Annotated in this window: 110 protein-coding genes, 16 tRNA genes, 2 rRNA genes, 2 pseudogenes, 1 riboswitch and 1 other annotated feature (1 of these 132 only partly in view); of the genes and pseudogenes, 93 read left to right on the top strand and 37 right to left on the bottom strand. The window is 38.7% G+C overall.

Going from position 1 to position 115,343, the window contains the following annotated elements; all coding sequences use genetic code 11:
* On the bottom strand, nucleotides 1-82 hold the start of the coding sequence (locus CEF19_RS03670; RefSeq protein WP_100404817.1) for a sulfotransferase family 2 domain-containing protein. 698 nt of this gene lie to the left of the window's left edge; 82 of the gene's 780 nt are visible here — the first part of the coding sequence; the start codon lies at nucleotides 80-82; the stop codon falls past the left edge of the window.
* 374 nt (nucleotides 83-456) lie between these two features.
* Between CEF19_RS03670 and CEF19_RS03665 the strand changes: the two genes are divergently transcribed.
* Nucleotides 457-1,083, top strand: coding sequence for an SPOR domain-containing protein (locus tag CEF19_RS03665; RefSeq protein WP_100404816.1), 627 nt, complete (start codon nucleotides 457-459; stop codon nucleotides 1,081-1,083).
* A gap of 343 nt (nucleotides 1,084-1,426) precedes the next feature.
* Here CEF19_RS03665 and sat read toward each other — a convergent pair whose 3' ends face one another.
* The 4 genes from sat to CEF19_RS03645 all read right to left on the bottom strand — a co-directional run bounded on the left by sat (nucleotide 1,427) and on the right by CEF19_RS03645 (nucleotide 5,960).
* The gene (sat, locus tag CEF19_RS03660; protein ID WP_100404815.1) at nucleotides 1,427-2,554 is read right to left on the bottom strand and encodes a sulfate adenylyltransferase; all 1,128 of its coding nucleotides are present in this window, start codon (nucleotides 2,552-2,554) and stop codon (nucleotides 1,427-1,429) included.
* An 86-nt stretch (nucleotides 2,555-2,640) separates the two neighbouring features.
* Complete coding sequence (locus tag CEF19_RS03655) at nucleotides 2,641-3,876, bottom strand: glycosyltransferase (protein WP_100404814.1); 1,236 nt, start codon at nucleotides 3,874-3,876, stop codon at nucleotides 2,641-2,643.
* 162 nt (nucleotides 3,877-4,038) lie between these two features.
* A complete protein-coding gene (locus tag CEF19_RS03650; protein ID WP_100404813.1) occupies nucleotides 4,039-4,977 on the bottom strand; it encodes an NAD-dependent epimerase/dehydratase family protein in 939 nt (312 codons plus the stop codon).
* Nucleotides 4,977-5,960: an NAD-dependent epimerase/dehydratase family protein gene (locus CEF19_RS03645; protein ID WP_100404812.1), complete on the bottom strand. Its 984-nt coding sequence runs from the start codon at nucleotides 5,958-5,960 to the stop codon at nucleotides 4,977-4,979. Before CEF19_RS03645 ends, CEF19_RS03650 begins: the two co-directional genes overlap by 1 nt.
* A gap of 332 nt (nucleotides 5,961-6,292) precedes the next feature.
* Between CEF19_RS03645 and CEF19_RS24420 the strand changes: the two genes are divergently transcribed.
* Both CEF19_RS24420 and CEF19_RS24415 read left to right on the top strand, forming a co-directional pair.
* The gene (locus tag CEF19_RS24420) at nucleotides 6,293-6,430 is read left to right on the top strand and encodes a glycosyltransferase family 2 protein (RefSeq protein WP_157800874.1); all 138 of its coding nucleotides are present in this window, start codon (nucleotides 6,293-6,295) and stop codon (nucleotides 6,428-6,430) included.
* Nucleotides 6,399-6,842, top strand: a complete 444-nt coding sequence (locus tag CEF19_RS24415) for a hypothetical protein (RefSeq protein WP_227522130.1) — start codon at nucleotides 6,399-6,401, stop codon at nucleotides 6,840-6,842. The genes CEF19_RS24420 and CEF19_RS24415 overlap by 32 nt, the downstream gene beginning before the upstream one ends.
* Nucleotides 6,843-7,233: 391 nt before the next feature.
* Here the strand turns inward: CEF19_RS24415 and CEF19_RS24185 are convergent.
* Both CEF19_RS24185 and CEF19_RS03625 read right to left on the bottom strand, forming a co-directional pair.
* Nucleotides 7,234-7,423, bottom strand: a pseudogene (locus CEF19_RS24185) (IS4 family transposase); the annotation flags it as partial.
* 603 nt (nucleotides 7,424-8,026) lie between these two features.
* Nucleotides 8,027-9,571, bottom strand: a complete 1,545-nt coding sequence (locus tag CEF19_RS03625) for a glycosyltransferase (protein WP_100404809.1) — start codon at nucleotides 9,569-9,571, stop codon at nucleotides 8,027-8,029.
* A gap of 233 nt (nucleotides 9,572-9,804) precedes the next feature.
* Here CEF19_RS03625 and CEF19_RS03620 point away from each other — a divergent pair, with 233 nt between their 5' ends.
* The 4 genes from CEF19_RS03620 to CEF19_RS03605 all read left to right on the top strand — a co-directional run bounded on the left by CEF19_RS03620 (nucleotide 9,805) and on the right by CEF19_RS03605 (nucleotide 12,942).
* On the top strand, nucleotides 9,805-10,380 hold the full coding sequence (locus tag CEF19_RS03620; protein ID WP_100404808.1) for a histidine phosphatase family protein: 576 nt from the start codon (nucleotides 9,805-9,807) through the stop codon (nucleotides 10,378-10,380).
* Between the two features lie 150 nt (nucleotides 10,381-10,530).
* Nucleotides 10,531-11,787, top strand: coding sequence for a glycosyltransferase family 4 protein (locus tag CEF19_RS03615; RefSeq protein WP_100404807.1), 1,257 nt, complete (start codon nucleotides 10,531-10,533; stop codon nucleotides 11,785-11,787).
* A 4-nt stretch (nucleotides 11,788-11,791) separates the two neighbouring features.
* Nucleotides 11,792-12,085 (top strand): hypothetical protein, encoded by a 294-nt coding sequence (locus CEF19_RS03610; RefSeq protein WP_100404806.1) that lies wholly within the window; start codon nucleotides 11,792-11,794, stop codon nucleotides 12,083-12,085.
* A gap of 137 nt (nucleotides 12,086-12,222) precedes the next feature.
* On the top strand, nucleotides 12,223-12,942 hold the full coding sequence (locus CEF19_RS03605; RefSeq protein ID WP_100404805.1) for a hypothetical protein: 720 nt from the start codon (nucleotides 12,223-12,225) through the stop codon (nucleotides 12,940-12,942).
* 607 nt (nucleotides 12,943-13,549) lie between these two features.
* Here CEF19_RS03605 and CEF19_RS03600 read toward each other — a convergent pair.
* Together CEF19_RS03600 and CEF19_RS03595 are read right to left on the bottom strand one after the other, a co-directional pair.
* Nucleotides 13,550-14,263 (bottom strand): hypothetical protein, encoded by a 714-nt coding sequence (locus CEF19_RS03600; protein WP_100404804.1) that lies wholly within the window; start codon nucleotides 14,261-14,263, stop codon nucleotides 13,550-13,552.
* On the bottom strand, nucleotides 14,260-15,474 hold the full coding sequence (locus CEF19_RS03595) for a glycosyltransferase family 4 protein (RefSeq protein WP_100404803.1): 1,215 nt from the start codon (nucleotides 15,472-15,474) through the stop codon (nucleotides 14,260-14,262). The genes CEF19_RS03600 and CEF19_RS03595 overlap by 4 nt, the downstream gene beginning before the upstream one ends.
* A gap of 618 nt (nucleotides 15,475-16,092) precedes the next feature.
* On the opposite strand from CEF19_RS03595, the gene CEF19_RS24180 reads away from it, so the two are divergent.
* Nucleotides 16,093-16,251 carry a transposase gene (locus CEF19_RS24180; protein WP_157801068.1) on the top strand — a complete coding sequence of 53 codons (159 nt, stop codon included), beginning with the start codon at nucleotides 16,093-16,095 and terminating at the stop codon, nucleotides 16,249-16,251.
* Nucleotides 16,252-16,545: 294 nt separating this feature from the next.
* On the opposite strand, the gene CEF19_RS03590 is transcribed toward CEF19_RS24180, so the two are convergent.
* The 5 genes from CEF19_RS03590 to CEF19_RS03570 all read right to left on the bottom strand — a co-directional run bounded on the left by CEF19_RS03590 (nucleotide 16,546) and on the right by CEF19_RS03570 (nucleotide 24,413).
* The gene (locus CEF19_RS03590; protein WP_100404802.1) at nucleotides 16,546-17,814 is read right to left on the bottom strand and encodes an FG-GAP-like repeat-containing protein; all 1,269 of its coding nucleotides are present in this window, start codon (nucleotides 17,812-17,814) and stop codon (nucleotides 16,546-16,548) included.
* 691 nt (nucleotides 17,815-18,505) lie between these two features.
* Nucleotides 18,506-19,798: a nucleotide sugar dehydrogenase gene (locus CEF19_RS03585; RefSeq protein ID WP_100404801.1), complete on the bottom strand. Its 1,293-nt coding sequence runs from the start codon at nucleotides 19,796-19,798 to the stop codon at nucleotides 18,506-18,508.
* A gap of 369 nt (nucleotides 19,799-20,167) precedes the next feature.
* Entirely contained in the window at nucleotides 20,168-21,142 is a 975-nt protein-coding gene (locus CEF19_RS03580; protein ID WP_100404800.1) for a CgeB family protein, read from the bottom strand.
* 285 nt (nucleotides 21,143-21,427) lie between these two features.
* Nucleotides 21,428-22,066, bottom strand: a complete 639-nt coding sequence (locus CEF19_RS03575) for an HD domain-containing protein (protein ID WP_100404799.1) — start codon at nucleotides 22,064-22,066, stop codon at nucleotides 21,428-21,430.
* On the bottom strand, nucleotides 22,059-24,413 hold the full coding sequence (locus tag CEF19_RS03570) for an ATP-dependent helicase (protein WP_100404798.1): 2,355 nt from the start codon (nucleotides 24,411-24,413) through the stop codon (nucleotides 22,059-22,061). The genes CEF19_RS03575 and CEF19_RS03570 overlap by 8 nt, the downstream gene beginning before the upstream one ends.
* Before the next feature lie 154 nt (nucleotides 24,414-24,567).
* Here CEF19_RS03570 and CEF19_RS03565 point away from each other — a divergent pair, with 154 nt between their 5' ends.
* Both CEF19_RS03565 and CEF19_RS03560 read left to right on the top strand, forming a co-directional pair.
* Nucleotides 24,568-24,747, top strand: coding sequence for a hypothetical protein (locus CEF19_RS03565; RefSeq protein WP_100404797.1), 180 nt, complete (start codon nucleotides 24,568-24,570; stop codon nucleotides 24,745-24,747).
* A gap of 114 nt (nucleotides 24,748-24,861) precedes the next feature.
* Nucleotides 24,862-25,167, top strand: coding sequence for an HNH endonuclease (locus CEF19_RS03560; RefSeq protein ID WP_100404796.1), 306 nt, complete (start codon nucleotides 24,862-24,864; stop codon nucleotides 25,165-25,167).
* Here CEF19_RS03560 and mscL read toward each other — a convergent pair.
* From mscL to CEF19_RS03545, 3 genes are all read right to left on the bottom strand, one after another.
* The gene (mscL, locus tag CEF19_RS03555; protein ID WP_100408194.1) at nucleotides 25,156-25,662 is read right to left on the bottom strand and encodes a large conductance mechanosensitive channel protein MscL; all 507 of its coding nucleotides are present in this window, start codon (nucleotides 25,660-25,662) and stop codon (nucleotides 25,156-25,158) included. The two genes, CEF19_RS03560 and mscL, sit on opposite strands and share 12 nt — an antisense overlap.
* A gap of 108 nt (nucleotides 25,663-25,770) precedes the next feature.
* Nucleotides 25,771-25,842: transfer RNA gene (locus CEF19_RS03550), tRNA-Gln, on the bottom strand.
* A gap of 59 nt (nucleotides 25,843-25,901) precedes the next feature.
* A tRNA-Gln gene (locus CEF19_RS03545) sits at nucleotides 25,902-25,973 on the bottom strand.
* A 181-nt stretch (nucleotides 25,974-26,154) separates the two neighbouring features.
* Here CEF19_RS03545 and comGA point away from each other — a divergent pair.
* From comGA to CEF19_RS03465, 16 genes are all read left to right on the top strand, one after another.
* A complete protein-coding gene (gene comGA, locus CEF19_RS03540) occupies nucleotides 26,155-27,195 on the top strand; it encodes a competence type IV pilus ATPase ComGA (protein ID WP_157800872.1) in 1,041 nt (346 codons plus the stop codon).
* The gene (gene comGB, locus CEF19_RS03535; RefSeq protein ID WP_100404794.1) at nucleotides 27,192-28,229 is read left to right on the top strand and encodes a competence type IV pilus assembly protein ComGB; all 1,038 of its coding nucleotides are present in this window, start codon (nucleotides 27,192-27,194) and stop codon (nucleotides 28,227-28,229) included. The genes comGA and comGB overlap by 4 nt, the downstream gene beginning before the upstream one ends.
* Before the next feature lie 314 nt (nucleotides 28,230-28,543).
* Nucleotides 28,544-30,096 (top strand): 16S ribosomal RNA (locus CEF19_RS03530).
* A 190-nt stretch (nucleotides 30,097-30,286) separates the two neighbouring features.
* Nucleotides 30,287-33,224: ribosomal RNA gene (locus CEF19_RS03525) — 23S ribosomal RNA — on the top strand.
* The 16S and 23S rRNA genes sit together here with 12 tRNA genes alongside, the layout of an rRNA operon.
* Nucleotides 33,225-33,286: 62 nt before the next feature.
* Nucleotides 33,287-33,362 (top strand) — tRNA-Ala (locus CEF19_RS03520).
* A gap of 11 nt (nucleotides 33,363-33,373) precedes the next feature.
* Nucleotides 33,374-33,466: transfer RNA gene (locus CEF19_RS03515), tRNA-Ser, on the top strand.
* Nucleotides 33,467-33,515: 49 nt separating this feature from the next.
* Nucleotides 33,516-33,589: transfer RNA gene (locus tag CEF19_RS03510), tRNA-Met, on the top strand.
* 24 nt (nucleotides 33,590-33,613) lie between these two features.
* Nucleotides 33,614-33,698 (top strand) — tRNA-Tyr (locus CEF19_RS03505).
* A gap of 9 nt (nucleotides 33,699-33,707) precedes the next feature.
* Nucleotides 33,708-33,782: transfer RNA gene (locus CEF19_RS03500), tRNA-Gln, on the top strand.
* Between the two features lie 3 nt (nucleotides 33,783-33,785).
* Nucleotides 33,786-33,860, top strand: a tRNA-Gly gene (locus CEF19_RS03495).
* A 54-nt stretch (nucleotides 33,861-33,914) separates the two neighbouring features.
* Nucleotides 33,915-33,985: transfer RNA gene (locus tag CEF19_RS03490), tRNA-Gly, on the top strand.
* Nucleotides 33,986-33,994: 9 nt separating this feature from the next.
* Nucleotides 33,995-34,068: transfer RNA gene (locus CEF19_RS03485), tRNA-Ile, on the top strand.
* Nucleotides 34,069-34,073: 5 nt separating this feature from the next.
* Nucleotides 34,074-34,148 (top strand) — tRNA-Asn (locus tag CEF19_RS03480).
* A gap of 1 nt (nucleotide 34,149) precedes the next feature.
* A tRNA-Ser gene (locus tag CEF19_RS03475) sits at nucleotides 34,150-34,240 on the top strand.
* A 16-nt stretch (nucleotides 34,241-34,256) separates the two neighbouring features.
* Nucleotides 34,257-34,332 (top strand) — tRNA-Lys (locus CEF19_RS03470).
* Between the two features lie 9 nt (nucleotides 34,333-34,341).
* Nucleotides 34,342-34,423, top strand: a tRNA-Leu gene (locus CEF19_RS03465).
* Nucleotides 34,424-34,599: 176 nt separating this feature from the next.
* Here the strand turns inward: CEF19_RS03465 and yidD are convergent.
* Nucleotides 34,600-34,851, bottom strand: a complete 252-nt coding sequence (gene yidD / locus CEF19_RS03460; RefSeq protein WP_100404793.1) for a membrane protein insertion efficiency factor YidD — start codon at nucleotides 34,849-34,851, stop codon at nucleotides 34,600-34,602.
* A gap of 161 nt (nucleotides 34,852-35,012) precedes the next feature.
* Between yidD and comGC the strand changes: the two genes are divergently transcribed.
* From comGC to CEF19_RS03420, 8 genes are all read left to right on the top strand, one after another.
* Entirely contained in the window at nucleotides 35,013-35,324 is a 312-nt protein-coding gene (comGC, locus tag CEF19_RS03455; RefSeq protein WP_100408193.1) for a competence type IV pilus major pilin ComGC, read from the top strand.
* The gene (gene comGD, locus CEF19_RS03450) at nucleotides 35,321-35,764 is read left to right on the top strand and encodes a competence type IV pilus minor pilin ComGD (protein WP_100404792.1); all 444 of its coding nucleotides are present in this window, start codon (nucleotides 35,321-35,323) and stop codon (nucleotides 35,762-35,764) included. The genes comGC and comGD overlap by 4 nt, the downstream gene beginning before the upstream one ends.
* Nucleotides 35,754-36,068 (top strand): type II secretion system protein, encoded by a 315-nt coding sequence (locus CEF19_RS03445; RefSeq protein ID WP_100404791.1) that lies wholly within the window; start codon nucleotides 35,754-35,756, stop codon nucleotides 36,066-36,068. The genes comGD and CEF19_RS03445 overlap by 11 nt, the downstream gene beginning before the upstream one ends.
* Nucleotides 36,055-36,501 carry a competence type IV pilus minor pilin ComGF gene (comGF, locus tag CEF19_RS03440; RefSeq protein WP_198510234.1) on the top strand — a complete coding sequence of 149 codons (447 nt, stop codon included), beginning with the start codon at nucleotides 36,055-36,057 and terminating at the stop codon, nucleotides 36,499-36,501. The genes CEF19_RS03445 and comGF overlap by 14 nt, the downstream gene beginning before the upstream one ends.
* The gene (gene comGG / locus CEF19_RS03435) at nucleotides 36,494-36,868 is read left to right on the top strand and encodes a competence type IV pilus minor pilin ComGG (protein ID WP_100404789.1); all 375 of its coding nucleotides are present in this window, start codon (nucleotides 36,494-36,496) and stop codon (nucleotides 36,866-36,868) included. Before comGF ends, comGG begins: the two co-directional genes overlap by 8 nt.
* Before the next feature lies 1 nt (nucleotide 36,869).
* Nucleotides 36,870-37,373 carry a shikimate kinase gene (locus CEF19_RS03430; RefSeq protein ID WP_100404788.1) on the top strand — a complete coding sequence of 168 codons (504 nt, stop codon included), beginning with the start codon at nucleotides 36,870-36,872 and terminating at the stop codon, nucleotides 37,371-37,373.
* Nucleotides 37,374-37,412: 39 nt separating this feature from the next.
* Entirely contained in the window at nucleotides 37,413-37,613 is a 201-nt protein-coding gene (locus CEF19_RS03425) for a YqzE family protein (protein WP_100404787.1), read from the top strand.
* A 561-nt stretch (nucleotides 37,614-38,174) separates the two neighbouring features.
* Nucleotides 38,175-38,420: a DUF2626 domain-containing protein gene (locus CEF19_RS03420; protein WP_100404786.1), complete on the top strand. Its 246-nt coding sequence runs from the start codon at nucleotides 38,175-38,177 to the stop codon at nucleotides 38,418-38,420.
* Between the two features lie 338 nt (nucleotides 38,421-38,758).
* Here the strand turns inward: CEF19_RS03420 and CEF19_RS03415 are convergent, their stop codons facing one another.
* On the bottom strand, nucleotides 38,759-39,394 hold the full coding sequence (locus CEF19_RS03415) for an MBL fold metallo-hydrolase (RefSeq protein ID WP_100404785.1): 636 nt from the start codon (nucleotides 39,392-39,394) through the stop codon (nucleotides 38,759-38,761).
* A gap of 264 nt (nucleotides 39,395-39,658) precedes the next feature.
* Between CEF19_RS03415 and CEF19_RS03410 the strand changes: the two genes are divergently transcribed.
* The gene (locus CEF19_RS03410; protein WP_100404784.1) at nucleotides 39,659-39,847 is read left to right on the top strand and encodes a DUF2759 domain-containing protein; all 189 of its coding nucleotides are present in this window, start codon (nucleotides 39,659-39,661) and stop codon (nucleotides 39,845-39,847) included.
* Nucleotides 39,848-39,883: 36 nt separating this feature from the next.
* On the opposite strand, the gene CEF19_RS03405 is transcribed toward CEF19_RS03410, so the two are convergent.
* Both CEF19_RS03405 and CEF19_RS03400 read right to left on the bottom strand, forming a co-directional pair.
* Nucleotides 39,884-40,705: a YqhG family protein gene (locus CEF19_RS03405; RefSeq protein WP_100404783.1), complete on the bottom strand. Its 822-nt coding sequence runs from the start codon at nucleotides 40,703-40,705 to the stop codon at nucleotides 39,884-39,886.
* Nucleotides 40,683-42,356: a DEAD/DEAH box helicase gene (locus CEF19_RS03400; RefSeq protein WP_100404782.1), complete on the bottom strand. Its 1,674-nt coding sequence runs from the start codon at nucleotides 42,354-42,356 to the stop codon at nucleotides 40,683-40,685. The genes CEF19_RS03405 and CEF19_RS03400 overlap by 23 nt, the downstream gene beginning before the upstream one ends.
* Nucleotides 42,357-42,743: 387 nt before the next feature.
* Nucleotides 42,744-42,840, top strand: a riboswitch (glycine riboswitch).
* Nucleotides 42,841-43,048: 208 nt separating this feature from the next.
* Here CEF19_RS03400 and gcvT point away from each other — a divergent pair.
* The 3 genes from gcvT to gcvPB are packed head-to-tail and all read left to right on the top strand — an operon-like array spanning nucleotide 43,049 to nucleotide 46,965.
* Nucleotides 43,049-44,152, top strand: a complete 1,104-nt coding sequence (gcvT, locus tag CEF19_RS03395) for a glycine cleavage system aminomethyltransferase GcvT (protein WP_100404781.1) — start codon at nucleotides 43,049-43,051, stop codon at nucleotides 44,150-44,152.
* A 12-nt stretch (nucleotides 44,153-44,164) separates the two neighbouring features.
* A complete protein-coding gene (gene gcvPA, locus CEF19_RS03390) occupies nucleotides 44,165-45,511 on the top strand; it encodes an aminomethyl-transferring glycine dehydrogenase subunit GcvPA (protein ID WP_100404780.1) in 1,347 nt (448 codons plus the stop codon).
* Entirely contained in the window at nucleotides 45,508-46,965 is a 1,458-nt protein-coding gene (gcvPB, locus tag CEF19_RS03385) for an aminomethyl-transferring glycine dehydrogenase subunit GcvPB (RefSeq protein WP_100404779.1), read from the top strand. The genes gcvPA and gcvPB overlap by 4 nt, the downstream gene beginning before the upstream one ends.
* Before the next feature lie 56 nt (nucleotides 46,966-47,021).
* On the opposite strand, the gene CEF19_RS03380 is transcribed toward gcvPB, so the two are convergent.
* Together CEF19_RS03380 and CEF19_RS03375 are read right to left on the bottom strand one after the other, a co-directional pair.
* Nucleotides 47,022-47,201: a small acid-soluble spore protein H gene (locus tag CEF19_RS03380; protein WP_100404778.1), complete on the bottom strand. Its 180-nt coding sequence runs from the start codon at nucleotides 47,199-47,201 to the stop codon at nucleotides 47,022-47,024.
* 112 nt (nucleotides 47,202-47,313) lie between these two features.
* Nucleotides 47,314-47,691, bottom strand: coding sequence for a rhodanese-like domain-containing protein (locus tag CEF19_RS03375; protein ID WP_100404777.1), 378 nt, complete (start codon nucleotides 47,689-47,691; stop codon nucleotides 47,314-47,316).
* A 186-nt stretch (nucleotides 47,692-47,877) separates the two neighbouring features.
* On the opposite strand from CEF19_RS03375, the gene CEF19_RS03370 reads away from it, so the two are divergent.
* Nucleotides 47,878-48,711, top strand: a complete 834-nt coding sequence (locus CEF19_RS03370; protein WP_100404776.1) for a lipoate--protein ligase family protein — start codon at nucleotides 47,878-47,880, stop codon at nucleotides 48,709-48,711.
* Between the two features lie 20 nt (nucleotides 48,712-48,731).
* Here CEF19_RS03370 and dat read toward each other — a convergent pair whose 3' ends face one another.
* A complete protein-coding gene (dat, locus tag CEF19_RS03365; RefSeq protein ID WP_100404775.1) occupies nucleotides 48,732-49,568 on the bottom strand; it encodes a D-amino-acid transaminase in 837 nt (278 codons plus the stop codon).
* A 430-nt stretch (nucleotides 49,569-49,998) separates the two neighbouring features.
* Between dat and CEF19_RS03360 the strand changes: the two genes are divergently transcribed.
* The 4 genes from CEF19_RS03360 to CEF19_RS03345 all read left to right on the top strand — a co-directional run bounded on the left by CEF19_RS03360 (nucleotide 49,999) and on the right by CEF19_RS03345 (nucleotide 55,333).
* A complete protein-coding gene (locus tag CEF19_RS03360; RefSeq protein WP_100404774.1) occupies nucleotides 49,999-52,560 on the top strand; it encodes a vitamin B12-dependent ribonucleotide reductase in 2,562 nt (853 codons plus the stop codon).
* 131 nt (nucleotides 52,561-52,691) lie between these two features.
* The gene (gene splB, locus CEF19_RS03355) at nucleotides 52,692-53,717 is read left to right on the top strand and encodes a spore photoproduct lyase (protein WP_100404773.1); all 1,026 of its coding nucleotides are present in this window, start codon (nucleotides 52,692-52,694) and stop codon (nucleotides 53,715-53,717) included.
* A gap of 135 nt (nucleotides 53,718-53,852) precedes the next feature.
* The gene (gene mntR, locus CEF19_RS03350; protein WP_100404772.1) at nucleotides 53,853-54,275 is read left to right on the top strand and encodes a transcriptional regulator MntR; all 423 of its coding nucleotides are present in this window, start codon (nucleotides 53,853-53,855) and stop codon (nucleotides 54,273-54,275) included.
* 161 nt (nucleotides 54,276-54,436) lie between these two features.
* On the top strand, nucleotides 54,437-55,333 hold the full coding sequence (locus tag CEF19_RS03345) for a patatin-like phospholipase family protein (protein WP_100404771.1): 897 nt from the start codon (nucleotides 54,437-54,439) through the stop codon (nucleotides 55,331-55,333).
* 175 nt (nucleotides 55,334-55,508) lie between these two features.
* Here the strand turns inward: CEF19_RS03345 and CEF19_RS03340 are convergent, their stop codons facing one another.
* A complete protein-coding gene (locus CEF19_RS03340) occupies nucleotides 55,509-55,910 on the bottom strand; it encodes a hypothetical protein (RefSeq protein ID WP_100404770.1) in 402 nt (133 codons plus the stop codon).
* A gap of 255 nt (nucleotides 55,911-56,165) precedes the next feature.
* On the opposite strand from CEF19_RS03340, the gene CEF19_RS03335 reads away from it, so the two are divergent.
* The 32 genes from CEF19_RS03335 to CEF19_RS03180 all read left to right on the top strand — a co-directional run bounded on the left by CEF19_RS03335 (nucleotide 56,166) and on the right by CEF19_RS03180 (nucleotide 83,643).
* A complete protein-coding gene (locus tag CEF19_RS03335; protein WP_100404769.1) occupies nucleotides 56,166-56,663 on the top strand; it encodes a YqhR family membrane protein in 498 nt (165 codons plus the stop codon).
* Nucleotides 56,664-56,764: 101 nt separating this feature from the next.
* Complete coding sequence (gene aroQ / locus CEF19_RS03330; protein ID WP_100404768.1) at nucleotides 56,765-57,205, top strand: type II 3-dehydroquinate dehydratase; 441 nt, start codon at nucleotides 56,765-56,767, stop codon at nucleotides 57,203-57,205.
* Nucleotides 57,202-58,269, top strand: a complete 1,068-nt coding sequence (locus tag CEF19_RS03325; RefSeq protein ID WP_100404767.1) for a M24 family metallopeptidase — start codon at nucleotides 57,202-57,204, stop codon at nucleotides 58,267-58,269. Before aroQ ends, CEF19_RS03325 begins: the two co-directional genes overlap by 4 nt.
* Nucleotides 58,270-58,366: 97 nt before the next feature.
* Entirely contained in the window at nucleotides 58,367-58,924 is a 558-nt protein-coding gene (gene efp, locus CEF19_RS03320) for an elongation factor P (RefSeq protein ID WP_100404766.1), read from the top strand.
* 145 nt (nucleotides 58,925-59,069) lie between these two features.
* Nucleotides 59,070-59,351 (top strand): YqhV family protein, encoded by a 282-nt coding sequence (locus CEF19_RS03315; RefSeq protein ID WP_100404765.1) that lies wholly within the window; start codon nucleotides 59,070-59,072, stop codon nucleotides 59,349-59,351.
* A gap of 12 nt (nucleotides 59,352-59,363) precedes the next feature.
* Nucleotides 59,364-60,293 carry a stage III sporulation protein AA gene (gene spoIIIAA, locus CEF19_RS03310; protein WP_100404764.1) on the top strand — a complete coding sequence of 310 codons (930 nt, stop codon included), beginning with the start codon at nucleotides 59,364-59,366 and terminating at the stop codon, nucleotides 60,291-60,293.
* On the top strand, nucleotides 60,290-60,802 hold the full coding sequence (gene spoIIIAB, locus CEF19_RS03305) for a stage III sporulation protein SpoIIIAB (RefSeq protein WP_100404763.1): 513 nt from the start codon (nucleotides 60,290-60,292) through the stop codon (nucleotides 60,800-60,802). Before spoIIIAA ends, spoIIIAB begins: the two co-directional genes overlap by 4 nt.
* Nucleotides 60,803-60,825: 23 nt before the next feature.
* The gene (gene spoIIIAC / locus CEF19_RS03300) at nucleotides 60,826-61,032 is read left to right on the top strand and encodes a stage III sporulation protein AC (protein ID WP_100404762.1); all 207 of its coding nucleotides are present in this window, start codon (nucleotides 60,826-60,828) and stop codon (nucleotides 61,030-61,032) included.
* Between the two features lie 15 nt (nucleotides 61,033-61,047).
* On the top strand, nucleotides 61,048-61,437 hold the full coding sequence (gene spoIIIAD, locus CEF19_RS03295) for a stage III sporulation protein AD (RefSeq protein WP_264755151.1): 390 nt from the start codon (nucleotides 61,048-61,050) through the stop codon (nucleotides 61,435-61,437).
* Between the two features lie 35 nt (nucleotides 61,438-61,472).
* On the top strand, nucleotides 61,473-62,645 hold the full coding sequence (gene spoIIIAE / locus CEF19_RS03290) for a stage III sporulation protein AE (RefSeq protein ID WP_100404760.1): 1,173 nt from the start codon (nucleotides 61,473-61,475) through the stop codon (nucleotides 62,643-62,645).
* Nucleotides 62,646-62,667: 22 nt separating this feature from the next.
* A complete protein-coding gene (gene spoIIIAF, locus CEF19_RS03285; protein ID WP_100404759.1) occupies nucleotides 62,668-63,312 on the top strand; it encodes a stage III sporulation protein AF in 645 nt (214 codons plus the stop codon).
* Complete coding sequence (gene spoIIIAG, locus CEF19_RS03280; protein WP_100404758.1) at nucleotides 63,309-63,971, top strand: stage III sporulation protein AG; 663 nt, start codon at nucleotides 63,309-63,311, stop codon at nucleotides 63,969-63,971. Before spoIIIAF ends, spoIIIAG begins: the two co-directional genes overlap by 4 nt.
* 3 nt (nucleotides 63,972-63,974) lie before the next feature.
* Entirely contained in the window at nucleotides 63,975-64,577 is a 603-nt protein-coding gene (locus CEF19_RS03275; protein ID WP_100404757.1) for a SpoIIIAH-like family protein, read from the top strand.
* A 174-nt stretch (nucleotides 64,578-64,751) separates the two neighbouring features.
* On the top strand, nucleotides 64,752-65,117 hold the full coding sequence (locus CEF19_RS03270) for a hypothetical protein (protein WP_100404756.1): 366 nt from the start codon (nucleotides 64,752-64,754) through the stop codon (nucleotides 65,115-65,117).
* A gap of 249 nt (nucleotides 65,118-65,366) precedes the next feature.
* Complete coding sequence (accB, locus tag CEF19_RS03265) at nucleotides 65,367-65,846, top strand: acetyl-CoA carboxylase biotin carboxyl carrier protein (protein WP_100404755.1); 480 nt, start codon at nucleotides 65,367-65,369, stop codon at nucleotides 65,844-65,846.
* Nucleotides 65,847-65,862: 16 nt separating this feature from the next.
* Entirely contained in the window at nucleotides 65,863-67,233 is a 1,371-nt protein-coding gene (gene accC / locus CEF19_RS03260) for an acetyl-CoA carboxylase biotin carboxylase subunit (RefSeq protein ID WP_100408192.1), read from the top strand.
* Nucleotides 67,234-67,254: 21 nt separating this feature from the next.
* Nucleotides 67,255-67,665: an Asp23/Gls24 family envelope stress response protein gene (locus CEF19_RS03255; protein WP_100404754.1), complete on the top strand. Its 411-nt coding sequence runs from the start codon at nucleotides 67,255-67,257 to the stop codon at nucleotides 67,663-67,665.
* A 208-nt stretch (nucleotides 67,666-67,873) separates the two neighbouring features.
* Nucleotides 67,874-68,284 carry a transcription antitermination factor NusB gene (gene nusB, locus CEF19_RS03250; RefSeq protein ID WP_100404753.1) on the top strand — a complete coding sequence of 137 codons (411 nt, stop codon included), beginning with the start codon at nucleotides 67,874-67,876 and terminating at the stop codon, nucleotides 68,282-68,284.
* 13 nt (nucleotides 68,285-68,297) lie between these two features.
* Nucleotides 68,298-69,143 (top strand): bifunctional methylenetetrahydrofolate dehydrogenase/methenyltetrahydrofolate cyclohydrolase FolD, encoded by an 846-nt coding sequence (folD, locus tag CEF19_RS03245; RefSeq protein ID WP_100404752.1) that lies wholly within the window; start codon nucleotides 68,298-68,300, stop codon nucleotides 69,141-69,143.
* Nucleotides 69,144-69,148: 5 nt separating this feature from the next.
* Nucleotides 69,149-70,498: an exodeoxyribonuclease VII large subunit gene (gene xseA, locus CEF19_RS03240; protein WP_100404751.1), complete on the top strand. Its 1,350-nt coding sequence runs from the start codon at nucleotides 69,149-69,151 to the stop codon at nucleotides 70,496-70,498.
* Nucleotides 70,499-70,539: 41 nt separating this feature from the next.
* Nucleotides 70,540-70,785 (top strand): exodeoxyribonuclease VII small subunit, encoded by a 246-nt coding sequence (gene xseB, locus CEF19_RS03235; protein WP_100404750.1) that lies wholly within the window; start codon nucleotides 70,540-70,542, stop codon nucleotides 70,783-70,785.
* On the top strand, nucleotides 70,782-71,672 hold the full coding sequence (locus CEF19_RS03230) for a polyprenyl synthetase family protein (protein WP_100404749.1): 891 nt from the start codon (nucleotides 70,782-70,784) through the stop codon (nucleotides 71,670-71,672). Before xseB ends, CEF19_RS03230 begins: the two co-directional genes overlap by 4 nt.
* Nucleotides 71,673-72,366: 694 nt before the next feature.
* On the top strand, nucleotides 72,367-72,972 hold the full coding sequence (locus CEF19_RS03225) for a hypothetical protein (RefSeq protein ID WP_100404748.1): 606 nt from the start codon (nucleotides 72,367-72,369) through the stop codon (nucleotides 72,970-72,972).
* Between the two features lie 10 nt (nucleotides 72,973-72,982).
* Nucleotides 72,983-74,872, top strand: a complete 1,890-nt coding sequence (gene dxs, locus CEF19_RS03220; protein ID WP_100408191.1) for a 1-deoxy-D-xylulose-5-phosphate synthase — start codon at nucleotides 72,983-72,985, stop codon at nucleotides 74,870-74,872.
* A gap of 3 nt (nucleotides 74,873-74,875) precedes the next feature.
* On the top strand, nucleotides 74,876-75,700 hold the full coding sequence (locus CEF19_RS03215) for a TlyA family RNA methyltransferase (protein ID WP_100404747.1): 825 nt from the start codon (nucleotides 74,876-74,878) through the stop codon (nucleotides 75,698-75,700).
* A gap of 189 nt (nucleotides 75,701-75,889) precedes the next feature.
* A complete protein-coding gene (gene ahrC / locus CEF19_RS03210; RefSeq protein ID WP_100408190.1) occupies nucleotides 75,890-76,339 on the top strand; it encodes a transcriptional regulator AhrC/ArgR in 450 nt (149 codons plus the stop codon).
* Nucleotides 76,340-76,368: 29 nt separating this feature from the next.
* Nucleotides 76,369-78,093, top strand: coding sequence for a DNA repair protein RecN (gene recN / locus CEF19_RS03205; protein ID WP_100404746.1), 1,725 nt, complete (start codon nucleotides 76,369-76,371; stop codon nucleotides 78,091-78,093).
* A gap of 121 nt (nucleotides 78,094-78,214) precedes the next feature.
* The gene (gene spoIVB / locus CEF19_RS03200) at nucleotides 78,215-79,531 is read left to right on the top strand and encodes a SpoIVB peptidase (protein WP_100404745.1); all 1,317 of its coding nucleotides are present in this window, start codon (nucleotides 78,215-78,217) and stop codon (nucleotides 79,529-79,531) included.
* Between the two features lie 239 nt (nucleotides 79,532-79,770).
* The gene (spo0A, locus tag CEF19_RS03195; RefSeq protein ID WP_100404744.1) at nucleotides 79,771-80,574 is read left to right on the top strand and encodes a sporulation transcription factor Spo0A; all 804 of its coding nucleotides are present in this window, start codon (nucleotides 79,771-79,773) and stop codon (nucleotides 80,572-80,574) included.
* Nucleotides 80,575-81,054: 480 nt separating this feature from the next.
* Nucleotides 81,055-82,191 (top strand): putative cytokinetic ring protein SteA, encoded by a 1,137-nt coding sequence (gene steA / locus CEF19_RS03190; protein ID WP_100404743.1) that lies wholly within the window; start codon nucleotides 81,055-81,057, stop codon nucleotides 82,189-82,191.
* Nucleotides 82,184-82,849: a glycosyltransferase family 2 protein gene (locus CEF19_RS03185; RefSeq protein ID WP_100404742.1), complete on the top strand. Its 666-nt coding sequence runs from the start codon at nucleotides 82,184-82,186 to the stop codon at nucleotides 82,847-82,849. The genes steA and CEF19_RS03185 overlap by 8 nt, the downstream gene beginning before the upstream one ends.
* Nucleotides 82,846-83,643 carry a hypothetical protein gene (locus CEF19_RS03180; protein WP_100404741.1) on the top strand — a complete coding sequence of 266 codons (798 nt, stop codon included), beginning with the start codon at nucleotides 82,846-82,848 and terminating at the stop codon, nucleotides 83,641-83,643. Before CEF19_RS03185 ends, CEF19_RS03180 begins: the two co-directional genes overlap by 4 nt.
* A gap of 80 nt (nucleotides 83,644-83,723) precedes the next feature.
* Here the strand turns inward: CEF19_RS03180 and CEF19_RS03175 are convergent, their stop codons facing one another.
* Nucleotides 83,724-83,963, bottom strand: coding sequence for a DUF2627 domain-containing protein (locus tag CEF19_RS03175; protein WP_100404740.1), 240 nt, complete (start codon nucleotides 83,961-83,963; stop codon nucleotides 83,724-83,726).
* A 555-nt stretch (nucleotides 83,964-84,518) separates the two neighbouring features.
* On the opposite strand from CEF19_RS03175, the gene lpdA reads away from it, so the two are divergent.
* The 12 genes and pseudogenes from lpdA to CEF19_RS03110 all read left to right on the top strand — a co-directional run bounded on the left by lpdA (nucleotide 84,519) and on the right by CEF19_RS03110 (nucleotide 96,848).
* Nucleotides 84,519-85,940: a dihydrolipoyl dehydrogenase gene (gene lpdA / locus CEF19_RS03170; protein WP_100404739.1), complete on the top strand. Its 1,422-nt coding sequence runs from the start codon at nucleotides 84,519-84,521 to the stop codon at nucleotides 85,938-85,940.
* A 24-nt stretch (nucleotides 85,941-85,964) separates the two neighbouring features.
* A complete protein-coding gene (locus CEF19_RS03165) occupies nucleotides 85,965-86,957 on the top strand; it encodes a thiamine pyrophosphate-dependent dehydrogenase E1 component subunit alpha (protein ID WP_100404738.1) in 993 nt (330 codons plus the stop codon).
* A 15-nt stretch (nucleotides 86,958-86,972) separates the two neighbouring features.
* A complete protein-coding gene (locus tag CEF19_RS03160; RefSeq protein ID WP_100404737.1) occupies nucleotides 86,973-87,956 on the top strand; it encodes an alpha-ketoacid dehydrogenase subunit beta in 984 nt (327 codons plus the stop codon).
* Nucleotides 87,957-87,969: 13 nt separating this feature from the next.
* On the top strand, nucleotides 87,970-89,214 hold the full coding sequence (locus CEF19_RS03155) for a dihydrolipoamide acetyltransferase family protein (RefSeq protein ID WP_100404736.1): 1,245 nt from the start codon (nucleotides 87,970-87,972) through the stop codon (nucleotides 89,212-89,214).
* Nucleotides 89,215-89,383: 169 nt separating this feature from the next.
* Nucleotides 89,384-89,869 carry a hypothetical protein gene (locus tag CEF19_RS03150; protein ID WP_100404735.1) on the top strand — a complete coding sequence of 162 codons (486 nt, stop codon included), beginning with the start codon at nucleotides 89,384-89,386 and terminating at the stop codon, nucleotides 89,867-89,869.
* Between the two features lie 160 nt (nucleotides 89,870-90,029).
* Entirely contained in the window at nucleotides 90,030-91,043 is a 1,014-nt protein-coding gene (locus CEF19_RS03145) for a metal ABC transporter solute-binding protein, Zn/Mn family (RefSeq protein ID WP_100404734.1), read from the top strand.
* Between the two features lie 161 nt (nucleotides 91,044-91,204).
* A complete protein-coding gene (locus CEF19_RS03140) occupies nucleotides 91,205-91,630 on the top strand; it encodes a BrxA/BrxB family bacilliredoxin (protein WP_100404733.1) in 426 nt (141 codons plus the stop codon).
* Nucleotides 91,631-91,739: 109 nt separating this feature from the next.
* The gene (locus CEF19_RS03135; protein ID WP_100404732.1) at nucleotides 91,740-92,102 is read left to right on the top strand and encodes a hypothetical protein; all 363 of its coding nucleotides are present in this window, start codon (nucleotides 91,740-91,742) and stop codon (nucleotides 92,100-92,102) included.
* A 74-nt stretch (nucleotides 92,103-92,176) separates the two neighbouring features.
* Nucleotides 92,177-92,251 (top strand) — tRNA-Arg (locus tag CEF19_RS03130).
* Between the two features lie 180 nt (nucleotides 92,252-92,431).
* Nucleotides 92,432-92,689: a binding site (T-box leader), on the top strand.
* 64 nt (nucleotides 92,690-92,753) lie between these two features.
* A complete protein-coding gene (locus tag CEF19_RS03120; protein WP_100404730.1) occupies nucleotides 92,754-94,412 on the top strand; it encodes a 2-isopropylmalate synthase in 1,659 nt (552 codons plus the stop codon).
* Between the two features lie 250 nt (nucleotides 94,413-94,662).
* Nucleotides 94,663-95,382, top strand: coding sequence for a YebC/PmpR family DNA-binding transcriptional regulator (locus tag CEF19_RS03115; RefSeq protein ID WP_100404729.1), 720 nt, complete (start codon nucleotides 94,663-94,665; stop codon nucleotides 95,380-95,382).
* 138 nt (nucleotides 95,383-95,520) lie between these two features.
* Nucleotides 95,521-96,848, top strand: a pseudogene (locus CEF19_RS03110) (IS3 family transposase).
* Between the two features lie 104 nt (nucleotides 96,849-96,952).
* Here CEF19_RS03110 and CEF19_RS03105 read toward each other — a convergent pair.
* Nucleotides 96,953-97,288, bottom strand: coding sequence for a YolD-like family protein (locus CEF19_RS03105; RefSeq protein ID WP_100404728.1), 336 nt, complete (start codon nucleotides 97,286-97,288; stop codon nucleotides 96,953-96,955).
* Entirely contained in the window at nucleotides 97,285-98,514 is a 1,230-nt protein-coding gene (locus tag CEF19_RS03100; protein ID WP_100404727.1) for a DNA polymerase IV, read from the bottom strand. Before CEF19_RS03100 ends, CEF19_RS03105 begins: the two co-directional genes overlap by 4 nt.
* 312 nt (nucleotides 98,515-98,826) lie before the next feature.
* Here CEF19_RS03100 and CEF19_RS03095 point away from each other — a divergent pair, with 312 nt between their 5' ends.
* Entirely contained in the window at nucleotides 98,827-99,879 is a 1,053-nt protein-coding gene (locus CEF19_RS03095; RefSeq protein ID WP_227521904.1) for a serine hydrolase domain-containing protein, read from the top strand.
* Nucleotides 99,880-99,953: 74 nt separating this feature from the next.
* Here CEF19_RS03095 and CEF19_RS03090 read toward each other — a convergent pair whose 3' ends face one another.
* From CEF19_RS03090 to CEF19_RS03070, 5 genes are all read right to left on the bottom strand, one after another.
* A complete protein-coding gene (locus CEF19_RS03090) occupies nucleotides 99,954-101,066 on the bottom strand; it encodes an acyltransferase family protein (protein WP_100404726.1) in 1,113 nt (370 codons plus the stop codon).
* A 3-nt stretch (nucleotides 101,067-101,069) separates the two neighbouring features.
* Nucleotides 101,070-102,038, bottom strand: a complete 969-nt coding sequence (locus tag CEF19_RS03085) for a phosphatase PAP2 family protein (RefSeq protein WP_157800870.1) — start codon at nucleotides 102,036-102,038, stop codon at nucleotides 101,070-101,072.
* A gap of 114 nt (nucleotides 102,039-102,152) precedes the next feature.
* A complete protein-coding gene (locus CEF19_RS03080; RefSeq protein ID WP_100404724.1) occupies nucleotides 102,153-103,607 on the bottom strand; it encodes a sensor histidine kinase in 1,455 nt (484 codons plus the stop codon).
* Nucleotides 103,604-104,326: a response regulator transcription factor gene (locus tag CEF19_RS03075; protein ID WP_100404723.1), complete on the bottom strand. Its 723-nt coding sequence runs from the start codon at nucleotides 104,324-104,326 to the stop codon at nucleotides 103,604-103,606. The genes CEF19_RS03080 and CEF19_RS03075 overlap by 4 nt, the downstream gene beginning before the upstream one ends.
* A gap of 137 nt (nucleotides 104,327-104,463) precedes the next feature.
* Entirely contained in the window at nucleotides 104,464-104,766 is a 303-nt protein-coding gene (locus CEF19_RS03070) for a hypothetical protein (protein ID WP_100404722.1), read from the bottom strand.
* A gap of 126 nt (nucleotides 104,767-104,892) precedes the next feature.
* On the opposite strand from CEF19_RS03070, the gene CEF19_RS03065 reads away from it, so the two are divergent.
* A complete protein-coding gene (locus CEF19_RS03065) occupies nucleotides 104,893-105,315 on the top strand; it encodes a hypothetical protein (protein WP_100404721.1) in 423 nt (140 codons plus the stop codon).
* A 124-nt stretch (nucleotides 105,316-105,439) separates the two neighbouring features.
* On the top strand, nucleotides 105,440-107,626 hold the full coding sequence (locus tag CEF19_RS03060) for a bifunctional diguanylate cyclase/phosphodiesterase (protein WP_100404720.1): 2,187 nt from the start codon (nucleotides 105,440-105,442) through the stop codon (nucleotides 107,624-107,626).
* A 304-nt stretch (nucleotides 107,627-107,930) separates the two neighbouring features.
* Here the strand turns inward: CEF19_RS03060 and CEF19_RS03055 are convergent, their stop codons facing one another.
* Complete coding sequence (locus CEF19_RS03055; RefSeq protein ID WP_100404719.1) at nucleotides 107,931-108,161, bottom strand: hypothetical protein; 231 nt, start codon at nucleotides 108,159-108,161, stop codon at nucleotides 107,931-107,933.
* Between the two features lie 178 nt (nucleotides 108,162-108,339).
* Here CEF19_RS03055 and CEF19_RS03050 point away from each other — a divergent pair.
* Nucleotides 108,340-108,412: transfer RNA gene (locus CEF19_RS03050), tRNA-Val, on the top strand.
* 353 nt (nucleotides 108,413-108,765) lie between these two features.
* Here the strand turns inward: CEF19_RS03050 and CEF19_RS03045 are convergent.
* Nucleotides 108,766-110,112 carry an ABC transporter substrate-binding protein gene (locus CEF19_RS03045; protein ID WP_100404718.1) on the bottom strand — a complete coding sequence of 449 codons (1,347 nt, stop codon included), beginning with the start codon at nucleotides 110,110-110,112 and terminating at the stop codon, nucleotides 108,766-108,768.
* Nucleotides 110,113-110,312: 200 nt separating this feature from the next.
* Between CEF19_RS03045 and CEF19_RS03040 the strand changes: the two genes are divergently transcribed.
* A complete protein-coding gene (locus tag CEF19_RS03040; protein WP_100404717.1) occupies nucleotides 110,313-110,504 on the top strand; it encodes a hypothetical protein in 192 nt (63 codons plus the stop codon).
* Between the two features lie 194 nt (nucleotides 110,505-110,698).
* Here the strand turns inward: CEF19_RS03040 and CEF19_RS03035 are convergent, their stop codons facing one another.
* The gene (locus tag CEF19_RS03035) at nucleotides 110,699-112,309 is read right to left on the bottom strand and encodes a response regulator (protein ID WP_100404716.1); all 1,611 of its coding nucleotides are present in this window, start codon (nucleotides 112,307-112,309) and stop codon (nucleotides 110,699-110,701) included.
* The gene (locus tag CEF19_RS03030) at nucleotides 112,306-114,117 is read right to left on the bottom strand and encodes a sensor histidine kinase (protein WP_100404715.1); all 1,812 of its coding nucleotides are present in this window, start codon (nucleotides 114,115-114,117) and stop codon (nucleotides 112,306-112,308) included. Before CEF19_RS03030 ends, CEF19_RS03035 begins: the two co-directional genes overlap by 4 nt.
* Nucleotides 114,118-114,406: 289 nt before the next feature.
* Between CEF19_RS03030 and CEF19_RS03025 the strand changes: the two genes are divergently transcribed.
* Nucleotides 114,407-115,258 (top strand): helix-turn-helix domain-containing protein, encoded by an 852-nt coding sequence (locus CEF19_RS03025; protein ID WP_198510233.1) that lies wholly within the window; start codon nucleotides 114,407-114,409, stop codon nucleotides 115,256-115,258.
* The last annotated feature ends 85 nt before the right edge of the window (nucleotides 115,259-115,343 follow it).

The following is a 115,343-nucleotide window of genomic DNA, read 5'->3' as shown; positions in this document are numbered from 1 at the left end:
TTTTTAATGTTGTTCCACCTGTTTTAGGCATATGAAGATGAATTAATATGTCTTCATTCTGATTATTATGCTCATTAATCATAGTAGCCCACTCCAATCTTTAGTTGTTTTTTTACGTTCTGTTGCTGTATATAACTGATTTAGGGATATGCATAAAAATAATAAGCTTATTAGGTTGGTTCGATGAAATCATTTGAACACCTCAAAAGCAAGTCTTATGAATAGTATATTTTCTATAAGGGAGTTCGTTCTAGACAGATTGCTTATTTATAAAAATTCAAAGGATGCCTATTTTTTTCACTTTGGTGGTATAAGTTGTTACTCGATTTAAACTAATTAATATAATAAAGTAGGTCGAGTATATGAGGAGATGTCAGTGTTAATTATTCAACCGGTCCTTTTTAACAAAAGGAAGTGGTGGGGAAATCTAATAACAAGAAAGGAAGTCTTTTAAAGATGATAGATACAGGGGTAGGGGAAACATTATATAAAGTTATTGCGGGATCCTTTAAAAATCGAAAGAACGCCAAAAACCAAGTTTCGTTTCTAAAAGAAAAAAATATTAATGCCTTCATTGTTCATGCACCAGTTTCTGGAGAGAATTATTATCGTATTCAAGCTGGAGCATTTAAAATGAGAAAGAATGCGGAGCAGCAAATTGCATTTTTGCAAAAAATAGGGATTTTAGATGCATTTATTATTAAAGAAACGAATGCTAGACAAGAGCAAGATCATGGCGGAAATAAAACACCTTCTGGGGATGAACTGAAAAATATTTACTTTATTAAAGGTATAAATCATTTAACTTCTAAGCAATTAAATGATTTTGTAAAACGTGTTAACCCACAGGATCCTTTACTCGGATACCTTTTTGTGAAATTTGGAAGTCAGTATGGTATTAAAGGAGATGTTGCCTTTGCTCAGGCTTTGCTTGAAACGAATTACTTTAAATTTACTGGTGTTGTAAAACCAAACCAGAATAACTTTGGAGGGATTGGAGCAACTGGTCCAGAAAATAGCGGAGCTTCATTTTCTACACCTGAAGAAGGAGTATTAGCTAATATCCAACATCTTTTTGCTTAGGCTTCATCAGATCATCTTCCAATTCATCCGCCATTGGTCAACCAAGGTTTCATTTAGTAGAACGTCAATCTGCCAGTTTATGGACAGATTTAAATGGAAAATGGGCCGTTCCGGGAGAACAATACGGGCAAATAATTTTAGGGATTTATCAGAAAATGGTTGCATACTCTTTATCAAATATAGAGAGACAAGTTTCCAAATTGACTGCTGTTCTTACTGAGTTAAACAATAGTTAATTCAATCTAGTCTTTTATGTTAGTGTAGAGGAGAGTTTCATCGATATGCACTTTAAAATATGAAAATGCCCCTGAAATTAGGGGGGTTTTTCAAGAGTCATTCCAAATTAATCTGTCTTTAATCCCTTCATTAAAACCTTAACAACCTCTGGTCTGCTAAACTGTGGCGGGGGTTCGATCCCATTTCTTAACATTTCCCTAACTTTTGTCCCTGATAAGTGCAGGTGCTCCTCTTTTGCATGAGGACATGTTTTGTCTGAGGCCATGCTATCACATTTTTTACAGTAGAAGCTATGCTCATAACAAAGAATGATAATTCCTATTTCTTCCTCATTAAATTGTGAAAAAATCTTTTGTGCGTCATAGGTGCCATAATAATTGCCAACGCCTGCGTGATCTCTTCCAACAATAAAGTGTGTACATCCGTAATTTTTTCTTACAAGTGCATGAAATATTGCTTCTTTCGGTCCTGCGTATCTCATTGCAGCTAGAAATACAGCTAAAAAGACTCTGTCTTGCGAATAATAATTTTTTAGCAATACTTCATAACTCTCCATTCTAACATGAGCAGGTATATCATCTGATTTTGTTTCTCCGACAAGTGGGTTTAAAAATAAACCATCGACCATTTCGAGTGCACATTTTTGAATATATTCATGTGCACGGTGTACAGGATTTCTCGTTTGAAAGCCAACAACTGTTTTCCAATTCCGTTCTTCAAACTCGTTTCGTGTTTCAATAGGGGATTTTTCGTATTGTGAGAATTCTTTTTTTCTAGAAGGGGTGTTGACTAAGGTAATAGCACCTGCTACGTAAACATCCGGACGATTAAAAAGCCGTTTCACTCCAGGATGTTGTTCATCGGTTGTTAAATACACTTGTAGGGCTTCAAATAATTTATCAGGCACGAAGATTTCTTGAAGGTGTAGAATTCCATAAACGGTTTTGTTATAAGTTAGCTTTACGTCTTCTCCAATTATTAATTTTTCTGCAACTTCAGTAGTAACGGGTAAAGTGATAGGAATACTCCAAATCAATCCATTTGTTAGTTTCATATGCTTTAACACAGATTCATAGTTTGCATTGTTCATAAAACCTATCAAGGGACTGTATGCACCATTCGCAATTAATTCTAAATCAGATAGAGCCATTAAGTCCATTTCGATTTCAGAGGTCAGAGATGAAATGTTGTACGTTTTATCGATTCGATTGATTAACGTTCCTCCATGGGGGATGATGAGAAAAAAAGGCCAAATACAAAATGCATCGAAAGCGATTACAATAATATTGCTTATTGAGGGAAATTATTTTTTGGAGGTACTTATGGGTTATCTATTTTTTTTAGTAGGCGGTTTAATCTAACCCTAAAGGAATTAGGGCCGAATAGTTCAGCAGCTTTTTGTTTATTTGTTAAACCTACTTGTTGTCGAATAGCTGAGTTTTTTAAAAGTTTTGAAACGTTTTGTTTAAGTTCATCAGTATCGCCCTTTTTAACCAGCAGATCTTCGTTGTTTAATTGTTCTAATTGTTCAATTAAACCTCCCGAACGATACGCAACTACTGGTTTTCCGTATAGAAAACTTTCAAGACCTACTAAAGGAAAACCCTCATCAATTAAACTTGGAATTACAATGATATCAACAGAATGAAAAAAGTAGTAAACATTTATATCAAACGGCAATAAATTGAATTTGTTTCTAAAACGAGATGACTTAATTAGATTTAAACATTGATTAAAATAAGGTAAATTTGTTGGCTTTCCTTGTATAAAAAAATAAACGTTCTTGTGTTTTTTACATAATGCTACGGCCATTTTAATGAAATGTTTCAAACCTTTTTCAGGAGAAATATATGATGAAAGGTACCCAACAATAATACTTGATTCTTTTATTTTTAACTTTTTTCTTAGGTGTAATAAATTACTTTTAAAATCACTTTTTATAGTTGTAATTGGATACAATAAGAACGTTTTTTTGTTTAGATTGTATTCAAAAAAAGGTTGTAATACTGTATTAGATATACCAACAATCCAGTCAGAAAAATAATCAATTGTTTGTACAGCCTTTAAAGTATAAGGGTTATTTTCGATTACTTCATTAATAAGCCAAATAACAAGTACCTTAGCTTTTTTTGCTGCGATTGCTGGAACGAGATTAACACTGGTATTTACGAAAACAAAACTAGGTTGTAGTTTTTCAATTAAATCCATTAAGTGGTCAGTAGAAGTATGAATATTCATCTTATTTGTTTCTTTTTCTATGTTTTTAGTAGGTTTCCAAATTTCCCAAACCATAGGGTAATTTATAATACGAACAGGAATGTTTAACTGCTTTACTTCACTTATTAGCAAACTCATAGTTGGAGATACAAGGATACAATTGAAATCATTACTAAGTACTTTGATTAGATTTAAAAGATAATTTTCAGAGCCTGTTAAAAAAGATTTATGCCCGATATGAGCAAAAAATAGGATTGTTCGTTTTTTCTCTTTAATTAAATTCTCATTATTAGAAACAAGAGATGTGTTGAGCGCTTTTATTTCTCTAGGCTTTACCACATTTGTCCTCCTTTTTAACTGTTGAGATTTATTTCTTAATTTTATGAGGTATTACTTTTGAACATGAATATGTATTTTAAATGTAAAATACAGTTAATATTAGGGTCTGTATAAAACCGTAGCCTAACATTTTAATAGGCTACGGATATACAATTTCATTTTTTAATTATTGTCATTGTTTTGATTCAAATTAGCTTTGGCATAATTTAAGGTTTCTTTTAGTCCTTGCTTAAGGTTAAACACCGGATTCCAGCTTAATAAATTTTTCGCCTTTGCAAAATCTAACCTACTGTGAGCTATATCTCCTTTACGTTTTGAACCATATAAGGGAGGATTCGGATTAGAAAGCATTGAAGCAATCATTTGATAAAGTTGATTAATGCTTGTTTGTTCATTACAACCAATATTCAATACTTCATTCTCTCCATGAGCGAGGGCTAACATGTTAGCTGTAGCCACATCCTTAACATAAACAAAATCACGCTTTTGTTCTCCGTCACCAAAAATAGTAGGAGATTCATTATTTAATAATTTATTAATAAAGATAGAAACAACTCCGCCTTCTCCTTTTGGCGTTTGTCTAGGACCATAGACATTTGCATAGCGTAATATAGTGTATGGAATGCCGTATAAGTTATGAAATAATTTAATATAAATCTCAGGTGTTCCTTTTGAAAGACCATAATAAGAAATCGGTTGAAAAGGATGTGATTCAATAATACTGCTGTTATCTGTTTCTCCATAAACAGCACAGGAAGAAGCGTAAATAAACTTTTGAATATCATATTTTTGACTACATACTAGTAATCGAACGGTTCCTAGTATGTTATTTTCTGCATCAAAAACGGGATCTACTACTGAGCTAGAAACGTCAACTTGAGCCGCTTGATGGATCACATGAGTCGGTTTTTCTGTTCTGAAAATTTCTTCAATTTTTTCGGAACAAATATCAACTTCATAGAACGTAGCATTTTCTGATATATAAGCTTTATTTCCGCTACTTAAATTATCAACAACAACAACTTTAAATCCTTTATCAATCAATAAATCAACAATATGTGAACCAATAAAACCTGCGCCACCCGTCACTAAAACTTTCATTAATAATCACTTCTTACTGTATTGATTTCTTGTTTATACCATTGGATTGTTTTTTTCAGCCCTTCTTCAATATTTATAGAAGGTTGAAAGTTTAACTGTTTTCTAGCCTTCGTTATATTCGGGATTCTATTTGGGGTATCCTCATATCCTTTTCCATAGGCTTCTTCATAGGAAAGATGAATAATAGGAGAGAGTGAATTTGTTAATTCTTTAATTTTTTTAGCTAATTGATTAATCGAAATCACTTGACCGTAACCGATGTTAAATACCTGAGAATTATGTTTAAAGTCAAGACTTAGTAAAGTTCCTTCGACAGTGTCATCAATAAATGTAAAGCATCGTGATTGCTCACCACTTCCATAAACAGTAATCGGTTCCCCTTTTAGTGCTGCTGTAATAAACTTTGGTATAACTCCTCCGTATTGAGTAGCAGTTGCCCGTGGGCCATAGGCATTAAAGTAACGTAATACGGTCACTGGTAATCCTTTTTCAGAGTATGCCATACATAAATGTTCATCTAAAGCTTTTGCTGTTGCATAACACCAGCGATGCTTAGTTGTCGCACCAAGTATTCGATCTGATTCTTCATCAAATGGAAGAGATTCATTTTTTCCATAAACTTCTGAAGTAGAGGCAAAAATAACCTTTGTATTATGTGGCCATGCAAGCTCAAGTACATTCCTTGTAGCATCAATATTCCCTTCAATAACTTTTAAAGGATTCTCTACTGTGTTTTTCACCCCTAAAACAGCTGCCAGATGAAAGACCGCATCACAGTTTTCGATTAAATCGTTAAGCAAGTTTCTGTCTAAAGCAGAACCTTTAATAAAAGTGTGTAGAGGATGGTCTAGTATATTCTTTAAATGGCTCTCTTTCCCTGTTGATAAATCATCTAAAGTAACGACAGAGTGCCTTTCTTTTAATAATTGTTCTACGAGATGTGAGCCAATAAATCCAGCTCCCCCGGTTACAAGTATTTTCAATAGTTACTCCCTCCTGGTGATAGGTTTTTATACGTAAATAAAATATTTTCATCATATTCATGAGTTTATATATGTTATTGCTCAAAGGGTAAAGTTGATACGGTTATTTGTACCATTTTGATTGATATGGTTATTAGCGGATATTTCATTGTTGGAAAATTAGAAATTAATTTTGCACGAAGGGATTTATAAAAATGAATTGGGAGGGATCTTCAATTCCACAAAAATCAGTTAATTTGGCTATACCACTACTAAGCTCGAAAATAGATTAACTATATAATCTTTTTCAATTAAGAAAGGAGAGCAATTATGGCTTTCAAAGAATACCAGGATTGGTTAGTGTTGTTATCCCCTGTTTCAACGCTTCTTCCTACATCATTGACTGTTTGAACAGCATAGCTGCTCAAACTTATCCCGACATAGAAATTATTATAGTGAATGACGGTCTACGGATCGTTCGGAGGAAATGATTCGATCCTGGTTAAAAACCAAAGAGATTCAAGCTCGACTTATGGAAAAACAGCGATTCCAATTGCTCAACTTGCCTTACAATGTTGGGTACGCTGGGGCAAATACGACAGGCATGTTTTTAGCAAGAGGAGAGTATATGGCCGTTCAAGCGACGACATGTCTCATCCCGACCGGATTCATAAGCAGGCATTTCTCGGCAAACATTCTCATATTGGGCTGGTGGGTACTAATATTGCAGAGTTTAGAACAAATAATCCTAAAGTGAAATATGTGCCAAAGTGGATTCAATACTGTTTTGAGAAAATCAAAGCAAAATATGAGAAAGTTAGTTCAGGAGCCAGTTTTGGGACTTTGTTGCTTCGTGGTAGCATTTTTGATGACGTAGGCGGGTTAATACGCAATCTCCCATGAAGCATGCCATTACTGGACACGATTCCTTATTTATCTCACGGTGTTTGAAAAAGGGGTATATGATCGATAATATTCCTGAAGTCCTTTATTTACCGTCTCCATCCGACGCAAATGTCTGGTAGAGGTAATAAATATATCAAATAGAATGTTAAAGATTGAACAAAACCACAGGCATTTCTCGATTTTTATAAAAGATTCGCAATCAGTAAAATGAAGCTGCAGCAAGAAGTTGTCCGAGCTAAGGATAGTACATGTATCACTTGCGGCGGAAATATTGGATAATTCATTAAGAGAAAGGTTAAAAAGAGGTTAACATAAAAAAAGACTTAACCATATTAGCAATGGTAAAGTCTTTTTTCTTATGAATTCAACTTTTCATAAAACAATTTTATTAATAATAAACCCAAACTTTGCAGACTGAGATCGACAAATAAGCCTTGATATTAGTTAGGCAGACCGGCAATCCATTGCTGAAGTTAACTTGTGATAAGTTTCTGGATTTTCTTATTTGACTGTTTCAGGGTATTTTCAAGAAGTTCGATTAATTGCTGTAAAGCTACAACCCAATCAATTTCATTTACTTATTTATTTGGTGATTTGTTGTACCAATATGCAGAGGTATCAGACAGTTTACTAGGTATATAAATTGTCTTTAGAAAAGAGGGGATAATGCTTCCATCACTTGCTAACACATCTTCATAATGAAAAATAGTTAAATGATCGTGGCCAAGTACCTTCCGTATATATTTATTAGATCATCATATTCTGTAAGCCATGTGTCATCTTGAACATAAGCAAATGAATTGGGGTCACCAGAGAAAGGAATGCCCATTCTATTTAATTGTGAGCGATAACTGTGTAAAAAAAATGTTTCTCTAAGGTAAATAATAGGATAAACTTCTACCCCTTTAAATAACTTCTGAAGATAAGAAAGCTCATCATCATATCTAAGGTAACAGAGTCCCTCTGATGAGAATATAACTTTATTTGCTTCGTATTATTCAGGAAAACCCTTACCAGATTTTTATATATTTTTTTGTCAACACTTATATTTTGTTGGAGAACTACAGCGCAGAACTAGAAAAGATGGCAAACCACCTCTCAGCTTGTTGAGAGGTGGTTTGCCTTTTAAGAAAAAGCAGGGGCTTCTCGACAATCTGCAAAACATGATTATTTTTTTCTTTTTATATCAACCTCATGCTAAGATTATTTATCTGACCCCTTTCTAATTCGACATTAATCGAGTTTGGTTGATGATATCCTTCTTTCCATATCATGATTGAATATTTGCCGATGGGTATCTCTGTAAACATGAATCTTCCTAATACGTCGGAAAACGTACTTCTTAAAACGATATTGGAATGGTCAATTAAGTGTACCGCGGCGTGTTTAACAGGTTTGTTTACTCCATTTACCACCGATCCTGAAATGCTTGATTCGGAATTATTCAAGTTGGCAGTCGAAGAATCGCAACCCTCCATTGTTCTTAGAAAATCCATGTCTGGAAAGCGATTATTTGTTTTTATTTCCTTAATTATCCTTTTTTCTTGCGTTTTCTGGTATACATCAAGTGTTTTTCGAATCATATCATCATTCGACCATCTTATTTGGGCCCAATCACGTGCTAATGCTCCCAATTCAATTCGCAACCTTTCCGAACCTAACAACTCATCAAGACAGTCCGCCAATGTATTGCTGTCTTTCGGTTTAACCAAAAGACCTGTTTTTCTGTTCTCTATCATTTCTGATACACCGCCAACGTCAGAGGCAACTACCGGTTTTCCTGCCAGTTGTCCTTCCATCACCGTAAAAGGCAATGTATCGTGTATTGTAGGTAAAACGACAATGTCGGACTGTTTTAATAAGGAAGGTACATCGTTTCTTCCACCTAGAAACACAACGTTACTTTCAAGTCCAAGATCTTTTGCTTTTTTCTGTAACGACTCCATAAGAAATCCTTCGCCGATGATCCAGCATATAAAAGAACGTCTACGTTTTTTTAGTGTTTGCAAGGCGGATAAGAGATAGGTATGTCCTTTTATAGGAACTAATCGAGCAGGGCAGGAGATGACTAATCTTTGCTCCCTTTTCATTAAAGTAGGTTCACTTGATCTTTGATAAAAATAGTCAATGTCAATTCCATAAGGGAAGATGGAAATGTCTGTGGTAAGCTTCCCCAACCTGCTTAGTGCACTCTTCAACCAATTGCAAGGTATGATTAAGTGATCTACAGATAGAGCGCTTGTCAATTCTTCGTTTGCGATAAACTGCAATTCCAATTCTGTCTTTCTCTTATATTCACCGCTCGTGTACCATTCCTTTGTTTTGCAGTTATGAAATGTCCCCACTAGAGGAACAGATCCACATACTCCGCGTAATCCTCTTGCGGAAATAATATCCTGCGCATGAATAATGTCGTAACCACTCAAGTCGAATTTCTGTGCTGCAAATCTATACGTATAGCATTCAATTTCACGCCAAAGCATCCAACTGCTAAAATGAGGATATTTTTCACGATACATTTGGTTTAGCCTAGACTCAACTTGATCTTTGATAGGCTTTTTCTGAATGCTCTGCTCTCCCAAGTAAATTTCGTTCATTCCCGGCTTATGGGCCAAAATATCGACCTGATGTCCCAATTTGGTTAATTTTTTATACAACTGATTCATATATTCCGATGTCCCTCCAAATCGAGGAAATGATTTATAACATGCTAATAATATCTTCATATTATTTGTTTTCCTTCCTTTCTGTCATTTTTATATACGCCAGACGCAGGATGTATCTTCTTTGCCATACTTAATTATTTTATGCTCGCCAGTTTAAAATGCTTTAGTCATTAAATCTCGGAAGTATACCTAATTATTGTCGTTATCATCTTTGTCTGTGTTCCCTGAATTGTTTTCGGCATAATCTATGAGAACAAAGAGTAGCCAAAAATAAATCGAGGGAGGGAAATCGAATGAGAACAATTATTCACTTAATTCGTCATGGGGAAACGGACTGGAATAAGGAGCAACGGTTACAAGGGAAATCCGATACTCCTTTAAATGCAACAGGAAGAAAACAAGCGCTTTACCTAGCAAATTGTCTGACGGCTGTTCAAGTGGCTACTGTTTATACGAGTCCATTGAATCGAGCTAGAGAAACAGCACTCATCATAGGGCAGCAAGGGAGCGAAGTGAAAAGCGAGTCAGCTCTCATGGAGAGGTCTTTTGGTTATTTAGAAGGTTTACATCGTAAAAAAATAGAGGAAAAGTGGGGTGCGGTTACGGACAAACTTATTATTACATTTGGCGGTGAATCAATAGAAGAAGTGCAAAAGAGAGGATGGAATCTATTGCACTTTTTAGAAAAAAAACATCGTGGAACAGTTGTCATCGTTGTAACACATGGTGCATGGATGAACGCTGTTTTAAGTCGACTGGATAGATTTCTACTTGAGACCAGCTTCAATAACACAAGCATTACAACATTAATTTGCTCTAATTTCTCTTGGCGTATCTCTGCAATCAATCAAAATGATTTTAGAAATTGACGAAGAATGGCCGTTTGACAAATCTAGGTTACGTGATAATTCACCAACATCATTAATACCTCGGTTATATGCCGTTACTCTTATAATAAATCTAAATAAGATATAATAGTTCACTGATTTTAAATCGTTTTTAACAAGGAGGGAAATCACTTGAAAATTTTATTAGCCACCTATTGGTACTTACCACATGTCGGTGGTGTTAATGAGTATGTAAATTTATTAAAAAAAGAACTTGAACTCCTTGGTCATGAAGTTGATGTTCTTGCACAACACCCAGATATGGTTCACTATTATTTAGTTAATGGCAATAAAAAAGAGAATAAAATGAAAATAAAAGCGATCGTATATGAAAAGGTCAATCAGTTTTACCAAAGATTTTTACCCCATGTAGAGCCATGGGTTCGGTGGAGAGATATTGAGCGTTATACTATGGAGTTATGCTCTGTATTATTTGATCTGGAGCAGTATGATTTGATTCATACTCAAGATATTATTTCGACGCGGGCATTATGGAGAGTGAAACCAAAGCATGTTCCATTAATATCTACGATTCATGGCTTATTAGCAAAAGAACATGTTATTGCGGAGAATATTCCAGGAAAAGATAGTGTTCAATGGGTTTATGTAAGTGATGAAGAATTTCATGGTGCTACTTCATCAAATAGAACCATTGTACCTACTAAATGGCTGTACAACGAATTAAATGAAAATTTCCAGGTGCCGTCACAACATTTGGAAGTGATCCCATATGGTATGGATATTGAATTATTCATGAAACGTTATCGTAAGCCAAATGAATTAGAACACATGAAAAGTGAAAATCACTGGATTCTTTTCTGTCCTGCTCGTTTAGTGCCTGTAAAAGGGCATAAAACATTGTTACATGCCTTACATTCACTAAAAAAAGAAAGGACTGACTTTGTCTGTTGGTTAGCAGGAGATGGGGACTTAAAGGAGATACTAGTCGCAACCGTCGAGAAGTTAGGTTTAAAAGAACATGTCAAATTTTTAGGGGATCGAAAAGATGTTCCATCATTAATGAGAATAGCAGATATTATGATTTTGCCATCCTTACAGGATAACTTACCGTTCTCCATTATGGAAGCACAGGTCATAGGACTCCCTGTGATAGCTTCTACTGCAGGTGGTATTCCAGAAATGATTATAGATGGTGAAACAGGATTATTATTTGAAAAAGAAAATAGTATGGATTTGAAGGAACAAATTTCAAGACTCATAGGGGATAATAAACTATATCTACATTTAAATGATATTGAAAAGCGTGTGGGTAGAAAAAAATGGTCCTCCAAAGCATTAGCTGTAAATACGATAAAAGAATATATCAAAGTTCTCAAAGGTGATCAACCAATCCATCCTGCTACTAACAATAAGAAAAAAGGGAGGTGAGCGTTTGAAAAATAGTATATTTGCTTATTCTTTTGACAAGAAGCCTGATCCTAGACAGTGGGCAGCATTAAAGAATAAATTATCTCCTTCCTATTCGCTGCCTGATACGGAGATGCTATCTAATGTACACCGATCAGCGATTTCACTACCAACTATATCGGTGCAAGAATGGTTAAAAAATGAAACCGAAATCATCAGGCAAGATGAAGAAGAGCTTACAAAACAAATAAAGCATTTATTACCACAGGATTATATAATCCCAGATGTTATTCGTTTAAAAAACATTTTTATAAAATAAAGCTTTCAAATTAAATTTTATAATACGTCCAATCAAATATAAGTTTATGACATATTCTATTAATAAAATATCTGTATAAATTTATTATATATTGTCAACTACTTTATAAAAATATTTATGAAAGGAGAAATAACCTAATGAGTCAAAGAAGTACGGAAAGAACAAAGGAACTTGAGCAACAAGTACTCCAAATCTTACAAGTTGAACTAGATTCAATATCAGAACATTATCATCAGTTGGTTCCGTCCCAATTATCACCAGAAGACAAATTGGGATGGGTTTTAAAGGCTAAAACAGTTGGCTTATTTCCCGGAGGAATGAATCAATATTATATGAAACCAGCTGAGAATAAAGAGGAGGGAGACTTGTCATTTTTGTCAGAATCCTATGATTCAAGAGATGAAAAGCTACAAAAGTTGATAGATTACGTTCTAGATACTAAGCTTGAAAACATTCCTCAGCATATTCAAGATTTAATCCCCCTTAGCTTAACTGTTGAAGAAAAACTAGCCTGGATTCGCAAGGTAAAGGAAAAAGGTGCTGATGAATTTGGAATGACTAAAACCCCTAATATGCCCATGAATAAAGGCTTAGGAACAGGACCTTATACCGGCCCTGGAACTGCACCAGGCACCGGTCCTGGAACTGCACCATGGTTAGAAAACCAAAATACAGACATGTATATGAACATGCCTTCGGAATCAACAAACGTTCAAAAAAAATCTATCGTAAAAGTAGATGATAACGAAGATTCTAATATAGAAGAGGTTGCTGCCCAGTTCAATAGTGAATTATCCCAGCTTAACGAAGTTTTAATTGTAGAAAGTAAAAATAAAAGAGAAAATGATGAAATTTGATAGTAACTAGTAGAATAAAAGAAATATAGATCGAAAAGGGAGAACAGCAGATTATTTTGGTCAAAAGAATGATCTTAATGTGGGAGATAAAATGGTCGTTCCCGTCTAATTGATATTTTTCAAAAGGTTTAGAGCAAAAGGTTCATCAGGTCGATTTATTATCCTATGATGAACAATGGGACAATATCCAAATAGGGGAAAATAAAAAGGTGAACAAGATCATGAGCAAAAAAAGCCTCGTTCATCATTTATCAGTCTTGTAATCCACAGAGTAACACCCGTAGATTTTTTCGCGGGAGTTATAGGTTGGAATAGGAATGAATCTCAAGAACTTTATGATAGCACGGGGCGGTACACATCATGATGAATTACAGCAATTGACTATAAAAAGGTATCGAAGCTTTTAATAAAGAGAAAGAAAGGAGTGGCTGGTTCAGCAAATACAGAGGTTAACTGTCACAATAACCAATGAGTTTTTTCAAAAGTAACTGTCAATAATAGAAAAACTGTTGGTTAAGGTAAATAATAGGGGGAAAATGAAGGCCAGGTTAAAGTGAATCCTGGTCTTCATTTGGTTTTATTTTTATTTGATTTAGGGGGTATCCTTTCAATTCTTAGAATTGTGAGTCAGTTTATCTAGAAAAGAATTTAATTTCAGGGATTGATCTGACGTAAAAGCCGGTTTCAGAAGTTCGCGGGCTACATTCGTACTCAGAATATTAACAAATTTTGAGTCGGGAATCGAGTATTCAGATGGAACAGCTGCGTAAAATATATTCCATACAAGTGGATCAATCCATACTTGAGGTGTATCAACTTTACACGAGAACAGCGATTCGTACATTTCTGTACCAAGACTCAAAGAATTCCAGTTGGAATTCAATGGAACAGCACCTTCAGGAGACTGGTCTTCCGTTTCCGCTTTGATGTCGTTAGTTGTTTCTGTTTTTAGTTTCGCGTTCTCTAACAGGAGTTTTTCATTTTCCGTTTTTAGTTTCTTATTCTCCATGGACAGATTGACGTTCTGTGTCTGCAATTTCTGGTTATCTTCTGTGAGTCCCTCGGTCATCTTTTTCATTTTTTTAATTTCATCTTTCAGAGATACATTCTGTGTCTGCAGTTTCTGGTTACGCGCTGTGAGTCCCCCGGTCATTCTATTCATTTGTTTGTTTTTATCATTCATAGACGCGCTCTGTGTCTGCGGTTTCTGGTTATGAGAAGTGAGTCCCTCGGTCATTCTATTCATTTGTTTGTTTTTATTTTTCGTCAGATTCTGATAATTTTTTCCAGATGTCATTGTCATCTTCTGTTTGTTAATCAACGAAACTCCCTCCCGACAATCATTTTATAAACCTCAAATATGCGGTCCATCATGGTTTGCAGTGACCATTGTTCCAAAGCAAATTTCTGAGCACTCTCGGCTAACTCATTTCTAAGAGCATCATTTGCGAGAAGTTTTTTTAAATTTTTAAATAGAGGTTCACTTTCTCCAGCAGGTACGATAAAACCTGTCTTGCCGTGTTCCACCATTTCAGGGATTCCGCCTGAATTCGAAACAACCACCACTTTAGCTGCGACTTGTGCTTCCATAACGGAAAAAGGTTGGTTATCCTGGAGGCTGGGTAGGACGAATATATCAGCTTGCTTTAGAAGGGTGGGAACATCCTCCCGATTCCCCAAAAAAGTAACTTCCTCAACTATATTTAACTGTTCTGCCTGCTGTTCCAATTGTCGGCGTGATTTCCCGTCACCAATTATCCAGCAGAGCCAATCGGTTCGTTCCTGTTTGAGTCGGGCCAGTGCGTCTAACAGGTACTGTTGACCCTTTACTGGAACTAGACGGGCCGGGCAGACAATTAACTTCTTATCTGTTGGACGTTCCAACTTTGGTGATTTTTCCATTTTTTCCATAAACCTATCAATATCCATTCCATAAGGGATAACTGTGACATGCTCTGCTGGAATATTAAAGTCGTTGATCATCACATCTTTAAGCCACTGAGTTGGCACAATAGTGATGTTACTAGATGTCGTCCCATAGAACTCCTCAGCCGATACATATTGCCATTGGAGACTATCTCTGTTCTTTATCTCTCCCCCTATAATATGTTCTGTTGCTAGACAACCATGAATTGTTGCGATTAATGGAACCTCTTTCGGTTTCACACGCCATATTGCCCTGGTGGAAACTATATCATGTGTATGAATTAAATCATATTTTGTCAGACCAAATACGGATGCTGCTGCTTCGTAACTGTAGCGTTCAATCTCTCTCCATCTGATCCACGGATCTACCTGTGAAATATTTTCTTTATAAAATCCAAGCACCTTCTCATAAATTAAATCCTTCACCTTCGACTTCTCAAGAAACCGTCCATTGTTCGGCATGTAATATTTTTGCATGTCTGGATGGTGGGCAAGAATATCCACCTCATGACCTAAACGTTCCAGTTCCTGCTTCAATGCATAGACGTGGGTCGATACACCTCCAACATGCGGGAGATACCAATAAGTAGCCAACAGAATTCTCATTCACTTCATCCTCTCCTGATTCAAATATCTTTATATCCTATGTCTTGAACCCACAAGTGGAATGGGCGATTTCACTTGTTTTAGGCAGGAAAATAAGTGGCGAAAAGAATTAATGGCTTTAAATATAAGATTACATTAGCCATTTTATAAAAATAAGGGCGTTGTATTGAAACTAAGTTGACATAGGATGCTTATAGATTTTGTACTAGGAGGAAGTTCTTATATAGGGGGAATCAATATTGAAATTCTGGTTACTGTGGTGCATTTAGTGGAACGTCTTTTACAAAAAGTGCATTAGGTTTTGGATGATATATTAACAGGTAGTCAGGCTTCTTGAACCAAGTGAAACTATGGAGGGGTGTGACACAGTTTTTCATCTAGCAACGATGTTAGGTTAAAAGCTTTAGAGAATCCTTGGAAGCAGTCTCCATCGCTTAAAAAGGGATGATTTGCCCTATTAAAAGGGTATGAGAAACTAACTGAACGACAAAAGTAAAGGTTAGAAGAGTGGCTAGATGAACATGAAGAACTGGCTTTGGCCTATTACTTAAAAGAGCTGTTTCACGAATTCTATCATGCGAAGGACTATGACACTGGTGAAGCACTCCAAGCGCACTCCTGGAGGAATGGATTGACCAAGCAAAAGCTAGTCCATTTCCCGCTTACCATGAGGTTGCCAAAACACTAGAGAATTGGATAGCTCCAATCCTCCAGTACTTTCTCACTTCGTTATACAAGCGGTCGAATAGAAGGAACAAAGTCAAAAACATCAAATGACGATCATATGGCTATCGAAATGTCGAGCACTTTCGTCTGGGTGTATTTTTGGATGTACTGGTAAAGCTAATGAAAAACAGGCAGCTTAGAGACAAAATTCCTTTGATCTTCTCTTTAGAAGCAGTAGTTGCTTACCTTTCTTAGCGTGCCAATTTCCTTCTTTAAGATGATAGGATGAGTGATTTTAGAACCCTATCCAGATCTTGATTTGCTAATTAGATGACAACCCGACTATTCAAACATGTGCCAAAATATAACGTCATTCATACATATATAACCAGTCCCCTTATATGTTTAACCCTTCTTATTTGGATTTATGAAGCTTCCTCTTTTAGGGTATTGTGGATCTGTAGAAAATAAATAAATGGCGCCTTTTAATTCTCCTTCATGTCGAGTAGCTAACGAACTAATCAGTAACTCTGTTTTTTTATCTCCATTAATATCTCCAGCAGCTAAAGAAGCACTAAAAAATACGTTCTCTTCACCGTATATTTTTTTGATTGCTTTACCTGTTGTCCCATTCAGAATGATTACATAGCTACCACTGGTTCCACCGATAATTTCCTTGATACCATCACCATCTAAATCATATAAAACGATTTTTTTCCCTAGCGATAAATGATGATAGTCACCATGTACACCAAATAGGAATTTACCTTGACCTGAAAAGGCTAAAATTTGTCCATTTTGTATATACCCATTAGAGCTCGCTAAGCCACTACCGATGACAATTTCGACTTGGCGATCACCGTTTACATCAGCAACTCCTAATGAGGTTCCAATGCAATTCCTAGATTTTGTACCTTCAATATGAAACATTAATTCCCTATTTATTCCTGAATATACATATACTTTTCCACATCTTATCTTTTCATCTGTAGATGCTTCAGGAGCTCCGATAATAATATCTTGATGACCATCGTTGTTAATATCAGCAACCGCAAGAGAATAACCAAATTGTTCTTTTTCAGGGATTGAAAAAGAATGAAGGAGAGAAGCATCTTTACCAGAATATATCTCTACTTTACCTGTATCTTTCTTACCTTCTTCATCGAAAAGAGAGGACGAAATGATTAAGTCATCAAAGCCGTCTTTATTAATATCACCCGTAGCCAATGTGTAACCTAATCTTTGATAGCTTTGACTTCCAAATATCGTTTTTAAGAGTTTACCTGTTACACCTGAGAAAACGCGAACTGCCCCACATTCTATCAATTCTTCATATCCTTCATATGGGGAAGAGATAATAATTTCTGGAGTTCCATCCCCATTTATATCACCAAGTGCTACGGCATACCCAAAGTGGACATAGTTATCCTGCCCGCCCCATTCAAATAGAACACGTTTATTTTTCCCCTTCATCACAGTTACCTTACCAGAGCTAATACGCTCTTCTGGGTTAACGCTATTTTTACGATTAATAAATGAAGCTGTTGGAGATGAAACGATAATTTCATCGATCCCGTCTCCATCAACATCGCCAACTTCTAAATAGTTTCCAAATAAATCTATGCATTGCTCTCCATACCAGATATCCATAAGATAGAAAGGCTTATGCTTCACTAATAGATTCCTCCTAACGGTCTCTCATTCTTATAAAGAATGGAATTTAAATCCATAATAATTTTTTTATTTCTCATCGTAGAGTGTTGAATAAAGTGTTGCTGAGAATATTTATGCAATCTGTTATCACCAATAAATAGGTTGATAAACTATTTTATATGTGAGGTTACTACATTTTTTTGCGATTTTAGTATCTTCCAATTAAAAAAGGGGTTATTCCTTTTTCGCACAGCTCTATACTTGGAATAGTCCCCTATATTTAACGGGAGAACGATATATATACAATCAAAGTTAGCAACTAAATTCAATAATTGGTGTTAACTTCGCGTTTCGAATCTCTTTCTTCATTTTGCTTTTTTGTCTTTTAAGTTTCTATGGCGTATACCCATAATAGAATCATCAATAGTTTTATATAATCGATTAACCGAATTTCATTGCATTGATCCCCTGAATATACAGAAATATATAGAAGGGATAGTAATTGGTTGTCTTTGTTTATACGAAACACTTCCTTTTTAAAACAGTACTATTTATTTTTCGTACGTATAGCTCTGTTTTTATTCTCGAAATTCTCCATCTTTCATATCCTATTGTCCGGCTGGATTAAGCATCGACCGATGAGTTTCTCCCCTTTCATGTTCTAAAAGGGGAGAAACTATAAATCAAGATGCACCTTCAATTAATACGTTGCTCATACGTCTTTATTTCTGTTCCTATTTTTCTTAGGGTCATTAGACGTGTGGAAAAAGAGATGCCTCAAATCAATGACATCTGAAACGAAAGAAAAAATCTTTTCATATGGGATATTGCTGTGCTCCGTTAAGACGATTGCAACGTCGTAATTAGATGAGGGGAGCGAAGTTTCATTGATCGAATGATATTCTTTTGAATCCACATAAACAGAAGGTACATAAGAGTCAAAGTAGTCGACTTGGATACCATCTGCCAGTAAATATTTCATGATTGGAAGGGCACTGGATTCTCGAACGTCATTAACGTCTTTTTTATAAGCGACACCAATAAGAAGTACTGAAGGGGATGGTTTATTCGCCTTAGCTAATAGGTAGTCTTTTATTTTATTTGCGACGTAAGTGGGCATTAATTTATTTATTTCATCCGCTATCTTGATGAATGGTGTCTCGTGATTGTACTCTTTTGCTTTCCAAGAAAGATACATAGGGTCAATAGGAATGCAATGACCACCAATTCCCGCACCAGGTGTATAGCGGGTAAATCCGTATGGTTTCGTGCTAGCTGCATCAATTACTTCGTGCACATCAATATCCATTTTTCCACAAAGTATCGCGAAATCATTAATAAAAGAGATATTAATAAAGCGCTGCGTGTTCTCTAGTATTTTTGTCATCTCTGCGGCACGTGTTGAGGATACTTTACAGACCTCATCAAAGACACTTTGATAAATCAGACTAGCTTTTTCCAAACAATTTGGGGTCATACCACCTACAACCTTCGGAATTTCACTTAGAGGTATATCGCTTCCTGGGTTTATCCGTTCAGGAGAGTAGGCGAGAAAAATATCGTCTCCAACTTGAAATCCCTTTTCTTTAAGTTTAGGAAGAATTAATTCCTCTGTTGTTCCTGGGTACGTGGTACTTTCCAAACTAATAAGTTGATACGGTTTCAAGTATGGCATAATATTCGTTATTGCTTTATTGACAAATTTAAGATCTGGTTCACCCTTATTCGTTAACGGTGTTGGAACGCAGATAAGAATAGCTTCAGCGTCGGTAACACCTTTGCCTGTTTCATGAAGGTAAAAGCGATTTTCGTTTACACATTGTGTCAAATAGCTATTGTCGACATCTGGATTATTGCTGTAACCTTGGGAAATGTTTTTCAGTTTTGCTTCATCCACATCTATTCCATGTACCGTATAACCATTTTGTAGAAACAACTGACATAAGGGTAATCCGACAAAACCTAAACCAATAACAGCGATAGAACGTTGTTTACTTGTTTGCATTTTGTTCCTCCTTTATTGTTTGTATTTTATAGCTTATGAAAGGAGAAACCAGATGGTATAGATGTATGTCTTGAATTATCATAGACAAAAAATTGAACTGAAATCATAAGGGAAAACGGTATAGGGGAACGGATTCACGTTTATTCCCTTTACTCGTGTAATAAAGAAACATTTATTCGGTAAATCCTTAAATTACAAACTTAAAGCGATTCATATCTGTTGTTTGGGGAAACTCGTTTAAATATCATATATAACGAATCAAGATTACAAGGGAAAGAAGAACATAGCAAGACGTGACAAATAAGTAAATGTATTAAGGAAGTTCGCCTCTTATCCTAGATTAAAGTAAGCTGATCCCGTCTGAATTTTTCAAAACTGTTTTTCAATCAGTTCTAACATCGTATTAATTCGATCATAAAAAGTATGTTCATCTAAGACTCTTCCCCTAGCTTTCCTCGCAATCATTCTACGTTCTTTTTCGTTTTGAATATAATAGTGTAGCTTCTCAAGCAGATCATTTGGTGTTGTAAAAGAGACAATTTCTTCTCCTTCTATAAAATAAAGTGGTAAATCTTCCTTAAACTCAATAAGCTGGAAAGCCCCGCAGCAAGCAATTTCGAAGGTTCGATTATTGATACTTTTATTTACGACGTTATGTCGATTTTTATTTGATGTTTCATTATACGTACGGTGTGTATTTAGTACAATTTTAGCACCGTTATAATAATTGATAACAGCCTTTGGCTCAATCCATTTATTTTGGACTTTTAACTGTGAAGAATTTCTCGAGTATTTAACTTGGTCATACCAATTAGGTCCTACTACTTGAATTTGGTAGGTTGTAGCTCTTAGCAAAAAGTTTATCAATCTAATTCGATTGGGGTAGGGATAACCTATAAGACAAATATCATTAAGAAATATGGAAGGTACTTGTTTAGGGGTATAAATATTCTGATTAGCCCCTAAAGATAGGTGAAAAACACAGTTGTGCCCCTGTTCTTTATATTTATTACGAGCAGCAGTATCAATTGTAAAAACGTAATCGTAATCCTGGATTAGCTCGATGGTTTTATCTATATAGAAGGGGTCTTCAGTCATCCAAATCGCTCGTTTAATACTTGAACGTTTTAAACAAGTTAATGTTTTAGGAGGGAATTTAAAATCGACCATTGTTAAGATGAGGTCAGGCTTGTGTGAGATAACGGCCGACCAAATTGAACCGTCTGAGGGTCTTTCTTTTAAAACGATACATTCATGTTTTGAATGCTTTATAGCATGAATGATTGCAGAATCGATGAATGAATAGATTTGTCTATACTGAGAAGGAATAAAAAGTATTTTCACATTATTTCCTCCCTATTATTGTTTCTCGTCGAGGTTATCTATATTCTATTTCTGGATTACGAAATTAGTATCTAGATTGAGGGTTCATTTAAATTTAGGATGTTTCAAAAATCTAACTTGAGCCAGCGTCTGACTAAGGCATGGAAGCTTTGCGCACGCTCAAATAGAGCGTGTGCAAAAAAGGTTGAGCGAAAGATTGGAAATTGTTCCACCCATAGCCTCTCTTAAAAGACTTTTTAACGGACTTAAACAAAAAGTTCGAGTCTCCTTCTGCTCGTTTTTAGACTATTCCCATTCATGATAAAATTGTTCTAAAAATTCTTCCATAAAGGAATGACGATCCTCGGCTCGTTTCTTACCTGATTCTGTATTCATTAAATCCTTTAACTTAAGAAGTTTCTCGTAAAAATGGTGGACAGCGGACGACGTGCCATGACGATATTCTTCAACTGACATAGATTCACGTGTTGAGATTGTCGGGTCGTACATAGGCTGACCCTTACTCCCTGAATAAATAAACGTTCTTGCAATTCCAATTGCTCCTAGTGCATCAAGTCGGTCTGCATCTTGAACGACCTGAGCTTCTAGACTCTCCACTGCACGGTTATTGCCTCCTTTGAAAGACATCGTTTTAATGATTGTAATGATATGATGAATATCGGTTTCTGATAAATGGTGGGAGTGTAACCATTCTTTAATCTCTTGTCGTCCTTCTTCCTCACTATTTACAACTTTATCATCAGCTAAATCGTGTAGAAGAGCAGTGAGTGTAACAATAAACAAGTTCGCTCCCTCTTCAATGGCTATTTCCTTTGCCTGCTTTGTAACTCGTGTAATATGATACCAATCATGACCAGTACCTTCGTGTTCGAGTTTTGACTTTACCCAATTGGATGTTTCTAGAATCACTTGTTCTTTATCCACGACTTTGACCTCCACTAGTTTCAAATTGCTTGTTTGTTTTTAAAGCGAGTCGGTTCACCTCTCGAACAAATCGTGAACGTTGAGCTTTTCTCCCTCGACGCATCGCTGGAACAGAAATGGCCAATGTTTCCTCGGCTCGTGTCATGGCAACATACATAAGCCTTCTCTCTTCTTCAATTGGTTTATCATCTCCTGCGCGCCATGCATCTAAAGCATAGTCATGAGGGAGATTTCCCTCAACAGCTCCAATAAGATAGATATGTTTGTATTCAAGACCTTTTGCTCGATGGATGGTCATAAGTGAAATAGCATTATTGCAAGGAGATTGTTTGCGGAGTTCCTCTTGTTTAGCGATCATATGGTCGATATGGAGAAGAAATTCCTCAATGGTCTTATGCTGTCGTGCTGCTACTTTTAAATCACGTACATCGTCCGAACCGCGATCTAGTTTATTCCCTTCATTCCCTTGCTTTTTCAAATAGTCTTTTAATCCCATCTCTGCTTCAATGAAGGAAATCGCCTGATCGGGAGGTTGTTTTTTTAACTGTTTAAATTGTTGGTGTAAAGCTCCTAGTTTTTTCTGTTGAAATGGTTTGATGTTAGAGATATGCGTTAACGCCTCAACGAGTGTGCAATCCTCAGAGATACTAAGTGCCTTTAAATCCCGAACTACATGCTGTTTTAAGAAAAGTGCACCCACTAAATCTTGCATTGCTTGTCCATCATCAGGATCTAAGCTCAAACGTAGATAAGCAAGAACCTTTCGTACTGATTTACGCTTGTAAAAGGATTCGCCTTCTTGTTCAAAGACAAAAGGAAGACTAGAGGTTACAAATCGTTCGAATAGTGCACGTGCTGTCACATTCGTACGGTATAACACTGCAAAGTCTGAAGGTGCTGCGCCAGCTTCGATCCTCGTTTTAATATCAGTGGCAACCATCGTGGCTTCTTCCTCTTCATCATATGGGAAAAAGAGAAAAGGAACATGTTCAGAAGTATGTTGCGCGACCAATTGTTTTGAAAAGCGTGTTCGATTTGAAGAGACTACATTATTAGCCGCTGACACAATAGGGTGATTTGAACGATAATTTTGATTGAGTACAATTGTCTGTGCTTGTGGATAGTTGTCTTTAAACTGCAAAATATACGACGGGTCACTACCTCGGAACGCATAAATTGACTGATCATCATCTCCAACCACACATAGGTTTTTTGTTTTTTCTGTGAGCATCGATATAAGTTCAACTTGCACTTTATTAATGTCCTGAAACTCGTCAATGGAAACATAAGAGAAACGCTGTTGATATTTTTCTAATAAATGTGGATGTTCCTGAAGAAATGCGTAGCAACCAATAAGCATATCATCAAAATCAAACAAGCCTTTTGATAATCGCATTTGTTCGTATCGCTTGTATAAGTATGCGACACGTTCCTCCCAAACATCCTTTGCCTTAACGTTATGTGGCATTAACAGGTGATTTTTCCACCAACTAATTTGAGTGAGAGCTTGGTCATATGCAAATTCCTTTTCATCTATATTAATTTCGCGACCAGCTTCTTTTATCATGTGCTCCCGTTGCCAATCCCATTTCAGTAAATGATCTCCATGCCAACGAACCGGATCATGATGGAGAAGTATTTTATAGAAGATACTATGAAAAGTTCCAATCATTAAGCGGCGTAAAGACTCATTGCTAATGTTAGGATACATGTGCATTCGTTCCTTCATTTCACGAGCAGCTTTCGCAGTAAACGTAACAAGAATCATTTCTTGTTCAGATATTTGCTTTTCGGCGATCATATAGGCTGCGCGAGTTGTAAGGACTCTTGTCTTTCCGCTCCCGGCCCCCGCAAGCAGGAGAAGAGGCCCTTTTGTGATTGTAACAGCCGACCATTGTGGAGCGTCCAAATGGATTCCATGCTCCTTTAACAGTCTTCGATAGCCAGTATCCTCACTATGTTCATTCTTAGTTGAGTGTGTGAATTCTGGTATGGCTCTTACCTCTTGAGGTTGCGTCCAAATGGCTGTCTCAGCATTAGATATGGATGAAATTTCTCTTCCTTTAGGTAAATTGAAGCCTGAAAATCCAGAAGGCTGAGTAGGCTGTGATTCTGCCTTTTTTTTCAGGTTCTGTTCATAATTTTGAACAATGGTTTCACATTCAAAGCTTGTAGATGGATGAATAAAAAAGGGTGGTTCATGAATACCGAAGTGAATTCTCATTGCTTCACCACAATGCATACATGTAAGCTCCTGTCGAATACTAGCTGAATAGAGCATTTGCCATGCGCTTCGATCATGCGTTGGTAAATGAATTATTTTTTGATGGTGAATGGCTGTTTGCACAAACGTCCCTCCTGGTCATACACTAAGCATTATTACAATCTATCGTAGCAGATTTTTTAAAAAGAAAGTTACTTTTTAGCTGATTTTTCGAAAGTCAAGTTGGAAACAATAAGAAGGAGTAGAAAAGTAGGAACTGTAATAAGGAGGTGAAAAAATGATTTCATTTATTGTCTTAGGAGGGAGCATTACGCTTATTGCTGCATTTTTGTTTGGGTATGGCTGGTTTAACCAAGGTGTTTTTTTATTTGGACCCTTTATTGCAACACTTATTGGGTTAAATTTCATTTTAATTGCGAGTATCCGCTTAAAGCAAGAAAGAGAGGAGCCGTCTTGAACTTGAGAGAGGGATCGGGATTTTTACGGAAGCATCGGGAAATTAAAAGATTTACGAATAAATTTCAAGATAGAATAAATTAAAAGTCAATGGTTCATAAGAGTGGGGGCCTTCATGAAAAATAAGAAGGGGCAATGTCAACTTTGTGAACGGGAGGGGGTTGATAGAACGTTTCATCATCTCACGCCAAGAGAAGAAGGAGGAGCTCATCTTCCAACAGCAGCACTGTGTATCCCTTGCCATAAACAAATTCATGCGCTTTATACAAATGCTGAATTAGCGGATCGTCTAAGTACTATTGAAGAACTAATGAAAGATCAGAAAGTTCGTCAGTTTATTAAATGGATCCGAAAACGGCCAGCACAAACGTTAATCAGAACAAAGAAATCGGCGGACCGAAAAAGGCAATCAAGAAGATGATTGCTTATGGAAACGAATCAGTTTTTCTGAGGAAGGGTTGCTAGAAGTACTGTGTATTTCATCTAAAATAGAAGTGCAATAAGGGCAACGAGTGGCCCGAAAAGCGACCGTTTTATAACAAAAGCCACAAACCTTTGTTTTCATTCCTACCAGGGGATCCTCCTCTGGTCTGCGTATTTGGTTTACCTGTCTTATAAAAATAAAGAGAACAAACGCGACAATGAGAAAATGAACAAAGTGATTAAGAAAAACACCGTAATTTATCATCGGAATTCCTGCTTGTTCAGCTTCAGTAAAAGTCTCAAACTTTCGGTTGGATAAATTTATATAAAGGTTGGAAAAATCAACCTGGCCAAATAATAAACCGAAAGGAGGCATAATGATATCATCGACTAGTGATTCGACAATTTTGGCAAAGGTTGTCCCGATAATTACACCAATGCTCATATCAATTACATTTCCTCTAACTGCAAATTCCTTAAATTCATGTAAAATCCTCATGCAAGGGCACACCTACTTTCTCTTTTAATAAAAGCTTATGCGTAGGTAGGATTCACATGAATAAAAATACCCCCTAAGTCAGTTTCACTTTAGGGGGTTGGACTGGGCTAGCTGGATTCGAACCAACGCATGACGGAGTCAAAGTCCGATGCCTTACCGCTTGGCTATAGCCCATCGTTTTGTCTTAATAGTTTTACTGATGTTTATGGTTTATAAACATCAAAAAGAGGGAACTGGGCTAGCTGGATTCGAACCAACGCATGACGGAGTCAAAGTCCGATGCCTTACCGCTTGGCTATAGCCCATCGTTTTTGCATTTAATAGTATGACCGAAATTCTTTTTGTTATTCATTAATTTCTGCGACACTTGACTGCGTTACAACAATAGTATAAACGCTTGGATGATTCTTATTCAAAATTAAAGGGATTTTTTTATAGAGTGTTGAAATTAAGATGTGTAATAAAAATTATAAAAGGAGTGTGAGATTGTTGTATGAAATAGAATCAAAAAGTAAGCGAATAATTGCCGATGCGCTCGAATGCGGTGCAACAGATATACACTTTATTCCGATAACAAATGGTTACTATGTTCAGTATAGGGTTATGGGAGTGACAGGCCATCAGAGAAAGCTGGATTTACAAATAGCTGAGCGACTTGTAAGCCATTTTAAGTACCAATCTGGGATGGACATCGGAGAACGACGAAAACCTCAAAGTAACTCGATGAAAATTGAGTGTAACAACTCAACTTATGACCTTCGAATTTCAACTCTTCCTACTCGCTACATGGAAAGTATGGCTATCCGAATCTTACCCCAACATCAATTTAAAGCACTTGTAGATTTACCTCTCTATCAAAAATCATTTTACCAATTACTAAACATAACTTATTATCGCCAAGGACTTTGTCTTATAACGGGCCCGACTGGTTCTGGGAAAACCACCACTCTTTATGCGCTTCTTGAACAAATCCGTCAAGAAAAACGTCGTTCGATTATTACAATTGAAGACCCGATTGAACGCCCGATTGATGAAGTTATTCAAATGGAAGTAAATTTAAAGGCAGGAGTAACTTTTGCGAATGGTTTACGCGCAGCCTTAAGACATGATCCAGATGTCATGATGGTGGGAGAAATTCGGGATTCTGAAACGGCGGAATTAGCTGTTCGAGCTTCATTAACGGGTCACTTAGTCTTTGCTACCCTACATTCAAGTAATTGCTATCAAGCCGTTTTGAGGATGGTAGAGTACGGTATTTCGAAATTAGATTTAATTGAAGCGTGTCGTGTCATTATTTCACAACGTCTCATTGTAAAAACCTGTCCGACCTGTAACGTTCGTGCTAACTGTGTTGACACCAGGTATCATGAGAGATCGGCTTTATATGAATTATTAAATCAAGATAGTGTTGAACGTGTAGTGCAAGGGGAAAGACCCAATTATCGCAGTTTAATTCAAGAAGCTAGTTTGGCTTGGGCTCTTGGGTATATGTCAACCTCTTCTATAGAAGGATTTGACAGACGATGAAATGGCTAAATACTAGCGGGACCAGAGATTTGCCCAAGTACTTAATAACAATTGGCCATTTAATGGAGAAAGGGTATCCAATTGATTCTGCACTTTCTTTTCTAAAACATTACGTAAAAGACGTGACTCAAAATAAAATCTCTGATGTTCAGCATGAATTGAGAAATGGAAAAAGTGTCCACGAGGCCTTTTCTTATCTAGATGTCCCTAGTGATATTCGTTCATTCCTATATTTTTATGAAATGCGTGGAGAAATCGGAGTCGGTTTCATTCAAGCTGGAACAGCGTATGAAAAAAAAGAAAAAATAAAAATCGAGTTTCGGAAGGTTTTTCGTTACCCTATTTTATTAGCTTGGTTGTGTGTAATGGTTGTAATTCTTATGCACCAATTCATCGTTCCTCATTTTCAACTTCTTTTCGCTTCACTTACTTCTAACCCTCCTCTTCTTACAAGAATAGTCTTCAGTTTTCTTGACTTTTTTCCTTTGATTACGGTTATTTTATCAGGTGGGTGCTTTGCTGTTTTTCTTTACTATTATTTCGCAATTAAAAAATGGCATCCAACCCGAAAGGTAGAGATTCTTCTTACCATTCCGTTTTGTAAGGGGATTACGAAGCGACTAATGACGTATTACTTTTCTTTGCAATTTGGACAGTTATTAGCTGCTGGTTTATCATTACAACATGCCTTATCTATTTTTGAAGAACAGGAATATCTAAAATTTTTTCAACTTGAAGCAGGAAAAATGAATAATGAGTTAAATGGTGGGGAACCGTTACATGAAGTGATTAAATCTTGTAGTTATTTTGTAAGTCAGCTTTCTTTTGTGATTGAGAATGGCGAGCGTACAGGGTACTTGGCAGAGGATTTACAATATTATAGTAGCATCTTGTTTCAAGAACTCGAAGGTACTATCCATAAAGGCATGTCTTGGCTCCAGCCTATTTTCTTTTTATTTATGGGGGCTACTGTATTTATTTTGTTCTTGTCGATAATGCTTCCTATGTTTCAGATGCTGGGTACGTTACAGTAGAAAGAAAACGAAGAAACTATGTTTATAAGTTTCTTCGTTTTCTTTTATTATTATCAAATGGTTACCTAGCAGTTCTCTGAGCCCTAATTATAAAAAAAGAAAAACTTTTTTGCAAAAACCCTTGCATGTTTTAAAATGTTTATGGTATATTATTAAACGTCGCAGATGAGCGACAGCGTAGTTCTTTGAAAACTGAACAAAAGCCAAGCGAAAAAATAGAGATTGTTTTATTTCGATAAATCAAATCTCGTCAATTTATTATGTAATATCGTTAGCGATATTTTTGAGCCTGTTGGTAAAACAACTCAAACACTTTTATGGAGAGTTTGATCCTGGCTCAGGACGAACGCTGGCGGCGTGCCTAATACATGCAAGTCGAGCGGACCTTTAGGAGCTTGCTCCTAAAGGTTAGCGGCGGACGGGTGAGTAACACGTGGGCAACCTGCCCCTTAGACCGGGATAACATCGAGAAATCGGTGCTAATACCGGATGATAGAACGAGCGTTCATGCGCATGTTCTCAAAGATGGCTCCGGCTATCACTAAGGGATGGGCCCGCGGCGCATTAGCTAGTTGGTAAGGTAACGGCTTACCAAGGCGACGATGCGTAGCCGACCTGAGAGGGTGATCGGCCACACTGGGACTGAGACACGGCCCAGACTCCTACGGGAGGCAGCAGTAGGGAATCTTCCGCAATGGACGAAAGTCTGACGGAGCAACGCCGCGTGAGTGATGAAGGTTTTCGGATCGTAAAGCTCTGTTGTTAGGGAAGAACAAGTGTCGTTCAAATAGGGCGGCACCTTGACGGTACCTAACCAGAAAGCCACGGCTAACTACGTGCCAGCAGCCGCGGTAATACGTAGGTGGCAAGCGTTGTCCGGAATTATTGGGCGTAAAGCGCGCGCAGGCGGTCTTTTAAGTCTGATGTGAAAGCCCCCGGCTCAACCGGGGAGGGTCATTGGAAACTGGGAGACTTGAGTACAGAAGAGGAGAGTGGAATTCCACGTGTAGCGGTGAAATGCGTAGATATGTGGAGGAACACCAGTGGCGAAGGCGACTCTCTGGTCTGTAACTGACGCTGAGGCGCGAAAGCGTGGGGAGCAAACAGGATTAGATACCCTGGTAGTCCACGCCGTAAACGATGAGTGCTAGGTGTTAGGGGTTTCGATGCCCTTAGTGCCGAAGTTAACACATTAAGCACTCCGCCTGGGGAGTACGGCCGCAAGGCTGAAACTCAAAGGAATTGACGGGGGCCCGCACAAGCAGTGGAGCATGTGGTTTAATTCGAAGCAACGCGAAGAACCTTACCAGGTCTTGACATCCTTTGACCACCCTAGAGATAGGGCTTTCCCCTTCGGGGGACAAAGTGACAGGTGGTGCATGGTTGTCGTCAGCTCGTGTCGTGAGATGTTGGGTTAAGTCCCGCAACGAGCGCAACCCTTGACCTTAGTTGCCAGCATTTAGTTGGGCACTCTAAGGTGACTGCCGGTGATAAACCGGAGGAAGGTGGGGATGACGTCAAATCATCATGCCCCTTATGACCTGGGCTACACACGTGCTACAATGGATGGTACAAAGGGTTGCGAAGCCGCGAGGTGGAGCCAATCCCAGAAAGCCATTCTCAGTTCGGATTGTAGGCTGCAACTCGCCTACATGAAGCCGGAATTGCTAGTAATCGCGGATCAGCATGCCGCGGTGAATACGTTCCCGGGCCTTGTACACACCGCCCGTCACACCACGAGAGTTTGTAACACCCGAAGTCGGTGGGGTAACCTTTATGGAGCCAGCCGCCTAAGGTGGGACAGATGATTGGGGTGAAGTCGTAACAAGGTAGCCGTATCGGAAGGTGCGGCTGGATCACCTCCTTTCTATGGAGTTTTTACTCTAGTCGATATATGACGTAGGTCATATACGCTTTGGTCTTTTGTTCAGTTTTGAAGGAACTTTTGTTCTTTCTATAGGATAGTTCTTTGAAAACTAGATAATGAAATGTAAACATGAAAGTCAAGAAAATTCATGTTTAATCGGAGACGATTAAACAAAAACCTTTTTTAATTTGGTTAAGTTAGAAAGGGCGCACGGTGAATGCCTTGGCACTAGGAGCCGAAGAAGGACGTGACGAACGACGAAACGCCTCGGGGAGCTGTAAGTAAGCTTTGATCCGAGGATATCCGAATGGGGGAACCCATCATCCGTAATGGGATGATACCCGTATCTGAATACATAGGATACGAGGAGGCAGACCTGGGGAACTGAAACATCTAAGTACCCAGAGGAAGAGAAAGCAAATGCGATTTCCTAAGTAGCGGCGAGCGAAACGGAAACAGCCCAAACCAAGAGGCTTGCCTCTTGGGGTTGTAGGACGTCTCATACGGAGTCAGAAAAGAAGAGCATAGGTGAAGCGGTCTGGAAAGGCCCATCATAGAAGGTAACAATCCTGTAACCGAAATGCCCTTCTCTCCGAGACGGATCCTGAGTACGGCGGGACACGTGAAACCCCGTCGGAATCCGGGAGGACCATCTCCCAAGGCTAAATACTCCCTAGTGACCGATAGTGAACCAGTACCGTGAGGGAAAGGTGAAAAGCACCCCGGAAGGGGAGTGAAACAGATCCTGAAACCGTGTGCCTACAACTAGTTGGAGCCCGTTAATGGGTGACAGCGTGCCTTTTGTAGAATGAACCGGCGAGTTACGATCCCGTGCAAGGTTAAGCTGATAAGGCGGAGCCGTAGCGAAAGCGAGTCTGAATAGGGCGCCATAGTACGTGGTCGTAGACCCGAAACCGTGTGATCTACCCATGTCCAGGGTGAAGTTCAGGTAACACTGAATGGAGGCCCGAACCCACGCACGTTGAAAAGTGCGGGGATGAGGTGTGGGTAGGGGTGAAATGCCAATCGAACTCGGAAATAGCTGGTTCTCCCCGAAATAGCTTTAGGGCTAGCCTCGAGGTAAGAGTATTGGAGGTAGAGCACTGATTGAACTAGGGGTCCCCACAGGATTACCGAATTCAGTCAAACTCCGAATGCCAATTACTTATCCTCGGGAGTCAGACTGCGAGTGCTAAGATCCGTAGTCAAGAGGGAAACAGCCCAGACCATCAGCTAAGGTCCCAAAGTATACGTTAAGTGGAAAAGGATGTGGAGTTGCCCAGACAACCAGGATGTTGGCTTAGAAGCAGCCACCATTTAAAGAGTGCGTAATAGCTCACTGGTCGAGTGACTCTGCGCCGAAAATGTACCGGGGCTAAACGTATCACCGAAGCTATGGATTGACACCGTATGGTGTCAGTGGTAGGGGAGCGTTCTAAGTGCAGCGAAGTCAGACCGAGAGGACTGGTGGAGCGCTTAGAAGTGAGAATGCCGGTATGAGTAGCGAAAAGAGGGGTGAGAATCCCCTCCGTCGAAAGCCCAAGGTTTCCTGAGGAAGGCTCGTCCGCTCAGGGTAAGTCGGGACCTAAGCCGAGGCCGAAAGGCGTAGGCGATGGACAACAGGTTGAAATTCCTGTACCACCTCCTCACCGTTTGAGTAATGGGGGGACGCAGTAAGGTAGGGTAAGCGCACTGATGGATATGTGCGTCCAAGCAGTTAGGCTGAGAAGTAGGCAAATCCGCTTCTCGCGAAGGCTGAGCTGTGATGGCGAGGGAAATTAAGTACCGAAGTTCCTGATCCTACACTGCCTAGAAAAGCCTCTAGCGAGGTGAGAGGTGCCCGTACCGCAAACCGACACAGGTAGGCGAGAAGAGAATTCTAAGACGCGCGGGAGAACTCTCGTTAAGGAACTCGGCAAAATGACCCCGTAACTTCGGGAGAAGGGGTGCTCTAGTAGGGTGCAAGCCCGAGAGAGCCGCAGTGAATAGATCCAAGCGACTGTTTAGCAAAAACACAGGTCTCTGCGAAGCCGCAAGGCGAAGTATAGGGGCTGACACCTGCCCGGTGCTGGAAGGTTAAGAGGAGGGGTTATCCTTTTAGGAGAAGCTCTGAATTGAAGCCCCAGTAAACGGCGGCCGTAACTATAACGGTCCTAAGGTAGCGAAATTCCTTGTCGGGTAAGTTCCGACCCGCACGAATGGTGTAACGATTTGGATACTGTCTCAACGAGAGACCCGGTGAAATTATAGTACCTGTGAAGATGCAGGTTACCCGCGACAGGACGGAAAGACCCCATGGAGCTTTACTGTAGCTTGATATTGGATGTTGGTACAGTTTGTACAGGATAGGTAGGAGCCTTGGAAGCGTGAGCGCCAGCTTACGTGGAGGCGTCGGTGGGATACTACCCTGACTGTGCTGACATTCTAACCTCGGACCGTGATCCGGTTCAGGGACAGTGTCAGGTGGGCAGTTTGACTGGGGCGGTCGCCTCCTAAACAGTAACGGAGGCGCCCAAAGGTTCCCTCAGAATGGTTGGAAATCATTCGTAGAGTGCAAAGGCATAAGGGAGCTTGACTGCGAGACCTACAAGTCGAGCAGGGACGAAAGTCGGGCTTAGTGATCCGGTGGTTCCGCATGGAAGGGCCATCGCTCAACGGATAAAAGCTACCCTGGGGATAACAGGCTTATCTCCCCCAAGAGTCCACATCGACGGGGAGGTTTGGCACCTCGATGTCGGCTCATCGCATCCTGGGGCTGAAGTAGGTCCCAAGGGTTGGGCTGTTCGCCCATTAAAGCGGTACGCGAGCTGGGTTCAGAACGTCGTGAGACAGTTCGGTCCCTATCCGTCGCGGGCGCAGGAAATTTGAGAGGAGCTGTCCTTAGTACGAGAGGACCGGGATGGACACACCGCTGGTGTACCAGTTGTTCCGCCAGGAGCATCGCTGGGTAGCTACGTGTGGAAGGGATAAGTGCTGAAAGCATCTAAGCATGAAGCCCCCCTCGAGATGAGATTTCCCATGGAGTAATCCAGTAAGACCCCTCAAAGATGATGAGGTTGATAGGTCTGGTGTGGAAGCGTGGCGACACGTGGAGCTGACAGATACTAATCGGTCGAGGACTTATCCAATATTTCTTGACATGAATGTTTACACATTATCTAGTTTTGAGAGAATTATTCTTTCTCAAAATGGGGCCTTAGCTCAGCTGGGAGAGCGCCTGCCTTGCACGCAGGAGGTCAGCGGTTCGACCCCGCTAGGCTCCACCATTTATATGCACGGAGGAATACCCAAGTCTGGCTGAAGGGATCGGTCTTGAAAACCGACAGGCGGGTCAAACCGCGCGGGGGTTCGAATCCCTCTTCCTCCTCCATCTTTAATAAGCATTGGAATGAATCTACGCTTCATCATAATTATAACGACGCGGGGTGGAGCAGTCTGGTAGCTCGTCGGGCTCATAACCCGAAGGTCGGAGGTTCAAATCCTCCCCCCGCAATACCAAACTTAATTCCATGAAAATGGAGGGGTAGCGAAGTGGCTAAACGCGGCGGACTGTAAATCCGCTCCTTCCGGGTTCGGCGGTTCGAATCCGTCCCCCTCCACCATTTATTTATTGGGCTATCGCCAAGCGGTAAGGCAACGGATTTTGATTCCGTCATGCGTTGGTTCGAATCCAGCTAGCCCAGCCAAATGCGGAAGTAGTTCAGTGGTAGAACACCACCTTGCCAAGGTGGGGGTCGCGAGTTCGAATCTCGTCTTCCGCTCCACTAGGTTCCTTAAATGTCTTAAGGTAGTTCAAAAAATTGAATACTAATTAACATGCGGGTGTAGTTTAGTGGTAAAACCTCAGCCTTCCAAGCTGATGTCGTGAGTTCGATTCTCATCACCCGCTTTTTTCTATGGGCCTGTAGCTCAGCTGGTTAGAGCGCACGCCTGATAAGCGTGAGGTCGGTGGTTCGAGTCCACTCAGGCCCATTCATTCCACAGTAGCTCAGTGGTAGAGCTATCGGCTGTTAACCGATCGGTCGTAGGTTCGAGTCCTACCTGTGGAGCCATGGAGAAGTACCCAAGTGGCTGAAGGGGCGCCCCTGCTAAGGGTGTAGGTCGTTTACGCGGCGCGAGGGTTCAAATCCCTCCTTCTCCGCCATTTTCAAATAAATCAAGAGCCATTAGCTCAGTTGGTAGAGCATCTGACTTTTAATCAGAGGGTCGAAGGTTCGAATCCTTCATGGCTCACCATTTTAATAAGCGGGTGTGGCGGAATTGGCAGACGCGCTAGACTTAGGATCTAGTGTCTTATGACGTGGGGGTTCAAGTCCCTTCACCCGCATTTTAAAAAACGAAGCGTTCGGGATTCTAGCTGAGCTTCGTTTTTTTATTGACTATAAAGAAAGCGATTACAATTTAACGACCTTTTAGAACTCAATGTCTTTTAATGATTTTAACAAAATTAGCGTAAATGGCTAAGCAGCTTGATATATTTCTCTAACAAAAAGACTGGTCTTATTAAGAGGAACCAGTCTTTTTATGATTGTTTGCCTCCTTTTTTTGGGGAACCAAATCAATCCCTCCCGGATGAAATGGATGACATTTTAGGAGACGTTTGATAGTGAGCCAAGCACCCTTTACAGAACCGAAACGTTGAATTGCCTCGATACCGTAATGAGAGCAAGTCGGATAAAAACGGCATGTTGGTGGTTTTATCGGTGAAATCAATCGCTGGTAAAAGGTAATTAGTAACAGTAAGAAGGTTTTCACAATGTTTGCAACCTTTCAAAAGTTTTTTTGTAAATTGAAGGATCTCGACTATTTTTGTCTAATTATAACAGATAACTAAACTAGAAAGGAGGGAAGTGGCGTTACGCAGTACATTCCTCGTTACGTATGTTTCCCCATTAAAATCCTCAGAGGTGACCAAATTGAAAAAAATCTTGAAAAACCAACGTGGTTTTACACTCATTGAAATGCTTGTCGTGCTTATGATTATTTCGGTTCTGTTAATGATTGCAATTCCTAGTATGACGAAGAATAATGACATCGTTCAAGGGAAAGGATGTGAGGCGACAATTAAACTTGTACAAACTCAGGTACACGCATTTGAAATTGAAAAAGGAAATATTCCAGAAAATCTTAAAGAGCTCGTTGAGGGTAATTATATAGACCGAACATCATGTCCGGATGATACAGAGTTAACGCTTGATGATAAAGGAAATGTTATAACAAGTTCATGAATCCCCTCCAACGTGGTTATACCCTTATTGAAACGCTTATCTCCTTATCAATTTTTTCTCTTCTTCTAACTTTACCAATTCTTTTCCTCCACGATTTTCGAAAACCTTATGAAGTTGACTATCTTGCTCACCAGTTTAAAGAAGACATCCTCCTTGCTCAACATATTGCGATGACGCATGGACGAACCACATATATTAAAGTTGATCTGCTTTCAAATGATTATGTTATTCGTTTTAGTGCTAATGATGAATATTTTAAGAGACCGATAATCAACAAAATCATGCAGTTTTCGGCGGTATCGATGGGTGTCAACGATATATCTTTTAATCCAAATGGTAATCCTCGTAAATCGGGAACGATACAGGTGAAAATTCACGACAGAGTATTCCACTATACTATTTATTTAGGAAGGGGGAGAGTGTATTACCGTGAAGTGTAATGGCTTTACTTTAATCGAAGTTATGTTATCTTTCTTCTTAATAACGATGGCTATAGCTACGATTCTTCCTATCTTCTTATTCATTTATCAAGAAAGGAATACAATCCGTCAACAGGAAGAGATAGCATTGTACCTCGAGCAAGAGACTCATCGTTACTTAGTAGGTGAGGATAGTAAGCCTTTTGAATCGTTTGTTATAGAATATGAAGGTAAGGTCTTAGAACAGGAAGTCTATAGAGCTTGCGCCGAGTGGATTGCAGACAATCAAAGAGAGTATGAGACGTGTCTATATGCTAAAAGATGAAAAAGGTTTTACCCTTTTAGAAAGTCTGCTTGCCCTAACTATTTTTCTTATGATTGTTTCTTTGTTCCCACTTGTTATGAAAACCGTGCAGACCTCGCTATTGTCTTCTTCTACTTCTAATTTAGAGTCCACTATTTTTTTCAACCAATTAGCTCACGAAGTAAAAGAAAGTATTCATCTTTCCTCATATGACCAAACTTTAAAATTAGAAAAAGGAAATGGTGATGTTATCACAATTGAGCGTATATCCTCTGGGGTTATTCGGCGATTACGAAATGGAACTGGTCATGTTCAAATGCTTTCAGAGGTTAAAGAATTTAAATGCCATATTGTTGAAAGCTTTGTGGATTGCCAGGTTAAGACCGACCATTTGATGAAAAGTCGACCAATGAAACCAATGCATCGATTAAGAAAGAAGGAGAGAAATGAATAACGAGAGTGGTTTTACTTATCCGACTACGCTTATTATCATTTTACTTTTATTCTTTTCGCTTAGCTATGCAACAAATGGTTATTTATCTGAGAAACGTCACGTAACAGAACAGCAGCATCTCTTATTATTAGAATCATTGTTACAAATTTCTGTTGTTGACTTTATTCATTTTTGGAATGAAACTCCACAAGAAATAACTAAGGTCTTTTCATATGAACATGGGACGGTTACACTTAGAATAGAAAACGAGGAGGAGCTTGTGTACGTAACATTAGTAGCCCAGCTTGATAGTGGTCATAGGAGGGCTGCAAGGTTTTATTATAATGAAAGTACAAACGAGCTTGAAGAGTATTGGGAGGTTTCTTAAGTTGAAGCAAACGATTTATTTAACAGGTTTTATGGGTTCAGGGAAGACGACAATTGGTCAAGCATTAGGTAAAGCACTAGGATATTCAGTTATAGATACGGACGAGTGGATTGAAGAATCTAGACAAAAAAAAGTTCGTGATATTTTTCAAGACGAAGGTGAGGATTTTTTTCGGGAGTTGGAAACCGAAGCGTTACTTACTTTAAATCAGAAACCATTGGTAGTTACAACAGGTGGAGGAATTATCATCAAAGAGCACAACCGTAAATTGATGAACGACTGTGGGATCGTTGTTTTTCTAGATTGTGACCTAGAAGAGATTATTAGGCGGACAGAAGGAGATGACACCCGTCCTTTACTACAAAATAAAGATAAACAAGCTGTCATTGATCTTTATCAAAAACGAATGCCACTGTATCAGGAAGCGGCGGTTCGCATTGATACGACTGGAAAAACCGTGTTACAAATTGTACAAGAATTAAAGGGATTATTGCTTAAAGTATAATCAACTTGGGCATAATGTATAGAGTAAGAGGTGAGCATTATGTCATTTAATGATTATGTGAAGTTTATGACAGAACACTTTGTTCGTAGAATGGATCAACCGAAGGAAGTGCGAAAACTCGCACGGGAGGAGAAAAAAGCAGAGCGCTTATCTTTTTCATCGCATGTGTTTGGTATTGTGCCAATGAGTCTATCATTACTAATGAAGAGACGAGTGAAGCACAAAAAAAGAAGACGTTAAGTATGAAGGGGGCGGTTCATAATGGCCACCCCCTAAGGAATGCCCGGAGTCCTACATCTTTAAGGCGAATAGTGTACGGATATTTTTGTTTTTTTTGAGAAGGTCCCCTTTTTATCTTGTTTTCTATGAGGGTGTATTTGTATGGAAAACTATATTATAATATAAGAATAATGGGCAATACGGAAGTGAGTAGTCGTAAAGGTGGAAGCCCAAGCAGACATACAAACGGTAGAAATTTATTTACAATTACAATTGTACGTTTAAGAAATTACTAGAAGCGCATCCCGTCTCACTTTGTACTATATGCATCGTGAGTTATCAATGGAATATTACGTCTTTTTTTGGAGAAAGTAAACTTAAAGAAGATACCTTAATAAATAATTCTACTTCGACCATTGTTTTATCTATACATGGAGAACATGTGACACATTATTGACATTGTCTAAGCATTTACAAGTAAAGTTCGTCTCGTATATAATATGAGTTGTACTCAATCATTTGATATCCTGATCAACACTTCCAATTATAGGTAGTTAATGGAGAAAGAAGGAGGGGACCCAAATGGATCGCATGTTTCGTGTACTAGCGTTTTGGACAGGTATTTTCGCTGTACTATTTTTTGCTGGGGATATGTATAACATGGCATTGCTTTTCTTTGCACAAACTGCTGCATTATTAGCTCTAAGCTATTTAAACTTATCAGAGCGAGTGTATGTCTACATTTTTGGTGCATATTTAACGATTTTCTTTGTAGGCTTTACGTATTATTCAACTTTCTTGTTGGTGCCAAGCTTTGGCGGGCATTAATTAAGATCGTTACATAACACGACAAAAGAACCGACTCCTGTTTTAAGGGTCGGTTTTTTTGTCTTATCACCTAAATTATAGGTTATTACTATTGACATAGTGGTAAACGATTCTATAAAATAAACGCATTGGTGAAGACAATGAAAGGGAGTTCCCCTCCCCTCATCGTTCAAGTATCAATACGATTTACTCCCTTGCGCGGTCTCCATAAATGGAGACCTTTTTTTATAGGCGACAACTCGTTGGCGCCGGCAGCCGAGGGACGAGGCTCAAGGTTTAGGTTTTATAGGCGACAACTTGTTGGCGCCGGCAGCCGAGGGACCATTGCTTTTTTAAAATTAGAACCCTGATAAAAAAGGATTACTGTCCATTTCTTGACCAATGGTCGTTACTTGACCATGACCACATGCGACAATTGTTTCTTCAGGAAGGGTGAGAAGTTTCTTGTGGATACTTGTTAAAAGTTGCTCTTGATTGCCTCCGAGTAAATCGGTTCGTCCAATGCTGCTAGCGAATAAGGCATCTCCTGAAAAAACAACTTTATTTTTCTTATCAAAATATGAAACACTTCCTGGCGAATGACCAGGGGTTTCAAAAACCTCAAATGAGAACATACCAATGGTAAGGGACGTTTCATCAGTCAAATAGACATCAGCCTCTCGTACCGTAATCGGTGAAATCCCAGGGAAACGAGACGAACCATTTTTTGAGGCATCCCGAAGCCAACTTTTTTCTTTTTTGTGAAGATAGACTTTGCACGCAAAGGCCTCCCGTACCTCATCAACTGCTCCGATATGATCAAAGTGGGCATGTGTTAATAAAATGGCGATAGGAGTAAGGGAATGACTTTTAAGCCAGGTGAGGAACTTTGCTCCGTCACCTCCTGGATCAATGATGATTGCCTCATTTTTGTCATTTGTGATAACATAGGCATTTGTTTGTAGCGGCCCAAGTGGAATTTGTGTCCAATTCATTATGTATTCCTCCGAATCTCTAATATACTTTGTCACTCTTTATCTTACCTTGTCTCTTATCTCGAATCAAAGGATAGTACAGATCATCTCGACAAACACAATGAAAAAGAGTAAAATAGAAACGAATTGCCCAACCTATAAAAAAGAGAACGTTTTTGTTACAGCTTTGTCATAATTAAGAGCTGACGCGCTTCTCTACGCCATTTATAATTAGAGTAAATCATCTGGGTGCAGAGTTTTCTACATAAGGAGGAGAAGAGTAGTATGTTTCTATCAATAACACTTTTGCTTGTTGCAATTCTTTGTGGGTTTGCTGTTATCCGTGAACTGCGCAGAAAAAACTTTGTTGCGGTTGGTTTTGCAGCACTTTCATTCATCGTTTTTGGATGGTTCTCAGTAATGACAATCTTTTCTATCATTACAACTGGTACAGGAGCACCGGTTGGTCATTAATTTTAAAACTTGAATGAAACAGTAAAAGAGGGAGTCTCAACTTGAGGCTCCCTCTTTTTTAAATTGAAATACTTGTTGTTGAAGATAAAACATCCCACCGTTGATTATTTCGACATGAATACGCGGCTTATATTGATCCTCCAATGCTTGTTTTTCAAGCTCGTAACTTTCAGGCTTTTCTTCATATTCCTCGTAAAAGGCTTCTAGTAAGGCAATGTCTGACTCCCATCGTCCAATCGCTTCTTTTGCCCAAATGGGGTCTTCATTTTCCGCGTACGTTTGTACCATTTTTTGTAAACGTGTAATTCCACTTTTGGGAGTAATGAGTGGCGACAGTGTAAAGCAAAAGTCTGGAATACGTGGTGTTAATGGCTTTCGTTTAATCAGTTCAAAAAAGTCTGGAACGATTTGCCCGTGAATCAGGTTTAAGCCGAGTGAAAGTAGAACATCTTTTTTTCGGTCACATTGAAAGGAAACCTTTGCGTTTAAACAGAGCCATGGCTGTAAAGGCAGAGAGCGGTTACCGGTTGTTTGCATCTGTTCATAGAGACGAATAAACCCTCCTAGTGATTTCGTCGAATGAAAGAGTTGGTGAAGCCGAGGAGACCCAAAATGAATGGGTTCACCACGTATTCCTTCTGGAGCCTGTTCTTGATTAGTTATAAGAGTAAGCTGCATTGGTTGAGGGCTACCACCAGTTTTCTCTAAATAATGCCAATAAAACGGACGATTCATTAGTAATTTATCAAGGTCAATTGATAATTGTACTTTTAGATGTGATACTTCATTTTCTAGGATAGGACTATCATTTGCTTCAAAGTAGCGCTCTAAAAAGTTATGAAGATGTTGCTGTTGCATCGTAGTCACCGTCCTCCTCTTGTCTACGTTCCTCATTCATGATTGAAGCAAGATGTTCAAATTTAATTCGCATTTCACCTTCCGAATCCGAATGAATTAGTATGTCATTTACATGCTCTTCGATTGAAGGGAGTTCAATTTTAGTGAGGATATCATCCAACTCTCCAATAACAGCCTCAAACAAATTAATTTTTTCGTATAGAAGCTCTAAAATATGCTGTTCAACTGTATCATTGACAGCAAAATTATAAATACGAACATCTTTTTTTTGCCCTAGTCGATGAATACGTCCGATCCGTTGTTCAATTCGCATTGGGTTCCATGGTAAATCATAATTAATAATGGTGGAGCAGAATTGAAGGTTGATACCTTCTCCACCTGCTTCTGTTGCAATTAACACTTGAGCGTGATTTTTGAAAAGCTCACGCATCCAATCCTTTTTCCCGCGCTTAAACCCACCGCGGAAAGGAACGGATGAGACCCCATTTTGTTTTAAATACCACTGTAAATATAGTTGTGTCGCTCGATATTCTGTGAAAATAATTACTTTATCATCAATTTTCTTAATAAGTTCTAACGCCTTCTCAGCTTTGGCATGGCCATCAATTTCACTAATTGTTTTAATTAGTTTTTCTACTAGAGGGACTTGTCTGCCTTCGGTTTGGGCCCTCTCTATCATATTTTTAAGAGTCATAAATGCCGCTTCTCGGCTGCTACAGATTTCTCGTTTTAATGTTAACTGAGCAAAATGATTTGAATCGCTTCCTAGTTCAGAAATAGCATTATAAAACGCCCGCTCTGAATCACTAAATGTAATTGGTATAGTTTCAACAATACGCTTTGTCCACTGAATGCCTGTTTCCTCCCGACGATTTCGAACCATAACTTTATTTACGAGTTCACGAAGTTTTTCTTCATTTTTAGGAGCACGTTTATTGGAACGGTACTCTTTTTCAAAGCTTGAGATATCGCCTAAATGTCCTGGTTTTAATAGAGAAACAAGGTTGAAGATTTCCTCAAGTTTATTTTGAACAGGGGTAGCTGTTAGCAATAGACAAAATTTCTTTTTTAAATTACGAATGAACTCATAGTTTTTTGTTTTCGGGTTTTTAAGTTTATGTGCTTCATCAATGATGACCAGGTCATAAGGCTGTTCCATAACGATATCACGGTGAGGCTGACGTTTAGCTGTATCTATCGAGGCAACCACAACATCACATTGCTCCCACACGTATGATTTCTTTTGAGCAACAGCAGGTATGTAGAACTTTGTATTAAGTTCTATTGCCCATTGTGATACAAGGGAAGCGGGAACAAGAATTAAAGCTTTTTTGACTAATCCACGAATCATATACTCTTTTAGAATGAGACCAGCTTCAATTGTTTTCCCAAGACCTACCTCATCGGCCAAAATGGCTTTTCCATTCATTTTTTCTATGACGGTGTTAGCAACTTCGATTTGGTGGGGAAACGGTTCTAGTTGCGGCAAATGATTAGGAGCAAGCAAGCCGTGGAAGTTGGGAACAGCTTGATGTTGCTCCGCTTCATAGGCAAGCTTAAAAAGATCCCAATTTGACCAAGGGCCGTCTTCATCGAGTTTTTGCAAAAAGGATTCTTGCCAATCCGGATTAAACTCTATATCTATGTTCATGTCTTCTCATCCTTTCAATCTCCGTATAAAAAGCTAGAAATTCACTATAATGTTCCGATTATCAAGGATATTTAAGTTGGAAATTACGTTTATAGTTAGATTTTGCACTAAATTACTGAAAATAAAAGGTTGCTTCTTTTCAGACAGCTTGGTACGATAAGATTAGTTTTTAAAAATTTTTTATATTTGTTTGAAATATCTCTCAAAAAAGGGATGTTTTTCTTCTCTTTGAGCAGACACGAAGCAATGTGCAAAGCCGCCGAATGTTACAAAGCGCGCGGGGCCGGTATAATTTTTTGAGCATCCTTTTTGAACATGCTCTTGATCTACTAGGTAGTATGTCCAAAAAACGTATAAATATGAAATTGTTAATTGAATGGTTTGCGGATGAAAGTAAGGGGAGAGACTGCGTGAATGATACGCGGCGCCGAAGGAGCAAGCATGAACGTGCGAATCTCTCAGGCAAAAAGACTCTTATTCGACGCATCTCTGGAGAGTGCTTGCAAACAGCGAGCCACCTACGAAGACACTTCCTGCAACGTGCAGTGAACGAAACTTTCTGGTCAAAGGACAGAGTTATACACTTTGGTGTATAACTCTGTCCTTTTTTCGTGTAGAAAAGACATATGTCTACCTGTATTTATCGGAATTTTTGAGGTTTTAGCTAAATTCATCATACTAAGGAGGACTCCATGACTAATTTAAAAACAACGCCACTCCATTCTCTATATTCAGAGTATGGTGCAAAAACCATAGATTTTGGTGGGTGGGACTTACCTGTGCAGTTTTCAAGTATAAAAGAAGAGCATGAAGCGGTAAGAACAAAGGCGGGACTATTTGATGTTTCACATATGGGGGAAGTTCTAATTAAAGGACCAAACTCGATCAAATATTTGCAAAAGCTTGTGACAAATGATGTATCAAGACTTGTTGATGGGCAGGCGCTATATACCGCAATGTGCTACGAGGATGGGGGGACTGTCGATGATTTATTGGTCTATCGTAAAGCGGAAGATGATTTTTTCCTCGTTATTAATGCTTCGAACATTGAGAAAGATGTCAGCTGGATGTTGCAGCATCAGATAGACAATGTAGAGGTAACGAATGTTTCAGATTCCTTAGCTTTGCTAGCACTCCAAGGTCCAAAGGCTGAGGAAATTCTAAAGAAGCTAGTAAAAGTTGATGTGGCCTCCATTCCATTTTTTAATTTTTTAGATAAGGTTGAAATTTCAGGTTTTCGGGCTATGGTTTCTCGTACAGGGTATACCGGTGAAGATGGTTTTGAATTGTATTGCAGGTCCCAAGATGCGAAAGCGCTTTGGACTGAATTACTTAAAGTTGGTAAAGAAGAAGGTCTAATACCATGTGGTCTCGGTGCACGAGATACGCTTCGTTTTGAAGCCAAGCTTCCCTTGTATGGGCAAGAGCTTTCAAAGGATATTAGTCCTCTCGAAGCTGGAATTGGTTTTGCAGTAAAGCTCAATAAAGACTCAGATTTTATAGGAAGATTAGCTTTAATCAATCAAAAGACAGAGGGATTAACAAGGAAGCTCATTGGCATCGAAATGATAGAAAAGGGTATCCCTCGCACGGGCTATGAAGTCTTTGCTGGAGAGAAGCAAATTGGCTTTGTGACAACAGGTACACAGTCACCGACTCTAAAAAAGAATGTGGGACTTGCACTTGTGGAGACTGTATATTCAAAGCTTGGTACAGAAGTAGAGGTTCAAGTACGAAAAAAACGTCTTAGGGCAAAAGTGGTTGCGACACCATTTTATAAGCGTTCAAAAGCATAGGAGGAGAAGGATATGACAAATCACCGTTATTTACCAATGACAGAAGCAGATAAGCAAGACATGCTTGCAACAATTGGTGTTAACTCGATTGAAGAGTTGTTTTCAGATATTCCATCACAAATTCGTTTTAAAGGAGAAATGAATATTAAAGAAGCTCTTCGAGAAGTAGAGCTTGTTGATTATTTTCAAGGCTTAGCCTCTAAAAATATATCGTTAAAACAAAAGCCTTCCTTCCTCGGTGCAGGTGTATATGAGCATTATATTCCTTCGATTGTTGATCATGTGATTTCACGCTCAGAATTTTATACGGCATATACACCATATCAACCTGAAATTTCTCAAGGAGAGCTTCAGGCAATCTTTGAATTTCAATCGATGATTTGTGAGTTGACAAGCATGGATTTAGCAAATTCCTCCATGTACGATGGACCTACAGCACTTGCTGAAGCAGCTATGATGAGTGCTGGTCAAACAAAGAAGAAAACGATTCTTGTATCTAAGGCTGTTCACCCAGAAGCTCGTGCTGTGCTGCAAACAAATGCAACAGGCCAACGCTTGAAGGTTGTTGAAATTGATGTCAAGGAAGGGGTAACAGACCTAGAGCACTTAAAAACAAACTATAATGATGATACAGCATGTGTTGTTGTACAGTATCCGAACTTTTTTGGGAACTTAGAGTCATTGGCGGAAATTGAAGCAATCACTCATCAAGATAAAGCATTGTTTGTTGTATCAAGTAACCCTCTTGCTCTTGGGATTTTAAAACCACCAGGTGAGTTTGGTGCTGATATTGTAGTTGGTGACGCGCAACCATTTGGTATTCCTACACAGTTCGGTGGCCCGCATTGTGGGTACTTTGCAACGACAACGAAGCTAATGCGTAAAGTTCCTGGACGGCTCGTCGGGCAAACGGTTGATGACCAAGGCCAGCGTGGGTTTGTCTTGACACTTCAAGCAAGGGAGCAGCATATCCGCCGGGAGAAAGCGACTTCTAATATTTGTTCAAATCAAGCATTGAATGCTTTGGCTGCTTCGGTTGCAATGACAGCGATTGGCAAAAAAGGTGTCCGTGAGATGGCGTACCAAAATCTTCAAAAAGCAGCTTATTTAAAATCGCAGTTAAAGGCACAAGGTGTCGAGGTAGTAGAAACAGCCCCTTCATTCAATGAATTTGTTGTAAAGGTAACTAAATCAGTTTCTGACGTAAATAAAATGTTGTTAGAAAAAGGCTTTATTGGTGGGTACGACTTAGGAAGAGACGATTCGAAATTAGAGAGACATATGCTTCTCGCTGTAACCGAAGTTCGTACAAAGGAACAAATCGAAACATTTGCGAAGGAATTGGGGGCATTACAATGAGAACAAAAAATCAAGCGCTCATTTTTGAATTAAGTAAATCAGAACGAGTGGGACATAGCTTGCCTCATCTAGATGTACCAGAGCAAGCGTTAGATACTTTAGTACCAGCAGAATTTGTACGTGCATCAGAACCAGAGCTTCCTGAAGTGTCGGAATTACAAATTATGCGACATTACACGGCATTATCAAAGCGTAATCATGGTGTTGACTCAGGCTTCTACCCACTTGGATCATGTACGATGAAATATAACCCGAAAATTAATGAGAATGTCGCTCGTTTTGAAGGTCTGGCCCATATCCACCCCTATCAGCCTGTTGAGCAAATTCAAGGCGCGCTTGAGCTTCTTTATGAATTGCAGACGTCTCTTGCGGAGATTACTGGAATGGATGAAGTTACCCTTCAACCAGCTGCTGGGGCGCATGGTGAATGGACCGGTCTTATGATGATTCGTGCTTATCATGAAGCAAACGGCGACTTTCAACGGACGAAGGTTATCGTGCCTGACTCTGCGCATGGAACAAACCCAGCTTCAGCTACTGTAGCTGGATTTGATTCGGTAACGGTTCGTACAGACGAACAAGGATTGGTCGATTTAAATCATTTAAAGGAAGTGGTTGGGGACGATACTGCGGCGCTAATGCTAACAAACCCAAATACACTTGGCTTATTTGAAACGTATATCGAGGATATGGCGACAATCATCCATCAAGCTGGGGGTAAGCTATACTATGATGGTGCAAATTCCAACGCGATTTTAGGGATTGCAAGACCAGGAGATATGGGTTTTGATGTCGTTCATTTAAATTTGCATAAAACATTCACTGGTCCTCATGGTGGTGGCGGTCCAGGCTCCGGACCTGTTGGAGTAAAGAAGGATTTAATCCCGTTTCTACCTAAGCCAACGATTGTGAAGCAAGATGATTTATATACATTTGACTACAATCGACCCCAGTCAATCGGTCGGGTAAAGCCTTATTACGGAAACTTTGGTATTAATGTTCGGGCATACACGTATATTCGTACGATGGGTCCAAAGGGTCTACGTCACGTTTCTGAATATGCAGTATTAAATGCAAACTATATGATGCGTCGCCTTGAACCTTATTTTGACTTACCATACAGTCAGCATTGTAAGCATGAATTTGTCTTATCGGGTCGTCGTCAGAAAAAACTAGGTGTTCGAACTCTAGATATGGCAAAACGCCTGCTCGATTTTGGGTACCATCCGCCTACGATATACTTCCCATTAAATGTTGAGGAGTGTATGATGTTCGAACCAACAGAGACTGAATCAAAGGAAACGCTTGATGAGTTTATTGAAGCAATGATTCAAATTGCTAAAGAAGTGGAAGACAACCCAGAAATAGTTCAAGAAGCCCCGCATCATACGGTCATTGGTCGTTTAGATGAGACATTGGCTGCGAGGAAACCAGTCTTACGTTATATAGATTAATAAGATAGGGCTGATTCAAAGGGTTTAACACACTTTGAATCAGCTCTTTTCTTTAATTACTGTTCATTTAATTGTGATACGGCGACTTCCATTTCATGCTCTGGTTCATTTAGAGGGTAAATTCTAGCTGTTTCATTTTGATCATCGACATGTTGAATATAAATTGGAACCTCATTGTACGTAACATGGGCCATTACAGGGGAAGTAGCAATTTCCTGTGCACGAAATTTGTTCATGTTATTGCCTCCTCGTTATTATTCAAGCAGTTATAAGTTTTACAGCTAAGGCTTGAAATATTCTTACATGAACGAAGAAAAAAAACCTCCCATTCATAGGAGGGATGATATCTTATTTTCTTTTAATTTTACCGGTCCACTTCCGGAACCCGCCTTTGAGGTGAGAAATATTTTCCACATTTCTTTTCTTTTTAAGAAACTGGGCAGCTTGTCGACTACGAGCTCCTGACTGACAATATAAATAGACAGGTTGGTCTTTTCGAATTTCATTCATTCGTTGACGAAGCTGAGACATCGGAATATTTCTTGCACCTAAGATATGACCACCATCATACTCACGAGGTTCGCGCACATCAATAAGTTGTGCTTTTCGATACCCTTGAATAAATTCCTCCTGGGTCAAGGTTTTTAAATATTTCGGCTTATAAAATTTCTTTACGATAAAATAAGCGATTAAACCAGCAAGGACTAACCAAATAATTGCATCCATAAATCCACGTACACTCCTTTTCAAGCAGAACGACAAAGTCGTTACGCTTTCTTCTTATGTCATTATAATGTTCTTGTCCACAATTGGCAATTACTAAACTAAATATTCTAGGCAAGCTACTTGGCGTCTTTTAAGAGTTTTGATACAGTTAATGTGATTAGAGTTTCTGAGAAAGAAGAGATGAATATGTTAGAAACATGGCGTTTTATTAATTCAGGCAATCGATCTCCTGCTTATAATATGGCTCTTGATGAAGCGTTATTATCGTGGCATAGTCAAGGGAAAATTCCCCCAACCATTCGTTTTTATGGTTGGAATCCGCCAACATTGTCGATTGGCTATTTTCAAAAGGTGGAAAAAGAGATTAACATGGAAGCTGTCCAAAAATATGGGTTGGGATTTGTTCGTCGTCCAACGGGCGGAAGGGGCGTTCTTCATGATAAGGAACTAACTTACAGTGTTATCGTTTCCGAAGAACACCCAGCAATGCCTGCAAGTGTGACCGAAGCCTATCGGGTCATTTCTCAAGGGATTTTAGAAGGCTTTAAGCTAGTTGGACTTGATGCGTATTTTTCAATTCCTCGTTCAGACGAGGAAAAGGATGCGTTAAAAAATCCTCGCTCCGCAGTATGTTTTGACGCTCCTTCCTGGTATGAGCTTGTCGTAGAAGGACGTAAGGTTGCAGGAAGTGCTCAAACCCGGCAAAAGGGCGTGATTTTACAGCACGGATCGATTATTTTGGATATTGATGAAGACAAGCTTTTTGATTTATTTAAGTATTCAAGCGAGCGCGTCCGAGAACGTATGCAAAAGAACTTTAAAAATAAAGCTGTTGCGATTAATGCACTTCGGACGACGCCACTTTCAATGGAAGAAGCAAGTTCCGCATTTCGCCAAGGTTTTGAAAAGGGATTGCAAATTAAACTTGAGACGTACGAATTATCAGTAGGGGAAGAAGCAGAGGTTGAACAAATTGTTAAAGAACGGTATTCTCAAGACAGTTGGAACTATAAAAAATAAACCAGTCGATATCGACTGGTTTACTTTTTGATGAGGTCTTGGAAGAGAGCTTGAAGTTTGCGAGTAATAGGGCCAATTTCAAGAGTTTTCTTAATATCTGAATTTATCGATCGAATGGGCATGATTTCCATCACTGTACTCGTAATAAAAGCCTCCTCGGCTTGATGAAGCTGTTCCACCGAAAACACTTCTTCTTTAATACGTAGATTAGATTGTTTCGCTAATTCGAAGATAAGTTGTCGTGTAATTCCATTTAAAATTAGGTTTGTAGCAGGATGTGTGAAAAGGGTGCTTTCTTTTACGACAAAAATATTTGATGAAGAGCCTTCGGTAACAGTTCCTGCGCGATGCAAAATCGCCTCGTGACAGTTATGATCGGTTGCTTCACGTTTAGCCATGACATTACCTAGTAAATTAATCGTTTTTATATCGCAACGAAGCCAGCGAATATCATCTGTTATCCAAACATCAATCCCCTTTTTTGTAAGAGATTCATCTTTCGTGTATTGCTGCGTAAATGCTGTAATAATAGGTTGTTCATTTCGCTGGTACAGATGATTTCGAGGGCTAATACCCCGAGTCATTTGGACGTAAATGATTCCATCCTTAAGTTGGTTTCTATTAACTAGTCCAGCAAGTTGCTTTTTCAGGGTCTCTGCATGGATAGGAAGTGAAAAGTCGAGCTTTTTAGCACTCTGAATCAATCGATTTATGTGCATATCAAGTGTGAATGGTCGTTGTTCATAGACTCGAATCACCTCATAAATGCCATCACCAAAGTTATATCCTCTGTCCTGAATGTCGATGTTGACTTCTGAATCCTTTACATATTCATTGTGGTGTAAGACATAATTCATATTTTCGCCCCCTGTGAAAATGCATGAGTAAAAGAAGAAAATTTAGAATTTGGTCAAAAAATGATACTAACTTTATCTGAACACCAAAAAAATTTTTTGTCAATGATTTCGTTTTTTTCGTCAAAAAGGGAAAAGACAAGTGTTTGCCGGATCCTCTTTTTTAGCAAGAAACAAAAAGCTTCAGATTTTCGCGAAAAACCGACAAAACATTCTATAATCTCATTCAAGCTTTTATTATCTAATTGATTTAAAAGTTGACAAAATAATTTTATTCATAAACCCCCACAATATATAGTATGATTTTTATGAAAATGAGTACTATATATTGATTTCGTAAAATGAGATGTGGTAAGCTTAGCCAAGATTAAAAAACATGTTAAGACAACTAAGGAATGTATAATATATGAGTTGTAAGAAGGAGGAGAGGCGAATGGCAATGACGATGTCAAACGTGATGCGTCTCAATGTTGAAAAGTTAAATCAAGATATTGAGCAGTTTCCACAAGTTCATCCAATAACTGAGGACATGCATATTACAAGAAAAGGTGTATCACGACTCGTAATGCTTGACCGCTACACATTCAAGGATACTGAAAAGAAGACGTTAAAGGAAGGGGATTTCGTTGTATTAACAGTTAAAGACGACCCTAAGTTCCCCGCGCGTGGTTATGGTTTTGTTGTGAATCTTGATTGGGGGAACAACAAAGCGAAGGTATTAATTGATGAAGATTTCCACGGTGTTCTTGATCCGGAAGAAGCAAAGACAGGAATAGTTAGTCGGTCGCTTGATACGATTGAAAAGCCTTTAGAACTTTATTATGAACAAATTGCTAAGCGTAATGCGACTGGACTTGCATCTGTTGAAACAACAGAGCAAAAGCGTCAAGAGTCATTTGAACAGTTCTACGAGGAGCTTGTTACGATGAACTTTGTTCCTGCTGGACGAGTTCTCTATGGTGCGGGGGCAGATACTGATGTGACGTATTTTAACTGTTATGTGATGCCATTTGTCCAAGATTCACGAGAAGGTATTTCAGAACACCGTAAGCAAGTGATGGAAATCATGAGCCGCGGTGGTGGGGTGGGAACAAATGGATCAACCCTTCGTCCCAGAAATACGCTAGCTCGGGGAGTCAACGGAAAATCTTCTGGATCCGTATCATGGCTTGACGATATTGCTAAGCTGACTCATCTTGTCGAGCAAGGTGGTTCAAGACGGGGAGCACAAATGATTATGCTTGCAGATTGGCATCCAGATATTTTGGAGTTTATTATTGCTAAGATGCAAAATCCACGTATTCTTCGTTATTTGCTTGAAAACATTGAGGATGAGCAAATTCATAAGCTAGTGAAAGATAAATTGAAGTTCACACCGCTTTCTGCAATCGAACAGTCAATGTACCAAGGAATTGCGAATTATCGTTCTATTCCGGGTCTAGGTGGTTTTGAAGCGAAAGTGATTAAAGAAGCAGAAGAAAAGCTTCTTGTCGGAGGAAATTATACAGTTAATAACGCAGAGTTTCTGACAGGAGCAAATATTTCGGTCTGTCTAACTAATGACTTTATGGAAGCTGTTGAGAAGGATGAATTATATGCACTGCGCTTCCCTGATGTTGAAAACTACAATCCGGAAGAAATGGCTGTTTACAATCGTGAATGGCATGAAGCTGGTGATGTACGAGAATGGGAACAACGTGGTTATGGTGTACGTACGTATCGAATGATTCGTGCAAAAGACCTTTGGAATTTAATAAATATTTGTGCGACTTATAGTGCAGAGCCAGGTATTTTCTTTATTGATAATGCTAATGACATGACAAATGCAAAGGCATATGGTCAAAAGGTTGTCGCAACGAATCCGTGTGGTGAGCAACCATTAGCACCGTTCTCGGTTTGTAATCTGGCTGCGATAAATTTAGCGGAAATGGCTGAAAAAGATACAAAACAAGTGAATTTCGAGAAATTGAAGCGCACAGTTGAGGTTGGCGTTCGGATGCAGGATAATGTCATTGATGCCACACCGTACTTCCTTGAACAAAATACGACTCAAGCAAAAGGTGAACGCCGAGTAGGTTTAGGAGTCATGGGTCTCCACGATTTACTTATCTATGCTGAGACCGTCTATGGATCTAAAGAAGGAAATAAGCTTGTAGATGAAATATTTGAAACGATAGCAACCACTGCATATCGGACAAGCATTGAACTTGCGAAAGAAAAAGGAAGCTTTCCATTTCTTATGGGAAAAACGGATGCTGAAACGGCGACGTTACGGATGGCCTTTATTAACACTGGCTATATGAGCAAAATGCCTGAAGATATTCGACAAGGCATTTTAAATCATGGAATTCGCAACTCGCATTTACTAACAGTTGCTCCTACAGGAAGCACTGGAACGATGGTTGGTGTTTCAACTGGTCTTGAGCCATACTTCTCTTTCTCTTATTTCAGAAGTGGAAGACTTGGGAAATTTATTGAAGTAAAAGCTGAAATCGTTGAAGAGTATTTACAAGCAAACCCTGAAGCTGTAGCAGATGAACTACCAGAGTGGTTCATTTCTACGATGGAATTGTCTCCAGAAGCGCATGCTGATACACAATGTATTATTCAACGTTGGGTTGATAGTTCTCTATCAAAAACAGTTAATGCTCCAAAGGGATATACAGTTGAACAAGTGCAAGGAGTATATGAGCGTCTTTATCGTGGTGGGGCCAAGGGTGGTACGGTGTATGTAGATGGAAGCCGTGATGCCCAAGTTCTTTCTCTAAAAGCGGAAGAAAACAACTTTGAAGAAATAGAGATGTTTGCAGACGAAGAGACAGAGAAAAAGAAAGTTGTCCTTGTCGATACGATCACAGACCTTCGCTCAACAAATGTTACATTTGGTTCAGAAGCAGGGGATACATGTCCAGTTTGCCGTGAAGGTACAGTGGAAGACTTAGGTGGATGTAATACATGTACAAGTTGTGGAGCGCAATTAAAGTGCGGTCTATAAAAAACAAGTGAATTAAAAAAGAGGCTATAGAAAAAGGAAAAACAAACCTTTTTCTATAGCCTCTTTTTCTACAAAATGGATTACTTAATTACATATGATTGCACAACCTAATAAGAAAAAGAGGTGCAGTCATGGAGCCATTTTCACCCCAGCTAATTTATATTGAGCCAGGAGCGCTTGAATATCCACTTGGACGAGAGCTTAAGGAAAAATTCGAAAAAAAGGGTCTTGAAATTCGTGAAACCACATCCCATAATCAGGTTCGAAACATTCCTGGTAATAATGAACTACAGCAATATCGAAATGCTAAGTCCACGTTAGTTATTGGAGTTAGAAAAACATTGAAGTTTGATACATCCAAGCCCTCTGCGGAATACGCGATTCCCTTAGCAACCGGGTGTATGGGACATTGTCATTATTGTTATTTGCAAACAACCCTTGGAAATAAGCCTTATATTAGGACATATGTAAATCTTGAGGATATATTTGATGCAGCAGATAAGTACATTGAAGAGAGAAATCCGGAAATTACTCGCTTTGAAGCGGCTTGTACCTCGGACATTGTAGGCATTGATCATTTAACGCATTCGTTAAAAAAAACGATTGAGCATATTGGCCAAACTGAAAATGGTCGTTTGCGGTTTGTGACGAAGTACCATCATGTTGATCATTTATTAGATGCAAAGCACAATGGTAACACACGGTTTCGGTTTAGTGTGAATTCTGATTATGTAATTAAACATTTTGAACCAGGCACTTCATCTTTTTTAGAACGGATTGAAGCTGCTGGGAAAGTAGCAAAAGCTGACTATCCCCTTGGTTTTATTGTTGCGCCCCTAATTTTACATGAAAACTGGAGAGAGGGGTATTTAGACTTGTTTGAACGTCTAGAAGCGACGTTACCGACCTTTGCTAAAAAGGATTTAACGTTTGAACTCATTCAACATCGCTTCACAAAAACTGCAAAAAATGTTATTCAAAAGCGTTATCCAAAAACTAAGCTAGAAATGAATGAGGACGAACGTAAATATAAATGGGGACGTTATGGACGTGGTAAATATGTTTACAAAGATGAGCAAGCGAATGAGTTGAAAGATACCATACAAACGTATATTGACCGCTTTTTTCCTGAGTCGAAAATTGAGTACTTCACTTAATCTTAAGTCAAAAAAAACGTAAAAAGCTTGATGGTTATAGCATTTATCTTGTCCGATGTGGAGTTTTTTAGTAAAATAGGGATATTGCAAATTTAATGACAAGTAAATGGAACTGCTATAAATTGGAGGGTCCCTATGCCAACACCTAGTATGGAAGATTATTTAGAAAGAATTTTTATTTTAATTGAGGAGAAAGGATACGCTAGAGTATCCGATATTGCAGAGGCATTAGAGGTTCATCCTTCATCTGTCACGAAAATGGTACAAAAACTCGATAAAAATGAGTATTTAATATATGAACGCTACCGTGGACTCATTTTAACAACTAAAGGTAAAAAAATTGGAAAGCGACTCGTCTATCGTCACGAATTACTTGAGGATTTCATGAAATTAATTGGTGTCGATGCTGGTCATATTTATCAAGATGTTGAAGGGATTGAGCATCATCTTAGCTGGGATGCTATTGATAGAATTGGGGATTTGGTTCAATATTTTCAAGACGAACCGAAGCGCGTAAATGATTTAAGAAATATTCAGCGTAAAGAAGAGATAGAGTAATGGCTAATATGAGTACAACTGCAGTGCTCAAAAATAGACTTTGTGTAGAGGCTACTAAAAAGGTAAAACCGACCTTTTTCAGTAGCCTCTTTGTGTCAGACTCTGTTCTAGGCACCAACCAAGCCCGGCTCGCATAAGTGTAGAGGGAGGTGGTGATTGGGTTGAGGATAGATGGCGTATTTGCTGGGGGAGGCGTGAAAGCTTTCTCATTTATTGGAGCCTTACAGGTTATGGAAGAGAAGGGCTATGAGTTTGAAAGAGTGGGCGGAACAAGTGCGGGTTCAATTATTGCTGCTCTTGTTAAGGCTGGTTATAGAAGTGAAGAGCTGTATCATTTACTAGATAAATTAAATGTTGACGAATTTAAGGATGAAAGGATGTCCTATATCCCTTTCTCAATGGCAAAATGGTTGCACTTATATTTTAAATTAGGTCTTTTTAAAGGGGAAAAGCTCGAAAATTGGTTACGTGATATATTAAAAGCAAAAGGCATTTCGACATTTGCGGATTTGCCAGATGGAACACTTAAAATCATTGCATCTGATTTATCAAGAGGAAAAATGATTGTATTGCCAGATGATTTAAAACAATATGGTGCTATTCCAGGTATGTTTTCCGTAGCTAGAGCCGTTCGAATGAGTTGTAGTATTCCTTATTTTTTTGAACCTGTGAAGCTATATAACAGAACTGGGATTGGGAAGGCATCGTACATTGTTGATGGGGGGATCTTGAGTAATTTCCCAATGTGGTTGTTTAGAGACGGAAAAGTAAGAGCGTGGAAAAGACCGGTCGTTGGCTTTCAACTTACGCCTCAGATTAAGGAAATACCACCAAATAAGATTAATAATGCGATAACAATGTTTAAAGCTCTTTTTGAAACGATGAGCTCAGCTCACGATTTACGCTATGTGGAGCAGGGGGACGCAAAGAATATTGTCTTTATTCCCGTACTTGATGTGAAAGCAACTGATTTTTCAATAAGTGAGGATGTTAAACAAAAATTGATTACATTAGGACGAGAGGAGACTGACCATTTCTTAAAATGCTGGAGTCGTTAAAAAGACGAGCTTAGAAGGGGTAAAAAGGAAAAAGCCAACCTTTAATAGACTTTTGAGGAGGTGGCAATGTCCCGCACGTTGCGAGGCTTCTATGAGAAATCCACTCATAGAAGTCTCAAAAGCAGGTAACGGCTATACTCATTGCTTCTAAGTTATTGAAACTTCTTTCAATAACTTAGAAAAAAGCACGACTCTTTTTTTTGTTTTTCTTGCCTTCAATGACGGTAAGGTTATGATCTTCGCGACGTGTTTTTAGTGGTGAACGACTATGAGGCTTTCTCGTTGATGCCTTTCTACCGTTCGGTCCTTTTAAACTTGATTTTCGTTTCAGATGTGAGCTCTGTACTGTGGTCGTTCGTTTTGCTTTACGTAATTGCGCTTTAGTCGGACCTTCTCTTTTCGGAAATAAACTCGTACCATAACGTCTTGAAATATATAAACGATAAAGGAAGAATATGATGGCGATAATCGCCGTCATAAATAAAAGTTGTCTTAACAAACCAAGTGGATTTACAACAACCCCTATTAAAGCCATAACAAGCACAATTGGAAAAATGATTTGCATCGATCGACGCATGGTCAGTTCACCTCCATTAGAGTAAAAAGCTAGACAATTTTGACTTGCACTTTTTGCACTATCTTTTTCCTTTCATTTTACATCAAATGTTTAAAATACTCTATGGTTTCGTATCTTATATTGTCATTGATATCCACTTTCCTACATTTTACACAATCCCATAGAAAAAGATGTCAAATCATTTAAGTAGAATCGATATTCTCTTGCATGAGTTACAGAGTACGTGGGAAATACTAGGTGAAGGAGGTGGATGTAATGGAAAATCAGTCACAAATATCAAGAAAAAAATTAGTTGAAGAACAAATGTCATTCGGCACAAAAGTTGTTCTTATTGGCTTTTTCGGTGGCTTAATTTGGTCTCTTGTCGGATACATTGCTTTTTATTTTAATTTTATGAGGATCGGTCCAGCGTTAATCCTCATGCCATGGGCGTTTGGAGATTGGAAAAACACATACATCGGTCAACTAATCGGTGTGGGCATGATTGCCATTTTATCAATTGGAGTCGCATTCTTATATAAATTGATTTTGCAGAAATTCCATAGTATTTGGGCTGCGATGGGGTTTGGAACTGGTTTGTGGCTTTTAGTATTTTATGTGTTAAATCCTATTTTTCCTGGACTAAAGGCTGTCCAAAATTTAGATTTTAATACAATTGCTTCTACATTGTGTTTATACGTAATTTATGGGTTGTTTATTGGCTACTCTGTATCCTATGAGTATGCACAACAACATCGAAAATCAAAGATATAACATATTCCTCTTTAATTACTACCTATCATAACTGTGATACAATAGGAATAAAATAGTAAACCTTATCGAGGTTGAAACAGATATGAAAAGAGGAATAGCCCATGAAACATATCTATGTTATAAACGGACCCAATTTAAATCGATTAGGCCTTCGTGAACCAGGCGTATACGGTACGTCAACTTTAGTGGATTTAGAAAATATGCTAAAGGAAGAGGGCTTAAGACTAGGTTGTCAAATCTCTTGTTTCCAATCAAATCATGAAGGGGAAGTGATTGATTTGATTCACAAATCAGCGGATTTGACCGATGGTGTCATCATTAACCCAGGTGCCCTAACGCATTACAGTTACGGTGTTCGCGATGCGATTGCAAGTATTAATGTTCCTGTAATTGAAGTTCACATTTCAAATGTTCATGCAAGAGAAGCATTTCGTCATACGTCCGTAACGGCACCAGTAACCAAAGGCCAAATTGTTGGCTTAGGTTTTATGGGCTATAAACTTGCGTTGACAGCTTTACTTGAGGGAGATGAGAAGAAATGAAAAGAATTGATGGATTAAGGGGAAGATTTAAAGAGTTAAACATTGAAGGAATGTTGGTAACTAGTGCCTATAATCGCAGATATCTATCTCATTTTTCAGGAACAGCCGGCGTCTTACTTATTTCCGAGAAAGAAGCCGTTTTAGTTACAGACTTTCGTTACATGGAACAGGCGAAAGAACAGGCAAAGGAATTTACGATTGTTCAACATACTGGTCCTATTTTTGTAGAGGTCGCCAAGCAGGTGGAACGACTCGGAATAAAAAACATTGGATTTGAACAATCTCATCTTACATACGAAGCTCATCAACTTTATAAGAAGTTTATTGAATCAGCCAGGCTAGTTCCGATATCAGGGGTGATTGAAGAACTAAGAATGATTAAGGATCAACAAGAAATAAAGATTATTCAAGAGGCAGCTGATATTGCAGATGCGACATTTGAGCACATTACAACGTTTATTCGTCCAGGCATAAAGGAGCTGGAGGTTTCGAATGAGCTTGAATTCTATATGAGAAAGCAAGGGGCACTTAGTTCATCTTTTGATATTATTGTTGCATCTGGCTATCGCTCTGCTCTTCCACATGGTGTGGCAAGTGACAAGATTATTGAGAAGGGTGAACTTGTTACGTTAGATTTTGGGGCTTATTATCAGGGCTATTGTTCGGACATTACTAGAACGATTGCAATTGGAGCAATCAGTACCGAGTTAAAGGAAATTTATGATACAGTCTTTGAAGCGCAAGCCCGTGGAATGCAAGGGTTGAAGCCTGGTTTAACAGGAAGAGAAGCGGATGCTCTAACTAGAGATTATATTTCAGAACAGGGCTATGGCCAATATTTTGGACATTCAACAGGGCACGGTCTTGGAATGGAAGTTCACGAAGGACCAACACTTTCCTTGAAGTCAGATACAGTACTCAAGCCTGGAATGATTGTAACCGTTGAACCTGGCATATATATCGCGAATGTAGGCGGTACAAGAATTGAAGATGATACACTTATTACAGAGAACGGAAATCGATCATTTACAAAATCTCCTAAAGAATTACTGATTATAGATTAACCAAAAAATATTGGAGAAACTTGGTTCAAGCTATGGTATAGTAGGAAATGTGATGGATTGTCCACGTTAAATGGATGGAAAGATGGAGGCAGATAATATGATTTCAGTAAATGATTTTAAAACAGGATTAACAATTGAAGTTGATAATGGACTTTGGCAGGTAATGGATTTCCAACATGTAAAGCCAGGTAAAGGAGCAGCTTTCGTACGTTCCAAGCTGCGGAATTTAAGAACTGGTGCTGTGCAAGAGAAGACGTTCCGCGCTGGTGAAAAGGTTTCAAAAGCACATATTGAAAACCGCCGCATGGCTTATTTATATGAGAGCGCTGGTGTTCACACGTTCATGGATAATGAAACATTTGAACAACTTGAGTTACAAGAAGACCAAATAAAAACGGAACTTCAATTTCTCAAAGAAAACATGGTTGTCCAAATTATGAGTTTCCAAGGTGAGACACTTGGGGTTGAAGTACCGAATACGGTTGAACTCGAAGTAACAGAAACCGAGCCAGGTATTAAAGGCGATACTGCATCAGGCGGAACAAAGCCAGCGACGCTTGAAACGGGATTAACCGTTCAGGTTCCTTTCTTTATCAATCAGGGTGACGTATTAATTATTGATACCCGCAACAGTGCATATGTATCAAGAGCATAATTATAAGTTGGAAATTAAATAAAAGGCGAGTTTGTTCTTATTCAAGGACAAACTCGTCTTTTTTTTGTTCTTAACTCGTCCAGTACCTCATAAGTTTTAAAAAGCGAGAACAAGTTATCACAATAATGAACGTTGAGGTGGATATATGAAAAGTTGGCTTCTTACTATAGAAACCGCCGTATTAGTCATGGTTGGCTTAAGGGTCCTCTCAGGATTAATTGAACTGACAGCAGCGGGAATGATGTTGCGTTTCAATAATGTTGAAAAAGCAGTGGGGATTAATGCAATTCTTGCAATAATTGGTCCGACGGTTTTAGTGACTTCCATTGCAGTTGGTCTTATTGGTATCTCTGACCGAATATCCATGACAAAGCTAGCGCTAATTGGCGGTGGTGTCATCTTAATTTTACTAGGAATTCGAAGATAGGGGGAAGTGGTTATGTTAAAAGAGGTTTTACCTGTTTTACCAGATGGAATTCGCAAACTACTAATAAACCTACCAACTTCTGTCCAATCTCAAATTGAAGAAATAAGATTACGAGTGGCAAGGCCACTTGAAGTAATTGCAGATGGTAAACCTTTTTACCCTGAGCAATTTAACCAATTGTATCTTGTGAAGCCTGAGGATGGACAATTCTTATTAAACCAACTTAGTCAATACTCGCTTTACGCGTTTGAAGAAGAACTTAGGAGGGGCTTTATTACGATACAAGGAGGACACCGGGTTGGTTTGGCGGGAAAGGTTGTTCTTGACAAAGGACAAGTTAAAACGATTCGAGATATAAGCTCTTATAATATAAGGATTGCCAGACAGACGATTGGTGTAGCAGAGAAACTTGTTTCTGAACTGTATGACGGGAGATGGTTAAATACATTGTTTGTAGGACCACCTCAGTCAGGAAAGACCACTTTACTTCGAGATGTTGCTCGAATGATTAGTGAAGGTGTTCCGAGGAAGGGGATTAGTCCTTTAAAAGTAGGAGTTGTCGACGAACGCTCAGAAATTGCTGCAAGTTTAAAAGGAGTACCACAGCATCATCTCGGAAAAAGAGTGGATGTTCTCGATGGTTGTCCAAAAGCAGAAGGAATGATGATGATGATTCGCTCAATGAGTCCAGATGTACTTATTGTTGATGAAATTGGTCGTGTTGAAGATTGTCTAGCTATCCAAGAAGCACTTCATGCGGGAGTGGGGGTGATGACTACTGCTCATGGCTTTTCTCTAGAAGACTTAGCATCACGTCCTGCGTTACAGCCCTTGTTTGAAATGCAAGCATTTAATCGCTATGTCGAGCTCGGCCGGACGACTAAACCTGGAGTCGTAAAGCGGGTACGTCATCAGCTAAAGAACGTGGTGAAAGTAAGGTGAAATTACTAGGGGCTATTTTCATCTTGTTAACAACAACAATTCTTGGATTCGGGTTTGCGAAGCGATTAAGTGAGCGCCCTCGGCAATTGAGACAATTGAAGGTCGCGCTTCAATCATTAGAAGCTGAAATATTATATGGCTTAACTCCTTTAGCGGAAGCTAGTCAAAATTTAGCTAAACAGATGCCGGATCCAATTTCCTCTTTCTTTAGTGAATTTGCTTTCCGTCTTTTAAATAAAGAAGAATCTGCGTATGAAGCGTGGGAGAATAGCCTTCAGGAAACGTGGTCAGAGACAGCTCTACTGCAAAATGAGCGAGAAGTGATGAGCCAATTTGGGGCAACACTTGGACAACAGGATCGTGAACAACAGCAAAAGCAAATTAAGCTGACACTGTCTCATTTAGAAAGAGAAGAAGGGGAAGCACGAGACCAACAAACACGGTATGAGAAAATGATAAAAAGTCTCGGGTTCTTAACAGGTCTTCTTATTATCATTTTAATGATGTAGAGCTAGAAGGAGGGGGAGAAGTTGTGGTGTATGATGTAAACACCATTTTCCAGATAGCAGGTATTGGTATTGTTGTAGCTATGATTCATACCGTGCTAAAGCAAATGGGTAAAGAAGATTGGGCTCAGTGGGTCACCCTCATTGGTTTTGTTGTTGTGTTATACATGGTGGCAACAATTGTTGACGATTTGTTCCAAAAAATTAAAGGAGTCTTTTTGTTTCAGGGCTAAAGGAGGTGAGTTGCGATTGATATTATACAAATTGTCGGTCTTGGGCTAATCGCAACCTTTCTAGCCCTTGTTGTGAAAGAGCAAAAGCCAATTTTTGCATTTTTGTTAACGGTATTTGTTGGTATTTTTATTTTTATTTTTCTCATTGATGAGATTGCAAAAATCATTAAGATGCTTGAAGAAATTGCCAAGAGTGCAAATATGAACATGATGTATTTTCAGACGATTTTAAAAATTATTGGTATTGCCTATATTGCAGAGTTCGGTGCACAGATTGCTAAGGATGCTGGACAAGCTGCTATCTCTTCAAAAATTGAGCTTGCTGGGAAAGTTCTTATCCTTGTGATGGCGATTCCTATTTTAACAGCTGTCATTGAAATGGTGCTGTCATTACTACCGAATTAGAGTGTACAAGCATAGCAAGAGGAGGTGTTTTCACCGTGAGAGGTTGGTTCATTTTTATCACGGTATTATTTTTTTTTAGTTCTACACCGATCGCTGCTGCTGAAGAGGACATGCCTACCGAAGAAAATTTCGTAGAACGTCAAATGGAACAGCTTCAATTAGATGAAATTAGATCATATTGGGAAGAAATATCCACAGAATATGGTGGCTTTCTACCCGAAAGTCAAAAAGGATCTTTTATGGAATTTGTAATGGGTGATAAGAAGTTTTCTGCGAAGGAATGGGGCATGGGCTTCGTTCGTTTTCTTTTACATGAGCTTCTGGTCAATGGGAAATTGCTTGGAATGCTTATTTTGTTAACTATATTTTGCCTAATCCTTCAGTCATTACAAAATGCATTTGAGCAACACACCATAAGCAAGGTGGCCTACGCGATTACATATATGGTCCTTATGATTATCGCTTTAAATAGTTTCCATGTAGCGATTAGCTACGCTCAAGAAGCTGTTAACAATATGATTCACTTTATGATTGCATTGCTTCCGTTGCTTTTAGGACTTATGGCAGCGATTGGAAATATTACTTCAGCAACGTTATTTCATCCGTTAATCATTTTTCTAGTTAATACGAGTGGATTGCTCATTCAACATTTTGTATTACCACTTTTGTTTTTATCAACGGTGTTAAGCATCGTCAGCACGTTAACTGACCATTACAAGGTAACAAAGCTGGCTACATTTTTACGGAATCTAGCCGTTGGAACTTTGGGTGTATTTTTAACCGTTTTTCTTGGTGTTATATCTGTTCAAGGAGCTTCTACTGCCGTTGCGGATGGGATTACCGTCCGTACAGCAAAATTTATTGCAGGTAACTTTGTTCCAGTCATTGGTCGAATGTTTACCGATGCTGCAGATACCGTCATGAGTGCATCCGTACTTCTTAAGAATACGGTCGGACTGGCTGGACTCGCTATTCTGTTAATGCTATGTGCATTTCCTGCTCTTAAAGTATTATCCTTAGCTCTTATATTTAATTTATCAGCAGCTATTCTCCAACCCTTAGGAGGTGGACCAATAATTGAATGTCTTTCAATTATTGGAAAAGCAGTCATTTTTGTTTTTGCCTCATTAGCAATTGTTTGTCTAATGTTCTTTCTTGCGATAACGATTATGGTCGCCGCAGGAAATCTATCATTTATGATTCGCTAACACTAAAGGAAGGAGCGTATATATGGGTTTTTTGACGGAATGGCTAACAAATATTATCCTCCTTATTTTACTAGCAACAATTTTAGAGCTAATGCTACCAAATTCGAATATGCAAAGATACGTAAAAATGGTAGTTGGTCTTTTGTTACTTGTAATGATTCTTCAACCTTTATTATCTATTTTCACGACAGATGTCGATGAATGGCTCTTTTCACTTTCGAATGAAGTGGATCGAGAAAAAATGTCGATAGAAGAATCAATAAATTTACAAAAAAGAGATATAGAGCTCGGACAGCTTGCATATATTTCAGAACAGGTGGCTGTCCAACTAGAGAAACAAGTAGAGGAAACATTACGAGAGGACTATTCGTTGGAAGTTTCCAAGCTTGAAGTCAAGGTCGATGAGGATGCCGTGCACCCTCTTGAAATGGAAGATGTTCGTTCAATTTATATCGAGTTAAAAGAGTGGGAAGACCCCGAGAACTTTGGGGAGAATGATGAAGTAAAGGCGGTAAGTGTTGTCATTGACACGACAAAACCTTTACCAATTCAAGAGCAGGATGAATTCATCGACTTAGATCCAGTTCGTCAGTTCCTTTCAGAAAGTTGGCAAGTGCACACTGAAACGATTTCGTTAGCGTGGGAAGGAGGGAAACGAGCAGAATGAATCAAGACGAACAGAAGGAACGTCAATGGCTGCAAAAGCTATTTCAGAAACCTGGAAGCGGAAAGAAACGAAGGTGGCCGCTTCACTACATCATGCTTCTTGGTTGTGTAGGAATTGCGCTGATGATTGTCGGGAACCTTCTGAACACTCAACCAATGGATGAAGAACAGCCCTTACCCGTTTTTAATGAGAAAGATTCAGAAGATGAACCCGCCTTTGGCCAGAAATCCCAAGCAGAACCAAGTTCAATGGAAGATTACGAGAATCGATATGAAAATCAACTTCGCGAGTCATTGGAACAAATTGTTGGGATTTCAGATGTTTCGGTCATGATTAATCTTTCAGAGACTGAACGAAATGTATATGAAAAAAATTCCAACACAAAGCAGCAGCAAACGGATGAAACAGACCGTGAAGGCGGACAACGCAAAGTAGAAGATGTTACTAAGGATGAACAACTTGTTATTATCCGGAACGGGGATAAGGAAGAGCCCGTTTTAATTAATAAGGAAAAGCCTGATATCCGCGGTGTCCTTGTTGTCGCAAAAGGAGTAGAAAATAAAGAAGTGAAGACTTGGGTCGTGGAAGCGGTTAGTCGAGTACTAGATGTACCATCTCACCGAGTATCCGTCATGCCTAAGAAAACAAAGGAGGAATAAAGAATGGTCTTAAAGAAACAAACGGTATGGTTGCTCACAATGCTAAGTTTAATTTTTGTTTTATCGGTATATTACATTTCATCTCCGCAGGGTCCAGGTGAAAACGTTGCTTTTGTTGACGATGGACAATTAGAGAGTTCAGAAGCAGAGGAAGAGCAAGAAGCTAATGTAGTCAATGTTGCGGAAGAGTTTGACATTGACATTGAAGAAGCAGAGTTCACAGAAAATGGAATGATTTCACATACATCAAGTAACCAGGCTTTCGCAGCAATTCGCTTGCAGTTGCAAGAAGTTCGTGATCGTATGTTAGAAGAGAATAGAATCGCTATCGCATCTTCAGATTCACCAGCAGATTTAGTTGTCGAAGCACATGATAAAAACAATGAACTTCTTCGTTTATCACAAAAAGAAGCAACGCTTGAGACATTAATCATGACAAAGGGATATGAAGATGTTTTAGTCATGGCAGAAGATGACGAAGTTCAAATCATTGTTCAAGCTGAGGAATTATCAAAAGCAGAAACAGTTGAAATTATGAACCTTGCAGCACAGCAGCTTGGTCTAGCTATGCAAGTAAAAGTAGGTTATCATCCAACCTCAAAATAATCATAAACTTTTCGATAAAGGGAGTGTCTCAAAAGGTTAGAAACAACCTAAAGAGACACTCCCTTACTACTTTAGAAAAAGTCAGTCTTGTTCTAGTTACTTGGAAACAGGTGCATTGCTTCTTTTGACATGATATAATACGACAATCAACTTGTGAATGAGAGGCGATAATGAATGGAATGGACTGATTTGACAGAGGGAGCGAAGGCTGTCCTAGAACAAACACGTAATTTAAAAAATGACCATATTCAAATTGTTGAATTTGAAATAGGGTTTGAACAGCATTTTGAATCTGGAGACGGCGGTTATACTGTTTCGATTGAAGAAGAAGACTATCTTAGTTTAAAGCGATTTACCCAAGAGAATGAATATGGAGATAAGTTTCATATGGCTAGAAATAAAGATATCGTAAAGATTATTTTGCTTGAAAATGGCAAAATTCCTGATAACTTATCAGAGTTTCCTGTCTTCAGACAATATAAGAAGGATGCCTTAATTAAGGAAGAGCATGAAGCTGGAATCGAAGGAACTGAAGAATAACATTTCTTCCCTCCATTATTTTTTAATGGAGGTTTTTTAAAGTTGAATCGCGAAATATAAAGTTATGCCTGGAATCGTCATAAACTTTGTGATGGATTTAAGAAAATAAGGAAACAGCTAGATTTCATCTATATGCAGATTTTCTAATCTGATTAAGGGCTTATTATGGTATAATACGTTGATGTGGTGTTAGTACAAGATACTAATTTTAAAGTAAAATTGAGTATGAAGACGAAGGAGTGTACATATATGTTAAAGGTTCAAGAAATTAAAGAGCTTATCCGTGCAATCGACCAATCAAGTCTAGACGAATTTAAATTCGAACAAGATGGAACAAAACTAGTCTTACGTAAGCAAAAAGCTCAAGCAGCTATTCAACCAAGTTTGCCTGTTGTAACAGAAACAGTTCAAGCCACTCATAATTCAACTCCAGTTACAGAGCCTAGCAATAAGCAAGAAGAGGTGAAGCCTGAGCCTGTAACAGCTAATTTACATACAATAACGGCACCTATGGTTGGGACATTTTATGCTGCACCATCCCCTGATGCAGATCCTTATGTGAAAAATGGAGCTGACGTCAATACAGAGACGGTTGTTTGTATTTTGGAAGCAATGAAGCTAATGAATGAGATTGAGGCTGAAGTTAAAGGTAGAATCGTTGAAGTTTTGGCTGAAAACGGAGAATTAGTAGAGTACGGCCAGCCTCTTTTTGTAGTAGAAGCAAGATAGTATGGGAGCGAGTGATATGATAAAAAAACTATTAATTGCCAATCGTGGAGAAATTGCAGTGCGTATTATCCGCGCCTGCCATGAACTAGGAATTGAGACGGTAGCTGTTTACTCGGAAGCAGATAAAGAAGCTTTGCATGTTCGTATGGCTGATGAAGCATACTGCATAGGACCTACTGCATCAAGTAAGAGCTATCTTAACTTTACAAATATTATGAGTGTCGCCACATTAACAGAAACTGATGCCATTCATCCCGGTTATGGTTTTTTAGCTGAAAATGCGGATTTTGCCGAGATTTGTGCGGCATGTAATATTGTTTTTGTCGGTCCAAGCCCAACTGCCATCAACAGAATGGGTACTAAGGATGTTGCGCGGGAGACGATGGCTGCTGCTGGTGTACCGATTGTTCCTGGTTCAGATGGAATCGTTGAAAATGCTGAAGCTGGGTTGAAAGTTGCTGAAAAAATTGGGTATCCTGTTATTATTAAGGCAACAGCTGGTGGTGGGGGTAAAGGAATCCGAGTGGCTCGTACTCCGGATGAACTCGTCAAAGGTATGAACATTACACAGCAAGAAGCTGCAACAGCATTTGGTAATCCGGGTGTCTATATCGAAAAGTATATTGAAGATTTCAGACATGTAGAAATCCAAGTAATCGCCGATAACTATGGTAATGTTGTCCACTTAGGCGAGCGTGATTGTAGTATTCAGCGTCGTTTACAAAAGCTATTGGAAGAAACACCTTCACCTGCTATTTCTGTTGAGAAGAGACATGAGATGGGAGAAGCAGCTGTGGCAGCTGCTCAAGCTGTAAATTATTCCGGAGCTGGTACAGTTGAATTTATTTACGACCATCATACGGGAGATTTCTTTTTCATGGAGATGAATACTCGTATTCAAGTTGAACACCCTGTCACAGAAATGGTTACAGGAATTGATCTGATTAAAGAGCAGATTTATGTAGCCGATGGAAAAAGACTTTCTTTTAGCCAAGAAGATGTTGAATTTAGAGGATGGTCGATTGAGTGCCGAATTAATGCTGAGAATCCATCGAAGAATTTTATGCCTTCACCTGGAAGAATTACAAGTTATTTAGCTCCTGGTGGTCTTGGCGTTCGAGTAGATTCAGCTGCGTATTCAGGGTACCTTATCTCACCATTTTATGATTCGATGATTGCCAAGGTTATCACGTACGGGGCAACACGTGAAGAAGCTATTTCGCGCATGAAACGTGCCCTTTCAGAATTTGAAATTAAAGGAGTCGAGACAACGATTCCATTTCATCTACGTTTATTAAGTCATGAGACGTTTGTTTCGGGTGACTTTAACACAAAGTTTTTGGAAACGTATGATGTGATGTCGGTAAAGCTAGCCAATGAATCATAATTGAATCCGGAGGGATGAACAATGAGTGAAAACAACCAAAATTTAGAGCTTGATGACCAAAAATCAGAGCTTGGAAAAGTTGAAATTTCACCTGAAGTGATTGAAGTCATTGCGGGGATTGCAGCATCTGAAGTTGATGGAGTTGCGACAATGCGGGGGAACTTTGCCTCCGGAGTAGCTGAAAAACTTGGACGTAAAAATCACGGTAAAGGTGTTAAGGTCGACCTTGCGGAGGATGGGATTACAGTTGATGTATCTGTGATTATCACCTATGGTGTGTCCGTACCTGTTGTGGCGAAGCTAATTCAAAATAATATCCAACAGGCCCTTCAAACAATGACAGCAATCGAGCTTCAAGCGATAAATGTTCACGTCGTTGGAGTACAATTTGAATCCGCTGAATTAGGGGACGTTGTCGAAGAGGAAATGTAAGCAGTTGGTATGAGGAGGACAGTCAAGGTATAATAGCTTGACTGTCTTTTTTCGAGGTGACAAGTTCTTTGTGTGAAACAAAAGTAAATAAAACGATAGATCCAGAAAAGGAAAGCCACTGAAAAGGTCATTGAAAAAAGGAGATTGTTCTGTTTTCATAAAAAATGTTATGCTAGTATCAATATAGTAAAAAAAGGAGAAAGTGTACATGAACCGAAGATTAGCACGTTTACGAGCCGCGCAGGCTCTTTATCAAATGGATGTAGCCGATACGGATGCGACCACAGCTCTACAAAGTGTTTTAGATGATGAAGACGAAGCGAGTGAGTTTTTACATAAATTAGTTGAAGGAACGGTTGAGCATAAAGAAGAATTAGATCGGGTGATTTCTGCTAATTTACAAGGCTGGACAATTGAGAGAATGGGGCATGTTGACCGGGCCATTGTTCGAATGGCGCTCTATGAAATGAAGTTTATTGAAGACATACCTGCAAATGTAACATTTAATGAAGCGATTGAGTTAGCTAAAGCTTTTGGTGGAGAAGAGTCTGGTCGTTTTATTAATGGTGTATTATCAAAATCCGTTGATATGATAACAAAAGAGAGCGGGAACGAATAAGGAGAGTGGTAGTATGACAGCAATTTTGTTAAATGGAAAAGAACTAGCAGCAAAAAAACGTGAGCAAATGAAAGAAAAAGTTGAACAATTGAAAAGCCAGGGAACCGTTCCTGGTTTAGCTGTGATTTTGGTTGGAACTAACCAAGCTTCACAAACGTATGTCCGTTCAAAGCAAAAAGCATGTGAGCAGATTGGAATACATTCTGTGCTTGTTGAACTTTCTGAAGAAACGACAGAATCACAGCTCCTTGCTGAAATTGACCGTTTAAATGAAGACTCTTCGGTTGATGGCATTTTAGTGCAATTACCTTTACCTAAACAAATTACAGAGCAAGCAGTTATAGAACGTATCCACCCTAGTAAAGATGTAGACGGGTTTCATCCGATTAGCATTGGGAAAATGATGACGGGTGAAGAAACATTTCTTCCTTGTACCCCACATGGTATTGTTGTCATGCTAAAAGAAGCAAATATTGAGCTTGAAGGAAAGCATGTCGTCGTCGTGGGACGAAGCAATATCGTTGGGAAACCAGTGGGACAACTCCTTTTAAATGAAAATGCGACGGTAACATATTGTCATTCACGAACGAAAAATTTAGAAGAGATGACAAAACAAGCGGACATTTTAATTGCAGCTGTGGGTGTGACGAAAATGATTAAAGAAAAGCATGTCAAACCTGGTGCCGTAGTTATTGATGTTGGAATAAATCGTGAAAACGGAAAACTTTGTGGCGATGTTGATTTTGATGAAGTGAAGGAAGTCGCGTCTTATCTAACACCCGTTCCGGGTGGTGTTGGCCCGATGACGATTACGATGCTTCTTGAAAATACAATTCAATCAGCAGAACGTAGAGCGTAAGAGCGATGACAGCCCAGAATATCCTCACTATTTCAGAAGTGACAAGACGCATTAAAGGCGTGCTTGAAGACGATGCAATTTTACAGGATGTCTGGCTGCGAGGCGAGATTTCCAACTTTAAGCTACATAGTCGTGGACATATGTATTTTACAGTCAAAGACCAAAACTCTCGCTTGCAATCTGTGATGTTTGCCGGAAATAATCGATTTCTCCGCTTCAAGCCAGAGAATGGGATGAAGGTATTAATACGAGGTGAAATCAATGTGTACGAGCCCTATGGCCAATATCAGCTTTATGTAAAGGAAATGCAGCCTGATGGGATTGGAAGCTTGTATTTAGCATATGAAAAACTAAAAGAATCATTAGAACTTGAAGGTTTATTTGCGTCTGAACGCAAGAAAATGATTCCACGTTATCCAAAACGAATCGCCATTATTACGTCTCCAACTGGAGCGGCTATTCGAGATATGATGACAACATTGAAGCGGCGTTTCCCTATTGTTCAAGTGACCCTCTTACCAGTTCTCGTTCAAGGAGACGAAGCACCTTACTCCATTTCGAGAGCAATTGAGCAAGCAAATCTAGCAAACGTGTTTGATGTGCTTATCGTCGGCCGAGGTGGGGGATCGATTGAAGAGCTTTGGGCCTTTAACGAGGAAATAGTTGCGAGGGCGATTGCTACGTCAATGATACCCGTTATTTCTGCAGTCGGTCATGAAACTGATTTTACAATAAGTGATTTTGTAGCAGATTTACGTGCGCCTACTCCAACAGGAGCCGCAGAATTAGCTGTACCTGATATAAAAGCATTGCAGGAGCAACTACTCTCTTTACAAAAACGGCTGCACCGAACGTTTCATGACCAAGTCGAACAAAAACGTCAAAAACTAAGTCGAATTCAGCGTTCCTATGCATTCCGCTATCCCGAGCAGTTAATTCGTCAAAAGGAACAACAACTAGACAGTTACATGGAACGATTGAAGCGGTTAGCGTTGCGGAATGTATCTGAACAAAAACGCAGTTTTCAGGAATTAGATAGAGCCTTGCTAAGAAACCATCCACGTGTTCAAATGGTTCAGGCAGAAGAGAAAATTTCGCTGGCTCAAAAAGAACTTATTCGTGCCATGCAAGAACAACTTAGAGTAAAAAAACAACCATTTCAACAGCTATTAGGTGAATTAAATCTGTTAAGTCCTCTTAAAATTATGGAACGCGGCTATAGTCTTGCTTATGATGAAAAGACAAAAGCGATGATAAAGTCGACGGAACAGGTGAATGTTGGATCGGATATAATGGTTCGATTGCGAGACGGAGAATTGGCGTGCGTAGTCAAGGAAAAACACTCTTCTAACTAACGATCTTTCCCAAATACCTAGAACAAGCAAGGGGGATACAAATGCCAAAGGAAACGAAGGAAGCACTAAGCTTTGAAGAAGCAATGGAACAATTGGAATCCGTGGTGGACCAGCTTGAAAAAGGAGATGTACCATTGGAAAAAGCGATAACAATGTTTCAAGAAGGAATGCAGCTCTCAAAGCATTGTCATGAGCGATTAGAACTTGTGGAAAAACAAATGGATCAAATCCTTCATGCGGATGGTGAAATTGAAGAAGTCCACTTAATGGAGGACGAAGAAGCGTGAATCCGGAATTAACCTTATTTTTAGAAAGTCAAAAGCAAGCGATTGAAGAACGTCTACCAGTTCTTGTTGAGGGGCTTCAAGCACCTCAAGTGTTAAAGGAAGCAATGATTTATTCGCTTCAAGCAGGTGGTAAGCGCATTCGCCCAGTCCTTCTACTAGCTACGATGCATGGATTTGGGAAATCGCCAACCGACGGTCTTGATGTGGGTTGTGCGATAGAAATGCTTCATACATATTCGTTAATTCATGATGATTTGCCTGCTATGGATAATGATGATTTAAGAAGAGGAAAACCAACGAATCATAAAGTGTATGGTGAAGCGTTGGCGATTTTAGCAGGTGATGCATTGCTTACCTACAGCTTTGAATTAGTTGCTTCATTAGATGATGAAGTCTGTTCACCACACGAAAAATTATGGCTCCTTCGTGAATTTGCGAAGGCTTCTGGTCCCGAAGGAATGGTTGGCGGACAAGTTGCAGACATCGAAGGGGAGAATCGAGTCCTTACAATGGAGGACTTAGCGTATATCCATCATCATAAAACAGGAGATTTACTTGCTTTTTCTGTGGTAGCGGGAGCTGTCTTATCAGGTGCGAATGAAGAAGATATAAAGGGGGTAAAGCAATTTGCTCGCGAATTAGGTCTAATTTTTCAAATTAAAGACGACATCCTTGATATTGAAGGTGATGTTGGATCCATAGGGAAGCCTGTTGGAAGTGATGACGAAAATAATAAAAGCACATATCCAAGTCTGCTAGGTATGGAAGAAACTAAAGTCTTATTAATAAAGCATACTTTAAAAGCAAAGGAATATCTTTATGGTGTAAAGATGGATCATACATTACTTGATGCGTTAACAGATTATGTCGTTAATCGGAACCATTAGAGGGATTCAACCCCTAATATTGAGCTTGTTTAGACCATGTGTTATACTAACTATATATGAGAGTGGTGCAGTATTCTAGTCAGTTCTCCTTTCTTGAGGGCGGGGCTAAAAATCCGCCGAAGGGCACATCGATGAAGCTCCTTGTTTTTGCTTGAGGCGCCCAGCCTTGGGTCTAAGCTGGGAGAAAAGGTAGAAGGGCGATCCACAAAGGCATGTGGGCGTTGACCCTTCTACTGTGGAGGCCTTTTTCTCGAACTATACGTGTGTATGGTTCAAGAGTAAGAGGTATGAACCTGTAAAGGCAAACTAGGGAGTTTGTCTGCAGCGTAGCCTGCCTTGAGTGGAGGTAGAGGGGATGATGGGCTTATGTTGTGTTTCTTGTAGGCCAACAGGAAGGGCAACTTACCATCTGAAATCTACTCTGCAAAAGAGGATAAAAGAAAGGCACGGAACTGTTGAGGAAATCTCCTAGACTGTTCGATTGACATTTAAAGGGGATTACAGTGTAGACTAAGTGGTAATCCAGTCTGACGTCTGGTGACAACGTCAAGTTTAGTATAAAGGGAAACCGCCCTTGCGGCGACGCAACGGAGCTAAACTGGGAAATCCTACTGGACCTAAGCTACAGGGTTTACTCTTTAAATGACCACTCCACCTACATAGGTTGCTTTTATAAAGGTACAGAGGAGAAAATATGAAACCTCTTTTAAAATCAATACATTGGAGTTTGGGAATTGCCGTTATCACACTCGTGTTAGCGGCTATTTTTTCAGTTTTTTCGACATTTTTATTAAGTGGCGTGACATGGGCCGTCGGTATGGGGATAGTATTTATAATTGTATTTATAGGTGTGTTTTTTGATACAATTGGCGTAGCAGCTACAGCAGCGAACGAGAAACCATTCCACGCGATGGCATCTGAACGGTTGATTGGTGCTAAGCATGCAGTTCTTATTACAAGAAATGCTGATAAATTTGCGAACTTTTGTAACGATGTAATTGGAGACATTTCCGGTATCGTAAGTGGTACTGCTTCAGCGTATGTAGTATTGCAGCTATCTATAGAACTTGGTTATGGGGAAACATCGATTCAACAGTTTGCAATATCTATTCTATTTACGAGCGTAGTTGCAGCACTTACCGTTAGTGGCAAATCAATTGGTAAGACGATGGCGATTCATTATGCTACACCGATTATTTATCAAGTGGGTAGATTGTTATACCTTTTAGAGGTAAACTTAAAAATAAAAGTATTTTCGAAAAATGGAAAAAAGAAGAAAGATACTAAGATTCGAAAGTGAGGGTTTCTACGTGAAGCTAGAAGATTTGAAAAACCCGAGCATGATTAAGAATTACTCTAAATCAGAGCTAGAAGGTCTTGCAGAAGACATTCGTACATTTCTCATAGAAAAACTATCTGAAACGGGAGGCCACCTTGGTCCTAACTTAGGTGTGGTGGAGTTAACATTAGCGCTCCATTATTTATTTGATAGCCCAAAGGATAAATTCATTTGGGATGTCGGTCATCAAGCGTATGTGCACAAGATTTTAACGGGACGAGCTGGTCAATTTGACCGACTACGCCAATATAAAGGACTTTGCGGATTTCCTAAGAGAAATGAGAGTGAGCATGATGTGTGGGAAACTGGGCATAGCTCTACTTCTCTTTCTGCCGCAATGGGAATGGCGACTGCTCGAGATATTAAAGGGACGGATGATAAGGTTGTCGCTATAATTGGTGATGGCGCTCTAACCGGTGGAATCGCTTTAGAGGCTTTAAATCATATTGGACATGAACAAAAAGACTTAATCGTTATTTTAAATGATAATGAAATGTCAATTGCACCGAACGTAGGTGCTCTTCACAATGTTCTTGGTCGCTTACGTACAGCTGGTAAATATAAGAAGGCTAAAGAAGAACTTGAGCAATTAATAAAGAAAATCCCAGCATTTGGTGGGAAAATTGCAGCTACTGCTGAGCGGGTGAAGGATAGTTTAAAATACTTACTCGTTTCAGGTATTTTCTTTGAAGAATTAGGTTTTACCTACCTAGGTCCAGTAGATGGTCATGATTTAGATGATTTAATGGAGAACTTAAAATATGCTAAAAAAACTAGTGGTCCTGTGTTAATTCACGTCCTTACGAAAAAAGGAAAAGGATATGAGCCTGCTGAAAATGATGCAAAAGGTACTTGGCATGGATTAGGACCTTATAAAATTGAATCAGGAGAAGTCGTTAGTAAGCCTGGACCTCCAAGCTATAGCTCTGTTTTTGCTGAAACCCTCAAGACAATTGCACGTACGGACAAACGAATTGTTGGGATAACAGCTGCGATGCCTGGGGGAACGAAACTAGATTCCTTTGCGAAGGAATTTCCCGAACGAATGTTTGATGTCGGAATCGCCGAGCAGCATGCGACCACCATGGCAGGGGGACTTGCTACACAAGGATTAAAACCTGTCTTTGCTGTTTATTCAACCTTTTTACAGCGTGGTTACGATCAAGTGGTTCATGATATTTGTCGACAAAATTTAAATGTTGTTTTTGCGGTTGATCGTGCAGGTTTAGTTGGGGCAGATGGTGAGACCCATCAAGGGGTTTTTGATATTTCTTATTTGCGTCATTTACCTAACATGAAGATTTTGAATCCAAAGGATGAAAATGAGCTTCAGCACATGATATATACTGCAACACAATACGATGGTGGGCCAATTGCGGTTCGTTATCCACGTGGAAATGGGTATGGAATAAAAATGGATGAGCAATTAAAGATGCTTCCAATCGGAAAATGGGAGACACTCCAAGAAGGTCATGATGCCTGCATTTTGACATTTAGCACAATGATTCCAGTGGCAGAGGAAGCGGTTAGACAGTTAAGTACACAAGGCTTGTCGGTTAAGATTGTGAACGCAAACTCTGTTAAGCCGCTTGATGAAGAATTTCTTTTAGAGCTTGCCACTTTAAATATACCAGTCCTAACTTTAGAGGAAGCAGCCTTACAAGGGGGCTTTGGTAGTGCGGTTTTAGAGTTTTTCCATGACAAAGGTTATCACAATATGGAGATTACAAGAATGGGAATTCCTGATTATTTTATTGAGCATGGCAGCGTTCCTGAACTATTAGAAGAAGTAGGTTTAACATCAGCAGGTGTAGCAGAGCAAATGCTGAAGTTATTACCGAGAAAGCAGCAAAGGGCATAATTCATGGCGAAAAAAGAACGTATTGATGTTCTCCTTGTTGAACGAGGACTGATTGAAACGAGAGAAAAAGCTAAACGTTCGGTTATGGCAGGTCTTATATACACCGAATCGGAGCGTATTGATAAACCTGGAATGAAAATTGATGTAGATGCCCCCCTCACTGTAAAAGGAGATGTTCTCCCTTATGTGAGTAGAGGAGGACTTAAGCTTGAAAAGGCAATTAATGCCTTTCAGTTAAACCTCAAAGACAAGGTTGTTCTAGATATTGGCGCATCAACAGGCGGATTTACGGATTGTTCCCTGCAAAACGGGGCAAAAGCCGTATATGCCTTGGATGTCGGATATAATCAACTTGCTTGGAAAATTCGTCAAGATGAACGTGTGACGGTCATGGAAAGAACAAATTTTCGTTATGTAAAGCCCGAGGATTTAACAGAAGGGCTCCCGCATTTTGCGACGATTGATGTATCATTTATTTCTTTAAGACTCATTCTCCCCGTTTTAAAAACGATTCTGCTACAAGGAGGAGAAGTCGTTGCTCTGGTAAAGCCGCAATTTGAAGCTGGGCGTGAGCAGGTTGGAAAAAAGGGAATTATCCGAGATGCTGCTATCCATGAGCAAGTGCTTGATCGAATAATTGCCTTTGCTTTAAAAGAAGGTTTTGACGTTTGTGGGATCGACTACTCCCCAATAAAAGGTGGAGAAGGCAATATCGAGTTTTTATTGCATCTTTCCAATGCAGTAACAACTCATGGTTCTTTAAAGTCAGATCAACAGATACAAGAAGTTGTATCACGAGCGCATGAACAACTGAAAAAGATTGAGTAATACGACTTCCGGAAATGTTAACATGGAGCCGAAGTTTACTTAGTTCTTTAGGGGTGTCCAAAAGGTTATAAACAACCTTTCGGACACCCCCCTTTTACTTTTGCATAAATATAAATGTGAATGTATTGAATTACATCTTGATTCGCGAGATAATGAAGGTAATAAAATGAGAAAAAGCAGGTGTTTCAATTGAATAAGGGTCAGCGTCATATTAAAATACGGGAAATTATTACCAATAGGGAAGTTGAAACGCAAGACGACTTAGTAGAAGAATTAAAAAATTCTGGCTATAATATAACGCAAGCGACGGTCTCCCGAGACATTAAGGAGCTGCATCTTGTAAAGGTACCAATGATTGATGGACGATATAAGTACAGCCTACCAGCTGATCAGCGTTTTAATCCGCTTCAGAAATTAAAGCGTGCATTAATGGATAGCTTTGTTAGTATTGACCGTTCAGATAATCTCATTATCATGAAAACATTACCTGGAAATGCCAATTCAATTGGTGCTCTAATTGATAATCTGGATTGGGAAGAAATAATGGGGACAATTTGTGGTGACGATACAATTTTAATTATTTGCAAGCTGAAAGAAGATTCTCCAGACATTACAACTCGCTTTTTGGACATGCTTTAAGTCGAACAACCTTTAGAAGGGTGGACGTTATGTTAATTGAATTATCAATTAAAAATTTCGCAATTATTGAAGAGTTGACCATTCCCTTTGAAAAAGGTCTTACCGTTTTAACTGGTGAGACAGGTGCAGGAAAATCAATTATTATTGATGCGATTGGATTATTATTGGGAGGAAGGGGTTCGGTTGAATTTGTCCGGCATGGAAAGAAGCGTGCCGAAATCGAGGGACTCTTCACCGTTCATTCAGATCACACGATTTTAAAAAAAATAGATGATCTCGGAATTGATATCGAAGAAAATATGCTTGTTCTTAGGCGCGATATGACGTTGCAAGGAAAAAGCATATGTCGTATAAATGGAAAGCTTGTTACTCTTGGTATTTTACGTGAAATTGGTCAGAGCTTGGTCGATATTCATGGTCAACATGAACATCAGGCATTAATGCAAGCCGACCAACATAAGGAATTGCTTGATGACTTTGCAAAAGAGAAATTACTACCTACTCAAGCTGAATATCAATTGCTTTATAAACGGGCAAAAAATTTGCAAAAGCAATTGCTAAATCTAAGCGAAAATGAACAGGAAATGGCACAACGTGTTGATTTATTACGTTATCAACTTGAGGAAATAGGACAAGCTAATCTAGAGCCAGAAGAAGATGTACACTTAGCAAACGAGAAATATAAGCTGGCTAACAGTGAAAAGCTGTTTAAAACATTACAGGATAGCTATGACAGCTTGTATGGTGATGGGAGAGGTCTAGACTATATCATGAATGCCGTGTCTCATTTAGAGGAAGCGCAGACAATTGATAATGGGCTTAGAGAATTGCACGAGAATGTGAGTAATAGTTATTATTTGCTAGAAGAAGCAGCCTTTTCTTTAAGAAATCAACTTGAGGAAATTGAATTTGATCCAGCTCGATTAGAAATGATCGATGAAAGATTAAATGAAATTCAAAAACTCAAACGTAAATATGGTAAAACCGTTGTAGATATTCTAGAATATTCAGCAAAAGTTGAAGATGAGCTTGATACGATTATTCATAAGGATGATCGTATCCAAAATTTGGAGAAAGAACTTGAGTCGGTGTGGCTTGATTTATCGGTTGAAGCCCAAGCTATAACTGATATCCGAAAGGAAGCAGCAGCAGCACTATCAGAGGAAATACATAAGCAATTAAAAGCTTTATACATGGAGAAGACTGTTTTTGATATTCGGATAGTAGAGCGATTAGCTGGCAAACAGGGTTCGCAAGTTGAAGGAAAGACAATGTATTTTGGTCCAGACGGCAGAGATGAGATTGAGTTTTATTTAGCTACGAATCCAGGCGAGCCATTAAAGCCTTTGACGAAAATTGCCTCGGGTGGAGAAATTTCAAGGATTATGCTCGCATTAAAATCAATTGTCTCCTCAAGCCAAGGTTTAACTTCTGTTATATTTGATGAAGTGGATACGGGTGTGAGCGGCCGAGTTGCTCAAGCAATTGCTGAAAAAATTCACTCCGCCTCGTCCAAATCTCAAGTCCTCTGTATTACCCATCTTCCTCAAGTAGCAGCAATGGCTGATACTCATTTATATATTAAGAAGGAAGAAGAAGAAGAGCGTGTAAAAACATTAGTTTCTCCTCTTTTATATAAAGAAAAGGTTAATGAACTAGCAAGAATGATATCAGGTGTTGAAGTAACCGACTTGACAAAGCAGCATGCAGAAGAACTTCTTCAATTAGCCAAACAACATAAACAATCAATTTGAAAAGCTAACCAATTAAGGTTAGCTTTTTATCTTCGGAGCAGTTATAAATGTAGTCAGACAAGGTAACATTAGTAGTACAGCCATTCAGAGGTGTGGGCTGGGAGCTAGGAGTGTGAAGAGAGTGAGAGGCGATACAATTAGGAAAGTAACAGGAATATTTCTTCTTCTATTCCTTCTTAGCTTGGGACTTTCAACAACTTTGAAGGAGTGGGTTTCAGTGCCTACTTCAATTACAGTTTTTGAAGGGGAGAAGACAGAGCTTTTTAGGACAAATGGATCGATGAAGGCGGTTACGGTGGCAACAAATGATCCTAGCTTAGCTTTTTCGTTGGAAACCGAAAAGAACTATCCCTCATCTGTGGCATCAATTTCTAGCGAAGAGTTGGGTGAACAGCAAATGTCTTTAGAAGTTGCTGGTTTTCCGATTAAAAATATTGATGTGAATGTTCTTCCGAAAACCGAAGTAATTCCGGGAGGACAGTCGATAGGAGTAAAATTAAACACAGAAGGCGTACTTGTGGTTGGACACCATCTTGTTAAAACAGCGGATGGAGATCAATCCCCGGGGGAAAAAGCTGGAATTGAAATTGGAGATATGATCACACAAATTGATGGTCACGAGATTCAACGAATGAGTGAGGTCGCAGATTTAGTACAAGTAGCAGGAGATGAAGGACGCGCATTAGAAATTAAAGTGAAACGCGACCAACAAACGCAAATAAAGGAATTAACACCTTTACAGGCAGAAGGTGAGCATTCCTATCGAATGGGCTTATATATTCGCGATTCTGCAGCAGGTGTTGGAACATTAACCTTCTATGATCCAATATCGAAAAAATACGGTGCATTAGGTCATGTCATATCAGATGTAGATACAATGAAACCAATTATTGTTCATGATGGTCAAATTATTCGTTCGGCGGTAACGTCAATTGAAAAAGGTAGTAATGGTGACCCTGGTGAGAAGCTGGCTAGCTTCGCCCAAGGTAGAGATGTATTAGGGTCCATTGAAAAAAATAGCTCATTTGGAATTTTTGGAACGCTTGATTCAAAAACTAAATTAAAAAACGACATTCATGATAACCAAATGCCAATTACCCTTTCAAATCATGTGAAAGAAGGACCGGCAAAAATTCTTACTGTGGTAAATGGGGAGGATGTCGAGGAGTTTGATATTGAAATTGTAAGCTCTGTTCCTCAAAGGGAACCTGCAACTAAAGGGATGGTTATTAAGGTGACTGACCCGAAATTACTTGAAACGACAGGTGGAATTGTTCAAGGCATGAGTGGAAGTCCAATTATTCAAGACGGCAAACTTGTAGGAGCAGTTACACATGTTTTTGTAAATGACCCAACATCAGGCTATGGCTGTCATATTAGTTGGATGTTAGAAGAAGCAGGCGTCAATATTGAAATGAAAAAAGCCAAAGCGAGTTAAATCGTTTTGGTTTTTTTCGGTAGGAAAGCAATATATATGTTATAATAAAGAAAATTCGACACCAGAAAGCGTAAAAGAAAGGTAAATATCGAATGAGGTCGAAATCAGAAGTAAAATCGAGAAAAATTGAGGAAATCTAAAAAAAACTAATAAATTCACTGAAATTTAAAAGGAGAATCATCATTGCTGTCGAAATCGTAATCTATGACAAACTAACAAGAAATAAGGAGGACGTTTTTGTGCAAACAGTTAAAGTGTGTATCGCCGATGACAATCGTGAATTAGTGAACTTGTTAAATGAATATATTTCAACGCAAGAGGATATGGTCGTTGAGGGTGTTGCGTATAACGGGCAAGAGTGCCTAAAGCTAGTAGAAGAGAAGCAACCCGATGTATTAATTTTAGACATTATTATGCCCCATCTTGATGGGTTAGCTGTGCTTGAACGCATGGGTCAGCTTAATTTAACTAAGAAGCCCAGTATTATTATGTTAACAGCATTTGGCCAAGAGGACGTAACAAAAAGAGCGGTGGATTTAGGTGCGTCTTATTACGTGTTAAAGCCATTTGATATGGAAATTCTTATAACTAATATTAGAGAGATTGGCGGTCAAAAGCAGAACTTTGTTCAAAAGTCTGCATCATCTCTTATTTTAAATAATCAATCGTTTCGTCAAGAGAATAATGTTATTAACTTAGATGCGAGTATTACAAGTATCATTCATGAAATTGGTGTGCCAGCTCATATTAAAGGGTATATGTACTTACGTGAAGCAATAACAATGGTTTACAATGATATTGAACTATTAGGCTCAATTACGAAAGTTCTTTATCCTGATATTGCCAAAAAGTTTAAAACAACGGCAAGCCGCGTAGAACGTGCCATTCGTCATGCAATCGAAGTGGCTTGGAGTCGCGGAAATATAGACTCAATTGCGTCATTGTTTGGCTATACGGTAAGCCATACAAAGGCTAAGCCAACTAATTCAGAATTTATCGCGATGGTTGCGGATAAGCTTCGAATCGAGCATAAAGTCAGCTGAAGAGTCTGTAATTAAGCGGTTTTTTATAAGAAGGCATCTTCATTTTGTTGGATGATCACAAATTGAAGGTGTTTTTTTGGGTTATAGTTTGCCATTTAATGTAAAATAGGTGAAAAAATACATGTTAATAGCGGATAGGTAATAGCTTATCATACAGTAGGATAACAGAACTAAGAAACAATAAATTTGTTTGTAGGGAGTTGTTCTTTATTAATTTATACAGAGATTTGGAAAAATTTTGTCAAAGTAAGTTAGAACGACAGCTATCCGAAAAAGAACAAGAGCTACTTCATTGGATTGTAGAACAAGAACAAAAGGAAAAGCAGCATGTAATAGGTTATTCAAATTAGAGGTTATCTCAAAAGGTCATATGACCTTTTGAGATAACCTCTTTTTGTTAGAATAATCAATTGAAGGATACGTGGTAATTTCGAGAAAACTGCCCATACTAATAACAAATCAAGCAGAGAGGGTTTTGTTATGAGTTCTGTACTGACAGGAAACGTATATGAGCACAAGCGCACTAAAGAATTGTTGCACTATATTCCAAAACAGGCAGTTGCTCTTATTTGGCATGAAGATATAGATGGTATGGCAGTTGAAGGATTATTAAAACAGCGTGTGAAGGCTGTAGTTAATGGGAAATCCTCAATGAGTGGAACATACCAACATGAGAATGTCACAAAACTCCTCAATGCAGGTGTCCCTGTTTATGATATAACCACAATTCACAGAAAATGGGAATACCTACATAACAATGAAGTGATGATCATTGGTAATGAATTATACGTAAAAATAGAAGGACAATTTTCTTTGTTCGCTTCGATTCAACTTTATAATGATGCGATGGTTCATTCTCTTCTTAGGGAGGCAAAACAAGCGTATCCGAAACAACTCACCTCCTTTGTTGATAATACAATTGAATATGTTAAGAAGGAGTGTGCTTATTTTACAGAAGAACCGGAGTTACCAGAATCAATGAAGATGCTGACTGGACAGGAAGTGTTAATCGTTGCTCGCAGCCCGCACTATGAAAAGGATATCGAAGCAGTAAGATCGCGGTTGCGCCGTAAGAATATTCGAATCATTGCCATTGACGGTGCAGCAGACGGGTTACTTAAAAATAATTTGGTTCCCGATTTTATCATTGGTGATATGGATTCAATTTCAACACAAAGTTTAACCTGTGGAGCAATGATTTTATGTCATCAACATATTAATGGACACTGTCCTGGGAAAGAAAGGCTAGATCGGCTTGGGATTGAGGCTGGGACGATTACCTTTGTTGGCACAAGTGAAGATGTAGCCATTCATGCAGCTTTTTGGTCGGGATCCTCCCACTTGTACTTAATTGGTTGTCGGATCGGCATTCATGAATTTTTAGAAAAAGGACGATCAGGGATGGGCGCCAGTTTGTTAAATCGAATTCAGGCCGGAGAACGTTTGACAGACTTAAAAGGGATTCATCGTTTGAGTACACAGAAGCGTTCATTAAAAGAACTGGTACAACAATTCATTTTAGCTGTTCGTCAAACTAAGCTTTACCCCCTCTTTCAGTCAATTATTTTAGAAAGAATGATGACATGGAAAAAAAAGGAGGCAATACGGCATGAATAAAATTTCTATTGTCATACCTGCCTTTAATGAAGAGAAAAGTCTTTCTCAAACCATCCAAGCCTTGCGTCAGCTTCCATACGAAAAGGAGATTATTGTGGTGAATGATGGTAGTTCAGATAAAACTGGAGAAATTGCTGAGGTAACAGCTGATTTCGTTCTACATGTTCCTAGTAATAATGGAAAGGGGAACGCGCTTCAAGTAGGATGGAAGAAAGCTTCGGCAGACTATATTTTGTGTATTGACGCTGATTTAGAACAAAGTGCAGGAGAAGCCATTCATCTTATTCGACCACTCTTCGAAAATAAAGCTGACGTTGTCATATCAAAAGTGAAATCAGGGAAAAAAAGTGGGTTCGGGTTGATAAAACGTCGTGCTAGGTCAATTATTTACCGTAACACGGGCTTTATACTTGAAGCACCGCTGTCCGGACAAAGAGCATTTCAGCGTCAATGGCTTCCTCTTCTACTGAAGCAACGCTATATCGGCTTTGGGGTTGAAACACAAATGTCAATCGATTTATTAAAAGCAGGGGCAACAATTTTAGAAGTAGAAACGATGATGAAGCATAGAGAAATGGGGAAGACGTGGAAAGGGTTTCGTCATCGTATAAAGCAATGGGTGGAAATTGAGAAGAATTGTAAAGAGGTCCGGTCATGATTTTACTTATTCTTCTTTTACCAATCATGGCCTTATTGAGCATGTATGCGTTTCGTTGTGCACAATGGACGACTCAAAATTATGAGAGACAGCAGATTCCTTATAGTCTTGGAGTTCTAGTGGTTTTCGCATATGCAGTGCTTTGCGCATTTCCACCAATTTTGTCGCCGGCTTTTTCCTACGGTGCGATGGGATATGTGTTCGGGATTTGGTTAATTGGTTTCTTGGATGACCGTTTTGGACAAGTGTATCCAAAAGGTTTAAAAGGTCATTTTTATTATGTATTTAACGAAAAAAAACTAACGACAGGTATTTTAAAAGTTGTGGGCACAATTCTTATTGCCATATTATTTATCCTATATTATCAGCCAAATAGTGTGGTGGATGGGGTTCGTTGTTTTCTTTTGTTAACATGGATGCCCCATGTCGCCAACCTATTTGATACACGTCCCCTCCGAGTTTGGAAAATGTCACTTCTGTTTTTAATTGTTTTAACACTAATTGTAGGACTTCCGTCTTTTTTAACGCTTATTTATGTTCTAGTCGTATTTTATCTACTTTTTGTTCTAGAAGGCCACCGGAAAGCGATGCTCGGCGATAATGGAGCAACAACGATTGGTGCCATCTTTGCTGTTTTGATGTTTTTTGAAACGACGGTTACTTTCCAATGGATTATTGTTTTCGTTGTATTTATGTTAATGATTATAGCTGAACGAGTCTCTTTTTCTGCGCTTATTGAAAAACGTTCTATTCTTAGATGGTTTGATCAAATTGGCGTTCCAACTAGAAAATAAAGCAGCATTGCCTAAAGAAGCATGCTGCCTTTTCTATAATCTTCGTCTCGTCCTGACGACATAGGGGCATTTTTTTAGAGTTATTTCTTGTTCTGAAAACGTGGTGCTATTTTTCCATTTTTACGGTCGCGATAAAAAATAAAACCTCCAATAAAGCTTAATCCTGCTAGGAAAAAAATAAAACCAGCTAAAAACTGTAACACCAACGAAGGGTATGGTGAATTTAAAAGCTGAAAAATAGTATCTCTCATTAACTTTATGCCATAGCCAGCTAAAATAGCCGGAATAAGTAGTATCATTAAGGCAATAAAACGTCCCATAAGCATTCCTCTCTCGTCTAGCATGAACTCTTATCTTTTATTTTAACGGAAAATTCAGCTGAAGTACATGTTAGTAGTTGCAAGTTTGTGTCATTTGAGTAATAGTTGAAGAAGGAAAACTAAGAGTAGAACTTAGGACCGGGTCTTAAGTTTAATTTTTTAATTAGCTTGGGGGCCAATAAGGATCAGCACCACTCGATTTATTAGAGTTATTGATTTCTTTGAAACTACATTAAGCCTCGTTCTTGGTTCGAACAGAATGTGGATGTATAATAAGTGAATAAGAGGATGGTGTTCGTTAAGAGCGCAATTAAATGATACGTTAAAGCGTTAACGTACCTTAAAAAAGGTTGAAGGCATTTATGCTTATTTGGCGAAAAAGTATTTAAGGGTAAGAAACGTCTACATATAAGTAATTCTGCAAAAAAGGAGTCCTTTTTTTGCGCAGACATTAAGCAATGGGCGCTCATTGCATTTGTAAGTAAGCTTAAATTAAATGATTAAAAGAAATTGAGTATCAATCGACAGAGATTGAGAAAAAAGGAGGATGATGAGGTGGCAGAGGATTATGATCTTGTCATACTAGGAGCGGGGACAGGCGGTTATGTAGCTGCCATACGTGCTGCTCAGCATGGGTTAAAGGTAGCCATTGTAGAAAAGGGGAAAGTTGGTGGAACATGCCTTCACAGAGGATGTATTCCAAGTAAGGCGCTCTTACGAAGTGCTGAGGTGTTTGCAACAGCAAAAGATGCTGATCAGTTTGGTGTGGTGACAGGCGAGGTAACACTTGATTTTTTCAAGGTTCAAGAGCGAAAAAGCCAAATTGTCGATCAGTTATACCGAGGTGTCCAACACTTAATGAAAAAAGGAGATATAGATGTTTTTGACGGCATTGGACGGATTCTCGGACCATCTATTTTTTCACCGACACCTGGAACGGTTTCTGTTGAAATGGCTAATGGTGAAGAAAACAAAATGCTAATTGGTAAAAATGTGATTATCGCTACAGGGTCTTCGGCTAGAACATTGCCTGGACTTGAGGTAGACGGAACCTTTATCTTAACATCTGAAGAGGCGCTACAACTTGAAGAATTACCAACCTCGATTGTGATTGTCGGCGGGGGTGTCATTGGCATTGAATGGGCTTCGATGTTGAATGATTTTGGTGTCGATGTCACAGTTCTTGAGGTGGGTTCAAACATTTTACCGACTGAAGATGAAGATATCTCTCAAGAGGCGGCGAGACTTTTAAAGAATAAAGGTGTTAAACTTATCACAAATGCTATCCTTTTACCTGAAACTCTTGAAAAGAGTGAGCAGGTGGCTGTGTCATTTGAGGTTAATGGAAACGCGCAGCGAATTCAAGCCGACAAGCTGTTGCTATCTGTTGGCCGTAGTCCAAACGTAGAGGGTATTGGTCTTGGAAATACAGATATTCAAGTTAGCGAAGGTGCGATTGCTGTAAACGAATATTACCAAACAAAGGAATCTCATATTTACGCCATCGGCGATGTTATTGGTGGGATGCAGCTTGCTCATGTCGCATCACATGAAGGCATCATTGCAGTCGATCATCTTGCAAGTAAGCAACCAGAACCGTTAAACTATTTTTCTGTTGCCAAATGTGTATATAGCCATCCTGAGATTGCAAGTATTGGATTAACTGAAGCCTCAGCTAAAGAGGACGGCTTTCAAATTAAAGTAGGTAAATTTCCTTTCAAGGCGATTGGAAAGGCGTTAGTTTACGGTGAGACAGATGGTTTTGTGAAAATTATCGTTAATGAAGCTAATGATGATTTACTCGGGGTTCATATGATTGGTCCACATGTAACGGATATGATATCTGAAGCAGCGATTGCTAAAGTGTTAGACGCTGCTCATTGGGAAGTGGCACAAACGATTCACCCTCACCCAACGCTCTCAGAAATTATCGGAGAAGCTGCTTTGGCCGTTGATGGACTGGCGATTCATTTATAACAACTTAAAGGGAGGCATATTGTAATGGTTGAAAATCGACATCAAGCACTAGGTTTATCAGATGATACGGTGTTAAATATGTATGAAATGATGCTACTTGCTCGTAGAATCGACGAACGAATGTGGCTTTTAAATCGTTCTGGAAAAATTCCATTTGTTGTATCTTGTCAAGGGCAAGAAGCAGCTCAAATTGGAGCCGTCTTTGCGCTTGATCGCGAGAAGGATTATATTTTGCCGTATTATCGTGATTTGGGGGCTGTATTAGCTTTTGGGATGACCACTCGTGATGTTATGCTTTCTAACTTTGCGAAAGCTGAGGATCCGAATTCTGGCGGTCGTCAGATGCCTGGTCATTTTGGACAGAAGAAAAACCGTATTGTAACGGGTTCTTCTCCTGTTACGACTCAAGTTCCACATGCTGTCGGAATAGCATTAGGTGGTAGATTGGAAGGCAAGGACTTTGTCACGTTTACGACATTTGGTGAAGGATCATCAAATCAAGGAGATTTTCATGAAGGCCTGAACTTCGCAGCCGTACATAAGTTACCTTGTATTTTTATGTGTGAGAATAACAAATACGCCATTTCAGTTCCAATAGAGAAGCAACTTGCTTGTGAAAATGTTTCCGATCGTGCCGTTGGTTATGGTATGCCAGGTGTTACGGTTGATGGAAATGACCCGTTAGCTATTTATGCCGCGGTTAAGGAAGCCGCGGACCTTGGGAGAAGTGGGGGAGGACCTACACTTGTTGAAGCGATTTGCTATAGATTAACTCCTCACTCAAGCGATGACGACGATCGGTCATATCGCTCTCGTGAAGAAGTAGCGGATGCGAAAAAGCTTGATCCAATTTATACATTTGCTGAATATTTACGAGGAGTAGAGTTGTTAACGGAGCAACGTTTAGCCGGGATGGAGGAGCGAATTGCTACACTCGTCGATGAAGCGACTGAATATGCAGAAAATGCGCCATTTGCTGACCCGGAAAGTGCATTAAATCACGTATATGCAGAGTAGGGAGAGGAAGAAAACATGGCAATCTTATCGTATATAGAAGCAGTGACACAAGCGTTAAAAGAAGAAATGGAAAGGGATTCTAAAGTGTTCGTCCTGGGAGAGGATGTGGGTGCACGTGGTGGTGTATTCCGTGCAACAAATGGCTTATATGAGCAATTTGGGGAGCAACGAGTCATTGATACACCCCTAGCCGAATCAGCAATTGCAGGAGTCGGTGTAGGAGCGGCAATGTATGGGATGCGTCCAGTCGCTGAAATGCAGTTTGCTGATTTTATTATGCCGGCAGTGAATCAAATCATATCTGAGGCAGCTAAAGTGCGTTATCGTTCAAACAACGACTGGAATTGTCCAATTACGATTCGCGCCCCCTATGGAGGTGGAGTCCATGGAGCTTTATACCATTCTCAATCGGTAGAAGCAATTTTTGCAAATGTTCCAGGATTGAAAATCGTGATGCCGTCGACGCCATATGATGTGAAAGGTCTACTCAAAGCAGCAATTCGTGATGATGACCCAGTACTATTCTTTGAGCATAAACGTGCCTATCGGTTGATTAAAGGGGAAGTACCTGAAGAAGATTACACATTACCTATTGGAAAGGCCGATGTGAAAAAAGAAGGCGCGGATATTACTGTCATTACATATGGTCTGTGTGTCCACTTTGCACTTCAAGCTGCGGAACGGATAGAAAAGGATGGCATTTCTGTTCATATCCTTGACCTTCGTACGGTGTACCCACTCGATCAAGAAGCAATTATTGAAGCGGCAAGTCGGACAGGTAAGGTTCTTCTTGTGACAGAAGCAAACAAAGAAGGAAGCATTATGAGCGAAGTGGCTGCGATTATTGCTGAGCATTGCCTATTTGATCTTGATGCACCTATTCAGCGCTTAGCAGGGCCTGATGTTCCTGCCATGCCTTATGCACCGACGATGGAAAAGTTCTTTATGCTTAATCCAGATAAAATTGAAAAGGCCATGCGTGAGCTTGCTGAATTTTAGACAGGGGGATACTATGGCAACAAATATTACAATGCCCCAACTAGGGGAAAGTGTAACTGAAGGAACGATTAGTAAATGGCTGGTAAAGCCGGGAGACAAAGTAAAAAAGTATGATCCTTTAGCTGAGGTCATGACGGATAAGGTAAATGCAGATGTCCCATCTTCTTTTACTGGAACGATTAGGGAATTACTCGTTGCTGAAGACGAAACTGTTGCGGTTGGAAGCAGCATTTGTACAATGGACGTGGAACATGAGTCAGGAGAAGAAACTGTTGTGGAAACTCCAGCCTCATTGGCTGAACCTGTACCCGAGCAAGTAAAAGAGACGGGTTATACTCAGAAAAAACGTTACTCTCCTGCTGTGTTAAAGCTATCACAGGAGCATAATATTAATCTTTCTCAAATAACCGGTACAGGAAAAGGCGGTCGCATTACTCGCAAAGATTTACAAATGATTATTGCTAGTGGTGGACCGCAAGTAGAACCAGAAATTGCAGCACCGATATTTCTTCAACAAACGGAAATGTCATCACCTAAGGCCCTTGAACATGATATTGAAATCCCGGTAACCGGGGTACGTAAAGCGATAGCGGCAAACATGCTAAAGAGTAAGCGAGAGACTCCGCATGCTTGGATGATGGTCGAAGTTGACGTGACTAATCTTGTTCAATATCGGGACCGCGTTAAGCAAAGTTTTAAAGAGCAGGAGGGAATGAATTTAACATTTCTCCCGTTTTTCATTAAAGCGACAGTCGAAGCTTTAAAAGAATATCCACAAATGAATGCGATGTGGGCTGAAGACAAAATTATTCAAAAGAAAGACATTAATCTGTCTGTTGCTGTAGCTTCAGAAGATGCTTTATTTGTTCCTGTTATTAAGAAAGCGGATGAGATGACAATTAAAGCAATCGTGCGCAATGTTCAAGAATTAGCAACTAAGGCACGGTCTAGAAAACTTACAACAGGAGATATTGAAGGTGGAACCTTTACAATAAACAATACTGGTTCATTTGGATCGATTTTATCTACACCAATTATTAACCCACCACAAGCAGCGATTTTGTCTATTGAATCGATTGTCAAGCGTCCAGTGGTGATTGAAAGTGAAGCAGGCGACATGATTGCCATTCGCAGTATGGTCAATCTCTGTCTCTCACTCGATCACCGAGTGCTTGATGGTCTTGTTTGCGGTCGATTCTTAGCACGAGTAAAGGAAAGACTCGAAAAAATGAGCGAAAAAACACTATCAATTTACTAAAACACCGCAATCTTGCGGCTGCAGCCAAGCGAACGTGCTTGGCTTTTTTTTAGTTTTGACTTTCTAAACTATGTTATTTCACCCTTTTTTTGAATAATTCCCGAGAACATACATGTTTTTCTATTGAGGGGTTATTCTACAACTAACATGTAGAAAGGGTGACTATATCATGAAACGATTTTACAAGCTGTTCCTATTAACACAAGTTGCTGTTGTTTTTTGTATGCTATCAGTTTCATTGATGCAGCCAGTACAAGCCGAACAAGAAGCCTCATCAAAAAAAGAAGTAGCAGCGGATCAATGCAAGCATTGCGTAATGGAGGCTCGTAAGCATGTGGAAGTGCATCTCGATTACTACTATGAATTACTTGCTGAAAAATACGCTCCAAATGAAGTGGAGAAGTGGCAAACAATTCGGAAGGAACGAGATTTACTTCGCAAAAAGGTAAAAGAAATGAAAAAGCGTGGCGAGCTTCAAGATAGGCTTGAAAAAAAATCGGAATGGTTCAAGCAACATAAGGAACTACAGATATTGTTTAAGGATGCAATTGAAAAACGGGATGAAAAAGCAATAAAAGCTTCACTTCCTCAACTCTTTAACCAATACCAACAAATGAACGAAGTTATGAAAAAACGTCTAGAAGAAACGAAATAAGTGTATGTTATTCTTATCAGGTCAAAGGTAGTATTCGTGAAAGAGACTTTAGAAGGTTAATGAACTTCTGAGTCTCTTTATTATTTTCATTTACAAATCGTAGAGGTTACGATATAATTCATAATCATACAAAACGTAATCGTTACGAAAGGAGAAAATTATGAAACTTAGCTTTAATTTGTTTGCAATGATTCTTGTTTTATCAGCTTTGCTAGCTGCATGTGGGGGGCAGGGAGAAGTAACGGAAGATGTAGATACAGAAAATCAGGATGAAGGTATCCAGGAAGAGACAGAACGGTTAGAATTATTTACGACAATTTTTCCACTTGAAGATTTTGCTTCTAAAATTGGTGGAGACTTTGTTCATGTAACAAATCTGGTACCTGTTGGTGCGGATGCCCACACGTTTGAACCAACTGCGCGTCAAATGATTGAAATTGTTGAAGGTGACGCGTTTATCTATAATGGTGCCGGGTTAGAAGGTTTTGTTGATGCGATTATTAATACAGTTACAGCCGAGGATGTCTTAATTGTTCAAGCATCAGAAGGAACTGAACTTCTAGAGACTCATGACGAACATGCAAACGAGGAAGAAGACGCGCATGCTGCTGACGACCATGCCCACGAGGAAGATGATAACGCACATGATCACGACAAGGACCCTCATATTTGGTTAGATCCAATTTTATCTATTACTATAGCTGAAAATATTAAAAATACATTAGTGCAATTGATGCCAGAGCAAGAACAGTATTTCACAGCAAATTTCGAAGAAGTGAAATCCGAGCTTGAGGCAGTTAACTTAGAATTTCAAGAGATGGTATCCGAAGCTAGCAAAGATACATTTCTCGTCTCTCATGAAGGATATGGTTACTGGGAAGAACGTTACGGTATTCATCAAAGGGGAATTGCAGGATTATCGCCTACGAATGAACCTTCGCAGCGTCAACTTCAGGAAGTTATTGAATTTGCTCATGAATATGAAATAGAATATATACTGTTTGAACAAAACGTCACACCAAACATTGCAGAGATTGTTAAAGGTGAGGTTGGAGCGGAAGTAGTATACATTCATAATTTAGAAGCTCTTGTTCAAGAGGATATTGATAATGACGAGGATTATTTTAGTTTAATGCGTCGTAATATTGAATCGTTGCGAATGGCCTTACAATAAGAATGTTTATAACCTTATTGTGTTTGTTCTAACTCTATTTTTCTGGTAACTAGAACCAAAGTATTTTCATAATTCTTACCTGATCTGAGCTGTTTTATTGGTTTCTTTTCGAGGTTAAGGTTACAATAAGGGGAAGAACTTAACGTAGGAGGGTTTCATTTATGCAATTTAATTTCTTTATGAATGATGTCGTACAAGTGGCTCGTCAGGAGATGGTCGAGGCGGGCTATCAGCAGCTTCAAACAACTGAGGAGGTTGACCAAATCCTTCAAGAAGAAGGAACAACACTTGTTATGATAAATTCTGTATGTGGCTGTGCTGGTGGAATTGCTCGCCCTGCTGCAGCTTATATGAAAAATTATGAAACGAAGCCTGACCGTTTTGTTACGGTATTTGCTGGTCAAGATAAAGAAGCAACAGCAAAGGCTCGTGATTATTTTACAGGATATGCACCTTCTTCTCCGTCATTTGCTTTATTAAAAGACGGTGAGATTATGGCAATGGTTGAACGTCATGAAATTGAAGGCCATGAACCGATCCAAGTTGTTCAGAAGCTTGAAAAAGCATTTGATGAGTACTGTAAGTAAGGAATCGTCAAAAGTCTGTGAATTTGTCACAGGCTTTTTGCTTTGAGGAAGCAAGATTAGCTAAAAATATGCTATAATAAGCCAGAAATTGAAAAAGGGGTGGCAAGTCATGCAATCATTATATGAACAAATTCAAGTGTATCTAAATATGGATGAAGAAATTTCGTTTAAGGAATTCGATAACTTCTATAAGAAAATCACGGATGAACTTGGTCAAACAAGTGAAGGGTTAGAAGAAGATGGCGTGTGGAAGGCTCTTTTCATCGTAGAGAATGTTATGTCAAATGCTGAGGGACGTGCAAAATCTTCTAAAGGAAATGAGTCTAAAAAGTATGCTAAAATGGCGCAACGTCTTCAGCTTTGGGCTAAAAATTTAGCTGCGCGCTTAGGCGAAGCTGGGTACACAGAAGATGACATTAACGAACGGTTTAATGTTATGTTTGAAGAAGGTACACCTGCTAAACAAGCCTAAATCACAAAGGGAAGAGAAAACAAAAACTTGACATCTCTTCCCTTTTGATTTACATTAGATTATGTCGCTTATTGGCGCCTATGGTGAAAGGGATATCATTCAAGATTCCGATTCTTGCGTTGTAGGTTCGAGTCCTACTAGGCGCGCCACTATACATATTCAAACACAACCAGATTTTATGGAGTTGTGTTTTTTTGTAGAGAAAAGGCTACTGCGTAGCTTTTCTTATTTAAAAAACGACATAAGTATCGTTATTTTTACCTTATTAACAGACAATTTCTGAAATACGCTTGATAACCCGTTATTTCTATGGTAAATTGTTATAAATATTAAATACAACGAAGAGGAATAGTAGGATTTTTTTAGCGAACAGAGAGCTGTTGGGTGGTGCGAAACAGTCGTGAACGAAATCCGAACTCACCTTGAAGTAGCTCGCTGAAATGCAGAAGAGTAGGTGGAGACGGATCCTAACCGTTATAGTAGGAGGATATAAGGTTGCAAGTAAACCCGTATCTGTTGGAGGGCATACCTTATTTGGTATGAATCAGAGTGGTACCGCGAAGATGTTAAAGTCTTTCGTCTCTATATATAGGGATGAAAGGCTTTTTTGTATTTTAAAAAAGTTGACAACAGTGAGAGGATGGATACTAAATGAAAAATATTAACAAATATTCGAGAAATTATTTTATGCCTCCAGTTTCAAGCTTAAAATGGACAGAGAAGGAGTATATTACCGAGGCTCCTACATGGTGTAGTGTTGATCTCCGGGATGGCAACCAGGCGCTAGTTGTTCCAATGAACCTAGAAGAGAAGTTAGAATATTTCCAAATGCTTCTCGAGATTGGCTTTAAGGAAATTGAAGTCGGGTTTCCTGCGGCATCAGAGACAGAATATACATTTTTACGTACACTGATTGAACAAAACCTTATCCCGGAGGATGTCACCATTCAAGTGTTGACACAGTCGCGAGAACATATCATTCAAAAAACGTTTGAATCACTTAAGGGTGCTAATAAGGCAGTCGTTCATCTTTATAATTCAACGTCCGTGGCACAGCGTGAGCAAGTATTCAAGAAATCAAAGCAGGAGATTATTGACATTGCGGTAACGGGAGCAAAACTTCTTAAAAAATATGCTGCTGAAACGGAAGGGAACTTCCAATTCCAGTACTCGCCAGAAAGCTTTACAGGTACAGAAATTGATTTTGCTTTAGAGATATGCAACCAAGTACTAGGAGAATGGCAACCAACTGCTGATAACAAGGTGATTATTAATCTACCGGCTACGGTCTCTCTTTCAATGCCGCACGTGTATGCAAGCCAAATTGAATACATGAGTGATCATCTTGATTACAGAGAGAATGTGATTTTGTCTATTCATCCACACAATGATAGAGGGACGGGAATTGCTGATTCAGAATTAGCTTTGTTAGCAGGAGGCCAACGAATCGAGGGAACATTGTTTGGGAATGGCGAACGAACAGGTAATGTCGACATTGTTACTCTTGCCCTTAACTTATTTTCACATGGTGTTGACCCAAAGCTGAATTTTGAAAATATCCCTAAGATTATTGCCGGGTATGAAAAATTCACAAAAATGAAGGTCAATGAAAGACAACCATATGCTGGGAAACTTGTATTTGCTGCATTTTCAGGATCGCATCAAGATGCTATTGCCAAAGGAATGAAATGGCGTGAGGAAAAACAAAATGAAGAGTGGACAGTCCCTTACTTATTAATTGATCCAAAGGATATTGGTAGAGAGTATGAAGGAGATGTTATCCGGATTAATAGCCAGTCTGGAAAAGGAGGGATTGGATACCTTCTCGAGCAACAATATGGCCTTGAACTTCCCCCGAAGATGCGAGAAGATTTCGGATACTGTGTAAAAAATGTATCGGATCGTCTGCAAAAGGAACTTATGGCTGAGGAAATTTACGATATCTTTAAGAAGGAATATGTTAATATTAAAACCCCTGTTGAATTTATCAATTATCAATTTATGAAACATGATGATTTTAAAACAAATGTCACGATTCAGATAGAAGAGAACATTTCGGAAATTGTCGGAGTCGGAAATGGACGATTGGATGCGATTAGTAATGCAATTCAAAAGAAACTAGATATTACTTATAAAGATTTAGTTTATAAAGAGCATGCATTAGAAATAGGGTCAGAGTCAAATGCTGTTTCCTATGTAGGAATACGAACCATGGATGACACTGTGTATTGGGGATGTGGAATTGACGTTGATATTATGACATCTTCGGTAAAAGCCTTATTTAGTGCAGTCAACAAAATAAAAAAATAACATCCCCACCCACTGCGCGTCCCCTATAAGAAGAACACTTATAGGGGAACTTTAAACCCTGGCAGTGGTTCCGCTTATTGCTTCAAGAAAAGGTTGCTGTGCAACTTTTCTTTTTTTTAATTCGTAACAGGTGCTGAATGTAAGGTATAATATAATGTGTTGATTAAGGAAGTGAGGCTATTGGCCATACATAATGATAGCCTGCGTGTTGATAGGTAAATAGATTTTACGTTGAAAGTGAGTGTTCAATATGGGCCGTAAGTGGAATAATATTAAAGAAAAAAAAGCGTCAAAAGATGCAAATACAAGTCGTATCTATGCAAAATTTGGTCGTGAAATTTATGTAGTAGCTAAGCAAGGTGAACCAGACCCAGATTTAAATCAAGCACTTAAATTTGTACTAGAGCGTGCAAAAACGTACAATGTACCAAGAGCAATTATTGACCGTGCGATTGAAAAAGCAAAAGGCGGTTCAGAAGAAAGTTATGACGAGCTTCGTTATGAAGGCTTCGGACCAAGTGGGTCAATGCTTATTGTCGATGCATTGACTAATAACGTGAATCGTACAGCTGCGGAGGTTCGCTCTGCATTTAATAAAAATGGTGGTAATATGGGTGTAACAGGTTCAGTTGCCTATATGTTTGATGCGACAGCTGTTATTGGGATTGAAGGAAGAACAGTTGATGAAGTCCTGGAGCTTCTAATGGAGGCAGACGTAGATGTACGGGACCTTTTAGAAGAAGGGGAAGCCGTTATCGTTTATGCTGACCCTGATCAGTTTCATGCTGTTCAAGAGGCTTTTAGAACGGCTGGAATTACGGAATTTACTGTAGCAGAACTAACTATGCTTGCGCAAAATGACCTAACGCTTTCAGAAGACGACCAAACACAGTTTGAAAAGCTAGTTGATGCTTTAGAAGACTTAGAAGATGTGCAACAAGTCTATCATAACGTGGATTTAGGTGAATAATTAAAACAGACCCTCAAGCTGAACTATAACCCGAATAATGGACACTTTAATAAAAGTGCCCCATATTCGGGCTTTTTCATGTCTTTAGAAGAAAAACCCGTTTATAATGAAAACATTAATTTTGAACGGAGAAATTCTATGAGTAAAAATATCTATACTGAGTACCAAATGAAAGAGCTTGAGAAAAATCCCAACGTAGATCGTGTATCAGATCGTTCAATCTCCTGTCATTCAGCCTTTAAGATCAAGGCCGTTCGGGAATATCAGGCAGGAAAAATTCCGTCTCAAATATTCATCGAGAATGGATTCAATTTAGATGTAATAGGTAAAAAGCAACCAAAACGTTGTTTACAGCGCTGGCGTGATACGTTTGAAAAGTTTGGAGAAGCTGGATTTGATTCAGAACGGAGAGGAAAAGGAAGTACTGGTCGACCGTCTACAAAAGAACTATCGGCAGAAGAAAAATTGAAGAAGGCAGAAGCTAGAATTAAATTTTTAGAAGCTGAAAATGATTTCTTAAAAAAGTTAGAAGAACTAGAGAGGCAGGCGTTGAAAAGGAAACGTTAACGGTATCAGAGAAATTTCAGTTGATCGAAAAAACAATAAGAGTTCATCAGTTAACGGGTGAAGTCTCCCATCTATGCAGCTTAGCTAACGTTAGTAGAAGTGGATATTACGCATAGTTACAGGCGACAGACACTCGTCAAAAAAGAGAAGTATCAGATGAATTGGAAATTGAACTTATTAAATGGATATTTGACCAAAAGAAAGAAAAAGTAGGCGCTCTTCAAATTAAAATGATTTTAGAGAATGATTATTGTGTCGTTATGAACCATAAAAAAATTAGAAGGTTAATGAGGAAGTATGATCTTAAAACAAAGATAAGAAGGGCAAATCCCTATCGAAGAATGCTTAAAGCGACTCAAGAGCACCGTACTTGTCCTAACCTACTAGATCGTCAATTTGATCAAGAAGAACCTGGTAAGGTGTTATTAACAGACATTACTTATCTTTACTACGGTAGAGGTCAAAAGGCTTATTTATCATGTGTGAAAGATGGTTCGACAAAAGAAATTGTAGCTTACAACGTCTATAGCTCATTAGAAATGGAGCTTGTTTATCAAACATTAGACAAGCTTGTAGAAGCCATTGTTCACTTTCACCCGGAGGCTATTCTCCATTCAGATCAAGGATTTCACTATACGCATCCACTATTCCAGGAGAAGGTGAAGAAGTTAGGGATACGTCAGTCTATGTCTAGAAAGGGGAACTGTTGGGACAACTCTCCAATAGAATCATTCTTTGGTCATTTTAAAGATCACGTTAATTACAAAAGCTGTGAAAGTCTCAAGCAATTGAAACAGGAAGTCAATGAGTACATGGAAGAATACAATAATTATCGCTACCAGTGGGGATTAATGAAAATGACCCCGGCACAATACCGAGGTCATCTACTAGCTGCTTAAAGTCTCTTTTTATTAAACTGTCTATTTTATGGGGTACAGTTCAAGCTAGAATGAGGGTCTGTTTCCTTTAAAGGAGTAGAAACGTCATAACGCCTGGTTCTTGTTTATTTTTCGACCTTCTTTAAGCAATTGATATCAATGTACTCCACTTCGCCCTCCCATTTTAATTTAATTCGCTTTAACACTGAATCTATTCGCTCAATCAAAGCGACCCTTTCCTTATATAGTCCATTTTCCCAGTACGTGACGTTCACTTTAATTTGATATTTCATCGCTTCCATAATAATCATACCTATTTCATATAACTCCTGTTCATCAAGAAGAGGTCTTTCTACTTTTTTTGCTTCCTCTTGATATTTTAGTAAAGCAGCTTTTTGCTCTGGCAAAACAAATCTGCTTCCTTCCCACAAAAGGTTTTTTCGCTTTAAATAATCACTCATTTATAATGCCCTCCAATCTTAGCTGCACGCTCTTTAGCTTGGCCAGAGGGTAATAATGATGATGCCCGCATAAGGGAGGCTTTACCATAACGTTGCTTAATGCCATCCATGGCTTCGCCTAGTTTAAAGAGTCGGTCACGGTTTTGTTCAAATAAACTAAGTTGAACAACTTGATCGGTGGTTAGCTTTGAGAGCGAAATCCCGAGTCGTCTAACGGGATTGCCATCCCAATAAGTTTCGAAGAGTTGGCAAGCATAGTAAAAAAGCTCCATGGTAATATTGGTTTCACAAGGCATTTTTAGTTGACGATGAAATCCAGTGGGAATATCATAACTTGCACCAGATACACTTACCGACACCGTGTCACCCATAACATGAGAGAGTCTTGCCCGGTAACACACCTCTTCACATAGCTCCAGTAACACGACCTTAATTTCATCTTTCATCATATAGTTTCTAGGTAAGGTCATACCGTGTCCGATTGCTTTTTGACCTTGATGAGATTCTGTGGAGACAGGGGAAAAGTCGTGGCCATTTGCCGTCATCCAAAGAACGTGACCGCTCACCCCCCATTTATTTTTTAAACGTTCTAACGGTGTATTCGCAAGTTGACCTATAGTTCGTATAGCCATATTTTTCAAATTTATTCTCATTCGACTTCCTACTCCAAATAATTTTTCAACGGGTAAAGGCCATAATGTCTTCTCTAATTCATCTTTCTTCAGCCAGTAGATACCACTATTGCTTTTTTTTGCGAAGTTATCACAAGCCATTTTTGCTAAAACTTTATTTTCACCAATTCCAATTCTGGCGCGAATTCGAAAACTAGTCCAAAGCGTATGCTGAATTTGTTTAGCAATTTCAAGTGGTGAGCCAAATAATTTTGTACTGCCGGTTACATCAATAAACTGCTCATCGATTGAATAGGGCTCAACTAAAGGTGTGAAATTTTGAAGAACCCGTGTAATTTCAATTGATAAATCAACATATTCTTGCATCTTAGGAGGAACAATGATGGCTTCAGGGCATTTCTGCTGTGCTTCCCAAAGACGCTCGGCATTTTTCACACCTTTTTGTTTAGCCAAGGGACAAGCTGCTAAAACCACTCCTGATCTCCGTTTTGGATCACCAGCAACAATGACAGGCTTTGTATAGAGACGCGTATCCCTGGCTTTTTCAACTAATGCATAGAAGGATTCCATATCAATAAGGAAAATAACTTTCATTGTTTTTTCACTCTCCAAATAAGAACAAATGTTTGTATATATTATATGCGAACTAATGTTCTGTATTCAACAAGGAAAATCTTTATTGTTTTCCACTTATATACATATCAAGGGATTTTGCTACATATAAACCTGTTAAAATACGTGGTATGATAAACAGAAGATTAGTTCACTAAGGAACGTGTAACCGTGTTTGAATTATAAGTTTTAAAGGAAAAGGTAGACATAAGAAGAGCAGAATTGGTGAAGAGTCTACCTAGAAATTATAGATTGAGGATGATTGTTTTGCGTTTTATGAGAGGGAGAAGACGGATGGTTTTAGTCATTATTGTTATTAGTGTAGTGAGCTGGTATTGGTACCAAGGTCTTTCTCCAAAAAGGGTACCCAAAGAATCAACATGGCCAGCTTATGAATCACCAGAAGAAGCAGGCTGGTCATCAGAAAAGCTAGCCGAAGCAAGCATCTATTATAACTCACTGGATTCTACAGCAGCGATGGTTATTTATGAAGGGAAGGTTCTCGTTTCTTGGGGCGATGTGACGAAGCCGACCAATGCTCATTCCGTCCGAAAAAGTTTTCTAAGTGCTTTGTATGGGATTGAACTTGAGGAAGGGAGTATCGATGAAACCGCGACATTAGAAAGCTTAGGTATCGATGATCAACCCCCGCTTCGAGAAAGTGAAAAGCAGGCAACGATTCTAGATTTATTAACTTCACGTTCAGGTGTGTTTCATGAAGCAGGTCAGGAATCCTGGTCGATGAGAAAAAGTCGCCCCTCGAGAGAAAGCTATGAAGCAGGAAACTTTTTTTACTATAATAATTGGGACTTTAATGTGTTAGGAACTATTTTTAATAAAGAAACAGGAAAAGACCTTTTTGAAGAATTTAAAACTAGCATAGCTGAACCAATTGGTATGGAGGATTTCTCACTGTTAAATACGCGCTATCATCATGAACTCCAATATTCGATTCACCCATCGTATCTCTTTCGAATGTCGGCAAGAGATATGGCTCGGTTTGGCCAGCTTTACCTTCAAGAAGGGACGTGGGCAGGACAACAACTTATTCCGAAAGAGTGGGTAAAACGAAGCACATCAGCACAAGCAGATGTTCCTAGAAATCAGTTATACCAGTACGGGTTAATGTGGTGGGTCGCGACAGAATCCCCATTTTCAGATGTGGGTTTGTATTCTGCAGTCGGGCGATATGGTCAATCGATTGATGTGGTTCCTGAAAAGAACCTTGTGTTTGTCCATCGTGTCGATTCTGACCGTTCCTCGCTCAGCTTTATTAGACGAAGTGTGAGTCAAAAGCAACGCTTAAGATTGTTAGAAATGATTCTTGAGGCGAAGTTAGATGAATAAGCTTAGGGGTATCCGTTGTTTCGGATACCCCTAAGCTTATGTGGTTACCTTTATGAAATGGGATGATAATGATTTTACCGAGCTTCGGAAGTGACAGGAGGAACATGTTTTGGAGCTTTCCGGGTAGACTCTTGTTCATAATTAATGCCAATTTTCCCAAGGAGATAAGCTGACCATTTCCATCTCTTCATATAGTAAATCGTTAAAATTGAACATGTGGTACTAAAGAGAAACAGGATAAGGAGATAAGATACTCCTAGGTCGACAGGGTAAAAGCCATAGAGCAAATCGATGATAGAAATATAGAACATGTGAAGCAAGTAAATCCCGAAGGAATATTGACTTATAAACACAAGGAACGCTGGCAAAGTTTTGACTTGATGAGCCATGTAAAAAAGGAAAAAGCCAATGGCTACTGTATGGAAAATCATATCAACCCGTTTTGAGCTATGCACCGCTAACCACTCACTGTGGTAGAGGAAAAGAAGAAGGGTCGTTGAAACAATAGGTGCTGTCATGACAAGAATTCGCCATTTTTTTAACAGCTTCACAAATGTTTCGTAATAGTAGCCACAATAATAACCTAACACAAAATAAAACACCCATCCGAACAGTGGAACCCAATAGAATCTTTCCCAAATGTACATAGCATGTGGAACATTCAAAGGTGTCGAGAAATTAAAGAAAGCAAGGTACGCCGCATTAATGATGAAAGACGTAGCAAGTACAACACTGGGATTCCATTTTGCCAAATGGCGGTTAAGCAACAAATACAAGAAAAAAAACTGAAAAATGATTAACACAAAGTACCCATGATAGTCACCAATCATCGCATTGAGAAAGAGCTTCAATCCCCATGCCTCAATAGAGCTTGCGTAGGGTATTGAGTAAAAAAAGGCGAAAAACAAAAACGGAAGAAAAATAAATTGTGTCCGTTTTCGCAAAAAGCTCTTCGAAATGGGCCGACTGCGATAAGAGTACGCTAAGATGAACATTGAAATAAAAATGAACAGCGGTGTAGCAAAATAAAGAAACACTTGAACGGAGTCAAAAAATAACTCCGTAGAGCGTCCAACGTTAATAGAAGCAAGTCCTGAACCTATCGAGTGAAGAAAGACGATACTTAAACAAGCAAGACCTCGTAAGAAAAACAGTTCTTTGCACGTCTTATTCGAATTATTCGTCATTTGTCATCCACCACCAGAAGAGGAGCGTGTCGTTGAATCTTCACTGGCATGAACGAGAGCTCCTCGTTTTTGTTGGAAATTTACCCATTTTGTTTTCCAATCCATAGCCATGATTTTATCGGCTACCTTTAAAGTGAAATATCCAAAAAGAATTCCACCGAAAATATCAATGACCCAATGAATACCTAAGTAGACCGTCGCGATAATAATCCCGACATTTAAAATCGTAAAGAAATGCCTAATCGGTTTAGATGTCTCACGCAAAGCTAATAAAATTGTCACTGTCGCAATCGATGTGTGCATGCTTGGAAACACGTGATTTAAGCTAGGAATAATAGGATCAGTAATCGTTCGATGTCCAACGATCGGATCTGTAAAGGATGTTCCAAGCCATAAATTTTGAATCCACCATACTTGGTGACCATCGACCCAAAAGTGGAAAGGCAAAATAAAGAGATACTGCAAAAAGTGTCCTGCAAACATCGCGAGAAGAATTTTCTTTGGCTGCCCTGTTAATAAATAATACATACAAAGTGCCAACAAGCAAAAAACAAAGCCATGAATGTAAATGTAAACAAAGAAGCGGTCAAGTATTGGCGTTGCCAATTGACGAAGCCACATCCCATCGTTAAAGGGGATCGCATGTAGCAAAGGGTCAATAGAAAGCTTCCAACCGAATAGACCATTTGGGTTTGAATGTTCCCACATAAGCTGTCCATAATGAATCGCAAATGTCGATAGGTTGGCAGCAAGAAAAATTCCAATGAATAACAAAGATTTCATTACCAATTCTCTGTTAATATGAAAATATCTCGTTGAAAGAAAAATTGGGTACAAAAGAATTAGAAAAAACTGCAATCGCTCCCATTGGTTAGGGACGATAAATAAAACAGCAGTTATGGCAATTAATGAATAAATTGAAAGTTTTGTTGCTTTGGTATTTTCAGCAATTTGTAACGTTTGTTGCTGCATTATCATCACCCGCAGTTATGTCTTGAATTTACTTCATTGTATCGGAAAAATATGATCAATTTTTGATCTAAATGTTAAGAAAGTATTAAAAATATTAAAAGACTATTGCAAACACTAGTCTTTTAAGTGATTCTTACATATTCCGGACTCTAATGGAAAGGAAATTGTAAAAGTTGTACCGTGACCTAGCTGACTTTCAACGGAAATATCACCATTGTGTAGTTTAACAAGCTCCTTAACGATTGCTAGGCCGAGTCCTGTTCCTCTGCCTTCTTTGTGACGCACGCGATCGACCTTAAAGAAACGTTCCCAAATTCGCTTCAAATCATAAGTCGGGATGCCGATTCCCGTGTCAGCAATTTCAACTTGAAGCTCAGAGCTTTTGTGGGAAAAACGAACGTAAATCGTTCCATTATCGGTGAATTTATTTGCATTATGCAATAAGTTTTTGAAAATTTGCTCAAGGCGCATGGAATCGCCAAGAATGGGTGGAAGCTTCTCAACATCCTGAACAATGAGAGTATTACTTTTACTCTCAATCATAGGTTTTAAATTCAACGTAACCTTTTTAATGACTTCTTCAAGTTGGACATAGTATAGATCAAAAGAAACCTCAGCTTTTTCTAATCTAATTAAATCCATCAAATCATCGACGAGTAGATTTAAGTATTCCGATTCTCGGTACATAATTTGATAATACTTTTGTTGGGATTCTTTATCCTTGACTAGTCCATCTTGGAGAGCTTCTAAAAAACCCTTCATTGCGGTCAAAGGTGTGCGTAATTCGTGAGAAATATTAGCGATGAAATCGGTCCTCCGCTTTTCGAGAGAATCGCGTTCATGTTCAAGGGTGTGGATGGTTTGTGCCATCCGGTTGAAAGAATTAATTAATTCGCCAATTTCTCCTGGTACGTTATGTGTGACACGTTTGCTGTAATTCCCAAGGGCAATTTCATTTGCAGCTTCTTCAATCTTCTTAAGTGGCTTTGATATCGACCAGGAAAAGTAAGAAACTAAAGTCCCGACTAGAATAAGTCCAAGTAGCGTCGCCCAAAGAACAATTTCTCGAATGTTTCTCGCCGTAGCCTTAATTCCGGAAATTGGGGAATGGAGAATAATCCCACCATGAATCTGATCAGCGGTGCCCCAAGGTACGATAACTGATAACATTGGACGTTCTTCTTCTTCAATATCCATCACTTGAATGCTCGTTTGTCCTTTCATCGTATCGGAAATAAGCTCTTCATTGATAAGCTCTCCTAAGAAAATTTCTTGCATTGAGGTTGTCGCTACAATTTCTCCTTTTTCATCAATTAACCAAATACTTGTATCAGAGAAATGACTAAGTTGTTCAATCGTTTGGGAGATTTCAGGTGTGACGACTTCACTATGTAGTATAGCACTATTGACATTTCGAGCTTGTTGAAGCATTTCCTGACGCTTTTGATCAGTTAAATAGTCAGTCGTAGACTTATAAATAACTACCCCAATGATGCTGAAACCGAGAAGGAATATTGTCAGAAAGCTAAATAGTAAACGGCGGAACAGGCTTTCATTCAACCAAGTCATGTTAATTCCCCGCTTGCTTTTTTCTTAAATAGAAATTGGTATCCGACACCCCAAATGGTTTGAATACAGTCAATGTGATGTACAGCAAATTCTGTGCGAATTCGTTTAATATGAACATCAACGGTTCGAATATCCCCTGCAAAATCATATCCCCAGACGTGTTCTAGCAGTTGATCCCTCGTTAAGACTGCTTTTGGGTGTCTGATGAGATAAAGCAACAAATCAAATTCTTTTGGTCGGAAAAATAGTGGGGTATCATTGACGACAATTTCTCGTTTTTTTACAGAAAGCGTAAAATTATCAAAAACATAAAACTCGTCATCTTTGGTATCCGAATCGACTGAGTTTTTAACGGTAGTTCGTCTGAAAATCGCCTTAATTCTCGCGATGACTTCTCTCGGACTAAATGGTTTTGTTACATAATCATCGGCGCCAATTTCTAAGCCGAGAATCCGGTCAAATTCTTCATCTTTTGCGGAAAGCATAATAATTGGAATATCTGCTTTTTTACGAATTTCTCGACACACCTCGTAGCCATCCATTCCCGGCATCATAATATCTAATAAGATGACATCTGGCTTGACAGATTCATATAAGGACAAAGCCTCTAAGCCATTAGAGGCTTCAGTAACATCAAAATTATTCTCGGTAAAAAATAACCGAATAATTTCACATACGTTTGGATCATCATCTGCTATAAGTACTTTAGGATTACTCAAAAAAAAAGCCTCCTTCTACCTTCATTTTAACGTAAAGAACCTATAAAATCTAAATATATGGCTATTCGAGGTTATCAGCCCCAATGAAACGTTTGTTCACGTTTGGTTTTAACACCATAATAGAGAATTCCTTGCTCCTATCGAATATAAAGCTCGAAATCAAACTGCTCCCAGACAGTGTCAAAGTCCTTACTCTCTAAGTACCCTGAAACAGCCTGAATGAAAACATCTGATATTTCCTTTGCATCACCTTTAGACAATGTATTCGTTGCAAACAACTCTAATGATATTAATGGATAATTACATGAGAGGGTGCCAGATGCTATATGAACCTCATCAAATTCTTCGACAATATCGTCAGAGTTGTTAATAGACTTGAGTAAAAAAAAGTCAATCACTATTGGAATCAGGTGAATTTTGCAAGCTGAACTGATTAGCACAATAATTTCCTTTTATTCTCCCTTGTTTTACCATTAATTTCAAGTAAATTGACGAAAATAAGAAAAAGTATATCGTTTTTTTAGAGAACGCTATAAAATAATAGAATAAGAAAAGGAGTTTTGCTGATGAAAAAAGGATTTCTCATTTTAATGACTATGTTGATTTTGGTGGTTGTAGGTTATAGCGGGTATCAATTTGCAATGTCTTATGCCTCTGAAAAGATGATGGAACACGTAACGGAAGAGTTATTAACCGACGAGACAGTTGAAGTATTATTAAATGACCCAATAATCAAAAAAGTGGTTTCCGATTTGAATTCAAATGAACTAAACAATACAGAGGTCTTACCTTTTACAACAAAGGAAGAAGGATTAAAGGTAGTGCTGGCTAAGTTTTCTGCAAGTGAATTAAAAGACATCGCATTGAAAGTACAATCAGGGTTAACAAAGACAGAGCAACAACAGTTGATAAATGAATACCAAAATCGGTTAAGTGAAGAAGAGCTTCAAGCATTACTCCTTATTGGCATAGCGGATTATATGAAATAAGTGGACAGGACCAGCCTATTATATACTAGTAGAGTATGTTCAAAAAATTAATTACAGGAAGGCAAGCTCCACATCTATTAAGACAATGATAGATAAAAACGATTTCTGAAAAAGGAAGGATATAATGAGGAACCAGGCCTATGTAGCAGTAGAAAAACAAAATGTTATCCTTGAGAAAATCGCAAAAGGCGGGGGCCTTCAAAGTATAATTGAGACTATTTTATTTTCGGTGGAGGAGTTAATACCGAACACCCCATGTTCGATTATGAGATACGATAAAAAAACAGAATCCTTAAAAGTTGTTGCAGGGCCAAGTTTGCCAGCTAGTTATTTGAAAGCGGTAGATGGTGTCAAATTATCAGTGCTTTTAGAGTCGGATGGGACAGCTACGTATCGAAAGAAAGGGATCATTGTAAGCAATATAAGTTCAAATCTCCTCTGGAATCAATACAGGACGGTCGCTTTGGCGTATGGTATACAGTCATCATGGTCAAAACCAATTATTTCTTCAAAAGGTGAATTGTTGGGGATTTTTGCCCTTTACAAGAGACAGCCATATAAACCAAATTCAGAAGAACGAAATATCGTTGAAAGGTTTTCATATTTAGCTAGTATTGCTATGGAGCAACAAATTGCTGATGATCGGAAGAGAAAATATGACCTGATGTCTGAAAATATGTCGGATTTAATCGACATTGTCGATCCTCAAGGAATAATCCTTTACGCATCACCATCGAATCAAAGTGTACTGGGCTTCAATCCCGAAGAAATGGTAGGACGGTCAGCTTTTGAATATATGTATAGCGATGACCTCGATCGAACCAAAGAAAGTTTCATAGAATTAATTAAATCGAAAACAAGCCAACAAGTCGAGGTCGCTCTCGTTAATCGTCAGGGACAAGCCATTCCTTTTGAAATTAATGGTGTGCCGGTTTTTGATGAGCAAGGGCAAGTGTCGGAGGTTGTTGTTGTCTGTCGGAATATCACGGAACGAAAAAAAGCTGACGAGAAAATTCGCTTTATTGCGTATCATGATATTTTAACAAAACTACCAAATCGTTTATCATTCCAAGAGCAATTGCAGGAACAATTTCAACTAGCTTTGCAAAAACACCAACAATTTGCCGTTTTATTTTTAGATATAGACAACTTTAAACAAACGAATGACACCCTTGGTCATTCACTAGCCGATCGACTTTTAGCAAGCTTTGCCGATCGAATTAAAGGTGTGTTACCAAAAAAGGCAATCTTTGCACGCGTCTCAGGCGATGAGTTCTCCATTGTTCTTCCAAATGTTGAAGATGAACAAGAAGTCATAACGTTAGCTGATGGTATTATTGAAGGACTAAAGCAAGGATTTAGTGTTGAGGGTATCGACATTAAGGTGACAACAAGTATCGGAATTAGTCAGTATCCAAAAAACGGAGAAATCCCCGAAATTCTAGTTAAAAATGCTGATTTTGCAATGTATTTTGCAAAGAAAAAAGGCAAGAATACGTATCAGTTTTTCTCATCGGAAATTGAAGAATACCTTGTGAACCGAAAATTACTAGAAAAAGAATTAAAGATAGCAATAGACCAATTCCAATTTATGAACTACTACCAACCGATTTACGATGTGGAGAAGGGAAGAATTGGAGGTGTTGAGGCGCTAATACGCTGGAACCATCCTAAAAAAGGGCTAGTACCACCGATGGACTTTATTCCCCTAGCTGAGGAAAATGGGCTGATTCTCCAAATAGGAGAATGGGTTCTAGAGCAGGCATGTCTTCAAGCGAAAAAGTGGCAAGAAAATGGGTTTGATGACCTTATTTTAAAGGTAAACCTTTCTGTCAAACAACTTGAGCAAGTTGATTTTGTCGAGCAGGTCGCACATTGCCTAGCAAAATCAAAGCTTGATCCATCAAAGCTAGAGCTAGAAATAACAGAGAGTCTGTTTGTAAATGAAACAGAAACAGAAGAAGTGTTCAAAAGCTTGAAAAATCTAGGGGTTAAATTATCGATTGATGATTTTGGCAAAGGTTTCTCATCTTTGTCTTATTTAACACAGTTCCCTGTCGATGTGTTAAAAATCGACCGTTCCTTTATAACAAAAATGCTCAACGATAAAAGGTCTGAAGGAATTGTTGACACAATTATTAATCTGGGAAAGGTCCTTGAGCTGTTGGTTATCGCTGAAGGTGTTGAAACGGAAGAACAATTTAGCACGCTTATCAACAAAGATGTAGACGGAATTCAAGGCTATTATATTAGTAAGCCATTAACAGTAAAGATGTTTGAAGAACTATATGTAAAAAGGACTTGCCAGTAATAGGCTAATCCAACGTATAAATTGATTAAGTGATTTAAGTGTAGACATGAGGGCTTCAAAGAAGAACATATGTAAAGACTTTACCTAATAATGATTCATCTCCTTACTTCTAGCTACTTGAATGAAAAGGGGTATGTCATAAGGTCGGTTTTTAACCTTATGACATACCCTAGGCAATGTGGAGAGTCGTTACATTTTTTAAAAGCCTTACGATGAGTATTTTCTCATCATAAGGCGAGTAGCGAACGGAATCATTGCTATATCTTTTTATGCTTTTAAAGACTACCCCTTAAAATTGACATAGTTAATTTTTTTTGAAGTATTCCATTTCTTTCTGTAACGATTTGGATTCGACGCCTTCTTCAACGACCATTCTCAGTTCTGTGTTGAATGGGAGTGTATATAAGGCAAGTAACGTTTTTGCATCGAACATTTGATTATCACTATGCACCCAAATGTCGAACGTATAACTTGTCGCTATTTTATTCAGTTTCAATACTTCATCATTATCTTTTAATTCAAAATGAATCACCATTAAACCTACCCCCTCTATGGTAATAATTATAATCTAAAAATTTAAATTTGCAAGATAGAACGAGGTGGAGAGAGGGACCTAAGTTAATATGAAACTCATAAAAGAAGCCAATAATATGTTGACATTGTAAATGCTTTAAGTTATATTTATAAATGTCGCGAAGACAATATCATTTCCTGATCCGTTAGCTCAGCTGGGAGAGCGCCACCTTGACAGGGTGGAGGTCACTGGTTCGAACCCAGTACGGGTCATTTCCTAAAAAGCTAGTCATGACGCACCTTTCCTATGTATGGGAGGGTGTTTCTTTTTATTTGAGGGAAGAGAATTAAGTGTGATTTGATACTAATTTGTCTTTCTGTTTTTCTGTTGTTTTTGTTGTAGAAGGTAATCCTTATAGCTTTTCAGTGCAAAATAAAAAGCCTGCTCTATGAGTCTTTGCTTCCATTTAAGTATTCAAAAAAACCTCGGTCACTCTTATTGGAGTAACCGAGGGTTCAATGTTATATCACTTGATATGGATCTTTAAGCTATTCACAAATAGATTCTAAGAGATGAGCGAAGTTGTAATCTTTTAGATGATCAAGCGAGTCCCTAAAAGATGTTATTACTGATTTTCTGCCGCTGTTTGTAATTCCTCAAGAAGCTCTTCGGCTGTCATTTTAGAACTAAAGAATTTACCGAAAATATTTTGTGCATCGTCTTTAAATTTAGGCGTGCCATGATCAATAGCAAAAGCTCCAGCTGTTGAGGTAGCATTCACAAGAATTTCGGTTAATTTCTTTTGTACATCAGTTTCAGCACCTGTTAACTCATACTTTTGGGCTGGAACTGCTGCACCTGTATCCCATGCAACTTTAGGCCATTGGTCAGCTTGGAAAAGATAATCGAAAAATTTCTTTGCTTCTTCGGGGTGTTTAGAGCTATTTACAAGTGAATAACCGCCACCATTCCAAGCAAGAAGATCAGTAATTTGAGCATTTCCATCTTTAGCAACTGGGAATTCAACTACTGCTAGGTTGTTACGGAATTCTTCAGGTAAGCTTTCATTTGTTGCCATCCCAGCTTCCCATGATCCCATGAACCACATTGCAGCTCTTCCTTGTGTGAATAGGTTTTGTGATGCACCATAGTCTGCAGTCATGAATCCATCTTGGAAGAGACCTTCTTCACGTAGTTCAACCATGTATTCGGCTGCTTTTAGGAAACTCTCATCGTCTGTAAATTTAATATCATTTGAGACTGCATCAAGAATGAGGCTCTGGTCACCACTGTAACGCTGAACAATGAATTGATACAAACCACTGAAACTCCATAGGTCTTTTCCGTTAATGGACATCGGGATGATGTTCTTTTCACGGAAAGATTTAGTCGCTTCAAGCAGTTCATCAAATGTTGTTGGCACCTTCACGCCATTGTCTTCAAAAAGTTTTTTATTATAGTAGATTACTTCATAGTCACTGTTTCGTGGTAATCCGTATAGTTTATCGTCAAATGTAAATGACTTGAAAACTCCAGGAAGGAAGTTATAAGTTTCACCTTCATATTCTGTTGGATTTATTTCTTTAACATAACCTGCTTTTACTAGTGTTGCTAGTTCAGCACCACCGTGAACCATCGTAACATCAATAGGTTCGTTGGAAGCCATGTAGGCTTTTAATTTATTTTTGAATGGCTCTTCTGCAAGTGATTCCACTTCAATTTTAATATTTGGATTTTCTTTCATGAAATTGTCGATGACAATCTGCTCGGCACGGCCTTGGCCTGAAGTTCGGTCAGGCAGGTTTGAGAACAAACGAAGTGTAACTTCACTGTTTCCTTCATTTGTCGTTTCCATGTCAGAGGTTGAATTGGTATTGCTAGGGTCATTACCGCACGCAGTTAACACCAATATTGTTGCAAAAATTAAAGTCATAAAAATAGTTAAGCGTTTCCATTTAATCTGTTTAGTCATTACTAAATCCCCCCTGTTATATATTGAACCACTGCTGATCCATAATAGAAGAATACCAAATGATACGATTGTAAGTCAGTAGAGAAAAGTTGAATATGGTTTAGAATTATCGAATGATAGGCTTAACTCATTGTTTAAACCAAGAACGAAAGCTAAAATAACGATTTATTGGTACTCAAACAATTGAAGGAGAGAGGAAAATGACAAAGGGACTTCTTGATGATGTGGCGTGGCTTAAAACGAACTCTCAAGTGAGAACTGATATACAACCTGGGATAATAAGCGAGGTTTGTGGCGTGCAGTACAGTCAATTTGTTGAGCCAGAAAATCTAACTTTGAAGAATGATCCATTCGATGTGGGGGGGCACACTCAAATGGGCAGGAATTGTTAGAGAACAGGAGAGTCGTAAGCGGTCAAGAAGTTGAACTAGAGCGTTGGGGAGTTGCCATTATGTGGAGCGTTAATAGATAATAGATCAAACGCCGTCCCAGAAAGGGACGGCATTCTTTTGAAAATTATAGTTAAATATAAAGAAGTTTTCTTGGTTCTTTCGTAATTGACCAAGGCGCTTTCGTTTTTTCAATTCTATATGATTTGGCTTGTGGTCGTATTTCTAAATTGTTTAGGGGTCATCCCCATATATTTCTTAAACACTTGGAAGAAATACTTTTCGTCATTATATCCCACTTGTATAGCAATATCAGCTACTCGTTTGCCTGGATCACTAAGAAGTTGACATGCTTTCTCAATCCTTGTCTTATGTAAAAAATCCAGGAAACTCATGTTTAATTGCTGTTTAAATATTAAGCTTAAATATCCGGGGGATATATATACTTTATTAGCTACAGTTTCTCGGCTAATATCTTTATCATAATTTTGTCTAATATAATCTAAGACGGAATTTATTAATTTATTCGTATTCTTCTTTTCATTAAGCTGTTTGATAATGAGACTGGCCGTTCCTAACAATTCCTTATAAATATTTTCTAAATTTGATTTGGCTAGTTTTTGATTAATGTCTTTAAAATCCTGCCTAAAGATTTCGTTGATGTCCAGGTTTCTCTCAATGCAAAAATGATAAAGCGAGAAATATAAGTTAAAAGTGTACTTTAGTATCTGATCCTTTAAATTCCTTTCTTTATTTAGAGAAAGTTGGAATAATCTGATATTTTCTTTGGTTTTACATTCATCTCCAGCTAAAATAGAGTGGATTATTTGTTTCTCTATTTCTACAGGATACATTGATTCGGTTGAGTTGTTGGCAATGTATTTCTCATAATTAATGACCTTTCCTGTTCCCATAAAAAAAGTTTGATCTAATGCTTCAGTAGCTCGTGCATATGCATTTCTAAGTTGATTAAGAGGCTTGTCAATTCCGCTTATTCCAACTGATATACTTAGCCTCAAGTATTGCTGAATGTTTTTCTTTAATTTCTCAATGAAAGGTAACAGTTGTGGAACATCTTCTTTTTTATCACTGTTCAAGATGAGGACAATGACGTCTTGGTCTTCAAATACAGCACAATACCAAGCTTCGGATAGCGTTTCTTCACTGATGTTTTTGATGCCAGATTTTAATAATTCACTGTGGTATGTTCCATTCTCTTCTTGGTGAACTAAATAGTTATCGATTTGAATCATTACGAGACCAAAGTAGGGACTGGGAAAAGAAAGGCCGCCTAGCTTGACTTTATTTAGTAGTTTTTCATAAGGGATATCCTCTCTTGTAACTAATCTGCATAGAGCTCTTTCTTTTAATAAAGGAAGACTTTCTCGAAATCCATTTTTAAGGTGTGTTATGGAGGTATGCAGTTTATTTTCTTCTTTGATCTCATGTACTAATTTTAAAACTATATCGAGAATCTCTTGTGTTCTACTAGGTTTTAACAAATAATCACTTACGCCCAATTTCAAAGCTTTCTTAGCATAATCAAAATCATTAAATCCACTCATGATTATCGTTTTAATATGGGAGTATTGTTTATTGACAGTCTTAATTAACTCTAAACCGTTAACTTCTGGCATACGAATATCTGTCATAAGAATATCTACATGATGGTGTTCAAGTAGTTCCAATGCCTCAGCACCGTCACGAGCTTCGGCTATGATGCAGATATCGTATGCTTCCCATTTAATTAATGACTTTATGCCTAATCTTACATGTTCTTCATCATCAACAATCATTAAGTTAATCATGATATCTCCTCCTGTTTGATAGTGATCGCTGGAATAACGAGTTTAACAAGGGTGCCTTTTTTAAGTTCACTGTCATAACTCAACACATAGTCATTCTTGTAATAATGCTGTAACCGCTGAATGACATTTTGTATTGCATATCCACCAGTTTGGTGAGACGTATATACGTCAGACTCATTTTGAATTTTCGTGATATCCATAAGGGTTTCTTCCTTCATACCTCCACCATTATCCTGTATTTCGAAATGAAGATATTGATCTTTTAATCGGACAGTAACATGAATAAATCCACCTTCCCGTTTACTTTCAATGCCATGATATAAAGCGTTTTCAACAAAAGGCTGTAGACATAATTTTAATATGACATATGATTCGAGTTCATCTGGAATATCTATGTTGAAGGTTAGTCTATCCTTGAATCGCATTTGTTGAAGAGAGAGGTATAGATGGATGAACTCTTTTTCCTTACCTAAACTGGTAAAACTTTTCCCACGATTTAAGCTCAACCTGAAAAGCCTTGAAAGTGAAATGACCATGTCACCTAATTGTGGTTGACCGGATCTCTCAGCTTCCCAATAGATCATATCAAGCATATTATAAAGAAAGTGAGGATTAATTTGGGCCTGTAATGCTTTAAGCTCTGCTTCTTTCTCTTTTAGACGAAGTACATAAGCCTCATCAACTAATGATTTGATGTTAGTAACCATGGTGTTATAGCCTAAACTAAGTTGGCCAATTTCATCATTATATTTAACTACGACACGTTCATCAAAGTGCCCATTCTGGAATCGCCTCATAGAGACAAGTAGCTTCTTGATTGGAGCAGTTAATAACGTGCTAAAACTCATACTAATAGGAATGCTCAACAATATACACGTAATGATAATAATGACTACTAATGACTTTATCGAATCTAATTCCTGAGTTAATAGGTTAAGAGGTACGGCATACATAATAAGCCATCCGTTTTTGGTTCTACTATAAGTTAGAAGAAGTTCTTCATCGCTACTAGTGTTAATCAAAGACCCTGTATGTTCAGAAACATCTCCTACAATTGATAATGGCAATAACTTTGAATGGTAAAATTCTCTTCCTGCCTTTAAAAAGGGGATTCCTTCCTGATCTAAAATTACAATCCCATGGTTCTGGTCATATAAATTTCTTAAATAATGTTGCTTAATTGTCTGGTGATTGACCCCAACCATGATATAACCTATTTTTTCACCATTTAACGTGCTTCTGATAATACGACTCATACCAAGTTTCTCATTACGATTGTATTCAATAAATACATTGTTTTTTTCCGTTAAAGGAAACCAGTATGCGCTTCCGTTTAATTGTAAAGTTTTTTGGTAGATACCGCTTTGTTTTATTACATTTAAATGCTTGGGGCCACTGCTGCCATCTCTTGCAACCTGATAGAGAGGTTCATTCGTATTACCGTAAAGAGCTAAGTAATCAAAGTTCCCAGTAACAAGCATTTGGTCCATCATTGAAGCTGTTGTACCTGAATATAATGTGGCCTCCAAATAATTGGGTTCAGTTCTGGGGTCTTGCAAACTTTTTTGTACAACAGAAGACATTGCAAAGACAGTAATCCAGTCTGATATTCCTTTCTGCATGGTGGTTAAGTTACTATCGATCACTCTAATTACAGCAAGATTTGATTGACTTACTTTATCAACGATTAGAGATTTGGAGGTAGAGTAAGAATAATACCCCAAAATAATGGAGATTAAAGATGTTAACATCATGATAAGAATGATGAACTTGGTTTTTAAACTTAAATTAAAATAATGTCGACTCATAAACTTTCACAGCTCGCTCTTTTCATTAATATAATAAGTGAAACTTTTTCCTAACCTCTTCACACTAGACTCCTTATAAATATGAAACTAATCAGTGGTGCTTTGTAAAAGCATAACACCTTCTTTTTGAGGGTTACATGATATTTCTATGTTACTTCATGTTATTTTTGGTATATTTAATAACAACAAAAATTTTTTAATCCTAATTTTTATCGTGTTCATGAACTACTTCTGTTCTGATATTTTTGGAATTAAATAAGATTTAATGAACCTGAAAGGAGAAACTGTTGTGCTAAATTCTCAGGTGAAATCAGTTACTTGTACCCGATATGTTGACAACATCAAAAAAAACGGTATCGTATCATGCGGATTTTTACAAAGGAATCACGATCCTTCATTCCGTAATATTCATAACAAACATTATAGTTGTTTTGTACTGATTCATGGGTACGGTAGCTTGATTGATGAAACAGGAAAAGAATACTCTCTTTCCCCTAATTCATTTTGTCAGCTCTTTCCAGGCAATAAATATACCATTCTAATTGAACCTTCTGAGCCATGGTATGAATTTCAACTTAGTATGGACAAGGATATTGTTCATGCACTTGCCTCCCTAAATCTATTAAATATTAAAAAAACTGTATTTGAAATAAATGTAAAACCTTATTTGGAACAGTGGTTTAATGATTTATTATTTCAGCTAGAATCTTCAAATAATCAATCTGATCTTACAGAAGTCTTTTTTAATGCACAAAAGTTGCTCATATGCTTACATAATGAAAATAGTGAAATACCTGACACGGACGTCAATACCATAATCTCCGGAGCAAAGCAGATATTATGCCTAGACTATGATAAAGCGATCTCTCTTGAAGATGTCGCTGCATCATTTAATATGAGCTATGAAAATCTCAGAAAATTATTTAAAAAAATGGTAGGTTTATCTCCCATACAGTATCGTCTAAATGCTAAATTTCATTATGCCGAACGTTTGTTAAATGAAGGTAATTCAGTAAAAAGTGTTGCTAGCCATGTTGGATACGAAGACCCTTGTATTTTTTCAAGGCAATTTAAAAAATATATGGGAAGAACTCCTAATAGCTTTAAAAAGAACGCTACTGCTAAAAAGTCATCGCCTTGACTAGCCGGAAAAATATAAAAGATAAGAACTCACAAATGATGTTGCATCAATGTTTGTGAGTTTTTTCGTTCTCACTGTTTTTGTA

This window comes from Bacillus solitudinis (genome assembly GCF_002797395.1).
Taxonomy (GTDB): Bacteria; Bacillota; Bacilli; order Bacillales; family Bacillaceae_D; genus Halalkalibacter_A; species Halalkalibacter_A solitudinis.
The sequence above is the reverse complement of the archived record's forward strand: the minus strand, read 5'-3'. Positions and strand labels throughout refer to the sequence as shown.

What these genes read in the sequence shown, in the direction of transcription:
- CEF19_RS03340 (WP_100404770.1), bottom strand. Translation starts at nt 55,910, where the DNA reads ATGCGTCGATCGATGCAAATCATTTTTCCAATTGTGCTTGTTATGGCT.
- CEF19_RS03420 (WP_100404786.1), top strand. Translation starts at nt 38,175, where the DNA reads ATGGATCGCATGTTTCGTGTACTAGCGTTTTGGACAGGTATTTTCGCT.
- CEF19_RS03065 (WP_100404721.1), top strand. Translation starts at nt 104,893, where the DNA reads ATGAAAAAAGGATTTCTCATTTTAATGACTATGTTGATTTTGGTGGTT.
- CEF19_RS03425 (WP_100404787.1), top strand. Translation starts at nt 37,413, where the DNA reads ATGTCATTTAATGATTATGTGAAGTTTATGACAGAACACTTTGTTCGT.
- CEF19_RS03215 (WP_100404747.1), top strand. Translation starts at nt 74,876, where the DNA reads ATGGCGAAAAAAGAACGTATTGATGTTCTCCTTGTTGAACGAGGACTG.
- CEF19_RS03360 (WP_100404774.1), top strand. Translation starts at nt 49,999, where the DNA reads ATGGCAATGACGATGTCAAACGTGATGCGTCTCAATGTTGAAAAGTTA.
- spoIIIAF (WP_100404759.1), top strand. Translation starts at nt 62,668, where the DNA reads ATGGGTTTTTTGACGGAATGGCTAACAAATATTATCCTCCTTATTTTA.
- CEF19_RS03080 (WP_100404724.1), bottom strand. Translation starts at nt 103,607, where the DNA reads ATGACTTGGTTGAATGAAAGCCTGTTCCGCCGTTTACTATTTAGCTTT.
- CEF19_RS03370 (WP_100404776.1), top strand. Translation starts at nt 47,878, where the DNA reads ATGTTAGAAACATGGCGTTTTATTAATTCAGGCAATCGATCTCCTGCT.
- CEF19_RS03085 (WP_157800870.1), bottom strand. Translation starts at nt 102,038, where the DNA reads ATGCAGCAACAAACGTTACAAATTGCTGAAAATACCAAAGCAACAAAA.
- CEF19_RS03405 (WP_100404783.1), bottom strand. Translation starts at nt 40,705, where the DNA reads ATGCAACAGCAACATCTTCATAACTTTTTAGAGCGCTACTTTGAAGCA.
- CEF19_RS03185 (WP_100404742.1), top strand. Translation starts at nt 82,184, where the DNA reads ATGAATAAAATTTCTATTGTCATACCTGCCTTTAATGAAGAGAAAAGT.
- CEF19_RS03225 (WP_100404748.1), top strand. Translation starts at nt 72,367, where the DNA reads ATGAAACCTCTTTTAAAATCAATACATTGGAGTTTGGGAATTGCCGTT.
- accC (WP_100408192.1), top strand. Translation starts at nt 65,863, where the DNA reads ATGATAAAAAAACTATTAATTGCCAATCGTGGAGAAATTGCAGTGCGT.
- comGB (WP_100404794.1), top strand. Translation starts at nt 27,192, where the DNA reads ATGAAATGGCTAAATACTAGCGGGACCAGAGATTTGCCCAAGTACTTA.
- CEF19_RS24415 (WP_227522130.1), top strand. Translation starts at nt 6,399, where the DNA reads ATGACGGTCTACGGATCGTTCGGAGGAAATGATTCGATCCTGGTTAAA.
- CEF19_RS03625 (WP_100404809.1), bottom strand. Translation starts at nt 9,571, where the DNA reads ATGAAGATATTATTAGCATGTTATAAATCATTTCCTCGATTTGGAGGG.
- CEF19_RS03135 (WP_100404732.1), top strand. Translation starts at nt 91,740, where the DNA reads ATGCAATCATTATATGAACAAATTCAAGTGTATCTAAATATGGATGAA.
- CEF19_RS03105 (WP_100404728.1), bottom strand. Translation starts at nt 97,288, where the DNA reads ATGAGTGATTATTTAAAGCGAAAAAACCTTTTGTGGGAAGGAAGCAGA.
- spoIIIAA (WP_100404764.1), top strand. Translation starts at nt 59,364, where the DNA reads ATGTTAAAAGAGGTTTTACCTGTTTTACCAGATGGAATTCGCAAACTA.
- CEF19_RS03335 (WP_100404769.1), top strand. Translation starts at nt 56,166, where the DNA reads ATGGAAAATCAGTCACAAATATCAAGAAAAAAATTAGTTGAAGAACAA.
- CEF19_RS03095 (WP_227521904.1), top strand. Translation starts at nt 98,827, where the DNA reads ATGGTTTTAGTCATTATTGTTATTAGTGTAGTGAGCTGGTATTGGTAC.
- CEF19_RS03120 (WP_100404730.1), top strand. Translation starts at nt 92,754, where the DNA reads ATGAAAAATATTAACAAATATTCGAGAAATTATTTTATGCCTCCAGTT.
- CEF19_RS03155 (WP_100404736.1), top strand. Translation starts at nt 87,970, where the DNA reads ATGGCAACAAATATTACAATGCCCCAACTAGGGGAAAGTGTAACTGAA.
- gcvT (WP_100404781.1), top strand. Translation starts at nt 43,049, where the DNA reads ATGACTAATTTAAAAACAACGCCACTCCATTCTCTATATTCAGAGTAT.
- CEF19_RS03030 (WP_100404715.1), bottom strand. Translation starts at nt 114,117, where the DNA reads ATGAGTCGACATTATTTTAATTTAAGTTTAAAAACCAAGTTCATCATT.
- aroQ (WP_100404768.1), top strand. Translation starts at nt 56,765, where the DNA reads ATGAAACATATCTATGTTATAAACGGACCCAATTTAAATCGATTAGGC.
- CEF19_RS03375 (WP_100404777.1), bottom strand. Translation starts at nt 47,691, where the DNA reads ATGGATGCAATTATTTGGTTAGTCCTTGCTGGTTTAATCGCTTATTTT.
- dat (WP_100404775.1), bottom strand. Translation starts at nt 49,568, where the DNA reads ATGAATTATGTCTTACACCACAATGAATATGTAAAGGATTCAGAAGTC.
- gcvPB (WP_100404779.1), top strand. Translation starts at nt 45,508, where the DNA reads ATGAGAACAAAAAATCAAGCGCTCATTTTTGAATTAAGTAAATCAGAA.
- CEF19_RS03160 (WP_100404737.1), top strand. Translation starts at nt 86,973, where the DNA reads ATGGCAATCTTATCGTATATAGAAGCAGTGACACAAGCGTTAAAAGAA.
- CEF19_RS03400 (WP_100404782.1), bottom strand. Translation starts at nt 42,356, where the DNA reads ATGAACATAGATATAGAGTTTAATCCGGATTGGCAAGAATCCTTTTTG.
- CEF19_RS03180 (WP_100404741.1), top strand. Translation starts at nt 82,846, where the DNA reads ATGATTTTACTTATTCTTCTTTTACCAATCATGGCCTTATTGAGCATG.
- CEF19_RS03620 (WP_100404808.1), top strand. Translation starts at nt 9,805, where the DNA reads ATGAGAACAATTATTCACTTAATTCGTCATGGGGAAACGGACTGGAAT.
- CEF19_RS03115 (WP_100404729.1), top strand. Translation starts at nt 94,663, where the DNA reads ATGGGCCGTAAGTGGAATAATATTAAAGAAAAAAAAGCGTCAAAAGAT.
- CEF19_RS03040 (WP_100404717.1), top strand. Translation starts at nt 110,313, where the DNA reads ATGACAAAGGGACTTCTTGATGATGTGGCGTGGCTTAAAACGAACTCT.
- CEF19_RS03585 (WP_100404801.1), bottom strand. Translation starts at nt 19,798, where the DNA reads ATGCAAACAAGTAAACAACGTTCTATCGCTGTTATTGGTTTAGGTTTT.
- CEF19_RS03090 (WP_100404726.1), bottom strand. Translation starts at nt 101,066, where the DNA reads ATGACGAATAATTCGAATAAGACGTGCAAAGAACTGTTTTTCTTACGA.
- CEF19_RS03650 (WP_100404813.1), bottom strand. Translation starts at nt 4,977, where the DNA reads ATGAAAGTTTTAGTGACGGGTGGCGCAGGTTTTATTGGTTCACATATT.
- efp (WP_100404766.1), top strand. Translation starts at nt 58,367, where the DNA reads ATGATTTCAGTAAATGATTTTAAAACAGGATTAACAATTGAAGTTGAT.
- CEF19_RS03255 (WP_100404754.1), top strand. Translation starts at nt 67,255, where the DNA reads ATGAGTGAAAACAACCAAAATTTAGAGCTTGATGACCAAAAATCAGAG.
- comGG (WP_100404789.1), top strand. Translation starts at nt 36,494, where the DNA reads ATGAATAACGAGAGTGGTTTTACTTATCCGACTACGCTTATTATCATT.
- accB (WP_100404755.1), top strand. Translation starts at nt 65,367, where the DNA reads ATGTTAAAGGTTCAAGAAATTAAAGAGCTTATCCGTGCAATCGACCAA.
- CEF19_RS03595 (WP_100404803.1), bottom strand. Translation starts at nt 15,474, where the DNA reads ATGAGAATTCTGTTGGCTACTTATTGGTATCTCCCGCATGTTGGAGGT.
- nusB (WP_100404753.1), top strand. Translation starts at nt 67,874, where the DNA reads ATGAACCGAAGATTAGCACGTTTACGAGCCGCGCAGGCTCTTTATCAA.
- CEF19_RS03055 (WP_100404719.1), bottom strand. Translation starts at nt 108,161, where the DNA reads ATGGTGATTCATTTTGAATTAAAAGATAATGATGAAGTATTGAAACTG.
- CEF19_RS03560 (WP_100404796.1), top strand. Translation starts at nt 24,862, where the DNA reads ATGAAAAATAAGAAGGGGCAATGTCAACTTTGTGAACGGGAGGGGGTT.
- CEF19_RS03035 (WP_100404716.1), bottom strand. Translation starts at nt 112,309, where the DNA reads ATGATTAACTTAATGATTGTTGATGATGAAGAACATGTAAGATTAGGC.
- CEF19_RS03415 (WP_100404785.1), bottom strand. Translation starts at nt 39,394, where the DNA reads ATGAATTGGACACAAATTCCACTTGGGCCGCTACAAACAAATGCCTAT.
- CEF19_RS03410 (WP_100404784.1), top strand. Translation starts at nt 39,659, where the DNA reads ATGTTTCTATCAATAACACTTTTGCTTGTTGCAATTCTTTGTGGGTTT.
- CEF19_RS03565 (WP_100404797.1), top strand. Translation starts at nt 24,568, where the DNA reads ATGATTTCATTTATTGTCTTAGGAGGGAGCATTACGCTTATTGCTGCA.
- mntR (WP_100404772.1), top strand. Translation starts at nt 53,853, where the DNA reads ATGCCAACACCTAGTATGGAAGATTATTTAGAAAGAATTTTTATTTTA.
- recN (WP_100404746.1), top strand. Translation starts at nt 76,369, where the DNA reads ATGTTAATTGAATTATCAATTAAAAATTTCGCAATTATTGAAGAGTTG.
- CEF19_RS03150 (WP_100404735.1), top strand. Translation starts at nt 89,384, where the DNA reads ATGAAACGATTTTACAAGCTGTTCCTATTAACACAAGTTGCTGTTGTT.
- spoIIIAG (WP_100404758.1), top strand. Translation starts at nt 63,309, where the DNA reads ATGAATCAAGACGAACAGAAGGAACGTCAATGGCTGCAAAAGCTATTT.
- CEF19_RS03665 (WP_100404816.1), top strand. Translation starts at nt 457, where the DNA reads ATGATAGATACAGGGGTAGGGGAAACATTATATAAAGTTATTGCGGGA.
- CEF19_RS03270 (WP_100404756.1), top strand. Translation starts at nt 64,752, where the DNA reads ATGGAATGGACTGATTTGACAGAGGGAGCGAAGGCTGTCCTAGAACAA.
- comGD (WP_100404792.1), top strand. Translation starts at nt 35,321, where the DNA reads ATGAATCCCCTCCAACGTGGTTATACCCTTATTGAAACGCTTATCTCC.
- CEF19_RS03605 (WP_100404805.1), top strand. Translation starts at nt 12,223, where the DNA reads ATGAGTCAAAGAAGTACGGAAAGAACAAAGGAACTTGAGCAACAAGTA.
- CEF19_RS03325 (WP_100404767.1), top strand. Translation starts at nt 57,202, where the DNA reads ATGAAAAGAATTGATGGATTAAGGGGAAGATTTAAAGAGTTAAACATT.
- CEF19_RS03165 (WP_100404738.1), top strand. Translation starts at nt 85,965, where the DNA reads ATGGTTGAAAATCGACATCAAGCACTAGGTTTATCAGATGATACGGTG.
- CEF19_RS03145 (WP_100404734.1), top strand. Translation starts at nt 90,030, where the DNA reads ATGAAACTTAGCTTTAATTTGTTTGCAATGATTCTTGTTTTATCAGCT.
- CEF19_RS03140 (WP_100404733.1), top strand. Translation starts at nt 91,205, where the DNA reads ATGCAATTTAATTTCTTTATGAATGATGTCGTACAAGTGGCTCGTCAG.
- xseA (WP_100404751.1), top strand. Translation starts at nt 69,149, where the DNA reads ATGACAGCCCAGAATATCCTCACTATTTCAGAAGTGACAAGACGCATT.
- CEF19_RS03060 (WP_100404720.1), top strand. Translation starts at nt 105,440, where the DNA reads ATGAGGAACCAGGCCTATGTAGCAGTAGAAAAACAAAATGTTATCCTT.
- CEF19_RS03315 (WP_100404765.1), top strand. Translation starts at nt 59,070, where the DNA reads ATGAAAAGTTGGCTTCTTACTATAGAAACCGCCGTATTAGTCATGGTT.
- CEF19_RS03045 (WP_100404718.1), bottom strand. Translation starts at nt 110,112, where the DNA reads ATGACTAAACAGATTAAATGGAAACGCTTAACTATTTTTATGACTTTA.
- CEF19_RS03100 (WP_100404727.1), bottom strand. Translation starts at nt 98,514, where the DNA reads ATGAAAGTTATTTTCCTTATTGATATGGAATCCTTCTATGCATTAGTT.
- splB (WP_100404773.1), top strand. Translation starts at nt 52,692, where the DNA reads ATGGAGCCATTTTCACCCCAGCTAATTTATATTGAGCCAGGAGCGCTT.
- CEF19_RS03380 (WP_100404778.1), bottom strand. Translation starts at nt 47,201, where the DNA reads ATGAACAAATTTCGTGCACAGGAAATTGCTACTTCCCCTGTAATGGCC.
- CEF19_RS03275 (WP_100404757.1), top strand. Translation starts at nt 63,975, where the DNA reads ATGGTCTTAAAGAAACAAACGGTATGGTTGCTCACAATGCTAAGTTTA.
- folD (WP_100404752.1), top strand. Translation starts at nt 68,298, where the DNA reads ATGACAGCAATTTTGTTAAATGGAAAAGAACTAGCAGCAAAAAAACGT.
- xseB (WP_100404750.1), top strand. Translation starts at nt 70,540, where the DNA reads ATGCCAAAGGAAACGAAGGAAGCACTAAGCTTTGAAGAAGCAATGGAA.
- comGF (WP_198510234.1), top strand. Translation starts at nt 36,055, where the DNA reads ATGCTAAAAGATGAAAAAGGTTTTACCCTTTTAGAAAGTCTGCTTGCC.
- steA (WP_100404743.1), top strand. Translation starts at nt 81,055, where the DNA reads ATGAGTTCTGTACTGACAGGAAACGTATATGAGCACAAGCGCACTAAA.
- gcvPA (WP_100404780.1), top strand. Translation starts at nt 44,165, where the DNA reads ATGACAAATCACCGTTATTTACCAATGACAGAAGCAGATAAGCAAGAC.
- CEF19_RS03175 (WP_100404740.1), bottom strand. Translation starts at nt 83,963, where the DNA reads ATGGGACGTTTTATTGCCTTAATGATACTACTTATTCCGGCTATTTTA.